The organism is Nocardioides albus, from assembly GCF_014648255.1.
Classification (GTDB): domain Bacteria; phylum Actinomycetota; class Actinomycetes; order Propionibacteriales; family Nocardioidaceae; genus Nocardioides; species Nocardioides albus.
This window is the reverse complement of sequence record NZ_BMQT01000015.1, coordinates 55,932-137,142: the sequence shown is the minus strand read 5'-3', so window position 1 is coordinate 137,142 and position 81,211 is coordinate 55,932. Positions and strand designations below refer to the sequence as shown.

General features: G+C 69.4%; 76 protein-coding genes, 1 tRNA gene and 1 riboswitch (1 of these 78 running past the window's edge). Of the genes, 35 read left to right on the top strand and 42 right to left on the bottom strand.

Annotated features, from left to right (window positions below; all coding sequences use genetic code 11):
* Window positions 1–131 precede the first annotated feature (131 nt).
* The 7 genes from IEY84_RS25270 to IEY84_RS25240 all read left to right on the top strand — a co-directional run bounded on the left by IEY84_RS25270 (window position 132) and on the right by IEY84_RS25240 (window position 6,103).
* Window positions 132–743 carry an alpha-ketoglutarate-dependent dioxygenase AlkB gene (locus IEY84_RS25270; RefSeq protein WP_183550044.1) on the top strand — a complete coding sequence of 204 codons (612 nt, stop codon included), beginning with the start codon at window positions 132–134 and terminating at the stop codon, window positions 741–743.
* Between the two features lie 85 nt (window positions 744–828).
* Window positions 829–1,842, top strand: a complete 1,014-nt coding sequence (locus IEY84_RS25265; protein ID WP_183550047.1) for an AAA family ATPase — start codon at window positions 829–831, stop codon at window positions 1,840–1,842.
* A gap of 25 nt (window positions 1,843–1,867) precedes the next feature.
* The gene (locus tag IEY84_RS25260) at window positions 1,868–2,755 is read left to right on the top strand and encodes a DUF58 domain-containing protein (protein WP_183550050.1); all 888 of its coding nucleotides are present in this window, start codon (window positions 1,868–1,870) and stop codon (window positions 2,753–2,755) included.
* Entirely contained in the window at window positions 2,742–3,245 is a 504-nt protein-coding gene (locus tag IEY84_RS25255) for a hypothetical protein (RefSeq protein ID WP_183550053.1), read from the top strand. The genes IEY84_RS25260 and IEY84_RS25255 overlap by 14 nt, the downstream gene beginning before the upstream one ends.
* Window positions 3,236–4,315 (top strand): VWA domain-containing protein, encoded by a 1,080-nt coding sequence (locus tag IEY84_RS25250; RefSeq protein ID WP_183550056.1) that lies wholly within the window; start codon window positions 3,236–3,238, stop codon window positions 4,313–4,315. Before IEY84_RS25255 ends, IEY84_RS25250 begins: the two co-directional genes overlap by 10 nt.
* 154 nt (window positions 4,316–4,469) lie before the next feature.
* Window positions 4,470–5,372 carry a vWA domain-containing protein gene (locus tag IEY84_RS25245; RefSeq protein WP_183550058.1) on the top strand — a complete coding sequence of 301 codons (903 nt, stop codon included), beginning with the start codon at window positions 4,470–4,472 and terminating at the stop codon, window positions 5,370–5,372.
* Window positions 5,369–6,103: a tetratricopeptide repeat protein gene (locus tag IEY84_RS25240; protein WP_183550061.1), complete on the top strand. Its 735-nt coding sequence runs from the start codon at window positions 5,369–5,371 to the stop codon at window positions 6,101–6,103. The genes IEY84_RS25245 and IEY84_RS25240 overlap by 4 nt, the downstream gene beginning before the upstream one ends.
* Window positions 6,104–6,132: 29 nt before the next feature.
* Here the strand turns inward: IEY84_RS25240 and IEY84_RS25235 are convergent, their stop codons facing one another.
* The 7 genes from IEY84_RS25235 to IEY84_RS25205 form a co-directional block, all read right to left on the bottom strand.
* Window positions 6,133–7,101 (bottom strand): AraC family transcriptional regulator, encoded by a 969-nt coding sequence (locus IEY84_RS25235; RefSeq protein WP_183550064.1) that lies wholly within the window; start codon window positions 7,099–7,101, stop codon window positions 6,133–6,135.
* A gap of 146 nt (window positions 7,102–7,247) precedes the next feature.
* Window positions 7,248–8,741 carry a flavin-containing monooxygenase gene (locus IEY84_RS25230; protein ID WP_183550067.1) on the bottom strand — a complete coding sequence of 498 codons (1,494 nt, stop codon included), beginning with the start codon at window positions 8,739–8,741 and terminating at the stop codon, window positions 7,248–7,250.
* Between the two features lie 124 nt (window positions 8,742–8,865).
* Entirely contained in the window at window positions 8,866–9,612 is a 747-nt protein-coding gene (locus IEY84_RS25225; RefSeq protein ID WP_183550069.1) for an SRPBCC family protein, read from the bottom strand.
* A 3-nt stretch (window positions 9,613–9,615) separates the two neighbouring features.
* Window positions 9,616–10,470 carry an FAD binding domain-containing protein gene (locus IEY84_RS25220; RefSeq protein WP_183550073.1) on the bottom strand — a complete coding sequence of 285 codons (855 nt, stop codon included), beginning with the start codon at window positions 10,468–10,470 and terminating at the stop codon, window positions 9,616–9,618.
* On the bottom strand, window positions 10,467–12,944 hold the full coding sequence (locus tag IEY84_RS25215; protein WP_183550076.1) for a xanthine dehydrogenase family protein molybdopterin-binding subunit: 2,478 nt from the start codon (window positions 12,942–12,944) through the stop codon (window positions 10,467–10,469). Before IEY84_RS25215 ends, IEY84_RS25220 begins: the two co-directional genes overlap by 4 nt.
* Window positions 12,941–13,420 carry a (2Fe-2S)-binding protein gene (locus IEY84_RS25210; RefSeq protein ID WP_183550079.1) on the bottom strand — a complete coding sequence of 160 codons (480 nt, stop codon included), beginning with the start codon at window positions 13,418–13,420 and terminating at the stop codon, window positions 12,941–12,943. Before IEY84_RS25210 ends, IEY84_RS25215 begins: the two co-directional genes overlap by 4 nt.
* A gap of 119 nt (window positions 13,421–13,539) precedes the next feature.
* Window positions 13,540–14,766 carry a helix-turn-helix domain-containing protein gene (locus tag IEY84_RS25205; RefSeq protein WP_183550081.1) on the bottom strand — a complete coding sequence of 409 codons (1,227 nt, stop codon included), beginning with the start codon at window positions 14,764–14,766 and terminating at the stop codon, window positions 13,540–13,542.
* 112 nt (window positions 14,767–14,878) lie between these two features.
* On the opposite strand from IEY84_RS25205, the gene IEY84_RS25200 reads away from it, so the two are divergent.
* A complete protein-coding gene (locus IEY84_RS25200) occupies window positions 14,879–15,337 on the top strand; it encodes a GNAT family N-acetyltransferase (protein ID WP_183550084.1) in 459 nt (152 codons plus the stop codon).
* Between the two features lie 9 nt (window positions 15,338–15,346).
* Here the strand turns inward: IEY84_RS25200 and IEY84_RS25195 are convergent, their stop codons facing one another.
* The 7 genes from IEY84_RS25195 to IEY84_RS25165 all read right to left on the bottom strand — a co-directional run bounded on the left by IEY84_RS25195 (window position 15,347) and on the right by IEY84_RS25165 (window position 21,945).
* Window positions 15,347–16,132: a TspO-related membrane protein gene (locus IEY84_RS25195; RefSeq protein WP_183550087.1), complete on the bottom strand. Its 786-nt coding sequence runs from the start codon at window positions 16,130–16,132 to the stop codon at window positions 15,347–15,349.
* Window positions 16,133–16,167: 35 nt separating this feature from the next.
* The gene (locus IEY84_RS25190) at window positions 16,168–17,289 is read right to left on the bottom strand and encodes an XdhC family protein (protein WP_183550090.1); all 1,122 of its coding nucleotides are present in this window, start codon (window positions 17,287–17,289) and stop codon (window positions 16,168–16,170) included.
* Window positions 17,282–18,394, bottom strand: coding sequence for a vWA domain-containing protein (locus IEY84_RS25185; RefSeq protein ID WP_183550092.1), 1,113 nt, complete (start codon window positions 18,392–18,394; stop codon window positions 17,282–17,284). Before IEY84_RS25185 ends, IEY84_RS25190 begins: the two co-directional genes overlap by 8 nt.
* Window positions 18,391–19,269 carry an AAA family ATPase gene (locus IEY84_RS25180; RefSeq protein ID WP_183550095.1) on the bottom strand — a complete coding sequence of 293 codons (879 nt, stop codon included), beginning with the start codon at window positions 19,267–19,269 and terminating at the stop codon, window positions 18,391–18,393. Before IEY84_RS25180 ends, IEY84_RS25185 begins: the two co-directional genes overlap by 4 nt.
* A gap of 216 nt (window positions 19,270–19,485) precedes the next feature.
* On the bottom strand, window positions 19,486–20,028 hold the full coding sequence (locus tag IEY84_RS25175) for a nucleotidyltransferase family protein (protein ID WP_183550483.1): 543 nt from the start codon (window positions 20,026–20,028) through the stop codon (window positions 19,486–19,488).
* Between the two features lie 2 nt (window positions 20,029–20,030).
* Complete coding sequence (locus tag IEY84_RS25170; RefSeq protein ID WP_183550098.1) at window positions 20,031–20,606, bottom strand: hypothetical protein; 576 nt, start codon at window positions 20,604–20,606, stop codon at window positions 20,031–20,033.
* 292 nt (window positions 20,607–20,898) lie between these two features.
* Window positions 20,899–21,945: an alpha/beta hydrolase family protein gene (locus IEY84_RS25165; RefSeq protein ID WP_183550101.1), complete on the bottom strand. Its 1,047-nt coding sequence runs from the start codon at window positions 21,943–21,945 to the stop codon at window positions 20,899–20,901.
* Between the two features lie 72 nt (window positions 21,946–22,017).
* On the opposite strand from IEY84_RS25165, the gene IEY84_RS25160 reads away from it, so the two are divergent.
* Together IEY84_RS25160 and IEY84_RS25155 are read left to right on the top strand one after the other, a co-directional pair.
* Window positions 22,018–22,575, top strand: a complete 558-nt coding sequence (locus tag IEY84_RS25160) for an RNA polymerase sigma factor (RefSeq protein WP_183550104.1) — start codon at window positions 22,018–22,020, stop codon at window positions 22,573–22,575.
* Window positions 22,572–23,135, top strand: coding sequence for a hypothetical protein (locus tag IEY84_RS25155; RefSeq protein ID WP_183550107.1), 564 nt, complete (start codon window positions 22,572–22,574; stop codon window positions 23,133–23,135). Before IEY84_RS25160 ends, IEY84_RS25155 begins: the two co-directional genes overlap by 4 nt.
* A gap of 185 nt (window positions 23,136–23,320) precedes the next feature.
* Here IEY84_RS25155 and groL read toward each other — a convergent pair whose 3' ends face one another.
* The 5 genes from groL to IEY84_RS25130 all read right to left on the bottom strand — a co-directional run bounded on the left by groL (window position 23,321) and on the right by IEY84_RS25130 (window position 31,882).
* A complete protein-coding gene (gene groL, locus IEY84_RS25150) occupies window positions 23,321–24,955 on the bottom strand; it encodes a chaperonin GroEL (RefSeq protein ID WP_183550110.1) in 1,635 nt (544 codons plus the stop codon).
* Window positions 24,956–25,172: 217 nt separating this feature from the next.
* Complete coding sequence (locus IEY84_RS25145) at window positions 25,173–25,856, bottom strand: hypothetical protein (protein ID WP_183550113.1); 684 nt, start codon at window positions 25,854–25,856, stop codon at window positions 25,173–25,175.
* A 77-nt stretch (window positions 25,857–25,933) separates the two neighbouring features.
* On the bottom strand, window positions 25,934–26,497 hold the full coding sequence (locus IEY84_RS25140) for a GNAT family N-acetyltransferase (RefSeq protein WP_229788997.1): 564 nt from the start codon (window positions 26,495–26,497) through the stop codon (window positions 25,934–25,936).
* Between the two features lie 171 nt (window positions 26,498–26,668).
* Window positions 26,669–28,003, bottom strand: coding sequence for a M1 family metallopeptidase (locus tag IEY84_RS25135; protein ID WP_183550116.1), 1,335 nt, complete (start codon window positions 28,001–28,003; stop codon window positions 26,669–26,671).
* Between the two features lie 15 nt (window positions 28,004–28,018).
* The gene (locus IEY84_RS25130) at window positions 28,019–31,882 is read right to left on the bottom strand and encodes a Pls/PosA family non-ribosomal peptide synthetase (protein ID WP_183550119.1); all 3,864 of its coding nucleotides are present in this window, start codon (window positions 31,880–31,882) and stop codon (window positions 28,019–28,021) included.
* Between the two features lie 211 nt (window positions 31,883–32,093).
* On the opposite strand from IEY84_RS25130, the gene IEY84_RS25125 reads away from it, so the two are divergent.
* The 5 genes from IEY84_RS25125 to IEY84_RS25105 all read left to right on the top strand — a co-directional run bounded on the left by IEY84_RS25125 (window position 32,094) and on the right by IEY84_RS25105 (window position 37,340).
* On the top strand, window positions 32,094–32,456 hold the full coding sequence (locus IEY84_RS25125; RefSeq protein ID WP_229788995.1) for a YciI family protein: 363 nt from the start codon (window positions 32,094–32,096) through the stop codon (window positions 32,454–32,456).
* The gene (locus IEY84_RS25120) at window positions 32,453–32,785 is read left to right on the top strand and encodes a YciI family protein (RefSeq protein WP_183550123.1); all 333 of its coding nucleotides are present in this window, start codon (window positions 32,453–32,455) and stop codon (window positions 32,783–32,785) included. Before IEY84_RS25125 ends, IEY84_RS25120 begins: the two co-directional genes overlap by 4 nt.
* Before the next feature lie 14 nt (window positions 32,786–32,799).
* Window positions 32,800–34,050 carry an RNA polymerase sigma factor gene (locus IEY84_RS25115; RefSeq protein WP_183550126.1) on the top strand — a complete coding sequence of 417 codons (1,251 nt, stop codon included), beginning with the start codon at window positions 32,800–32,802 and terminating at the stop codon, window positions 34,048–34,050.
* A 17-nt stretch (window positions 34,051–34,067) separates the two neighbouring features.
* Window positions 34,068–35,636, top strand: coding sequence for an AMP-binding protein (locus tag IEY84_RS25110; RefSeq protein ID WP_183550129.1), 1,569 nt, complete (start codon window positions 34,068–34,070; stop codon window positions 35,634–35,636).
* Window positions 35,637–35,723: 87 nt separating this feature from the next.
* Window positions 35,724–37,340, top strand: a complete 1,617-nt coding sequence (locus IEY84_RS25105; protein ID WP_183550133.1) for an AMP-binding protein — start codon at window positions 35,724–35,726, stop codon at window positions 37,338–37,340.
* Between the two features lie 13 nt (window positions 37,341–37,353).
* Here the strand turns inward: IEY84_RS25105 and IEY84_RS25100 are convergent, their stop codons facing one another.
* On the bottom strand, window positions 37,354–38,274 hold the full coding sequence (locus IEY84_RS25100; protein ID WP_229788993.1) for an SGNH/GDSL hydrolase family protein: 921 nt from the start codon (window positions 38,272–38,274) through the stop codon (window positions 37,354–37,356).
* A 90-nt stretch (window positions 38,275–38,364) separates the two neighbouring features.
* Between IEY84_RS25100 and IEY84_RS25095 the strand changes: the two genes are divergently transcribed.
* Entirely contained in the window at window positions 38,365–39,747 is a 1,383-nt protein-coding gene (locus IEY84_RS25095) for a PQQ-binding-like beta-propeller repeat protein (protein ID WP_183550136.1), read from the top strand.
* Window positions 39,748–39,814: 67 nt separating this feature from the next.
* Here the strand turns inward: IEY84_RS25095 and thrC are convergent, their stop codons facing one another.
* The 7 genes from thrC to IEY84_RS25060 all read right to left on the bottom strand — a co-directional run bounded on the left by thrC (window position 39,815) and on the right by IEY84_RS25060 (window position 47,130).
* Window positions 39,815–41,107 (bottom strand): threonine synthase, encoded by a 1,293-nt coding sequence (gene thrC, locus IEY84_RS25090; RefSeq protein WP_183550139.1) that lies wholly within the window; start codon window positions 41,105–41,107, stop codon window positions 39,815–39,817.
* A gap of 11 nt (window positions 41,108–41,118) precedes the next feature.
* Window positions 41,119–41,257: riboswitch (SAM riboswitch) on the bottom strand.
* 87 nt (window positions 41,258–41,344) lie between these two features.
* The gene (locus tag IEY84_RS25085; protein WP_183550142.1) at window positions 41,345–42,256 is read right to left on the bottom strand and encodes a GlxA family transcriptional regulator; all 912 of its coding nucleotides are present in this window, start codon (window positions 42,254–42,256) and stop codon (window positions 41,345–41,347) included.
* On the bottom strand, window positions 42,253–42,804 hold the full coding sequence (locus IEY84_RS25080; RefSeq protein WP_183550145.1) for an isochorismatase family protein: 552 nt from the start codon (window positions 42,802–42,804) through the stop codon (window positions 42,253–42,255). The genes IEY84_RS25085 and IEY84_RS25080 overlap by 4 nt, the downstream gene beginning before the upstream one ends.
* 68 nt (window positions 42,805–42,872) lie before the next feature.
* Window positions 42,873–45,197 carry an endopeptidase La gene (lon, locus tag IEY84_RS25075; RefSeq protein ID WP_183550148.1) on the bottom strand — a complete coding sequence of 775 codons (2,325 nt, stop codon included), beginning with the start codon at window positions 45,195–45,197 and terminating at the stop codon, window positions 42,873–42,875.
* A gap of 168 nt (window positions 45,198–45,365) precedes the next feature.
* Entirely contained in the window at window positions 45,366–46,220 is an 855-nt protein-coding gene (gene otsB, locus IEY84_RS25070) for a trehalose-phosphatase (RefSeq protein ID WP_183550166.1), read from the bottom strand.
* Between the two features lie 91 nt (window positions 46,221–46,311).
* Window positions 46,312–46,833 carry a LytR C-terminal domain-containing protein gene (locus tag IEY84_RS25065; RefSeq protein ID WP_183550169.1) on the bottom strand — a complete coding sequence of 174 codons (522 nt, stop codon included), beginning with the start codon at window positions 46,831–46,833 and terminating at the stop codon, window positions 46,312–46,314.
* Window positions 46,834–47,130 carry a DUF3263 domain-containing protein gene (locus IEY84_RS25060; RefSeq protein WP_183550172.1) on the bottom strand — a complete coding sequence of 99 codons (297 nt, stop codon included), beginning with the start codon at window positions 47,128–47,130 and terminating at the stop codon, window positions 46,834–46,836.
* Window positions 47,131–47,300: 170 nt separating this feature from the next.
* Here IEY84_RS25060 and IEY84_RS25055 point away from each other — a divergent pair, with 170 nt between their 5' ends.
* Together IEY84_RS25055 and IEY84_RS25050 are read left to right on the top strand one after the other, a co-directional pair.
* Entirely contained in the window at window positions 47,301–48,728 is a 1,428-nt protein-coding gene (locus IEY84_RS25055) for an alpha,alpha-trehalose-phosphate synthase (UDP-forming) (RefSeq protein ID WP_229788991.1), read from the top strand.
* Between the two features lie 28 nt (window positions 48,729–48,756).
* On the top strand, window positions 48,757–49,779 hold the full coding sequence (locus tag IEY84_RS25050; protein ID WP_183550175.1) for a Gfo/Idh/MocA family protein: 1,023 nt from the start codon (window positions 48,757–48,759) through the stop codon (window positions 49,777–49,779).
* Between the two features lie 114 nt (window positions 49,780–49,893).
* Here the strand turns inward: IEY84_RS25050 and IEY84_RS25045 are convergent, their stop codons facing one another.
* Both IEY84_RS25045 and IEY84_RS25040 read right to left on the bottom strand, forming a co-directional pair.
* The gene (locus tag IEY84_RS25045; protein WP_183550178.1) at window positions 49,894–51,444 is read right to left on the bottom strand and encodes an FMN-binding glutamate synthase family protein; all 1,551 of its coding nucleotides are present in this window, start codon (window positions 51,442–51,444) and stop codon (window positions 49,894–49,896) included.
* A 64-nt stretch (window positions 51,445–51,508) separates the two neighbouring features.
* A complete protein-coding gene (locus IEY84_RS25040; protein ID WP_183550181.1) occupies window positions 51,509–52,507 on the bottom strand; it encodes an LLM class F420-dependent oxidoreductase in 999 nt (332 codons plus the stop codon).
* Between the two features lie 77 nt (window positions 52,508–52,584).
* Here IEY84_RS25040 and IEY84_RS25035 point away from each other — a divergent pair, with 77 nt between their 5' ends.
* From IEY84_RS25035 to pdxY, 4 genes are read left to right on the top strand one after another with little or no spacing between them, the layout of a single operon-like run.
* A complete protein-coding gene (locus IEY84_RS25035; protein ID WP_183550184.1) occupies window positions 52,585–53,274 on the top strand; it encodes a uracil-DNA glycosylase in 690 nt (229 codons plus the stop codon).
* A gap of 35 nt (window positions 53,275–53,309) precedes the next feature.
* Window positions 53,310–53,876 (top strand): hypothetical protein, encoded by a 567-nt coding sequence (locus tag IEY84_RS25030; protein ID WP_183550187.1) that lies wholly within the window; start codon window positions 53,310–53,312, stop codon window positions 53,874–53,876.
* Window positions 53,877–53,890: 14 nt separating this feature from the next.
* Window positions 53,891–54,496 (top strand): rhomboid family intramembrane serine protease, encoded by a 606-nt coding sequence (locus IEY84_RS25025; protein ID WP_183550202.1) that lies wholly within the window; start codon window positions 53,891–53,893, stop codon window positions 54,494–54,496.
* A 44-nt stretch (window positions 54,497–54,540) separates the two neighbouring features.
* Window positions 54,541–55,392 (top strand): pyridoxal kinase PdxY, encoded by an 852-nt coding sequence (gene pdxY, locus IEY84_RS25020; protein ID WP_183550205.1) that lies wholly within the window; start codon window positions 54,541–54,543, stop codon window positions 55,390–55,392.
* 9 nt (window positions 55,393–55,401) lie between these two features.
* On the opposite strand, the gene IEY84_RS25015 is transcribed toward pdxY, so the two are convergent.
* Window positions 55,402–55,477 (bottom strand) — tRNA-Thr (locus IEY84_RS25015).
* A gap of 178 nt (window positions 55,478–55,655) precedes the next feature.
* Here IEY84_RS25015 and IEY84_RS25010 point away from each other — a divergent pair.
* On the top strand, window positions 55,656–57,185 hold the full coding sequence (locus IEY84_RS25010; protein ID WP_183550208.1) for an alanine/glycine:cation symporter family protein: 1,530 nt from the start codon (window positions 55,656–55,658) through the stop codon (window positions 57,183–57,185).
* A gap of 162 nt (window positions 57,186–57,347) precedes the next feature.
* On the opposite strand, the gene IEY84_RS25005 is transcribed toward IEY84_RS25010, so the two are convergent.
* The 5 genes from IEY84_RS25005 to nirD form a co-directional block, all read right to left on the bottom strand.
* A complete protein-coding gene (locus IEY84_RS25005) occupies window positions 57,348–58,862 on the bottom strand; it encodes a metallophosphoesterase (protein ID WP_229788989.1) in 1,515 nt (504 codons plus the stop codon).
* Between the two features lie 62 nt (window positions 58,863–58,924).
* On the bottom strand, window positions 58,925–59,878 hold the full coding sequence (gene rlmB, locus IEY84_RS25000) for a 23S rRNA (guanosine(2251)-2'-O)-methyltransferase RlmB (RefSeq protein WP_183550214.1): 954 nt from the start codon (window positions 59,876–59,878) through the stop codon (window positions 58,925–58,927).
* Complete coding sequence (gene cysS / locus IEY84_RS24995) at window positions 59,878–61,302, bottom strand: cysteine--tRNA ligase (protein WP_183550217.1); 1,425 nt, start codon at window positions 61,300–61,302, stop codon at window positions 59,878–59,880. Before cysS ends, rlmB begins: the two co-directional genes overlap by 1 nt.
* Window positions 61,303–61,332: 30 nt before the next feature.
* Window positions 61,333–61,815 (bottom strand): 2-C-methyl-D-erythritol 2,4-cyclodiphosphate synthase, encoded by a 483-nt coding sequence (gene ispF / locus IEY84_RS24990; protein WP_183550221.1) that lies wholly within the window; start codon window positions 61,813–61,815, stop codon window positions 61,333–61,335.
* Between the two features lie 24 nt (window positions 61,816–61,839).
* Window positions 61,840–62,202 (bottom strand): nitrite reductase small subunit NirD, encoded by a 363-nt coding sequence (gene nirD, locus IEY84_RS24985; RefSeq protein ID WP_183550224.1) that lies wholly within the window; start codon window positions 62,200–62,202, stop codon window positions 61,840–61,842.
* Window positions 62,203–62,395: 193 nt separating this feature from the next.
* Here nirD and IEY84_RS24980 point away from each other — a divergent pair, with 193 nt between their 5' ends.
* The gene (locus IEY84_RS24980; protein WP_183550227.1) at window positions 62,396–63,085 is read left to right on the top strand and encodes an IspD/TarI family cytidylyltransferase; all 690 of its coding nucleotides are present in this window, start codon (window positions 62,396–62,398) and stop codon (window positions 63,083–63,085) included.
* Here the strand turns inward: IEY84_RS24980 and IEY84_RS24975 are convergent.
* Together IEY84_RS24975 and IEY84_RS24970 are read right to left on the bottom strand one after the other, a co-directional pair.
* Complete coding sequence (locus IEY84_RS24975; RefSeq protein WP_221209193.1) at window positions 63,078–63,677, bottom strand: 2-C-methyl-D-erythritol 4-phosphate cytidylyltransferase; 600 nt, start codon at window positions 63,675–63,677, stop codon at window positions 63,078–63,080. The genes IEY84_RS24980 and IEY84_RS24975 overlap by 8 nt on opposite strands.
* Window positions 63,678–63,759: 82 nt before the next feature.
* Complete coding sequence (locus IEY84_RS24970) at window positions 63,760–64,245, bottom strand: CarD family transcriptional regulator (RefSeq protein ID WP_008360791.1); 486 nt, start codon at window positions 64,243–64,245, stop codon at window positions 63,760–63,762.
* A 235-nt stretch (window positions 64,246–64,480) separates the two neighbouring features.
* On the opposite strand from IEY84_RS24970, the gene IEY84_RS24965 reads away from it, so the two are divergent.
* From IEY84_RS24965 to IEY84_RS24955, 3 genes are read left to right on the top strand one after another with little or no spacing between them, the layout of a single operon-like run.
* Window positions 64,481–65,326 (top strand): UbiA family prenyltransferase, encoded by an 846-nt coding sequence (locus IEY84_RS24965; RefSeq protein WP_183550233.1) that lies wholly within the window; start codon window positions 64,481–64,483, stop codon window positions 65,324–65,326.
* Between the two features lie 59 nt (window positions 65,327–65,385).
* The gene (locus IEY84_RS24960; protein ID WP_183550236.1) at window positions 65,386–66,165 is read left to right on the top strand and encodes a copper chaperone PCu(A)C; all 780 of its coding nucleotides are present in this window, start codon (window positions 65,386–65,388) and stop codon (window positions 66,163–66,165) included.
* Window positions 66,165–66,905 (top strand): phosphoglyceromutase, encoded by a 741-nt coding sequence (locus IEY84_RS24955; RefSeq protein ID WP_183550239.1) that lies wholly within the window; start codon window positions 66,165–66,167, stop codon window positions 66,903–66,905. The genes IEY84_RS24960 and IEY84_RS24955 overlap by 1 nt, the downstream gene beginning before the upstream one ends.
* 78 nt (window positions 66,906–66,983) lie before the next feature.
* Here IEY84_RS24955 and phoU read toward each other — a convergent pair whose 3' ends face one another.
* On the bottom strand, window positions 66,984–67,634 hold the full coding sequence (gene phoU, locus IEY84_RS24950) for a phosphate signaling complex protein PhoU (RefSeq protein WP_183550243.1): 651 nt from the start codon (window positions 67,632–67,634) through the stop codon (window positions 66,984–66,986).
* Between the two features lie 120 nt (window positions 67,635–67,754).
* Between phoU and IEY84_RS24945 the strand changes: the two genes are divergently transcribed.
* From IEY84_RS24945 to IEY84_RS24935, 3 genes are all read left to right on the top strand, one after another.
* Window positions 67,755–68,912: a sensor histidine kinase gene (locus tag IEY84_RS24945; RefSeq protein WP_183550245.1), complete on the top strand. Its 1,158-nt coding sequence runs from the start codon at window positions 67,755–67,757 to the stop codon at window positions 68,910–68,912.
* A complete protein-coding gene (locus IEY84_RS24940) occupies window positions 68,909–69,586 on the top strand; it encodes a response regulator (RefSeq protein ID WP_091046002.1) in 678 nt (225 codons plus the stop codon). Before IEY84_RS24945 ends, IEY84_RS24940 begins: the two co-directional genes overlap by 4 nt.
* Before the next feature lie 126 nt (window positions 69,587–69,712).
* Complete coding sequence (locus IEY84_RS24935) at window positions 69,713–70,996, top strand: DUF6234 family protein (RefSeq protein ID WP_183550247.1); 1,284 nt, start codon at window positions 69,713–69,715, stop codon at window positions 70,994–70,996.
* A gap of 4 nt (window positions 70,997–71,000) precedes the next feature.
* On the opposite strand, the gene IEY84_RS24930 is transcribed toward IEY84_RS24935, so the two are convergent.
* The gene (locus IEY84_RS24930; RefSeq protein WP_183550250.1) at window positions 71,001–72,305 is read right to left on the bottom strand and encodes an MFS transporter; all 1,305 of its coding nucleotides are present in this window, start codon (window positions 72,303–72,305) and stop codon (window positions 71,001–71,003) included.
* A gap of 72 nt (window positions 72,306–72,377) precedes the next feature.
* Between IEY84_RS24930 and IEY84_RS24925 the strand changes: the two genes are divergently transcribed.
* Window positions 72,378–73,361: a GlxA family transcriptional regulator gene (locus IEY84_RS24925; RefSeq protein ID WP_183550251.1), complete on the top strand. Its 984-nt coding sequence runs from the start codon at window positions 72,378–72,380 to the stop codon at window positions 73,359–73,361.
* 200 nt (window positions 73,362–73,561) lie between these two features.
* A complete protein-coding gene (locus IEY84_RS24920; protein ID WP_183550253.1) occupies window positions 73,562–74,464 on the top strand; it encodes a DMT family transporter in 903 nt (300 codons plus the stop codon).
* Between the two features lie 48 nt (window positions 74,465–74,512).
* Here the strand turns inward: IEY84_RS24920 and IEY84_RS24915 are convergent, their stop codons facing one another.
* Window positions 74,513–75,049: a type III secretion system chaperone family protein gene (locus IEY84_RS24915; RefSeq protein WP_183550255.1), complete on the bottom strand. Its 537-nt coding sequence runs from the start codon at window positions 75,047–75,049 to the stop codon at window positions 74,513–74,515.
* Entirely contained in the window at window positions 75,046–76,302 is a 1,257-nt protein-coding gene (mshA, locus tag IEY84_RS24910; protein ID WP_183550257.1) for a D-inositol-3-phosphate glycosyltransferase, read from the bottom strand. Before mshA ends, IEY84_RS24915 begins: the two co-directional genes overlap by 4 nt.
* 106 nt (window positions 76,303–76,408) lie before the next feature.
* Here mshA and IEY84_RS24905 point away from each other — a divergent pair, with 106 nt between their 5' ends.
* Complete coding sequence (locus IEY84_RS24905; RefSeq protein WP_183550259.1) at window positions 76,409–77,197, top strand: SDR family NAD(P)-dependent oxidoreductase; 789 nt, start codon at window positions 76,409–76,411, stop codon at window positions 77,195–77,197.
* 70 nt (window positions 77,198–77,267) lie between these two features.
* Window positions 77,268–77,960, top strand: a complete 693-nt coding sequence (locus IEY84_RS24900; RefSeq protein ID WP_183550261.1) for an aspartate/glutamate racemase family protein — start codon at window positions 77,268–77,270, stop codon at window positions 77,958–77,960.
* A 103-nt stretch (window positions 77,961–78,063) separates the two neighbouring features.
* Here the strand turns inward: IEY84_RS24900 and IEY84_RS24895 are convergent, their stop codons facing one another.
* Entirely contained in the window at window positions 78,064–79,362 is a 1,299-nt protein-coding gene (locus tag IEY84_RS24895; protein ID WP_183550265.1) for a M4 family metallopeptidase, read from the bottom strand.
* 98 nt (window positions 79,363–79,460) lie between these two features.
* On the opposite strand from IEY84_RS24895, the gene typA reads away from it, so the two are divergent.
* Window positions 79,461–81,211 carry the 5' portion of a translational GTPase TypA gene (gene typA, locus IEY84_RS24890; protein WP_183550268.1) on the top strand. It continues 142 nt past the right edge of the window, so 1,751 of the gene's 1,893 nt are visible here — the first part of the coding sequence; its start codon is at window positions 79,461–79,463; the stop codon falls past the right edge of the window.

The following is an 81,211-nucleotide window of genomic DNA, read 5'->3' as shown; positions in this document are numbered from 1 at the left end:
AAGACCACCAGACGTGTCACCGATGTCTTGATGCAGAACTGTCACCGATGTCCTGGGAGATGACAGTGCAACGAAACTCGACGACTGATTTTCACTAGAACAAGTGTTCGATCACGAGGTATGCTTCAAGGGTGGACTTCCAGGGAACCCTCTTCGCCCCCACCGACGACGAGACCACCGAGACGACCTACGAGCGGATCCAGCTGGACCGCGGCGCCTGGGTGGACATCGCTCGCGCCTGGCTGCCCGATCCCGACGCTGTCTTCGCGGCGCTGGTCAGCGATGTCCCATGGCGTGAGGAGCGGCGCCAGATGTATGACCGCGTCGTCGACGTGCCGCGGCTCCTGCACACCTACGGGCAGGGCGACCCGCTCCCCCATCCGCGGCTCGCCGAGGCCCGCGGCCGCCTCACCGCCCATTACCTGCCCGAGCTGGGCGAGCCGTTCGTGACGGCAGGCTGCTGCTACTACCGCAACGGCCACGACTCGGTCGCCTGGCACGGCGACAGGATCGGCCGGGGCCGCACCGCCGACACGATGGTCGCCATCGTCTCCGTCGGCGACCCCCGCCGCCTGGCGTTGCGACCCACCGGCGGCGGCAAGGGGATGAGCGTCGAGATGGGCCACGGCGACCTCGTGGTCATGGGCGGCTCCTGCCAGCGCACCTGGGAGCACGCCATCCCCAAGGTCTCCTCCGCCGGCCCCCGGATCTCGGTGCAGTTCCGGCCCCGCAACGTCTTCTGAGAGGCGGCTCTTAGGTAGGCCCCAGATGCGATCCGTACGCTGGTAGGAAAGGATGGGACTGACAGCCGACGCCTCTGGAGCCGCCTTGACTACCACCGCACCGCCCCTCGCCCCGCCGTCCGCGGAGGAGATCGCCAGGGCGAAGGAGATCGTCGGGCGGGTCAGCACCGCCTTCAGCAGCCGCGTGGTCGGCCAGGAGCGGCTCAGGACAGCGCTGCTGATCGCGCTGCTCTCCGAGGGCCACGTCCTGCTCGAGAGCGTCCCTGGGCTCGCCAAGACGTTGGCCGCGGCGACGCTGTCGCAGACCGTCGAGGCGAAGTTCTCCAGGATCCAGTGCACCCCCGACCTGCTGCCGAGCGACATCATCGGCACCCAGGTCTACGACCAGCGCAACCACGAGTTCGAGACCCAGCTCGGCCCGGTGCACGCCAACTTCGTGCTGCTGGACGAGATCAACAGAAGCTCCGCCAAGACGCAGAGCGCCATGCTCGAGGCGATGCAGGAGCGCCAGACGTCGATCGCGGGCCACATCCATCCGCTGCCGCGCCCGTTCATGGTGCTCGCCACGCAGAACCCGATCGAGGAGGAGGGGACGTACGTCCTCCCTCACGCGCAGATGGACCGGTTCCTGCTCAAGGAGATCGTCAACTACCCCAGCGACGCCGAGGAGCTCGTCGTCCTGGAGCGGATCGAGGCCGGCACGCTCGGCCCCGACCACGAGGTGACCCGCCCCGTCGCCGACCCCGATGACGTGATCTGGCTCCAGGAGCTCACCAAGCGCGTCTACGTCGACCCGGCGATCAAGCGCTACATCGTCGCCCTCGTCCAGGCCACCCGCAACGCCTCGCAGCTGCTCGGCCCGGAGACCGGCTCCTACGTCGAGATCGGCGCCTCCCCGCGTGCCTCGATCGCGTTCCTGCAGGCATCGCGAGCGGCAGCGCTGCTGCTCGGCCGTTCCTACGTCACCCCCGAGGACGTGCGCGAGCTGCGCCACAGCATCCTGCGCCACCGGCTCCACCTCAGCTTCGAGGCACTGGCCGAGAAGGTCCAGCCCGAGATGCTGGTCGACGCGCTGGTCCGGGCTGTCCCCAGCCCCTGACCGCCCGAGATCTGACACAGACGACATGGCGACGTACCTCCCCCGGATCCGCACTCGGCTGATGATCCATGCCCACCGCAAGGTCCTGGGCCTGCTCGACGGGGAGTACGCCAGCGTCCAGACCGGGCGCAGCATGGACTTCCACGACCTGAGGGAATACGTCCCCGGCGACGACGTCAAGGACATCGACTGGAAGGCGACGGCCCGTTCCCGGAGCCTGCTGGTCAAGCGGTTCACCGCCGAGCGCCAGCATCTGGTGCTGCTGGCGATCTCCACGGGCCGGAGCATGGCGGCGCAGGCGACCGGCACCACGACCAAGCGCGAGATCGCCGTCTTCACCGCCGGCCTGGTCGGCTGGCTGGGCGTTCGCCACGGCGACAAGGTCGCGGTCGCCTACGGCGACTCGGCGAGCCAGAAGCTCACCAAGCCCGCCGACACCGAGGTCGCGCTCGAGCGGGCGCTGGGGCAGGCCCACGAGGCGATCACCCCGGATGCCGCCGAAGCCGACATCGTCGCCGTCCTGCGCCACGTCGCCACCAACGTACGCCGCCGGGCGATCCTGCTCGTCGTCACCGACGAGCACTCGGTCAGTGACGAGATGGCCGCGGTCCTGCGCCGCCTCACCGTCCAGCACGAGGTCCTGGTCGCCGGCATCGACGACCTCGACCCCACCACAGCCGTGGCCGGTGGCGGCCCGACGGTCGACATCGACACCACCTCCGCGCTGCCGGGTTGGCTCAGCGGCGACGCTGTCCTCCAGGCGCAGTACGCCGAGCTGGCCGCCGCCGAGGAGCACGGCCTGCGCGGCACGCTGGACCGCCTGGGCATCGCCTACCAGCGGGTCCAGGACGACGCCACCGCCATCAGCGCGGTCTTCCACCTCCTGGAGAGGCACCGGCATGCGCGGCGGTAGCGTCCCAGAGGAGTTCCAGCAGCCCATCGCCCACTCCGGCTGGTGGCTGGTGCTCGCGCTCGCGCTGCTCGCCGCGGTGGCGCTCTACTACCTCGCGGTCATCCTGCTGACCCGCGAGCGCCGACCGGTGGTCGAGGTCGAGGTGCCCTGGGTTCCCGAGCCCCGCGATCTGCGTGCCGAGCACCTGGCCGAGATCGACCGGATCGAGCGGTCGGTGCACCGTGGCGACGTCCCGGCCCGAGTCGGCCACCAGCATCTGAGCCGCACGGTGCGCGACTACGTCGCCGAGGTCAGCCAGATCCCGGCGGACAAGATGGTCCTCGCCGACCTGAAGGCGACCGTACGCAGCGACCCCCGCACCCGCCCGCTGGCGATGGCGGTCGAGGTGATGTACCCGCCCGCCTTCGCCTCCGAGGAGGAGGGCAAGGCGGCCGAGCGTTTCCCAGAGGCGCTGGACCGGGCCCGTCAGGTGGTGACCACATGGACCTGAAGTGGCCTGTCGTCGGCGCGATCGTGCTGGTCATCACCCTCGTCGTGGTTGCGGCGATCGTCGTCCTCGCCGCCCGGGTGCATCGCCGCCCGGCCGACGCCGTGCTCGTCGCCCACACCGCCAGGCTGAGACGACTCCCCCGGTTCCGTGAGCTCGCGACCCAGCAGCGCTGGCTGTCCTGGTGGCAGACCGCGGGGATCGCGCTGGCGGTCATCGGGTGCATCTGGCTGATCGCGCGGCCGCAGACCACCGACATCACCCAGAACCGCTACTCCACCCGCGACATCGTGCTCTGCCTGGACGCCTCGACCTCGATGTTCGATGAGGACACTCAGGTCACCCAGGCCTACTCCCAGCTCGTCGACGGCCTCGACGGCGAACGAGTCAGCCTGGTCCTGTGGAGCGACGCCGCCGTCACGGTCTTCCCGCTCACCGACGACTACGGCTGGGTGCAGGACGAGCTCGCGCGGGCCGGCCGCGCCTTCGCCCTCGGCGACCAGGAGTACGTCGCCGGCACCTACCTCGGCAAGGAGCGCGCCTCCTTGATCAGCGATGGCATCGTCTCCTGCGTCAAGCGCTTCGACCTGTCCAACTCCGAACGCGGCCGAGCGGTCATCGTGGCCTCCGACAACGACCCCCAGGGCGGCCCGCCGGTCTACACGCTGCCCGAAGCCACCGAGTTCGCCAAGGAGCGCGACGTCCAGCTCTACGGCATCGGCTCCGCCGACCTCAGCTTCCACGAGGACAAGCGCGCCACCTTCGACAAGGCGATGACCGACACCGGCGGCACCTTCTCGCTGCTCGGCGACGACGGCTCCATCGACTCCATCCTGGCCGGCATCGACCGGCTCTCTGCCGACGAGGTCGTCGAGCCGCCGAAGTATCAGGTCCGCGACGCTCCCGGCTGGCCGATCGCGACGATCGTCGTCGGGGTCCTCATGTTGATCGCCGGGTGGGTCTACGCCCTGGTCCGCTCCGGGCGGCTGTCGCCGGGCTCGTCGTCCCGGTCGACACCAGCGGCGGCCCCGTCTCCGCGCCAGGCTCGACCGCCGAACGAGGTGGTCCGGTGAGCGCCCGGCGAGATGTTGACCGAGGTATCTCGGTGAGCGCGCGGCGGAATGTTCACCGAGGTAACTCGGTGAACGGTCGCTTCCTTGGCGGAGTTCCACGAAGGAAGTGCGGCCACACCGAGGTAACTCGGTCAGCATCCGAGGAGGCGGCGCCGTGAGCACTCTCGGATGGCAGATCCTGACGCTCGTACGCCGCGTGCTGATCGTGATCCTCACCGTCGTCGTCCTGGTGCGACCGAGCTGGGGCGCAGCGCCGGCGGAGATGCGTACGGCTGATCTCGATGTGCTCGTCGTGGTCGACCGGACGCGGTCGATGGTCGCCGAGGACGGCCCCGGCGGCGAGGCCCGGATGACGCAGCTCAAGAAGGACCTCAAGGCGCTCTCGGCGGCGCTGCCCTCGGTGCGCTTCGGGGCGATCACCTTCGGTGGGGAGGTCGTACGCACCGAGATGCCGTTCACCTACGACACCACCGCCTTCGACGCCTGGGTCGACGGGCTCTACGCCGAGCGTGCCTTCGACGGCTCCGGCTCGATGGTCGACGCTCCGCGCGAGGAGCTCGTCGAGACGCTCGAGCGCGACCAGGAGCGCTTCCCCGAACGGCGCCGGATCGTTGTCTTCGCCTCGGACGGTGAGAACACCCGAACGGGCGTCGACCAGCAGTCGTTCTCCGAGGTCGACGACCTCTCGGCGGGCGGCATGGTCCTCGGCTACGGCACCGAGGAGGGCGGCCGGATGCCCTGGGACGACGAGCGTCCTCAGGACGGCTACCTCAAGGACGGCGAGGGCCAGGACGCTCGCTCCCGGATCGACCTCGCGAACCTCCGCGAGATCGCAGGTCAGATGGGCCTTCAGACGGTTCACCGGACGACGAAGGAGACCAAGGAGATCACCACCGAGGCCTCCACCTGGGACTCCGAGATGCTCACCGAGAAGACCTCCGCCGGAGGTGATGTCTCCCGGGCCTGGATCTTCGGCTTCCCGCTGCTGGCACTCTTGCTGTGGGAGCTGTGGGGCCACCGTCGCCGCGGACACGAGGCCGAGGAGGTGCTGGCATGACCCTCACCGAGACACCGCTTGATCCCGTCGCGCCGCGGGGCCCGGAGCGGACCCCTCGCGAGCAGGTGCGACGTGCACTGCTGCTGGCGGGGATCCTGCCGGTGGTGATCGGGCTGGCATTCCTGCTGAAGGTGATCCTGATGGGCCACCACGACCGAGCCGGCCGTGACGCCTGGGACGTACGCGACGCCGCGACCGCGATGGAGCACTACTCGGCCAACCGCGAGCTCAACTTCCTGCAGCCGTGGATCGCCCACTTCGACGCCGGCAACGCGGCCTTCCTGCTCGGTGAGAACGCCCGCGCGGTCGCCTATTACGGCGACGCGCTGGAGCGGGTGCCCGAGAAGCACGAGTGCACCGTACGCATCAACATGTCGCTGACCCAGGAGGCGATCGGCGACCGCGCCCGCGACGCCGGCGACCAGCCCGGCGCGAAGGCCGCGTACGAGGAGGCGCTGGCCACGCTGAAGGAGGGCGACTGCCCCACCGATGCCGGCCAGGGCCCCGAGCAGTCCCAGCAGGGCGAGTCCGTCGAGGAGCGGCTGAAGGAGAAGCTGACCCCGAAGACGCCGATCAAGCCCGACAACCAGGACGACCCGCCCGAGCCGCCACCGAACGGTGACAAGAAGGAAGACAAGCTCGACCAGCGCAACGGCGACGGCGAGAAGTACCGTCGCGACGACGCCGACCTCGACGACTACGGCGGGTTCAGCGACGAGCCCCAGTGGTGACGACCAGTGGTGACGACCAGTGGTGACGGTCAGCGCATGAGGGTCTGGGACGGGAGCTCCTGGAACTGCGCCCGGTACGCCTGGGAGAACCGGCCGAGGTGGAAGAACCCCCACCGGGCGGCGATCTCGGTGACCGAGGTCGCACTCGCGTCGGCGGTGAGCAGGTCGGAGTGGGCACGATCCAGCCGGGTCCGCCGCCAGTACTCCAGCGGAGTGGTGTCGAGGTCGCGCTGGAACCCCTCCTGCAGCGTGCGGGTGGAGACGCCGACCTGCTGGGCCAGCTCGGCGACCTTCCAGGGGCGCTCCGGGTGGGCCTCGAGAAGGTCCACGGCCATGCGTACGGCCCGGGAGACACTGGGTGAGGCGGTCACGGAGGCGAGCCCCAGCGAGGTGTTGGCCTGCACGGTGAGCAGCCCACCGATGAGCGCCTGCTCGTAGGGAGCGGCGACCAGCGGCGAGCTCATCAGCGAGCCGCCGGCCTCGACGTTGTCGTAGGCCAGCCGGACCATCTTCAGCCAGTCACGCACCTCGGGGCGAGCCAGGTCCAGCGTCGGGTCGAAGACCACCGGACCGGATCCGCCGATGCCCGCGGCGGCCTCCTCGACGGCACTTCGCCGGATATAGACCTGCAGTTTCTCGCAGCCGTCGGACCAGAGCATGTCGACCGGTTCGGTCGGCGAGCCGATCGAGGCGCGGGTGCGGTCGGCGAGGACGACCTGCTCACCCACCTTGACCTTGGCGGTACCTGCGATCGGGAGCTGGATCAGGTAGAAGTCCTCGAAGGTGCCCGGAGTGATGCGCACCTCGTCGCCGTAGCGCATGTAGTTGAGCATCACGTCCTCACCCAGCGGCGCGGCGTTGTGGACCATGTCGAGATGGGACCCGGCCTTGGTCAGCGCCAGATAGTGGGCGCAGAATCGTTCGGCTACGGCTTCTCTGGCCTGGTCCACGTCGGTGGTGGCGACGACGGTGTGACGGCCCAGCAGGGGACGGGGCAATGGGGGCTCCTGGCGCGTGGCTCGATTGACCGAAGAGCGTAGCGGAGCAGATGCCGCCCGCCCCGGCTCTCGCCGCAATCACGGCCAAAGGTCCCAGGGTGAACGAGATGCCGGTCCCACCCATGAACACCGGCATCTCGTCCGAACTAGTGCGTCGCCAGCTTCTCGACGAGCCGGGGCGTGATGGAGGCGTACGCCTTCGGGTCGATCGGCAGCAGCCACTGTGCTGCCTTGGTCCGCTTGCTGACATCGAGTCCGACGTCGCTGAGGACCTCGTCGATGTTGTGCATGGAGAACGGGATGATGTTGGTGCCGCGAGCGTGGTGGCCGTCGGTGCGCTCCCGCAACCAGGCGACCCGCGAGGCCACTTGCGCCGCCATCTCCTCCACCGGCGGGACCTCGTGGCCGCCGCCCAGGTAGGAGCCGATCCAGACGGCGCTCATCTCGGCCGACAGCGGCGAGAAGAACGAGGAGTTGTAGCCGGCGAAGGTCAGGTCCTTCACGGTCAGCGGGAGGATCTGACGGTAGAGCTGGTAGTCGCCGTTGTCGTCGGTGAGCTGCGCCTGGATCTCCTCCGGGAAGAACGGGAGCTCCTGCTTGAAGCCGGTCGCGGTCACCACGATGTCGGCGGGCAGCGCCCGACCGTTGGCCAGCTCGGCGTACGCCTTGCCGTCCTTGCTCACGAACGCGGCGATCTCGGTGTCGCGCTCGACGACGATGTCACCGGCCTCGACGCCCTCGAAGAAGCCCTCGGTGGCCAGCGAGACCGTCGAGCGAGCGATGTCGGTGAACTGGCCCTTCGGCAGCAGGCCGAGCTTCTTCAGCTTGAGCTGGCCGCTGGTGACCGACTCGACGCTGCCGACCATCGAGCCGGCGACCTTCGAGCCGCCCGCGTGCAGGACCTTCTCGGCCCCGCGGATGCTCTGGTAGGGGAACAAGGCCTCCCCCAGGCGGGTCAGCAGCAGCATCTTGTAGTTGAGGACGCCCTTGATCTTGCGGGGCATCTTCCACAGCAGCTGCCGTGCGACCACGGTGGTCGAGGCCGCCTCCTTGGCGATCTCGACGGCGACGTCACAGGCCGATTTCCCGTAGCCGACGACCACGACGTCCTTGCCCTTGACGGTCTCCAGGTCGTGGAGCTCGCTCGCGGCGAGGATCCTGCCGCCGGCGGCCTCGAGGTCGTCGACCCCGTCGTACGCTGGGGCGAACGGCTCCGAGAAGACACCGCTGGCCACGATCAGGTGGTCGCAGTGCTCGGTCGTCTCGCCGTCGGTCCCCTCCGTGGCGCTCGACCCCGAGGTGATGGCCCAGCCGCCCCCTCCAGCCGGCTGGGCCTTCCGCACCTCGGTCTCGAGCCTGATCATCGGAGCGAGCTCGAACTTCTCGACGTACATCTCGAGATAGCACTGGACCTGCTCGCCGCGGAGCCACTCGGGAAAGACCTTGGGCATCCTCAGGTCCGAGAGCGTGTAGGAGTCCTTGTTGTTCTGCGTCGTCAAGCCCGGGTAACGACGGGTCCCGCTCCAGACGCCGCCGACGTCCGGCGCCTTCTCGTAGACGGTGACGTCATGACCGAGCTCAGTGAGCACCTTGGCCGAGGCAATGCCTGCGAACCCGGCACCGATGACCGCGATCTTCACTTTTCGGTTTCCTCTCGCAGTGGGGTCTGCGTGGTGGAAACGCTAGAGAGGTCGCCGGGCACCCGCTATCCACGTCGCGCGGCTGGTATCCGGTTTGCGCGACGGGTTCCTTGTCGGGTCCGCCTCAGCCGCGCAGCAGCTTGTAGGCGATGACCGCCGCGGCCACCACGGCGACACCGACGGCGATCTTCTTGCCGTAGTTCTTGACCAGCACCGGCATCACCGTCGCACCCAGGTCGAGCGCCTCGGGCGCCCCGCTGGTCGAGCCGCCCCCGCTGGTCGAGCCGGATTCGTGAGGTACGAACGAATCCGTGTCGAGACCAACACGGTGCCCTCCGGCGCTCGATGGGACTGTGTTGGTCTCGACACCGGCTCGCTGGCGCTCGCCGGGCTCGACCGACGGGGCAGCAGGCTCGACCAGTGGGGCAGCCGGGGCGGACTTCTGCTCCAAGCACGCGACGAACTGGCCGAGGAGCTTGTCGGAGACGTCCTGCATGACCCCGCGCCCGAACTGGGCCGGCTTGCCGGTGACGGCGAGGTCGGTGACGATCTCGACCTTCGTCCCGGTGCCTTCCGAAGCCATCGTCAAGGTGGCGTTGGCGCCGGCGGTGCCGTTGCCGCGCTTGTCGCGCCCCTTGGCCTCGACGACCAGGCGCCGGGCGGCCTCGTCCTTCTCGACGAAGGTGCCGGAGCCGGCGTAGACCATGGCGATCGGGCCGAGCTTCACCTTCACCGTGCCGGTGAAGGTGTCCCCCTCGGCCGAGGTGACCTGGGCTCCCGGGAAGCACTCGGCCATGGAGCCGATGTCCAAGAAGGTGTCCCAGGTCTCCTCGACCGAGGTCGGAACCGTGAACTGGTGCGTCAGGTCCACGCCTCAGCCCCCGAGCGCCTTGGTGATGGCCCGCCGGGTGAGCACCGTGACCAGGTGGCGCCGGTAGTCGGCGTCGCCGTTGAGGTCGGAGGGCGGGTCGGCGCCGTCCGCGGCCAGGGCCGCGGCGCTGCGTACGACCTCCTCGGTGGCGTGCTGCCCGACCAGCGCCTGCTCGACGCCGGCGGCACGCAACGGGGTCGAGCCCATGTTGGTGAGACCGATCGCCGCGCCCTCGATCACGCCGCCGGAGACCTTGAGGGTCGCCCCGACCGCGCAGATCGGCCACTGGTGGGCGACCCGGACGAACTTCTCGTAGTGGGCCGTCCATCCGGTGTGCTTCGGGATGCGTACGCCGATGAGCAGCTCGTCCTCGGAGACGGCCGTCTCGAAGAGCCCCTGGAAGAACTCCGCACCCGGGACGACCCGCTCCCCGGCCGGCCCGGCGATGACGAACTCGGCGTCCAGGGCAAGCGCCGGCGCTCCGAGGTCGCCCGCCGGGTCGGCGTGGGCGAGCGCGCCACCGAACGTGCCGCGGTGGCGGACCTGCTCGTCGGCGACCGTCGCCGTGGCACGCGCGACCAGCGCCGCGTGCTCGGCGACCAGAGGATCGGTCGCGACGTCGCAGTGGCGCGTCATGGCGCCGACGAGGATCGAGTCCCCCTCGTCGCGGACCCCCTTGAGGGAGTCGATGCGACCGAGGTCGATCACCCACTCGGGAGCGTTGAGGCGCATCCGCAGCACCGGCAGCAGGCTCTGTCCGCCGGCGATGATCTTGGCCTCGTCGCCGTACTGCGCGAGGGCGGCCAGCGCCTCCTCGACCGTCGTCGGGGCGACGTAGTCGAACGATGCGGGAATCACTGGACGTCTCCTTCCGTGCGGTCGACGTTCCCGGACATGCCCGTCGACGGATCGAAGTGTGCTGCGGCCGCGCCGGTGGTCTCGCCACCGGCCGAGCCCTCGTTGATCGCCCGCCAGACCCGTTCGGGCGTGCAGGGCATGGTGACGTCGTGGACACCCAACGGTCGCAACGCGTCGACGATGGCGTTGACCACCGCCGGGGTGGAGGCGATCGTGCCGGCCTCGCCAACGCCCTTGGTGCCGAGCGTGTTGGTGGTCGCGGGCGAGGTGGTGTGGTCGATGTCGAAGCTGATCGTGTCGGCGGCCGTCGGCAGCAGGTAGTCCACGAACGAGCCCGACACCAGGGTCCCGGCGTCGTCGTAGACCGCGTCCTCCCACAGCGCCTGAGCGATGCCCTGGACCAGGCCACCGTGCACCTGACCTGCGACGATGAGCGGGTTGATGATGTTGCCGATGTCGTCGCAGCAGACGTACTTCCGCATCTTCACCTGCCCGGTCTCGGTGTCGACCTCCATCGCGCACAGGTGGGTCCCGTGCGGGAAGTTGAAGTTCTCCGGGTCGAAGGTGGCCTCGGAGTCGAGGTTGGCCTCGACGCCGTCGGGCAGGTTGTGCGCGGCGAAGACCGCCGTGGACAGCTCGCCGATGGACATGCCCTGGTCGGTGCCGCGCACCGTCCACCTGCCGCCGGTGAACTCCATGTCGTCGACGCTCGCCTCGAGCAGGTGGGCCGCGATCGGCTTGGCCTTCTCGAGCACCTTGTCGGCGGCCCGCACCAGCGCCTCTCCACCCACGACCAGCGACCTGGACCCGTAGGTGTCATAGCCCTTGGCAGCGATCTGGGTGTCGCCGTGGAGCACCTCGACGTCCTCGAAGGCCACGCCGAGGCGGTCCGCCACGATCTGGCTGAACGCGGTCTCGTGTCCCTGACCGTGCGCGCTGGCCCCGGTGATGACCTCGACCTTGCCGGTCGGCGTCAGGCGCACCTGGGCGTGCTCCCACCCGCCGGCGCCGTAGTCGAGGCTGCCGAGGACCCGGGACGGTGCCAGGCCGCACATCTCGGTGAAGGTGGAGATGCCGATGCCGAGCTGGACCGGGTCGTTGTCGGCGCGCCGCTGCTGCTGCTCGGCGCGGAGCTCGTCGTAGCCGAACATCTCCTTCGCATTGGCGGTCGCGGCCTCGTAGTTCCCGGAGTCGTAGGTCAGACCGGCGATGGTCGTGAACGGGAACTCCTCGTGCGTGATCCAGTTCTTCTCCCGGATCTCGAGCGGGTCGACCCCGACCTCGGCGGCCAGCTCGTCCATCAGCCGCTCGATGGCGTACGTCGCCTCCGGCCGCCCCGCGCCGCGGTAGGCGTCGGTCCAGGTGGTGTTGGTGAAGACCGTCTGGCAGTTGAACTGGTAGGCCGGGAACTTGTAGATCGCGTTGAACATGAACGCGCCGAGGACCGGGACACCGCCGCCGACGATGGCGACGTACGCACCCAGGTTGGCGTCGAGCTCGACCTTGAGGCCGGTGACCTGACCGTCCCTGGTGGCCGAGAGAGTCAGCTTCTGGATCTGGTCGCGGCCATGGTGAGCGGCGAGAAGAGACTCCGAGCGGGTCTCGGTGTACTTCACCGGCTTGCCGAGCCGGCGGGCGATCGCGAAGACGATCATCTCCTCCGGCGTCTGCTGGAGCTTGCCTCCGAAGCCGCCGCCGACGTCGGGCGCGATCACCCGGATCTTCGACTCGGGCACGCCCGTGGTCGCGGCGAACGCGAATCGCAGGATGTGCGGGATCTGGGTGGCGCTCCACACGGTGATCTGCTCACCGGTCGGGTCGCAGACCACGCTGCGGGGCTCCATGAAGGCCGGGATCAGGCGCTGCTGGCGGTAGGTCCGCTCGATGACGATGCCGTCGCTCTTCGCGGAGGCGATGGCCTCGTCGACGTTGCCGCCGGTGCCGGCCTGGGCGCTGTCGAAGACCCACAGGGCGGACTTGTTGGTGCCGAGGTCGGGGTGGGCGAGCACCTCGTCCTTGACCGCCTCCTCGAGGGAAACGACCGCGGGGAGCTCCTCGTAGTCGACCTCGACCATCTCGGCGGCGTCGCGTGCCGCTGCCGCGGACCGCGCGGCCACGACCGCCACGATCTCACCGGCGAAGGTGACCCGGTCGACGGCGACCGGCGGGTGGGCCGGCGTCTTCTGGTCGGGCGTGATCGGCCAGGCGTTGATGCAGACGCCGAGGCTCTCGTCGAAGTCCTTGGCGGCCAGCACCGTCACGACGCCCTCGGATTCCTCCGCGGCGCTGGTGTCGATGCCGGTGATCCGGGCGTGGGCGAAGGGGCTGCGCACCATCGCCAGGTGCAGCATCCCGGGCAGGTTGATGTTGTCGGTCCAGCGGGTCCGACCGGTGATCAGGCGCGCGTCCTCCTTGCGGCGCCGGTCGCGGCCGATCTCGGTGGCCTGCTCCGGGCGGGCGTCTACGGCGGTCACAGCGCGTTCACCTCCGTGCCGGCGGCGTGCTGAACCGCCCGGACGATGTTGTGGTAGCCCGTGCAGCGGCACAGGTTGCCCTCGATCCCCTCGCGGATCTCGTCCTCGCTGGGCTGAGGGTTGCGCTTGAGCAGGTCGACGGACTGCATGATCATGCCTGGCGTACAGAACCCGCACTGGAGCCCGTGGCACTCACGGAACGCCTCCTGGACAGGGTGCAGGTCGCTCTCGACCGTGTCGGCGAGGCCCTCGATCGTGGTCACCTCGCACCCGTCGGCCTGGACCGCGAGCACGTTGCACGACTTCACCGAGTCGCCGTCGAGATGGACCGTGCAGGCGCCGCAGTTGCTGGTGTCGCAACCGATCACCGTGCCGGTCTTGCCGAGTCCTTCGCGCAGATACTGCACGAGCAGCGTCCGCGGTTCGACGTCGTCGGTGACCTTCATACCGTCGACGCGCATGCTGATCCGGGCCATGTTGTCTCCCTGCCAGACGTCACTGTTCTAGTCGAGCTGTTCGAGTCGAGCTGTTCGAGTCGAAAACCGTGTGGGCCAGGTCACAGTAGGACGCGCAGGGTTGGGCGCCGGTTGGCTGACTACCGGCTGGCCGCCAACCGGGCCCTGAGCAGCGGCAACGCCGGGTGGGGGCTGCCGCCCAGACGGCGCAGACAGACGTCGACGATCTCGGTGTCGTACGGAGCCAGCTCGCTGTAGCGCAGCACCGCGTCGGGCTGCGGATCGGCGATCAGCGCCTCGCGCAGCGCGACCGCGACGTACTCCGCCATCTCGGTCAGCGCCGGGCTGTTGGTGCCGGGCAGGAGATCACCGCCGTACGCCTCGACCGCGGCGGCCACCCGGCCGCGGCGGACCAGGGTGAGGACCTGCTCGACGTCGGTCGCGACCGGCATCAGCAGACGGTAGGGCCTCGACGCGACCTGGCCGCCGAGCGCGTGGCGCAGGTGGGAGACCTCGGCCTTGAGCGTCGAGAAGGTGACCGCCTGGTCGCCGTAGACCATCGCGTGCAGCCGCTCCAGGGAGAGACCCTCGGGATGGAGCGCGAGCAGCGCGAGGATCTCGGTCTGGCGGCGGTTGAGCAGCAGCCGCTTGCCGTCGAGCCAGGTCTCGGCGGTGCCGAGCAGCGTGAGCACCAGGCCGGGCTGCTCGATCGCCTCGTCACCGCCTCGCTGGGTCGGCATCTTCGGCAGCGCTCCCTCGATCAGCCGCGCCATCACCCGGGCGGTGGCCAGACCGATCGGGTGGGTGCGGTCCCACGTGGTGGAGAGGTCGAGGACGCCGAGGTGCTTGCCGGTGGCCGGGTCGTGCAGCGGCGCAGCCCAGCAGACCCAGTTGTGCACGGCCTCGGCGTAGTGCTCGGGGCCGAAGACCATGGCCGGGGCGTCGGTGCGGTTGGCGAGGTCGAGCGCGTTGGTGCCGGCCGACTGGTCGTCCCAGCGCCCTCCGGGCACGAAGTTCACCGACTCGGCCTTGTGGCGCATCACCCGGCCGCCGTACGTCCACAGCACCCGGGTGTCCGGGTCGGTGACCGCGATGACCAGATCACCGTCGTCGGCGGTGCACCGCAACTCCTCCTCGACCCGCTCGACCGCGACCTGGAGCGGGGAGTCGCGCCACATCTCCCGGGTCTCGTCCTCGTCTGCCAGCGGCGCCTCGCGCACGTCGGGCCGGATGGCCGTCGCGGAGCGGGTCCAGCTCGACAGGATCTCCGGCCGGACGAAGTCTTCAGCGGCATCGCCGCTCTCCACGAAGGCGGTCCACGCCCGCGCCGCGCTGATATGACGCTCCTGCAGATCGCTGCGAACCATCACTCCCCCTTTGGAGCTCGGCCCTGAGGCTGGGTCCTGCCAAGGTAGCACCCTGTGATGTGCCTCACGATCCCCTCGGTGGTACCCGCTCGGCGGTGCCACAGTTAGGTGCATGGAGACGCGCACGGCCACCACCACACCCGACTTCGAGACCGCCGCCAGGCTGCAGGTCGACTTCAACCTCGAGTACGACTACCCCGCCCCCTCCGCCGACGAGCTCGCTCGGCATCTGAGCCGTCTGGTCGAGAGCGGCGACACGACCGTGATGCTGATCGGCGACCCTGCGGTCGGCCACGGCATCACCCGCTTCCGCCTGCAGACCACGGCCGACGAGCTCGAGGCCTATCTCGCCGAGCTCTACATCGTGCCCGACCGCCGCGGGCACGGACTCGGCACCATCCTGCTGCAGGCGATCATCGACGAGGCGAAGGCTCGTGGCGTGACGTACATGGATCTGGGGACGAGCGAGGACGACACCTCGGCCCGCGCACTGTACGAGAAGTTCGGCTTCGACAACCACGAGGGCCGCGGCTCCGGGCCGCGGGCGCTCTGCTACGAGAAGGAGCTGTAGAGCTCCTGCTCAGGCCGGAGCGCTTTCGGTGCGGCCGTCGTACGACAGTCCGCGAGCAACCGCGTGGAAGAGCATCGCCAGGATCAGGATTCCGGCGCAGACCAGCGCCACGATCGCCACCGACGTGCTCTGCGAGAGCTGAATCTGGCGGAGACCGACCGCGGCCAGCGCCCAGGCGCAGGAGATCAGCAGCTCTCGCAGGTTGCGCTTGAACAGAAGCGTCAGCAGAGCGACGGTGAGCACCGCGATCACCACGATCGAGGCCAGCGGGCCGACCGTCACCTCCCTCGAGTCGAGGTAGGTCGCGATGTTGACGATGCTCGCCGCGGTCACCCAGCCCGTGTAGAGCATCAGTGGCAGCCAGACCATGAGGAAGTCCCTTGTGGACGGCCGGGTCGTGCCTACGCCGAGGCGCCACAGCGCGGCATAGAGCGATGCGGTGAGGAGCAGCAGGATGACGACGGAGAGCCCGATCCATTCGTTCACGAAGACGAAGGTCCACAGCCCGTTGCAGATGCTGGCGATGACGAACAGCGGCCCGAGCAGCTGTGGGGTGTCGTTGTCATCGCGCGGGTCACGGAGATCCCTCGCCTGATAGACAGCGAAGACGACCAGCAGCAGATAGATGAGAGTCCAGATCGAGAACGCGTATCCGGCCGGGGTCAGATAGGTGGCGTATCTGTCCGATATCTCGCCGATCGGTGGCAGATCGAGAATCTGTGCACCGGTCAGGACGTTGGCCACAAGCGCAAAGATGAGCGCGAGAACATTGCCGATCTGCCAGGTTCTCTTCACGCTTCGACCGTAACAAAGGAGATCGCGGATTTTGCCTAGCGGTCTTCGTGGATTCGTCCGGTGGTGGCGGCCAGGCGCTCGCCGGAGCCGCCCCAGCGGCCGGCGATGATCTCGGCGGCGATGGAGATGGCGGTCTCCTCCGGCGTACGGGCGCCGAGGTCGAGACCGATGGGGCTGCTCAGCCGGGCGATCTCCTCGTCGGTGAGGCCGGCCTCGCGCAAGCGGGCGAGGCGGTCGTCGTGGGTGCGACGAGAGCCCATCGCGCCGACGTAGGCGATGTCGGGGAGGCGGAGGGCGACCTCGAGCAGAGGTACGTCGAACTTCGGGTCGTGGGTGAGGACGGCGATCACGGTGCGCTGGTCGATGCGTCCGGCCTCGACCTCCTGGTTCAGGAAGCGGTGGGGCCAGTCGACGACGACCTCGTCGGCCTCGGGGAAGCGCGAGTTGGTGGCGAAGACCGGGCGGGCGTCGCAGACGGTGACGTGATAGCCGAGGAACGCACCGACGCGGGCGACGGCGGCGGCGAAGTCGATCGCGCCGAAGACGAGCATCCTGGGCTTGGGCGCGAAGGACCAGACGAAGACCCGCATGCCTTCGCCGCGGCGCTCACCATCGATGCCATAGCTCAGGGTCTGGTTGGTGCCGTGGGCCAAGAGCCCCAGCGCGTCGTCGTGGACGGCGTCGTCCATCCGGGAGCTTCCCAGCGACCCCTTGACCCCCTCGGGGCGGATGAGGACGCGGCGCCCGAGGATCTCGGGGTCGGGGTGCTCGATGACGGTGGCCAGGGCGATCGGGCTGCCGCTGCGTACGTCCTCGGCGAGCTCGCCGAGCTCGGGGAAGGTCCCCTTCGACACCTTCTCGACGAAGACGTCCAGGATCCCGCCGCAGGTCAGGCCGACGGAGAAGGCGTCGTCGTCGGAGACGCCGTAGCGGTTGAGCTCAGGGGCGCCGGTGGCGGCCACCTCGCGGGCGACCTCGTAGACGGCGCCCTCCACGCATCCGCCCGAGACCGAGCCGACCGCGGTCTCGTCGGGGCCGACGAGCATCGAGGCGCCCGGCGGCCTCGGGGCTGACTGGAACGTCGCCACCACGGTGGCCACGGCCACGGTCTCGCCGGATTCCCACCACTTCATCAGATCGTCGAGTACGTCACGCACGCGCGATCACCTCCACCAGCTCCTCGTACGTCGCCAGCGAATGTCCGGCGACGAAGTCGTCCACGTGCGGCAGCACCGCGACGATGCCTCGCTGCAGCGGTTCATATCCAACCTTGCCACGGTGTGGGTTGGCCCACACCACCCGATGAGCGAGACGATGCAGCCTCGCCGTCTGCTCCTCGAGCAGCGTCGGGTCACCGCGCTCCCAGCCATCGCTCGCGATGATCACCACCGCGCCCCTGGCCAGCCCCTGGTGTCGCCGCAGGAACGCCTGCAGGTCGTCACCGAGCCTGGTCCCGCCCGACCAGTCGGGCACCGTCTCGCCGGCCGCGACGAGTGCGCGGTCGGGGTCGCGGTGGCGCAGCGCGCGGGTGACGTCGGTGAGCCGGGTCCCCATCGTGAACACCGCGCCACCCCTCGTGGTAGAGCTCGTCGAGACCACCCGGTGGGCGACTCGCAGCAAGACGTCCGCATAGGAGCTCATCGACCCGGACACGTCGATCAGCCACACGACGCGGCGCGGCCGCTCGCCGCGCCTGCGGTAGTGGATCCTGGCCGGTTCGCCGAGGTGTCGCAGGCTGGCGCGCAGAGTCCGGTGGGCATCGACGCGCCCTCGCCGCCAGGGATCCTGCCGCGGGGTCCTTCTCCGCGGGGTCCGCGGTCGGAGCCGCGCGATCAGTGCGGCCACCCGCTCCTGCTCGATCGGGTTGAGGTCGGCGACGTCGCGGTGACGCAGGGTCTCGATGTCGCTGGCCTGGGCCCGGACGACGTCGCCGGCACCCTCGTCCTCGCCCTCCCTCGGCTGCGGCTCGGTCTCGGGCAGGGCGGAGAAGACCGAGACCGTACGCGGCGGCCCCTGCGGCTTCGGCAGCGTCACCGTCGACCCGAACCAGGCCTCGAAGACCTGGTCGTAGCGCTGCAGGTCGTCCGGGCCGGCGCACAACGTCGCTCGTCCCGCGGTGTAGGTCGCGATCGGATCGCCCGCACCGACGATCGCGGTCGCCTCCAGGAATCCGTGGGCGCGGTCCTGGGTCACCGGCACGCCTGCCGCTCTGAGCGCGCGGGTGAAGCCGAGCAGGATCTCCGGCCCGTCGTGTGCAGTCACGTCAGCAGCCGGTCCAGGGCGGCCCGGACGCGGTCAGCGTCCTCGCGATGCTTCACGAGCGCGCCGAGGGTGGCCGCGGCGGCCTCCAGGTCCATCTCGATCGAGCCGAGGTGGTGCAGGGCGCGCGCCCAGTCGAGCGTCTCGGCGACTCCCGGCGGCTTGAGCAGTGCGCTCGCGCCCTCGGCACTGCGCAGCTGCTGGACCACGGTGACGACCTGGCGGGCGAGCTCGTCGGCGACCTCGGGGGCCCGGCTGCGTACGATCTCGATCTCGCGCTCCAGCCCCGGGTGGTCGATCCAGTGGTAGAGGCAGCGGCGCTTGAGCGCGTCGTGGAGCTCGCGGGTGCGGTTGGAGGTGAGCACGACGATCGGCGGGACCACGGCCGCCACCGTCCCGAACTCCGGGATCGTCACCCGATAGGTGGACAGCACCTCCAGCAGGAACGCCTCGAACTCGTCGTCGGCCCGGTCGATCTCGTCGACGAGCAGCACCGACGGCGCCTGTCGCAGCGCGGCCAGCACAGGTCGGGCGAGCAGGAACCGCTCGTCGTAGAGGGACTTCTCGGCCTCCTCGACCTCGCCCGCGCTGCCGGACGCCTCGAGGGCGCGCAGATGGAGGATCTGGCGGGCGAAGTCCCAGTCGTAGAGCGCCTGGGTGGCGTCGATCCCCTCGTAGCACTGCAGCCTCACCAACGGCAGGTCGAGCGCCTCGGCGACGGCCTCCGCGAGCGCGGTCTTCCCGGTCCCGGGCTCACCCTCGAGCAGCAGCGGCCGCTGCATCTTCAGCCCGAGAAACGTCACGGTCGCCAGCTCCGGATCGGCCAGGTATCCGGTCGCCGCCAGGCGCTCAGCGATCTCCCGGGGCGTCAGGTCCATGTCCTGAGCGTAGAACGCGGAGCGTTGGCTGCGGGTTGGGACGGCCCGATGCGGGGTGAACGAACGTTCGTTCACCGGGATGGGCCGAACGAACGTTCCTTCACCGGAATCGACCGAACGAACATTCCTTCACCGGAATCGACCGAACGAACATTCCTTCACCGGATTCCGCCGAACGAACATTCCTTCACCGGAATCCGCCGAACGAACATTCCTTCACCGGCGGTCGACGTCGTCGCCGCCGGCGAGGTCGCCGCACTCGACCAGGCGTACGTCGCGGGTCTTCAGGTAGCCCCGGGCGCCTTGGTCGCCGACGGCCGCCTCGACGACCCCCGCCCAGTGGGCGCGGCCGATCAGCACAGGATGCCCTGGGACCCCGTCGTACGCCGCCCGGGCCAGCTCTTCGGCCGCCTCGGTGGTCGAGCTCGTCAGGATCACCCGGCGCACCACATCAGCCCCGACATCCGGAAGATCGACCAGATGAACCACGGCAGCCTCGACGTCGGCCTCGAGCGAATCCAGACCGGCCCGCAGCGAGACCCCCATCCCCTCGTCCCAGCCCTCAGCGACGATGACCCGCTGATCGGCCGCAAGCCGCTCCCGAGCCTCCTCGGCGGACGCCCCCAGCACCACGACCACGTCGTCACAGCCGCCCTCGCGCAGCACTGCGATCGACCGCACCAGCCAGTCGTCGACCAGCGCCTTGGGCATGCCCATCCGCCGACCCGCGCCGGCGGCCAGGAGCAGGCCGGCGACCATCGTCACTTGAACGCGGCGGTGTAGAGCTTCTGCAGCTTCGCGCTCTTGACGTCGCTGTAGCCACAGCCGATGACCTTGGCATCGCCCTTGGCTGCGACCAGGTAGTCCTTGCCCTTCTCGAACTCGGGCATCGGGATCGTGCTCGGGGCCGGCAGGACGACCCGGACGGTGTCGGTGCCACCGAAACCGTCGGCGTACATCCACGTCTTCACCCGCAGCACGGCTTCGTCCTTCGTCATGCTCTCCACGGTGCCCTCGAAGGCCAGCGCGGCGTTCTGGGAGAGCCACTTCGACGTCGGCGGGATGCAGCGGGCGGCGTCCGCGACGACGGTCAGCTCGGTCGCCGCCGGCCCTCCGGCAGAAGCGGACCCAGACGGGACCGGCGCGGTCTCGGTGACCGTCGCGGTCGGTGAAGGAGGTGCAGCAGCAGGGTCTTCGCCGGTGTCGTCGGAGCCCAGGAGCCCGAACGAGGCGACGATCGCGACGAGCACGACCGCAGCGGCTCCGACGGCCGCCACCCAGCGCCACGGTGACCGCGGCGACTTCATCCCGGTGTTCGCTCCGACGTCGTCGCTCATGCCCAACATCATGCCTCATCGCTGGGTGCCGTCCGGGGACCCGGATGACCCGCGCAACAGGTTGGCACACACGCAGGCGGGGCCCTGACTTCGTGAGCCCTGACCCCGCCCGCCGCTGCAGAACTTCACCCGGATATTCCTTGGGCTTCAAAGCCCCCCAGATCCAGACGCTTCCCCGCAGTCGGCCACTGTGTGTGGAGCACCAATGTTGCGTTACCGACCTGTTGTCGAGACAGTGTCGAAAGTCCCCAGATGGATGGACCTCTTGTCCCATTCTCGACGCCCGGTCAGGTCATGCCAGATGCCGGTCCAGGAACCCGACGACCCGGCGGATCGAGAGGTCCCACTGCGGCCCGAAGGCGTGCTGCTCACCTCGGTAGACCCACAAGCGCTGACGTACGCCCGCAGTCTCCAGCAGATCCCGGGTCGTGTAGGCCCACCGGATCGGGCAGGACTCGTCATCGGTCCCGTGGTGCATCTGGAGCGGGACCTCGATCCGGTCGAAGTACGTCCGCGCCGACAGCCCCTCCCAGAACTCCGGCTCCGTCTCAGGATCGCCGTGCTGCCGGTAGAGCCGGACCACCTCATCAGGCCGCGACGGCACCGCCCACCGGTTGATGTTGTCGACGATGTCGGAGGAGACCGATGCGTACGTCACCCCGGCCCGCACCAGATCCGGCTGGGCGACGAGCGCGTTCATCACCACTCCCCCGCCCATGGAACGGCCGAGCAGCGCGGTGCGGTCGGGGTCGACGTACGGGAGTCTCTTCATGGCCTGGACGGCGTTGATGGTGTCCCGGGTGTAGCCGAGCCGGCTCTCGTCCTCCTCGGTCCCCTCCGGACTCTGCCAATTTTTCGGGCTAGAAGAGCCGGCGTGGCCGCGGTAGTCGGTGTGCAGAACGACATAGCCTTCCCGCGCCAGCCGGTCCTGCTCACGTCGGAGCCCCTGACCAGTGACGTAGATGTCGAGGTCGATGTGCCCGTGGGCGAAGACCACCCCGGGGAACGGCCCCGCGCCACGCGGCCGGAAGAGCACCCCGGTGATCGTCAGCGGGCCGCTCGGGTAGCTGATCTCGAAGCGACGGTAGGCGTCCGTGCTCCCCGACTCCCGCAGCATCTTCACCCGACCACCTGGGAAGTCCTCCCGCATCAGCTGCGGGAGCGAGACCTTGTCGGTCACCGGCGGCAGCGTCTCCGACGGGCTCGCGGACGGTGCGGAGGGTGTCGCCGAGCTCGACGGCGCCACTTCACGAGACGACGGCGCAGCGGCGGGCTCACCGCCGCAGGCGGCAAGAAGAGAGGCGGCGACCAGCACCGCGAGCCCGTCCTTCAGACCCATGCCCACGAGCGTAGTCCGGCACGCCCGACCGCAGGTCTGTAACGTCGAAGGCGCCAGGGTCCAAGAGGAGACATGGGCAGACCAGAAACGGACGTCGGACGGATCGGCACGGACACCGACGCGTTCGAGACGTTCTATCGCGAGCACCTCGACCTCGTTCAGAGGTTCGTGGCCAGACGGGTGGCGGACCCGCACCTGGCCGCGGACCTGACCGCCGAGGTGTTCCTCGCCGCGATCGACGCCGCACCCTCCTACCGAGCCGACCGCGGCAGACCCGCCGCCTGGCTCACCGGCGTCGCCCGCAACGTGGTGGCGGCCGAGTTCCGCCGCCAGAAGAAGGACATGGAAGCCGTACGCCGCATAGCCGGCCGCCGCCTCCTCGACCCGGACTCGCTGGCAGCGATCGAGTCCCGGATCGACTCGGCCCGTGAGTCCCGCAGGCTCTACGACGCCTTGGAATCCTTGCCGCGTCGCGACCGAGCGCTGATAGAGCTGGTCGCGGTCGACGGGCTCTCCGTGACCGAGGCCGCCGCCGTGCTGGGGGTGAAGCCGGGCACCGCGCGGGTCCGGCTGCACCGCAGCCGCGCCCGGGTCCAGTCACATCTCACTCCCCTGGAGGTCCAAACATGAACACTTTCGAGCAGTCCCTGCTCACCGAGCTGCGTGAGCACGTCGCCACCCGCACCCCTGGTCCCGCCCGCGGTCCGGTCCGTTCCACCCTGGCTCGCCGATGGCGCTGGGCGGCCGTACCTGCTGCGACTGCCGCTGCCGTGACCGCGGTCCTCCTCGCAGTCTCGGGACCGACCCCGGCGTACGCCGTCGACGATTCCGGCGACGATGTCGTCGTGACGGTCTACCGGCTCGACGACGCCAAGGGTCTCGAGCAGGCCCTGCGTGAGCACGGGCTCGCCGCCGAGATCGACTACGCCCCAGCTGCCTCCCAGACCGTCGACGGCGGGTCGCTCGACTCGGCGGCCGGGTCCGAGCAGGGCATCAAGCTACGCGAGAAGTCGTCTGCCGACCGGCCCGACGGATCGGCCCCGAAGATCGAGACCGCACTGAGCGAGGATGCGTTCACCCTCCGCCTCGACCGTGAAGCGATCCCGGAGAACCAGGTCCTTCACCTCACCACGACCGGCTCGGTCGACGACGGCCTGGCCGGCCTGCGGATCTCGTGGCTGCCGGCCTGACACCCGCAGCTCTCGATACGACGGGACGTTCTGGTCGGTCTACCCGCTGGTAACGGGCAAGAACGTCCCGTCGTATCTCCCGGCGGCAACCAAAACGACAGGTGCCCCCGCCATTGGCGGGGGCACCTGCGTGATGCTCTAGCGAGACAGCCTCAGCTGTGCTGATCGCTTCTTCGGCTTGCGCCTCAGAAGCCCATGCCGCCCATGTCGCCCATGCCACCGGTCGGGTCGCCACCAGCGGCGGCCTTCTCCGGCTTGTCGGCCACGACGGCCTCGGTGGTGAGGAACAGCGCGGCGATCGACGCGGCGTTCTGCAGCGCCGAGCGGGTCACCTTGGCCGGGTCGATGATGCCCGCGGCCAGCAGGTCGACGTACTCGCCCGTGGCAGCGTTGAGGCCGTGGCCCTGCGGGAGGCCGGCGACCTTCTCCGCCACGACGCCGCCCTCGAGGCCGGCGTTGATGGCGATCTGCTTCAGCGGGGCCGAGATGGCGGCCTTGACGATCGAGGCACCGGTGGCCTCGTCGCCCTCGAGCTCGAGCTTCTCGAACGCGGCGGCGGCGGCCTGGATCAGCGCCACACCACCACCGGCGAGGATGCCCTCCTCGACGGCAGCCTTCGCGTTGCGAACGGCGTCCTCGATGCGGTGCTTGCGCTCCTTGAGCTCGACCTCGGTGGCCGCGCCGACCTTGATGACGGCCACGCCGCCGGCCAGCTTGGCGAGGCGCTCCTGGAGCTTCTCGCGGTCGTAGTCGGAGTCCGACTTCTCGATCTCGGCGCGGATCTGGTTGACCCGGCCCTCGATCTGACCCTGGTCGCCCGAACCCTCGACGATGGTGGTCTCGTCCTTGGTGATGACGACCTTGCGGGCCTGACCGAGCAGCTCGATGCCGGCGGTCTCCAGGGAGAGGCCGACCTCCTCGGAGATGACCTGGCCACCGGTGAGGATGGCGATGTCCTGCAGCATGGCCTTGCGGCGGTCACCGAAGCCCGGAGCCTTGACGGCGACGGACTTGAAGGTGCCCTTGATCTTGTTGACGACCAGCGTGGAGAGAGCCTCGCCGTCGACGTCCTCGGCCAGGATGACCAGCGGCTTGCCGGTCTGCATGACCTTCTCCAGGACCGGGATCAGGTCCTTGACGCTGGAGATCTTCGAGTTGACGATCAGGATGTACGGGTCGTCGAGGACGGTCTCCATACGCTCCGGGTCGGTCACGAAGTAGGCCGAGATGTAGCCCTTGTCGAAGCGCATACCCTCGGTGAGCTCGAGGTCGAGCCCGAAGGTGTTCGACTCCTCGACGGTGATGACGCCTTCCTTGCCGACCTTGTCCATCGCCTCGGCGATGATCTCGCCGACGGTGGTGTCAGCAGCGGAGATCGAGGCGGTAGCAGCGATCTGCTCCTTGGTCTCGATGTCCTTGGCCTGCGCGAGCAGCTGCTCGGAGACGGCGTCGACGGCCGCCTCGATGCCGCGCTTCAGGCCGGCCGGGTTGGCACCCGCGGCGACGTTGCGCAGGCCCTCGCGGACGAGCGCCTGGGCGAGAACGGTCGCGGTCGTCGTGCCGTCACCGGCGACGTCGTCGGTCTTCTTCGCGACCTCCTTGACCAGCTCGGCACCGATCTTCTCGTAGGGGTCCTCGAGCTCGATCTCCTTGGCGATGGAAACACCATCGTTGGTGATCGTGGGGGCACCCCACTTCTTCTCGAGCACGACGTTGCGGCCCTTGGGACCGAGGGTGACCTTGACGGCGTCGGCGAGGGTGTTGAGACCCTTCTCCAGACCCCGACGGGCCTCCTCGTTGAAAGCGATGAGCTTCGGCATTGCTCCTGCGATCCTTCACTTGGGAAGTTCGTTGGATCCGGTCCGATGGGTTGCCCGCGACGGACGACGCCACTCCCGGCAGAACCCTTCCCTGCCGCTCGCGACGCCTCAACGTCACCGGTCCGGTTGTTGTCACTCTCATGGTAAGAGTGCCAGCTTCATGTTTAGCACTCGACCCCAGAGAGTGCAAGAAAATTGGGGGCGGAGACGGGCCGGATCAGTCGACCCTGACGCTCGTCTCGACCGGCGCCTCGTCGCCGACCTCGACCTCGAGCTCCAGGTCGTGGCCCTTCTCGAAGCCGAAGCTGTCGCCGAACGACACGGTCTCGCCGGGGGCCAGCGGCATCGGGCCGTCCCCGTCGTACGCGGCGAAGTCGGCCATGTCGTCATCGTCATCGCCGTTGATCTTGAACTCCATGTAGAGCTCTTCGTCACCCTTCACCCCGGCCATGTCCTGCACGTAGGGCCAATCGTCCCACCGGGCATCGATCTCGACATCGACCTCGTCGAGGTCGATCGGGCCGCTGCCCTCGTTGGTGATGACGTAGTTGACGAACACCAGCTCGTCGCCCTTGGCGATGACCGGCTTCCTGGTCTCCGGGTCGACGAAGATGCCGTCCTCGGGCGCCTCGGCGACGCCGGCCTTGTAGACGTCGATGGAGAGGTCGCCTGCCTTGACCGTGGTCAGCTTGGTGCCGGTGGCGAACGTCGGCTTGGCCCAGGCGGGTGCCTTGAAGTCGCCTTCCACGGCAGTCTCGCCGGTCTCGGCGGTCTCGGACTCGGCCGGCTTCGGCGTGGTGTCGTCCGAGGCGGAGTCGTCGTTGCCGCAGGCGGCCAGCGAGCCGACGGCGAGGAGTGCGAAAGCGCCGATCAACGACCGGTTACGAAGATTCTCAGCCATTGGTGTCCCCCGATAGATGGCTAGGCGATGTACGTGCGAATCATGCAGCGTTCACCGGGACCCGACCGAAACGTCGATCAGAGGCCCTTCCCGAGCTCGGCGAACTCCAGGTCGTCACGCAGCGGGAGGCCGAAGCGCTCGTCACCGTAGGGAAACGGCTCGAACCGCCCCGTGCGCCGATATCCCCGCCGCTCGTAGAACGCGATCAGGTCCTCGCGCTGACGGATGACGGTCATCCGGATCTCCTCCGCGCCCCAGTCGCGCGCGATCTGCTCGGCCTCGGCGATGACGGCCTTGCCGACACCGGCCCCCTGCAGCTGCGGCGAGACGGAGAACATGCCGAAATAGACCGAGGGAGCAACCGTGCGAAGCGCGGACGCCTCGCGCTTCTGCAGCTGGCAGCAGGCGACGATCCTCCCGGGCTGCCCGGGAGGATCAGCCTGCTCCGCGACGAGCAGCCGGGAACCGGGGGCGGTGATCACCTCGCGTACGCCTTCGACATCGGTGCGCTGTCCCGCGAGCAGGTCGGCCTCGGTGGTCCAGCCGGCACGCGAGGCGTCGCCACGGTAGGCCGACTCGATCAGCCCGACCAGGGCATCCACGTCGGAGAGGTTCGCGTCACGGAAGGTCAGCTCAGGCACGTCGCCGAGGGTAGCCGGAGTCAGCACCCGCTGGTCGAGCCGCGAGGCCGCCTGCGGCCGAGCGTGTCGAGACCAACACAGTCCCATCGCGCGCTGACGGCACCGTGTTGGTCTCGACACGGATTCGCTCGTTCCTCACGAATCCGGCTCGACCAGCGGGCGCGAGTGTCTTCAAGCAGGCAGGTCGGGGAGCGCCGGCCGCCGCAGCCAGGCGTCGAAGAGCGGGGTGAGGTCGCGGCCGCAGACCTCGGCCGCATGCGCCTCGAAGTCGGCGGTGGTGACCGAGCCGCCGTTGTGCCGCGACACCCAGGTGCGCAGGAGCCGGAAGAACGCCTCGTCGCCGACCGTACGCCGCAGCGCGTGCAGGGTGAGCGCTCCCCGCTTGTAGACGCGGTCGTCGAACATGTCCTCGGGCCCGGGGTCGGCGAGCACCAGGTCCTGCGGAAGCTCGGCCAGCCGGCGGTGATGGTGCCGGGCGTGCTCGCCGCACGCGCGCCCTCCGGACGCGTCCGACCACAGCCACTCGCTGTAGCAGGCGAACCCCTCGTGCAACCAGATGTCGCGCCACTCCCGCAGGGTCACCGCGTTGCCGAACCACTGGTGGGCGAGCTCGTGGGCGACGAGGCGTACCTCTGCCCATTCGCCGGTGAGGTGGTTGCGCCCGAAGGTCGACAGCGACTGCGACTCGAGCGGGATCTCGAGCTCGTCGTCGGTGACCACGACGGAGTAGGAGGCGAACGGGTAGGGCCCGAAGACCGAGGTGAAGTAGGCCATCATCTCCCGCTGCCGCCCGAAGGAGGCGTCGAACTCGGCGGTGGCGTCGACCGGGTACGCAGCCCGGATCGGCACCCGGCCACCCGGGCCTTCGGTCGTGGCGAGGTCGACGATCCGGTAGCGCCCGATCTGCACCGTGGCGAGATAGGTCGCCATCGGCTCGGCCTGCCAGTAGCGCCAGGTCTCCCCGCTGCCGCGGCGTACGCGGGAGGTCAGCTCGCCGTTGGAGACGACCGCATAGCCCGGCGCGGTGGTCACGCTGATCGCATAGCGGGCCTTGTCGGAGGGACGGTCGTTGCACGGGAACCAGGTCGGCGCACCGTGCGGCTGACCTGCGACGATGACACCGTCGTCGAGCTCCTCCCAGCCGGCGTCACCGTGATGCGACAGCACCACCGGTCGGGGCTTGCCGGAGTATCTGACCGTGACCACGAACTCCTCGCCGGCTGCGATCCGCGAGCGGAGGTTCAGCACCAGGCGGTGGTCGTGATGGGCCCACTTGGCCGGCGGACGGCCGTCGATCGCGACCTTCTGCACCCGCAGGTGGGCGAGGTCGAGGACGACGCGGCTGAGGTCGTCGACGGCGACCGCGCGGATCGTCGCGGTGCCCGCGAGCCGGTTGCCGACCAGGTCGTAGGTGAGCTCGAGGTCGTAGTGGGTCGCGCTCCACGACAGGTCCCCATGGCCCGGAAGGTAGGGGTCTGCTGTGGGGAGCTTCGGCACGGCGGTCATGTTAGAGGCATCCGCTCAGCCGACCTGGTCCCAGGGACCGATCGGGTTGCCGATCCACAGCGTCTTGTCCGGCAGGCTCTCCCCGCGCATCACCAGCGACACCGGTCCGACGACCGCATGCCGGCCGATCACGGCGGCGGGCAAGATCACCGAGTTGGGCCCCAGCGTGGCGCCGCGCCTGAGGACCACCTCGTCGAGCGCCAGGACGCGATCGTGGAACAGATGGGTCTGCACGACCGTCCCGGCGTTGACCGTGGCGCCGTCACCGAGCTCGACCAGGTCGGTCTCGGGGAGCCAGTGGGTCTCGATCCACACGCCGCGGCCGATCTTCGCGCCCAGCGCGCGGAACCAGACGTTGAGCACCGGTGTGCCGGACACCGCGCCGGTGAACCAGGGCGCGGCGAGCACCTCGACGAAGGTGTCGGCCAGCTCGTTGGCCCACACGAACCAGCTCCACAGCGGGTGCGATCCGGCCCGGATCCGGCCAACGAGCAGCCATTTGGCGACGACCGTGAGGCCGGCCGCGACCGCTCCGGCCAGCGCCAGCACCGGCCCTGCGACCAGGACCGCGACGAGGAGGTCGGCGGCCTCCCAGACCCGGACGAGCACGTAGGCCACCCCGGCGTAGAGCAGCACGGCGAGCGTCTGCGGCACGAGCCGGGCCAGCTCGACGAGCGCTCGGGCGATCTCGAGGCGTCTGGGCGGGTCATAGGTGCGCCCCGAGTCGCCCTCACCGGCGGCCCTCCGCAGCGGCGCCGGCGGCGAGCCGAGCCAGCTCTCCCCCTTCTGGGCCCGCTTGCGGCGAGGAGCAGCGCTGAGCACGGCGACCAGGGAAGCCTTCGGCACCTTGCGGCCGGGCGCCGCCATGCCCGAGTTGCCGACGAAGGCGCGCTTGCCGATCTTCACCCGTTCGACCCGAAGCCAGCCGCCGCCGAGCTCGTAGCCGCCGATCAGGGTGTCGTCGGCGAGGAAGCTCTGGTCGTTGACCTGCGTCAGCCGAGGGATCATCAGGACCGTCGACGCCTCGACGCGCTTGCCGATCTTGGCGCCGAGAGCCCGCAGCCACAGCGGCGTCAGCGTCGAGGAGTAGAGCGGGAAGAGCCAGGTGCGCGCCTCGTCGAGCACCTGCATCGTCGACCAGACCGCGACCCCGGCGAGGCTGCGTACCGGATGTACGCCGGGGGTGATCGCCCGCCCGGCGAGCCGCACCACCGCCCAGATCAGTGCGGCCAGGGCGAAGAAGCCGGCCGCGGTCGCAACCGGGCTCCAGGCGATCAAGGGCCCGATGTCGGTGTAGGACGTCGGCACGCCGGCCAGGGCGACGGCGACCAGCACGCCGATCACGATGGCAGCCGCGGGGAGGAGCGCGAGCACAGCGGCGGCGATGCCGTAGAGGAGCATCCACACCTGGGCTCGCGCCTGGGGCGGTTGCCACGGACCGCGTGCCTCGCGAGCCGCCCGGACCGCCGGCGAGCCCGACCAGAACTCGCCTGCCGGCACCTCACCGAAGACGGCCGATCCGGGCCCGACCTCGGCGTCGTCGCCGACCCGCGCCCCCGGCAGCAGCGTCGACCGCGCCCCGACCCGGGCCCGCTCCCCCACCTCGACCTCGCCCAGATGGAGCACATCGCCCTCGATCCAGTGACCGGAGAGGTCGACCTCCTGCTCGACCGAGCAGCCTTTGCCGAGAGTGAGCATGCCGGTGACCGGCGGGAGGCTGTGCAGGTCGACGTTCTTGCCCATCCGCACGCCGAGCAGCCTGGCGTACCAGAGCATCCAGGCCGCCCCGGCGAGCCCGTGGGCACCCAGCTCGTCGACGGCGTGCGTCGCCACCCAGACCCGCAGATGGACCGTGCCGCCGCGCGGGTACTCGCCCGGCCCGATCCCGTGCAGGACGAGCCGGGCGACCCCGGCCGCGACCAGCATCCGTCCGGGTGGAGTCAGGAAGAGCAGGACCGCCGGTACGAGGGCCCACCAGCTGAGCGAGGGCAGCCAGGGCATCCACGGCTGGGCGAGCGTCGTGCCGAGCGCGATCCAGGTCAACCAGCGCGGCGCGGCGAGGCAACGGAGCAGGACCGTCGCGACCACCTGAGCGACCTGGGTCTCGAGACGCACCGCAGGCACCTCGCGCTCGGAGACCGCAGCCGAGCTGCCCAGGTCGTCGACGTAGTCCGCCAGGGCACCCAGGCTCGGCCGGTCGTAGATGTCGCCGAGCGCCACCTCGGGGAAGCGCTCCCGGATCAGGCTGACCATCTGGGCCGCGGTCAGGCTGCCGCCACCCAGGTCGAAGAAGTCGGCCTTCGCGTCCGCGACCTCGGCGCCGAGGATGTCGTTCCACAGCCCGGCCAGCCAGGTCTCGGTGTCGCTGAGCTCCGCGCCGGCACCCACGGTCGAGACGAGCGGCCATGGCAGCGCATCACGGTCGACCTTCCCGCTCGTACGCGTCGGGAGACTGTCGACCACCGCCAGCCGCGGCACCAGGGCCGCCGGCATGTCGGCCCGGAGCCGGGCGACGGAGGCGGCATGGTCGAAGCCGTCCTCGACCGTGACGTAGCCGACCAGCAGGCTGTTGCCCGCAGCGCTCCTGCGGACGGCCGCCGCAGCCCCGACGACCCCGTCCAGCTGCAGCAGAGCACTGTCGATCTCACCGAGCTCGATGCGCCGACCGCCCAGCTTGATCTGGTCGTCGGCGCGCCCGCCGAAGAGAAGCCCTGCAGGGTCGTTCACGACCAGGTCGCCCGAGCGGTAGGCCCGTGACCAGCCGAGGGCCGGCATCGGGGCGTACTTCTCGGCGTCCTTGGCCGCGTCCAGATAGCGGGCCAGGCCGACGCCGCCGATGATCAGCTCTCCGGTCTCGCCCTCGGAGACCGGGGCGCCCGTGGCGGGGTCGACGACGGCGAGGTCCCAGCCGTCGAGCGGGAGGCCGATCCGCACCGGTCCCTCGGCGCTCAGGCGGGCGCCACAGGCCACCACCGTCGCCTCGGTCGGCCCGTAGGTGTTCCACACCTCCCGGTCCGGTGTGACGAGGCGGGCGGCGAGCTCGGGTGGGATCGCCTCGCCACCGGTGATCAGCAGCCTCACCCTGTCGAGGGACGACGGCGGCCACAGCGCCACCAGCGTCGGGACCGTCGAGACGATCGTGATCTGATTGGCGACCAGCCAAGGGCCGACGTCCACCCCGGAGCGCACCAGCGCCCGCGGGGCCGGGACCAGGCAGGCGCCGTAGCGCCAGGCCAGCCAGATCTCCTCGCAGCTCGCGTCGAAGGCCACCGAGAGGCCGGCCATCACCCGGTCGCCGACCCCGATCGGGGCGTCCTGGAGGAAGAGGCGCGACTCGGCGTCGACGAACGCCGCGGCGTTGCGGTGGGTGACCGCGACGCCCTTGGGCGTGCCTGTGGAGCCGGAGGTGAAGATCACCCAGGCGTCGTCGTCGGTCGACGGCTCCTCCGGCTCGCCGGTCTCGCCGGTCTCACCGGGCTCACCGGGCTCAGCGATCAGCGTGACCCGCAGGTCGTCGGTCACGACCGCGGCGACCTGCGCTTCCCCGAAGACCAGTCTGGCCCGTTCCTCGGGATCGTCGGCGTCGACCGGCACGTAGGCGGCGCCCGCACAGAGGATGCCGAGGATCGCGACGTACAGGTCGGTGGTGCCGCTCGCAATCCGCAGCCCGACCTTGTCTCCCGGCCCGATCCCGGCAGCGTTGAGCTCGGCGGCCAGCCCGTCGGCGGCCTCCTCGAGCTCGGCGTACGTCAGCAGCCCGTTGCCCGCGTCGACGGCCGGCTCGTCGGGCACCTGGGCCGCGGTCGCCCGGAAGATGTCGATGAGGGTCCGGGGCTCTGGCGCGAGCTCGCCTCGCAGCAGGGGGTCGGGGTCGGTCACACGACCACCTCCGTAGCGCAAGCGCCAGGATACGGACGCGGTCGCGTGAAGCTTGGATGGTTCTCTCGCTGACGCTCGCTCACACGCGGAGCCTTCCGGGGCCAGTTGAACGGATGACGTACATCTTCCTTCTTTCTCGCTGTCGATTTGTTCTCGTCCCACCCGTCATCCCCGGTGACAGACTCAAACCGCGCGGACGAAAGGGATCACGATGACCAGATACATGGTGCTGCTGCCGGCGAACGAGGCCTTCTGGGCCGAGTCGACACCGGAGGAGAAGGCAGCCGGCTACGAGGTGCACGGCAAGTTCGCCAAGCTGCTCGCCGAGCGCGGCCACAAGGTCACGGGCGGCGCCGAGCTCCACCACTCCAGCAAGGCCAAGACTCTGCGCAAGACCGGCGACGGGATCGTCATCACCGACGGCCCGTACGCAGAGACCGTCGAGCACGTCACCGGCTTCTACATGATCGAGACCGACGACCTCGAGGACATGCTCGAGTGCTGCAAGGTGCTCGCCGATCGCGAGACGGCGATCGAGGTCCGCGAGGTCGTCGAGCCCGAGGAGATGGCATGAGGTACTACCTGCTCATCCCCAACGTCGAGGCCGAGTGGCAGGCCAAGACGAAGGAGGAGAGGGACGCGCTGTTCGCCGTGCACGAGAAGTTCTCCGCGCTGCTCGCCGAACGCGGCCACACCGACCTGAGGCACGGCGCGGCGCTCGACCTTCCGTCGACGGCCGTGACCGTGCGTGCCTCGGGCGTCACCGACGGTCCCTACACCGAGGCGGCCGAGCATCTGGCCGGGCTCTACGTCGTGGAGTCCGAGGACCGCGACGACCTGGTCGAGTGCTGCAAGCTGCTCGCCACGGTCGAGTCCGCGATCGAGATCCGCGCGGCGGAGTAGGGCCGACCCGGGCGATGCTGGAGACGCTGCTGCGCGATGAGTGGGGCCGGTTGCTGGCCCTGCTCGTCGCGCAGTTCCGGCGTCTCGACCTGGCCGAGGACGGCCTGGCCGACGCCTTCGAGGCGGCCGCCCGGCACTGGCCCGTCGACGGCGAGCCGGACAACGGGCCGGCCTGGCTCCTCACCACCGCGCGGCGGCGAATCGTGGACCGGATGCGCTCGGAGGAGGTGCTGGCCCGCAAGATGCCGTTGCTCGCTGTGGATGCGGCGGTGACCCAGGAGGCGCAGCAGATGATGGTCACGGTGCCGTTCGGGGCCGGCGGCGAGACGATCACCGACGAGCGGCTCCGGCTGGTGCTGCTCTGCGCCCATCCGACGCTGTCGCGGGAGGCGGCCGCCGCGCTCACCCTCCGTCTGGTTCTCGGCGTCTCGACCGAGGACATCGGACGCCTCTTCCTGCAGTCGAAGGCGACGATGGCGGCGCGGCTGACCCGGGCACGCAAGCGGCTCACGGGCGCCTCCTTCGAGGTGCCCGCAGATCTCGCCGATCGGGTCGGGATCGTCGCCGAAGTCGCGTACCTCGCGTTCACGGCGGGCTACGCCCCCGGCACCGGCCCCGATGTCGTACGCACCGACCTGGCGGGCGAGGCGATCCGGCTGGTCCGGGTGCTGCGGTCCGTCCTTCCCGAGCCGGACCGGGAGATCGACGCTCTGCTCGCCCTGATGCTCCTGCAGCACTCCCGACGGGACGCACGGATCGGACCGGACGGCGACCTTGTCCTGCTGCCCGACCAGGACCGCGCTGCGTGGCGACTCGACGAGATCGCCGAGGCTCTCGCGATCCTCACCCCGCTCACCCATGCTGCACCCGCGCCCTACCTGATCCAGGCACTGATCGCCGCCGAGCACGCGGTCGCGCCCAGTTCCGGCACGACCGCCTGGGATCGCATCGTCGAGCGCTACGACGAACTGCTCACGCTGCACGACACCCCGGTCGTACGCCTCAACCGCGCCGTGGCGGTGGCCGAGGCCGACGGAGCTGAGGCCGGGCTCGAGACCCTGGAGTCGGTGGCCCTCCCGGGACACCGGCTGCCCGCCGTACGCGCACAGCTGCTGGAGCAACTGGGTCGCCACGATGAGGCGATCGAGGCGTACGAGGAAGCCATTGCGCTGTGCACGCACGGACCGGAGCGCGTCGATCTCGACCGACGACGGAGGGTCCTGGAAGGTTTTGCACCCCAATCGCTAGACGAGAACACGTTCTAGTTGCCACACTCGGTCATGTGACCCCGATCACTCTCCCCGACGTCCTCGAGGCGATGGCCGACGCCATCCCCGACCGCACCGCCGTGTTCACCATGGAGCACGCCTACAGCTTCGCCGAGATCGACGAGCGCGCCAGCCGGCTGGCGAACCACCTCATCGGCCAGGGCATCAAGCCCGGAGCCCACATCGCCGTGCACTCGCGCAACCGGATCGAGTGGGTCGACGCCTTCTACGGGTGCATGAAGGCACGAGCCGTGCCGATCAACATCAACCACAAGTACCTGCACGACGAGCTCGACCACCTCTACCGCACCTCGGACGCGGTCGCGGCGATCATCGGTCCCGAGCACGTCGAGGCGGTGGCAGCGCTGGGGCTCGGGATCCCGACGCTGGTCCTGGGTGAGGAGTACGACGCCGCGGTGGCCGCGGCCTCCAAGGACCGTCCGGACGTCGAGCGCAGCCCCGACGACCGCTACGTGATCTTCACCGGCGGGACCACCGGGATGCCGAAGGGCGTCGAGTGGCGCCAGGAGGACATCATCCGCGCCGCGATGAACGCGAGCCGGTTCGGCGCGCCCTTCGACACGGTGGAGCAGCTCGGCCAGGAGGCGGCGGCACAGGAGACACCGATGGTGCTGCTCGCCTGTGGCCCGATGATGCACGGCGGCAGCCAGTGGATCATGGGCAACGGCCACGTCGGCGGCTGCACGGTCGCGCTCTACACCGAGCCGACCTGGTCACCCGAGACGATCCTCGACCTCGTCCAGGCCGCCGGGGTCAACTCGCTCACCTTCCTCGGTGACGCGATGGGCCGCCCGGTCGCCGAGGCGATCCTGCGCGAGCCCGAACGCTGGGACCTGAGCGCGCTGTTCGCGGTCTCGAACGGCGCCGCACCGCTCTCCGCGGGAGTGCGCACCCAGCTCAGGGAGGCCCTGCCGGGCCGCTACATCCTCGACTCCTACGGCGCCTCCGAGTCCGGGGCGGCAGGCATGCAGGTCGACGAGGGCAACGAGGGAGAGCAGGCCGCGCCGAGGTTCCAGGTCGGGATCGACGTACAGGTCTTCGACACCGATCTGAAGCCGTGTGCACCGGGCGAGACCGGGATGCTCGCCCGTACCGGATCGATCCCGTTGGGCTACTACAACGACCCGGTCAAGACCGCGGCCACGTTCAAGGAGATCGACGGGCAGCGCTGGTCGATCCCGGGCGACTTCGCACGGCGCGAGGAGGACGGCTCGATCACCGTCCTGGGACGCGGCTCCGGCTGCATCAACACCGGCGGCGAGAAGGTCTTCCCCGAGGAGGTCGAGGCGGTCCTGCTGCGTCACGCCGACGTCTTCGACACCGCGGTCGTCGGCACCCCGCACGAGCGCTGGGGCCAGCAGGTCACCGCCCTCGTACAGCTCCGGGAAGGGGCTACGACCTCGACAGATGCACTTCGCGAGCACTGTCGCAGCCTGATCTCCGCCTACAAGGTGCCCAAGGACATCCTGCTCGTGGAGCGAGTCCCTCGCACGCCGGTGAGCAAGGTGGACTATCGTGCCAGCGCTACGGTCGCTGCCGAGCTGCTCGAGGCGCGTACGTGACGACCGGCTGATCCGACGTACGGTTCGGTGCCGTACGGCCCTACCCCTGGCCCTACCAAGGAAGGCGCATACGTCCCTGTGTCCGCCGTGATCCCCCTCACACTGCCCGACATCCTGGAAGCGATGGCCGATGCCATCCCCGACCGCCCAGCAGTCATCACCACCGAGCGCGCCTACACGTACGCCGAGATCGACGAGCGTGCCTCGCGCCTGGCCAACCACCTGCTGAGCATCGGCCTGGAGCCGGGCGCCCAGGTCGCCGTCCACGCGACCAACCGGATCGAATGGGTCGACGCCCTCTACGGGTGCCTCAAGGCCCGCACGATCCCGGTCAACATCAACCACGCCTACCGGCGCGACGAGCTCGCCCGGACGTACGCCGCCACCGACTGCGTCGCGGCCATCGTCTCGCCCGAGTTCACCGCCGACCTCGACGAGCTCGACCTGAAGCTGGAGCACCGGGTCGTCCTCGGGCCCGACTACGACGCCAAGGTCGCCGCTGCGTCCAAGGAACGGCCGACGGTCGGACGCACCCCGGGCGACTGGCACATCATCTTCACCACCGGCACCACGGGCACACCGAAGGGTGCGGTCTGGCGCCAGGAGGACCTGATCTGGGCTGCACTGAACACGGTCCGCCACAACGCGCCGATCCCGTCGGTCGCAGGGCTCGCCGCCGAGGCGGCCGCCCGGGCCTCGGGCGTGGTCCTGCTCGCCGGCGGGCCGCTGCTGCACGGGCAGAGCCAGCTGCTGCTCCTGCGGGCCCTCGTCGCCGGCGGCACCGCGGTGCTCGACACCTCTCCGACGTTCTCGGCAGAGGCTTTCCTCGATCTCGCCGAGAAGACCGGCGCAACCGCGATCACGCTCCTCGGCGACGCCCAGGCGCGACCCGTCGCCGCCGCGCGCCTGACCGGAAAGAAGCGCTGGCCGCTGCGCTCGCTCGCAGGGGTCTCCAACACCGCCGCGCCTCTCTCCGACGGGGTGCTCTCCGTCCTGCGCAACGCATTCGCCCGCCGGGTCATCGTCGACTCCTACGGCACCCTGGAGACCGGCGTCACCGGGTCCCGGGCCGACGACGGGTCGCCTCTCGCGCCCGGCGAGGCTCGGTTCATGGTCGGTCCGGAGGTGCAGGTCTTCAACCCGGACCTCACCCCGGCAGCCCCCGGGGTCGAGGGCCTGCTGGCCCGCTCGGGTCCGGCGGCCCTCGGCTACTACAACGACAACGCCCGCTCGGCCACCGCGATCAAGGTGATCGACAACCGGCGCTGGACCTTCCCGGGCGACCTCGCCCGCCGCGAGGAGGACGGCTCGATCTCCTTGCTCGGCCGAGCCGCGACGCTCGTACGGACCGGCGACCTCCAGATCCACCCCGAGACCATCGAAGGCGTGCTCCTCGCCCACGACGACGTCGTCGACGCGGCCGTCTTCGGCATGCCGCACCCGCGCTGGGGCCAGCAGGTCGCAGCCCTGGTGCAGCTGGCTCCTTCGGTCGAGACCACCGCCGCCGACCTGCGCAAGCACGCCCGCGACATGCTCGGCGAGTCGTACGAGCCCAAGCTCGTCCTGCTGGTCGAGTCGGTGCCGCGTACGCCTGCGGGGACCGTGGACTATCGCGCCGCCACCGGCCTCACCGCCGACCTGCTCAGCACCGGCGGGCTCAGCAATGACGGAAAGACCCCGGACGACGCGGCCACCGAAAAGTAGCCGAGTCGGCGCGTTATGACGAGCCGACTCGACCGGTGTTCGGGTCAGGATCCGGAGGCTCGGTCGCCTCTGGCGGGAGCTCGGGCAGGTGGTGCCCGAACGGGACCTGCTGGACCTGACCGAGGGCAGCGAGGACAGAGGGCAGCATCGCCTTGGCGGTGCGCTTGTAGCCCATCGCGCTGGGGTGGAAGTGGTCGATGGCGAACATCTCGTCAGGGTTGGTGATGAAGAACGGACCGACGACCTCGGAGAGAGATACGACGTGGGCGCCGCGAGCCAACGCGGTCTCCCGCTGTCCCTCGGCCAGCTGCTTCGCGATCCGGCGCCCGAGCGAGCGCAGCGGCTGCGGCAACGGGCGGACGGCGCCCACGTCGGGGCAGGTCCCGACGACCACCTGAGCGCCACGCTCCCACAGCGCGTCGATGACCTCGCCGAGGACGCGCGTGGAGTCCTTCTGCGGCACTCGGTGGGTGACGTCGTTGCCGCCCACGATGACGACCGCGACGTCGGGTCGGTAGCCCTTCGGCAGCGACTCGACCTGCGCCGGGACCATCGAGGTCTCGGCCCCGACCACCGCAGCCGTACGCAGCCGCACCGGCCTCAGCAGCGCCTTCGCGATGCCCTTGGCCAGCCGGGCGCCGAGGGTGCCGCCCTTGGTCTCCGCGCCCAGCCCGGCGGCGATCGAGTCGCCGAGGACGAGCAGTTCCACCGGCGTACCGCCGTAGCTCTTCTTGTAGACCTTGTCGGCATCGATGGCCTCCTCGCCGAGGGGCTTGCCGATCACGTCGCGCGCGTGCGCGGCCTGTCTCTTCAGCAGCGTCACGAACCCGGCCCCCGCCGCCGCCCCGACCACACCGACCGCCCCTGCGACCCCGGCGGTGGCGGCGACCATCCCGAGCCACCTGGCCTCTTCACTCGTCTTCGCGGTGCTCACGTTTCCTATCTGTAGCGCACGGACGTGAACACGAATCTTCACGTGTGCGCCCTACGCCCGGAGGGGCGGTGAGCGTTGCATAGTGGTCCGGTGGTCGTGACTCGGGTTCAGGTGATCGTCGCTGCCGTCATGCTGGCCGTCGGAGCCGCTCTGGTCCTGTGGACGGTGGTCGGCGACCACGGGATCCGCTGGGGCGTGTTCGGTAGCGTGCTGATCGGCTTCGCCGCCGTCGAGGCGTACGTCGCGACGCTCGACGAGCAGCAGCGCGCGCCGATCCGCGGCTGGCTCTACCTGCTGACACCGCTCCTCAGCGGCGGGATCTTCGCCGCAGCCCTCGTCCAGGAGCGCCCCGACCCGGTTCCCGGTGACATCGCCGCCCGCGGTGGTTCGGCGGTCGGGTTCTACGGTGGTGGTGCGCTCACCTGGAGCTGGGACGGGCTCATCAGGACCACAGACAGCGATGCTCGCACCCTCGGCGGGGACGGCAGCTTCTTCGATCCGCCGGTGCTGGCCACCGAGGAGGTCGTGATCGACGGTCGCGGCGAGATCGTACGCGCCTTCGACCCGGTGACCGGGGCGGAACGATGGTCGCGGCGGATCTCTCACCTCGACGCGTTCCGACGCTATGACGACCTGCTCGTCTACGACAGCAACGGCCACACCGCCGCACTGGAGATCGCCACCGGTGAGGATCGTTGGCGACGGCCGGGTGGGCCGTCGTTGGCCAACGGCGGGCTGATCGTCACCGGAACCGATTCTTGGTGGGACTTCAACTTCACTTCAGGGACACCCGGGCTCATCGAGCAGGACCGCTATGTCGGGATCCGCGACCAGACGACCTACCGACGCCTGGCGATCGTCGAGGTCGCCACCGGCAAGGTCGTACGCACCGAGTCGATCGCCTTCCAGGCGGATCCGTTCGCGCTTGCCGGCGACTTCCTCTACACCGCCGACGCCGACGCCGACGCCGACGGCGCACGGGCCACCTCGCTGGTCGCCGACGGACCGTCCCGAGCGGTCGTGATGCACCCCCACGACAACTCCGACGACCCTCAGGAACCGGACCGGCTCTTCGAGTCGCGCTACCCCGGCTTCCTCGGCGCCATGCCGGACGGCTGGAGATTCCCGCCGAAGACCGACGTCACCATCGACCGCAACGTCACCGGCTTCCCGGTGTTCCCGGTGGTCTCCGCCTCGGGCGACCAGGCCGCGTGGTTCACGGGTTCCTCACGCGTGGTCGGGATCGAGGATGCGTACGACGAGCTCCTCGCCTACGCCTACGACACCGGCATCTATCTCCAGCTCGTCGCGGATCACGACGCCGTCGGCACTCGGGTGCATCGGCTCGATGTGGTGCGCGGTCGCACGGTGACCAGCTACATGGTCGATCTGGAGCCGGACGCCGAACCGACGCTGTCGGTGCGCGACGGCTTGGCATGCGTCGTCGGCGAGTGCCGCCGAGTGCCCGGGTGAAGCACCGCTATGACAGAGGGTCCGGCCTCGTGAATGATTCACAAGGCCGGACCCTCTGTCGTAGGCGTCAGGCCTGGGAGAGCCCGGCTTCCTCGAAGGCGTCGTAGTTGGGGGCGATGGTGGCGCGGGGGCCGACGATGCCGCTGATCGCGTCGAGGGTCTTGAGGCCGTGGCCGGTGTTGATGATCACCGTCTCCAGGCTCGGGTCGAGCGCGCCGGTCTCGACGAGCTTCTTGGTGACCGCGAGAGTGGTGCCGCCGGCGGTCTCGGTGAAGATGCCCTCGGTGCGGGCCAGGAGCACGATCGCGGAGCGGATCTCGTCGTCAGTGACCTCCTCGACCGCGCCACCGGAGGAGCGGGTGGCGTCGAGGACGTAGATGCCGTCGGCCGGGTTGCCGATGGCCAGCGACTTGGCGATCGTGTCCGGCTTGACCGGGCGGATGGCGTCGACGCCGGCCTTGAACGCAGTCGCGACCGGGTTGCAGCCGGTCGCCTGGGCACCGAAGATCCGGTAGGGCTTCTCCTCGACCAGACCGAGCTTGATCAGCTCCTTGAAGGCCTTGTCGACCTTGGTCAGCTGGGAGCCGGAGGCCACCGGGATGACGATCTGGTCGGGCAGGCGCCAGCCGAGCTGCTCGGCGATCTCGAAGCCGAGCGTCTTGGAGCCCTCGGCGTAGAAGGGACGTACGTTGACGTTCACGAACGCCCAGCCGTCCTCCTCCGAGGCGATCTCCTGAGCGAGCTTGTTGACGTCGTCGTAGTTGCCGTCGACGGCGATCAGGTTGTCGGTGAAGACCGCGGAGTTGACCTGCTTGGGCTGCTCGAGGTTGCTGGGGATGAAGACGACGGTGGGGATCCCGGCACGGGCGCCGGCGGCCGAGACCGCGTTGGCCAGGTTGCCGGTGCTCGGGCAGGCGAAGACCTTGGCGTCGAACTCACGGGCGGCACTCAGTGCGCACGCGACGACGCGGTCCTTGAACGAGTTGGTCGGGTTGGTCGAGTCGTCCTTCACCCAGATCTTCTCGATGCCGAGCTCCCTGGCGAGGTTCTTCGCCTCCAAGAGCCGGGTGAAGCCGGGCTCGGTGTTGGGGCTCTGCTCGATGTCGTCGGGCACCGGCAGCAGCGCCTTGTAGCGCCAGATGTTGCGGGGTCCGGCCTCGATCTCCTCGCGGGTCACGGCCGGGAAGTCATAGGCCACCTCCAGTGGCCCGAAACACTCCGGACACGCGTAGTGCGGTCCGAGCTCGATCTGGTGGCCGCACTCGCGGCAGGACAGTGCCGAGGCGTTCCCGAACGCACCCTCGCGCAGACCCTTCTTCTCCGTGGTCGTGCCGTTGGGCTCCGATGTCACAGCGCTCATGAGAAACCTCCTCCTCATCTTCCCCGATCACGTCTCTCGCGCCGGGCCGGAATTAGCACCTGCTCCGCTACCCGCCCAGGCTTGGGAGGAGGCTCGCGGTCGGTTGCCGGGACTTCACTGGGCCGTTCCCTCAGTCCCTCTCGATGAGCAGTAGCGATCGTACGGCAGGTATCCGCTGCCAAACACACCCGGGTTCCATTCCGCGGACCAGTCGTCCACCATATGGACAATCGGGGTTCATCGAGCGCGGAGGCGGCGCAGCATCCGGGCGTCGTCGAAGCCGACCGCACGGGCGGCCGCCTCCATGGTGGTGCCCGCGGTCAGCAAATGATCGGCCCGTTCGCGGCGGAGAGCCTGTTGGTAGCGGAGCGGGGTGAGGCCGGTCGCAGCTACGAAGGCGCGGGTCAGGGTGCGTTCACTCACCCCCGCGCCGTCCGCCAGCGCGGAGAGCGGAAGCGGCTCGGCGAACCGGGCATCGATGACGTCCTGCACGTGGTGCACGGTGTCGTCGAGATGGTTCCGGTGGCGCAGCAGGACGCTCTCCTGCGGCTGGTCGCCGTTGCGCCGCGCGTAGACGACCATGTCGCGGGCGACTCGAGCCGCCAGCGCCGGTCCGTGGCGCACCGCGAGGAGATGCAGGCTCAGGTCGATGCCGCTGGCGATGCCCGCCGACGTCACGATCCGGTCATCACTGGTGAAGAGCACGTCCCGCACCACCCGGGCTTTCGGGTAGCGCCGGGACAGCGCGTCCTGGAGATCGTGATGGGTGGTGCAGAGACGTCCGTCGAGGAGGCCCGCCTGCCCGAGGGCGTCGGCGCCGGCGCAGACGCTGGCCACCTCGCCCCCGGCGGAGTGATGGGCACGCAGCCGCTCGGCGGTCTCGCGGCTGAGCCGGGGGCCGGCGACGAGGTCGTACGCCGCTCGCCAGCCCGGCACGACGAGCAGGTCATCGGGGTCGAGATCGGGCCATTCCCCGGTGACGGCCAGCGGCAGACCCTGCGCGGAGAGCACTTCTCCCGGCTCGGCGCCCGCGACGTACACGAGGTCGTAGGGGTGCCCCAGGCTGCGCGCCGTGTGGAACGCCTGTGCCGGCCCGGCGAGGTCGAGCAGATGTACGCCGGGCAGCAGCACGAACACGACGGCGCTCATGTTGCAGATGCTGCCACAGCCTCCATCTCGGCGATCGTCGCGATCTCGGCGAACCGGCCGCTGAGCACGAGCTTCGTACGCTCCACGACCTCATCGGCCGACAGCCCGCCCAGCGGCTCGGTGGTGACCGCGTCGGCGACGTAGGTGACCCGGTAACCGAGGTCGGAGCCGACCCGAGCGGTGGTCTCGACGCACTGCTCGGCGCGGATCCCGCACACCACGAGCTCGGTGACCCCTCGCTCGGTCAGCACCTGCTGCAGGTTGGTCGTGGTGAAGGCGTTGTGGGCGGTCTTGCGCACCTCGACATCACCCGGCTCCGGGCCGCTGAGACCGTCGAGATAGCGCACGTGACCCGACTCCGGGTCGAAGACGCCGCCGCTGCCGGGCTCGGTGTGGAGCACCCAGACCACCAGGTCGCCCGCGGCGCGGGCGAGGCTCACCAGCCGGTCGGCGCGCTCGGCGATGTCGGGGTGGAGGGTCTGCTGCCAGGACTCCCACTGCCGGAAGGACTCCTGGATGTCGATGACGAGAAGGGCGCGATTACTCATGCCCCCAGTGTGCGAGCTGCCCGCTCGGCGCACGAGGCATCAAGCGGGCAGCATCCGGAACGATCCGGTCAGGCAGCGGCAACCGTGCTCTGCGTGGGGGCCTCTGCCTCGGCGGGCGCGAGGGCGCCGCGTACGACATCCCTGACATCGCTCACCAGGTTGATCTTCAGGGCCTGCTTCACGTCGTCGGGCACCTCGTCCAGGTCGGGCTCGTTGCGCTGGGGCACGAAGACCTCGGTCAGACCGGCTCGCTGGGCGGCGAGCAGCTTCTGCTTGAGGCCGCCGATGGGCAGCACTCGCCCGGAGAGCGAGACCTCACCGGTCATCCCGACCTCGCTGCGCACCGGGCGACCCGTCGCGAGAGAGGTGAGCGCGGTGACCATCGTGATGCCGGCGCTCGGGCCGTCCTTGGGGACCGCACCCGCGGGCACGTGGACGTGGAGCGAGCGGTCGAGCACGGCCGGGTCGACGCCCAGCTCGTCGGCGTGCGAGCGGACGAAGGAGAGCGCGATCTGCGCGGACTCCTTCATCACCTCGCCGAGCTGGCCGGTGATGTTCAGTCCCGCCTGCCCCTCGGCCGAGGACGCCTCGATGAAGAGCACGTCCCCACCGAGCCCGGTGACGGCCAGTCCGGTGGCCACCCCCGGGACAGAGGTACGCTCCGCCGACTCCGGTGTGAACCGGGGCCGTCCGACCAGGTCCTTGAGGTTGTCCAGGCCGATCTCGACGTGCTCGGCTCCGGTGGCCAGCCGCATCGCCGCCTTGCGCAGCGCCTTGGCGAGGAGCCGCTCGAGCTGGCGTACGCCCGCCTCGCGGGTGTAGTTCGCGGCCAGCTCACGCAGGGCGTCATCAGTGACCGTGGCCTCCTCGGAGGTCACCGCGGCCCGCTCGAGCTGCCGGGGCAGCAGGAAGTCGCGTGCGATGGCGACCTTGTCGTCCTCGGTGTAGCCGTCGATCGTGACCAGCTCCATCCGGTCCAGCAGCGCGCTCGGGATCTGCTCCACGACGTTGGCCGTGGCGATGAACAGGACGTCGGAGAGGTCCAGGTCGAGCTCGAGGTAGTGGTCGCGGAAGGTGTGGTTCTGCGCCGGGTCGAGCACCTCCAGCAGCGCGGCTGCCGGGTCACCCCGATAGTCCGAGCCGACCTTGTCGACCTCGTCCAGGAGCACGACCGGGTTCATCGATCCGGCCTCCTTGATGGCCCGCACGATCCGGCCCGGCAGCGCGCCGACGTAGGTGCGCCGGTGGCCACGGATCTCGGCCTCGTCGCGGACACCACCCAGTGCGACCCGGACGAACTTGCGTCCGAGCGAACGCGCCACCGACTCACCCAAGGACGTCTTGCCGACTCCTGGCGGACCGGCGAGCAGCACCACGGCACCGGAGCCACGGCCACCGATCACCTGCAGGCCCCGCTCGGCACGTCGGGTCCGCACCGCCAGGTACTCAACGATCCGGTCCTTGACCTCCTCGAGGCCGTGGTGGTCGGCGTCGAGCACCTCACGAGCCGCGACCACGTCGGCCGAGTCCTCGGTCCGCACCGACCACGGCAGCTCCAGCACCGTGTCCAGCCAGGTGCGGATCCAAGCGGTCTCGGGGTTCTGCTCGGAACCACGCTCGAGCTTGTCGACCTCGCGCAGCGCGGCCTCGCGTACGGCCTCGGGAAGGTCGGCGGCCTCGACGCGGGCCCGGTAGTCGTCCGACCCCTCGGGCTCGCCCTCGCCGAGCTCCTTGCGGATCGCGGCGAGCTGCTGGCGCAGCAGGAACTCCCGCTGCGTCTTCTCCATGCCCTCGCGTACGTCCTCGGCGATCTTGTCGCTGACCTCGGACTCCGCGATGTACTCCTTCGCCCAGGCGATCACCTTCTCGAGACGCTCGGTGACGTCCGGCGTCTCGAGCAGCTCGCGCTTGGCCTCGTCGTCGAGGTAGGGCGCGTAGCCGGCGGTGTCGGCGATCTCGGACGGCTCGGTGAGCCGGTTGACCTGGTCGATGACCGGCCACGCCTCGCGGCGCTGGAGCACCGCGACGACCAGCCGCTTGTACTCCTCGGCCAGCTCCTTCGCGTGCTCCGTCGTCGTCTCGACCGCCGGCTCGACCTCGACCCACAGCGCAGCGCCGGGTCCGGTGACGCCGGAGCCGATCTTGGCGCGGCCGACGGCCCTCAGCACCGCCGCGGGCTCACCGCCCCGGAACCGGCCGACGCGCTCGATCGTGGCGACGGCACCGTACGTCGCATACCGGTCCCCCAGCCGCGGCGCGACCAGCAGCCGGCTCTCCGAGCCGGCCCTGGCAGCGTCGATGGCGGCCTGCGCAGCCTCGTCGAGCTCGATCGGCACCACCATCCCCGGCAGCACCACAGCGTCGGAGACGAACAGCACAGGAAGCTTGTCCATTGCGGACCCTCCTAGAAAGTTGAGTGATACCGGCTCAACTTCCGAGTGCAACCGGATGTTCCCTCCGGTTACCGGTGTTCGCTGTGAGCGGACAACGGCTGCTGTAACACGCTGTTACACCCACTTTCCGGTCGCTCAGAACGACCGGATAGTGCCACGAACGACGTGTTACACAGCCGCCGCGTCGCGCGTCAGCTCACGCAGCAGCCCCAGCACACCCTCCGGCCCGTCGACCTCGACATCCGCAAGATCCGCGAGCGGGCCGCGGTCGGGGCCGGCGTGGGAGTAGACGAGAAGAGTCGGCGATCCGGTCGTCTTGCCCCACGCCTTGATGGCCTCGAAAGCCTCGATGTCCCCCAGGTCGTCGCCGCCGAACAGGATCGCGCCGGGCGAGACCTCGTCGACCAGCGTGGAGATCGCGCGACCCTTGTGCATTCCGGGGGCGCGTACCTCGATGACCTGCTTGCCGGGCTCGATCATCAGCCCGTGCTCGGCCGCCAACGACGTCAGTGGCGCGAGCAGGCGCTCGGCGAGACCGTCAGGGTCGGGGAACCGGCGAGTGTGCACCCCGACGGCAAGACCCTTCTCCTCGATGTAGGCGCCCTGCGCTCCGTGGGCGGAGAGCACCTCCGGCAGCGCCGACTCGAAGGTGGCCAGCCCCTCGGGTGGGGGCGGGCCGACGACGACGCGGTCCGAGCCGCTCCAGCGTTCGTTGCCGTACTGCCCGAAGACGTAGAGCTCCTTGCCCATCTCCGCGAGCGCATCGGCGATCGCAGCCAGCCCGCCGAGCTCGACGACCTGCCCGGCGGGGCGGCCCGTCACGATGGCCAGTGCCTTGACCCGGGAGGCGAGCGCGATCAGGACAGACGCCGCGTCCTCATGGATCCGTGCAGCAGCAGGGTCCTCGACGATCGGAGAGAGCGTCCCGTCGAAGTCGAGCCCGACGAGTGTCTCGGCGCCGGCGGCCACGACCGCGGCGTACTTCTGGTCACCTGCGGTGCCCTCAGGCTGGAGTTCGGCCATGCCTCAACTGTGACACGACAACGACCTCGGAGCCGACCGGGCAGGGGGTCCGTGCGCCAGATCACACACCGTCGGGAACGGCCGGGAACCCTCAGAGAGCACCGGTCAGGACGACCGTCAGCCGGTCACCCTTCATCGAACCATCCACCGACAGATGCGTACGTTTGATGCCGAGGTCGTCGGCCAGCTGCTGACCCTCTCGCTTCATCTCGGGAGGGTAGTAGACGGTGTTCTCCGGGACGGAGCCCATCCAGTTGTCCTCACCGACGACGTTCCAACCGACCGTGGTCGCCTTCGCCCCGACATCGCTGGCTAGGCCTCCGATGTTGGACTGGTTGTAGACCTCGACGCTGACCTTGGCGCGGTCGACGGGCGAGGGCTCGGCCTTGGCCGGCTTCTTCTCCTCGGTCTCGACAGCCTTCGGCTTCACCGAAGCCGACGACGAGGCCGAGGCACGGCCACCCGCCTGGGCGATCTCCTCGCCCTGGTTGTCGTCTCCGCCGGTGACCCAGAAGACGATCACGGCAGCGACGACGGCCACCACGCTCAGCGCGATGACCGGTGCGGGGAGCGCGACGCCACGCTCACCCTTCGCAGGACGCCCGCTAGTCATTCAGACCTCGAAACCGAGCCGTCTCGCCGAGCGCTGACGCTGCCGGGCTGCACGGAGCCGTCGCAGGCGGCGCACCAGCAGAGGGTCTGCCTCGAGAGCCTCCGGCTTGTCGATCAGGGCGTTGAGCACCTGGTAGTAGCGAGTGGCCGACATGTTGAACGCCTCGCGCACGGCAGCCTCCTTGGCGCCGGCGTACTTCCACCACTGGCGCTCGAAATCAAGGATCTGCTTGTCGCGATCGCTGAGGCTCGCGGGGTCCTCGCCTGGGCCTGTGACCTGCACGTTGACAGCGCTCATTCCTCGTCCCCCGGTGTCGTCTGCGTCTGACGACAGAGTAACCCGCCGAACTACACCGCTGTGGTTCACCCTTCGGCGTGTTACTCGACAGGTATTGCGTCGAGGGGCCGGAAGTCGGGAGTGGAACGACAGCACGCCGAACCTGGGTCCGGTCCACTAGAGTCGGAGATGTGCAGGCTGACCTGGTAATCGTGGCCAATCGGCTCCCCGTCGATCGAGTGGAGATGCCGGACGGCACGAAGGCGTGGCGACGCTCTCCCGGAGGTCTGGTCAGCGCCCTCGAACCCGTCCTGCGCGCCAACGAAGGTGTCTGGATCGGCTGGCCCGGCGGCACGGACGAGGATCTCGAGCCCTTCGAGGACGACGGCCTCCATCTGCTGCCGATGACGATGACCGCCGAGGACATCGAGGAGCACTACGAGGGCTTCTCCAACGGCACTCTGTGGCCGCTCTACCACGACGTCGTCGCCAAGCCGGAGTTCCATCGCGAGTGGTGGGACGGCTACCAGCGCGTCAACAAGAGGTTCGCCGAGAAGTGCGCCGAGGTGGCCGCCAAGGGTGCGACCGTGTGGGTGCAGGACTACCAGCTCCAGCTGGTGCCGCAGATGCTGCGCGACCTCCGCCCCGACCTGCGCATCGGCTTCTACCTGCACATCCCGTTCCCACCTGCCGAGCTCTTCCAGCAGGTCCCCTGGCGGCGGCAGCTGCTCGAGGGTCTGCTCGGTGCCGACCTCGTCGGCTTCCAGCTTCCCCAGGCGGCACAGAACTTCGTACGTCTGGTGCGTCAGCGGGTCGGCCACAAGACCCACCGCGACCTGGTCTACCTCCCCGACGGCCGCACCGTCCACGCAGCCGCCTTCCCGATCTCGATCGACTTCGTCGGCTTCGACGAGATGGCCCATGACGAGGCCATCAACCAGCGCGCCAAGGAGATCCGCCAGCAGCTCGGCGACCCGAGGAAGATCCTGCTCGGCGTCGATCGCCTCGACTACACCAAGGGCATCTACGCCCGTCTGCGCGCCTACGGCGAGATGCTCCGCGACACCGAGCTCGACGTCGAGGACGCGATCTTCGTCCAGGTGGCGGTGCCCTCGCGCGAGCGCGTCGAGCAGTACCGCAAGCTCCGCGACGACATCGACCGGCTCGTCGGCCGCCTCAACGGCGATCTGGGCCGCATCGGCCGCCCGGCGATCTCCTACCTCCACACCTCGCTGCCGCGAAACGAGATGGCCGCGCTCTACCGAGCCGCCGACATCATGGTCGTGACTCCCTACCGCGACGGCATGAACCTGGTCGCGAAGGAGTACGTCGCCTGCCGCTACGACAACGACGGCGCCCTCGTCCTCTCCGAGTTCGCCGGCGCAGCCGAGGAGCTCCGCCAGGCCTGGCTGGTGAACCCCTACGACATCAACGGGATGAAGGCCGCACTGCTGGAGGCCTACTCGGCCGAGCCGAAGGAGCTCACCCGTCGGATGCGGGCGATGCGCAAGCAGGTCGCCTCCAAGGACGTACGCCACTGGGCCGACACCTTCCTCGAGGTGCTCGGCGCGGTGCAGAGCAGCCACACCAAGAACGTCCTTCCGCCCAACGGCAACTAGCTCCCGCCGGGCCACTAGAGTCGAGGCCGTGACCACCAACTCTGCTCCGATCAGGTGGGGAATCCTCGGCACCGGCCGGATCGCCCACTCCCTAGCCACCGATCTGATGCTCGTCCCCGACGGCCAACTCGTGGCGGTCGGATCGCGAAGCAAGGAGTCCGCCGAGACGTTCGCGGAGGTGTACGCCGCCGAGGGCCCGGTCCGCGCGCACGGCTCCTACGAGGAGCTCGCCGCCGACGAGGACGTCGACGTCGTCTACATCGCCTCGCCCCACTCCCATCACCTCGAGCACGCCACCCTGGTGCTCGAAGCAGGCAAGCACGTCCTGTGCGAGAAGGCACTGACGCTCAACGCGGCCGACTCGCAGACGATGGTCGACCTGGCCGTCTCCAAGAAGCTGTTCCTCATGGAGGCCATGTGGATGGCGACCAACCCGATCATCCGGCGCCTCGTCGCCGACGTGCAGTCGGGCCGCTTCGGGGTCCCCCGTCACGTGCACGCCGAGCTCGGCTTCGTCGCCGACCCCGACAAGCACCAGCGTCTGCTCGACCCCGCGCTCGGCGCGAGTGCGCTGCTCGACATGGGCATCTACCCGCTCACCTTCGCCCACCTGCTCTTCGGCGAGGCCCGCGCGCTGACCGCACAGGCCAACATCGGGACGGGCGCCGACGGCGGCACCTTCGACCTCGACCTGGTGATGACCGGGAAGTACGCCAACAACGAGCTCTCCACGATGGTCGCCTCGGTCACCTCCTACTCCTCCCGTTCGGCCGCCATCGCCACCGACCAGGGCCGGATCGAGCTGACCGACTTCCACCACCCGTCCTCGGCGGTATTCAAGCCCGCCGACGGTGGCGAGCCCGTCGAGATCGTCGGCGACGAGCCCGTCATCGGCGCTGCGTACGGCAACGAGATCGTCGAGGTGCAGCGCTGCCTGCGCGAGGGGCTCCTGGAGTCCCCGCTGGTCCCGCACAGCCAGACGCTCAGCCTGATGCGCCAGATGGACATGATCCGCGAGTCCGTCGGCGCCAAGTACGCCACCGAATCCTGACGAGACGTCACCCCGGTCGGCCGAGACGTCACCTGCGTCGGCCGAGTTGGCACCTGAGTGCCAACTCGCCCGACGCGCGTGACGTCTCGGCCGACGTACCTGACGTCTCGGCGATCAGGCGGTGCTCGGCTTCTCGTTGAAGCTGTGGTGCGGGTGGACGATGTCGAGGAGGTCGCTGACCACGTCGGGCCCGAGGGCACCCCAGTGGTTCTTGTAGCCGTAGACGCCGGCGAGGGTGCGTGACTCGTAGTCGCCGTTCATGACCTCGATGTCGTGCGGCGTGATCAGGCCGGGGTGAGCGACGCCGACGGCGGCGGAGACCTTGGTCAGCTCCCGGCGCAGGGTCCTGAGATAGCTGGCGCAGCGATCGCCCTTCTCCTGCGGGTCGAGACCGCCGGAGAGCCACTTGTTCTGGGTCGCGACGCCGGTCGGACAGGTGTCGTCGTGGCACTTCTGCGCCTGGATGCAGCCCACCGACATCATCGCCTCGCGACCGACGTTGAGCATGTCGGCACCGAGCGCGAAGGCGACGGCGGCGTTCTCCGGCAGGCCGAGCTTGGCCGACCCGATGAAGGTGACCGAGTCGGTGAGACCGAGCTCGGCGAACGTGCCGTAGACCCGCGAGAAGCCGATCCGATAGGGCATCGCGACGGCGTCGGAGAAGATCAGCGGTGCGGCACCGGTGCCGCCCTCGCTGCCGTCGACGGTGATGAAGTCGACGCCCCGCTCCCCCGAGAGCATCTGGCCGGCGAGCTCCTGCCAGAACTCCATCTCACCGACAGCTGACTTGATGCCGACCGGCAGCCCGGTCTCGGCAGCGATCATCTCGACGAAGTCGAGCATCGAGTCGACGTCGGTGAAGGCAGAGTGCCGAGACGGTGACGCGCAGTCCTTGCCGACCTCGATGCCGCGGATCTCGGCGATCTCCGGGGTCACCTTGGCTGCCGGCAGCAGTCCGCCGAGGCCCGGCTTCGCGCCCTGTGACAGCTTGATCTCGATCGCCTTGACCGGTGCCGCGGCGACCTTCTCCTTCAACCGTTCGATCGAGAAGGTCCCGTCCGGGTTCCGACAGCCGAAGTAGGCGGTGCCGATCTGCCACACCAGATCTGCCCCACCCTCGAGGTGGTAGGACGAGATGCCGCCCTCGCCGGTGTTGTGCATCGCTCCCGCACGATGGGCGCCCATGTTGAGCGCCTTGATCGCGGGACCCGACAGCGACCCGAACGACATCGCCGAGATGTTGACGACCGATTCCGGCCGGAACGCCTTCGCGCGCCCGAGCGGACCCCCGAGCACCTTCGCCGAGGGCAGCTTCGCGGCCAGGTCGTGGTCGTCGGGAAGGCTGTCGGCGAACGTACGGTGCTTGATGTGGATGTGGCCCTGCGTGTGCTCGATGTCGTTGTCGGTGCCGAAACCGAAGTAGTTGTTCTGCCCCTTGGCCGAGGCGTACACCCAACGCCGCTGGTCGCGGCTGAAGGGCCGCTCCTCGTCGTTGCCGGTGACGATGTACTGCCGCAGCTCCGGCCCGATCTTCTCCATCAGGTAGCGCGCGTGCCCGATCACCGGGAAGTTCCGCAGGATCGCGTGCTTGCGCTGGGTCAGGTCGCGCGCGGCAACCACACCGGCAGCCACCGCTGCTCCTCCGAGGAGAGTCGTCATCTTCATGTACGTCTTCCTACCGGGCGGTCACCCACTTGTAAACGTCGCGACGGGGTGTCGCCGGCCGGGCTCAGGCGAGCTCGGGGATGACCTGCGACTCGAAGAGCTCGAGCGAGGAGCGGTCATAGGCGGCATCGGGGAAGTAGCCGATGGCGTACGTCATCCCGAGCTGCTCCATCGCCCGGAGCCGCTCGACGACCTGCTCGGGCGAGCCTGCGAGCCCGCCGGGACCACTGGCGTTCGCGACGATCTCGGCGGTCTTCTCCTCGCCGAGGTGAGGCAGCAGCCGCGCCTTCCAGGCGGCGAGCTTGTCGGCGACCTCGGCCTCGGTCTCGCCCAGCACCACGTTGTAGTTGGAGGAGCGGGTGATCTCGGAGAAGTCACGCCCGAGGCTCTCGCAGTGCGCCGCGAGGATGTCCGACTTCGCCTTGAACGTCTCCGGGTCGCCGAGGAAGTTGGTGTAGTCGGCGTACTGCGCTGCGATCTTCAAGGTGACCTTCTCGCCACCGCCGGCGATCCACAGCGGGATCCCGGAGCGCCCCTGCTGAAGAGGGAGCGGCTGGCAGATGGCGCCGTCGACCTGGTAGTACTTCCCGTCCAGCGACGAGACGCCCTTCGTCCAGGCCTGCTGGAAGATCTGGACACCCTCGCGGAGCATCCCGAGCCGGTCACGGGCCTCGGGGAAGCCGTAGCCGTAGGCACGCCACTCGTGCTCGTACCACCCCGCACCGATGCCCATCTCGATCCGGCCGCCGCTGATGTGGTCGGTCGTCGCGGCGACCTTCGCCAGGTAGGCCGGGTTGCGGTAGGACATGCACGAGCACATCTGCCCGAGCCGCACCCGCGACGTCACCGCGCCCAGACCGGCCATCAGCGACCACGCCTCGTGGGTCGCCTGGTCGGAGGGCTTCGGAGTCGTGTGAAAGTGGTCGTAGACCCAGATGCTCTCCCAGCCCGAGCCGGAGTCTGCGTACGTCGCCAGGTCCTTCATCGTCGTCCACTGGTCCGCCGGGTCGATCCCGACGAGGTCGAAGCGCCATCCCTGCGGGACGAAGAAACCGAACTTCATGTCTACTCCTTGATGAGTCCAACCTGAGTTGCCACGGACAACTTAACCCTCGGCGCCAGCCGATACCCTCCTGATTTATGAGTGCACTGGCAGGACTCGTGGACAAGGGCCTGATGGCAGCCGACTGGGCCGAGGCGCTGGCGCCGGCCGAGCCGCAGATCGAGCAGATGGGCCGCTTCCTGCGCGACGAGCTGGCGGCCAGGCGTCCCTATCTTCCCGACGGCGACCGGATCTTCAACGCCTTCCGGCGACCGCTGCGGGACGTACGCGTCCTGATCGTCGGCCAGGACCCCTACCCGACCATCGGGCACCCCATCGGACTCAGCTTCGCGGTCGAGAAGGACGTACGTCCGCTGCCGGCGTCGCTGCGCAACATCTACGCCGAGCTGGCCACCGACCTCGACCTGAAGATGCCCGAGCACGGCGACCTGTCGGCCTGGGCCGACCGCGGCGTGATGCTGCTCAACACCTCGCTGACCGTGCGCCCCGGTGCTCCCGCCTCCCACTCCAAGAAGGGCTGGGAAGAGGTCACCGGGCGGGCGATCGACGTGCTCGGCAACCGCGGCGGGCCGCTGGTCGCGATCCTGTGGGGCAGGCACGCGCAGAACTTCGAGCCGCGCCTCGACAAGGTGCCGGCGATCAAGTCTGTCCACCCCTCGCCGCTCTCCGCGCGTCGTGGCTTCTTCGGGTCCCGGCCGTTCTCGCGCGCCAACGCCCTCCTGGTCGAGCAGGGCGGCTCGCCGATCGACTGGTCCCTGCCTGACTAACTAGGATCGGACCATCGGCGGCGAACGGGGGGCACGTGGGCGAGAACTCGACCGGACCGACGCTGTCGGTGCCACGCCGACTCAAGATCACCGGCACCATCGTCGTCGTCCTGCTGGCAGTCTGGGCCGGCGTGCTCGGCGCCCGGACCCTGCTGGACCGGACAGCTCCCCCGGAGTTCCCCGCGAGCGACGTACGCGACTGGGCGACCTTCGCCGACCACGTCGTCCTGGGCACCGCCGGCCCTGCCGACACGGACCGGCTCGAGGTGACCACCGTCCTGTGGAGCCGGCAGGGAGCCCACCCGATCGGCCGGCGGATCTCGATCGAGGCCGACCTGACCGAGGACGAGGCGTACGCGGTGCCGGTGGCCTGGTTCGAGGACGGCAGCACCGACGGGCGCTGGGTGGCGCTGACGGCTGATGCCGTGCTGCGCCTCGACGCCGGGCGAATCACGGGGGGTGGCGCCACCTGGGCGGCCGACCACGCCGGGGAGTCGCCCCGGGTCCTCGCCACCGAGCTCTACGAGACCGGACCCCACCCAGCCGCCGTCCCCTACCTCTACGAGAGTCTCGAACAACGGCTCGCCGCTGTGGAGCGGTAGGTAGGATTTCAGACGTGAGCCAGGACTCCCCCCCTCGCCCCCAACGCGCGAACTGGCTTCGGGCCGGAATCTGGGCGCTAGGCTTCGTCGCCCTGCTGTGGGTGCTCGAGGCCACCGACTACATCAGCGGACACCAGCTCGACACGCTCGGCATCGTGCCGCGCACCGACGCCGGACTGCTCGGCATCGTGTTCGCCCCGGTGCTCCACTTCGGCTGGGCCCACCTCTACGGCAACACCTTGCCCGCGCTCATCCTCGGCTTCCTGGTCCTAGCTTCCGGTGTCGGGCGCGGGATCGTGGCGACCCTCATCATCTGGGTCGTCGGGGGTGTCGGCGTCTGGCTGATGTCGCCACCGGACAGCATCACCGCCGGGACCTCGATGCTGATCTTCGGCTGGCTGGTCTACGTGATCGTCCGTGGGCTGTTCAGCCACAGTCTCGTGCAGATCATCATCGGCGTGCTCGCCTTCCTCGCCTACGGCGGACTGCTCCTCGGCGTACTCCCCGGGCAGGCCGGGGTCTCCTGGCAGGGTCACCTCTTCGGGGCGATCGGCGGCGGGCTGGCCGCCTGGCTGCTCAACGACCCGCCCAAGAAGCAGGACGGCAAGGCCAAGAAGTAGGCCGGCTGAGCCGGCAGCGGTGCAGGAGGCGCAGAATAGGCGCCATGCAGATCCTCTCCATCCAGTCGCACGTCGCCTTCGGCTACGTCGGTAACTCGGCCGCCGTCTTCCCGATCCAGCGCCTCGGGCACGAGGTCTGGCCGGTGCTCACCGTCAACTTCTCCAACCACACCGGCTACGGCGCCTGGCGTGGGCCGGTCGTTGCGGCCGACGAGGTCGCCGGGGTCATCGAGGGGATCTCCGAGCGCGACGGTCTCTCCACCGTCTCCGCCGTGCTGTCCGGCTACCAGGGAGACCCGGCGGTCGGCGCGATCGTCCTCGATTCCGTACGCCGCGTGAAGGCGCTCAACCCGCGAGCCCTCTACTGCTGCGACCCGGTGATGGGTGACGTCGGTCGCGGGATGTTCGTGCGCGAGGGCATCCCGGAGTTCATGCGTGACGAGGTCGTCCCGGCGGCTGATGTGATCACGCCCAACCACTTCGAGCTCAACTTCCTCGCCGGCGTCGAGTCGACCGACACTGTGGAGGAGGTGCTCGCCGCGGTCGACGTGGTCCGCTCTTCCGGGCCGTCGAACGTGCTCGTGACCTCGGTGATCACCGAGTCCGACCCCACCCACCTCGACCTGATCGCGGTCTCCGACGAGGGCGCCTGGTCGGTCACGACTCCCCTGCTCCCGATCTCCCCCAACGGCGGCGGCGACGTCACCGCGGCGGTCTACCTCTCCCACCTGCTCTCGACCGGCTCGACCCCCACCGCCCTCGGCCGCACCGCGAACACCCTCTTCGCCATCCTCGACCGCACCCTCAAGTCCGGCCGCCGCGAGCTCGAGCTCATCGCCTCCCAGGACGACATCGCCAACCCGCCGACGACGTACGAGGTCACTCAGCTCCGCTGAGTCGAGAAGTGGAGCCGGTGACAGGAGTCGAACCCGCGACATTTCGCTTACAAGGCGAACGCTCTACCAACTGAGCTACACCGGCATGCCGTGCGTCTCCGCGACGGCGGGACAATCGTAGCCAGTCACAGCCCCGAGTGCGCATCCGGCGTGTCGTCAGACCCTCGACTCGCCCAGAAGCAACCCCTCGGGAACACCCGCATGGCGAGCGTCTGAGAGGGTTTCCCTTCATCTGAGCGACTTGGTAGATGAAGGGAAGACGGATGACGGACATCTTGGGCGCCATCAACGGTGTCATCTGGAGCAACTGGCTGGTGTATCTGTGTCTCGCCGCGGGGGTGTTCTTCTCCGTGCGGTCACGGCTCCTCCAGGTGCGGCACTTCCCGGAGATGATCCGGCTCCTCGTACGCGGGGAGAAGTCGGCCTCCGGGGTCTCCTCGTTCCAGGCGCTCGCGATGTCGCTGGCCGGACGCGTGGGGACGGGCAACATCGCCGGTGTCGCCACCGCGATCGCGTTCGGTGGCCCCGGCGCGATGTTCTGGATGTGGGCGGTCGCGTTCCTCGGCGCCTCGACCTCGTTCGTGGAGAGCACGCTGGGCCAGATCTACAAGACCCGCGACCCGTTGACCGGTGAGTATCGCGGCGGCCCCGCCTACTACTTCAGCCGCGCGTTCGCGCACACGCGGTTCAGCCGCGCCTTCACGATCTACGGGTTCGTCTTCGCGGCCGTGACCGTGCTGGCCTGCGGCGTGCTCCTCCCCGGCGTCCAGGCGAACTCGATGACCTCGGCGATGACCAACGCCTGGGGTCTCCCGACCTGGGGTGTCGCGATCGCCACCGTCATCGTCTTCGCGTTCGTCGTGGTCGGCGGGGTCAAGCGGATCGCCTCGTTCGCGACGCTGGTGGTGCCGTTCATGGCGGTGGCGTACGTCGCTGCAGCCCTGGTCGTCGTGGTCATCAACGCCGACCAGATCCCGACGGTCCTCAGCGACGTCTTCTCGAGCGCCTTCGGTCTCCACTCCGCGTTCGGTGCGGTCGTCGGCCTCGCGGTGATGTGGGGCGTCAAGCGCGGCATCTACTCCAACGAGGCCGGCCAGGGCACCGGACCGCACGCGGCGGCAGCGGCGGAGGTGTCGCACCCCGCGAAGCAGGGCCTCGTGCAGGCGTTCGCGGTCTACGTCGACACCCTCTTCGTCTGCTCCGCGACCGGATTCCTCATGCTCTCGACCGGTGCCTACCGGGTCTTCGAGGGCGGCAGCGAGAGCGGTGACGTGATCGCGGACGGTGGCGTGCTCGCCCCCGGGACCGAGGTCGGCGCGGCGTACACGCAGGCGGGCTTCGACACCGTGTTCCCCGGGGTCGGCGCCTCGTTCATCGCGGTCTCGCTGGCGTTCTTCTGCTTCACCACGATGGTGGCCTACTACTACATGGCCGAGACCAACCTGCGATTCCTGGTCGGCCGCTTCTCGACCGTGCCGCTCGGCGGACAGCGTGGCCCCTCGCTCGGCCGGGTAGCCACGCTGGTGCTGCAGGCTGTCATCCTGGCCGCGTCCGCGTACGGCTGCGTGTCGACGGCCAGCGATGCCTGGACCCTCGGCGACATCGGCGTCGGCCTGATGGCGTGGCTCAACATCCTCGGCATCCTGGTCCTGCAGCAGCCCGCCTTCGCGGCGCTCCGGGACTACGAGCGGCAGAAGAAGCAGGGACTCGACCCGGTCTTCGACCCGCTGGCGCTCCGCATCACCGGGGCCACCTACTGGGAGACCTACGAGCGGGACTCCGAGCGGGTCTAGGAGGCTGCTGAGCAATGGCGCCGTCGCGAGCGTCGCGAGGCGAGTGCGCCGGCAAGGCGCCGTCGCGAAGGCAGGCTGGGCGCCTGTAGAGCGGCGGCAACGCCGCCGGCGTGCCGCATCGCGGCGCGTAGCAGGCGGGACTGTTCAGCAGTCTCCCAGGCGTCACTCGCTCTCGGCGGGGCGTTCCAGGGGTGCGTACTCGTGGGCGGTGAGTGCCCCGTTGGTCTCCAGCTCGACCGACTGGAGACCGACGGGCTGCCCGTCGGCGTAGGTGATCAGGGTGACCTCGGCGGTGCGACGGATCTTCCCCATCGCGAAGGCGTACGCAGCGCCACCCGTGGTGCCGTTGGTGTAGGTCCAGCCGGTCTCGCCGTCCTCGCCGGTCACCTCGGTCGGCCCGTGGTGCACGTGGCGGTGGCCGCCGACAACGAGAGTCGCACAGCCCCGGCGCAGGGTCTCTCGCCCCAGCGCCGGGTCGTGGACGAGCAGGGTCGCGACCGGCTGGCCCTCCTCCTTCGAGGCACAGGCGATGTCGGCCAGCTTCGCGCCGGCCTCCTCGAGGCTGACGCCCTTCTCGTCGATCCAGTTGCCGAGGCCGCTGGTGCGCGGGTCGGGCGCACCGAGGAGCGTCGAGCCTCCGGGACCGTCGACGACCTCGCCCTCGAGCATGGTCCAGCCCTTGTCGGACAGGTAGTCGCCGACCGTCGGGCCGTGGTCGTGGTTGCCGGTGACGGCCCACTTGTCCAGGCCGTCGCTCGCGTCGGTCAGCGAGTCGAGGGAGAAGGTCTCCCAGTCCGACCCGGTCGAGGTGTCGTCGCCGGCGTCGAGGATCCCCGTCGCGCCGCCCTCGTCGGCGATCGCGCGCATCACCGCGTCCATGCCGACGTTGTCGTGCCGGTCGGAGACCAGGGCGACGACGGTCTCGTCCTCGGCCGGCTCCCGCAGCGCCACGTCCGGCACCTTCGCGACCACCTTCTCGTAGAAGGTCCGGCTGGAGTTGTAGGTGTCGACGGCGCTGGCCACCAGCCGACGGGTCTGGTTGGCGTAGGCGTCGCCACGCACCTCCACCGCGGCCAGCTCGTCGGGCACCGGGATCTCCGGGCCGAGGAAGTCGGCCAGCGGGGTCCAGTCACCGGAGACCGGGCCGGCCTCCTTGTCCGCAGCGGGTGCCACGGACTCGCCCCAGGGCTGCCAGACCGCGACCGCGAGCAGCGACACGGTCACCACCCCGACACCGGCGGTGGCGAGTCCGCGTCTCGTCCGGGTTGCTCCGGCCATCCGTCTGCGCAGGTCGACGCGGCGCGAGGTCCCGGGCAGCCACCAGAGCAGGACGACGCCGGCGACGACCGTCAACGAGATCGCGCCGCCCCGGAGCACCGCAGCCACGAGCATCGACTCCACCTGCTCCACCACGACAGCCCGCTGCCCGTCGGGCGCCGAGCCGAGCACGGCGTAGCGCTCGAAGAGCTCGTCCATCGATCTCAGCTCGGTCTTGCCGAGGGTGACGTCGACGCCGACCGGGCCGCCGACGTCCAGACGTACGTCGGGCAGCACCGGTCCGGTGTGGATGATCGCCTTGCCCGACAGCGTCGGGCTCAGGACCGAGTCGTGACCGGCCAGGACGACCTGGCGCTCGCTGGACAGGAAGAGCCACGTGCTCACCAGCGCGGCGAGCACCAGCCACAACGCTCCTAGCCCCGCCCAGACGGCGAGGCCACGGAGCAGAGTGCGGCGAGAGATCAGCGACGCGCCTCCGCGACGGCGTAGAGCACCACCGACGCGGCGACGCCGGCGTTGAGGGACTCGACAGAGTTGGCCATCGGGATCGACACTATCTGGTCGCAGGTCTCCTGGACCAGGCGGGAGAGCCCGCCGCCCTCGGCACCGACGACGATCACCAGCGGGCCGTCGGCGAGACCGTCGGGGGCGCCCAGCTCGGGCAGCGTGATGTCGCCTTCCATGTCGAGCCCGACGACCATGCAGCCGGCCTCCTGGTAGGCCTTGAGCTGACGGGTCAGGTTGACGGTCTGCGCGACCGGGATCCGGGACGCGGCGCCGGCGCTCGTCTTCCACGCGGCGGCGGTGATCCCGGCGGCTCGCCGCTCGGGGATCACGACGCCGTGGGCGCCGAAGCCCGCGGCCGAACGCACGATGGCGCCCAGGTTGCGCGGGTCGGTGATCTGGTCGAGCACCACGATCAGCGGCTTCTCCCCGATCTCGGCAGCGCGGTCGAGCAGGTCGTCGGCATGGGCGTACTCGTAGGCGGGGATCCGCGCGGCCAGCCCCTGGTGGCCGTTGAACCCGGTCATCCGGTCGAGCTCGACCTTGGTCACCTCGAGCAGCGAGATGCCCTTCTCCGAGGCGAGCAGGAACGCCTCGCGCAGCCGCCCGTCACGCTCGGCGCCCTCGGCGACGTAGAGCCCGTTGACCGGTACGTCCTCGCGCAGCGCCTCGACCACGGAGTTGCGTCCGATGATCCACTCGGCATCGCCGGCGGCCCGCTTGCGCGGACCCTTGTTGCGCTGCTCGGCGGCCTGAGCCGCCTTGTGGGCCTTGTGGTAGGGCCGGTCCTTCGCCTTCGGCGTCGGGCCCTTGCCCTCCAGGCCCTTGCGCCGGTTGCCGCCGGTGCCGGCCTGGGCACCCTTCTTGCGTCCCTTCGCGATCGCTCCGCGACGCTGGGAGTTGCCTGCCATCAGTTAACGCTCCATTTCGGACCCTCAGGGGTGTCCTCGATCTCGATCCCGGCTTCCTTGAGCCGGTCTCGCAGTGCATCTGCGCGGGCCCAGTCCTTGGCGGCGCGCGCCTGTGCGCGCTCGTCCAGGACCCCGCGGACCAGTACGTCCAGCGCACCGGTCAGCTTCTCGTCCTCGCCGCTCGCCGGACCCCACGCGGGGTCGGCGGGGTCCAGACCGAGTACGTCCAACATCGCCCGCACGCTCGCAGCGACCCCACGCAGGGCGGGGCTGTCACCGTCGGGGAGGAGCCGGTTTCCCTCGCGGACGACCTCGTGCAGGGCAGCGACAGCGGCGGGAGTGCCGAGGTCGTCGTCCATGGCGTTGACGAAGTCGGCGCACGGGACACCGTCGGCCGCGCTGGCCGCCATCGCGTCGGCGCCGATCACGGACTCCGCGCGCTCCAGGAAGCCTTCGATCCGCTGGAACCCGGCGGCCGCCTCTTGGAGGGCCTCGAAGGAGAACTCGACGTGGGAGCGGTAGTGGGCCGCGACCAGGTAGTAGCGCAGCTCGATGCCGCGTACCTTCTTCAGGACTTCGGGGATGACGAGCGAGTTGCCCAGCGACTTCGACATCTTCTCGCCCGAGGTGGTGATCCAGGCGTTGTGGAGCCAGTAGCTCGCGAAGGGCCGGCCGGCAGCACGCGACTGCGCCTGCTCGTTCTCGTGGTGCGGGAAGCGCAGGTCGAGGCCACCGCCGTGGAAGTCGAAGGCGGGGCCGAGATACTTCCCGGCCATCGCGGAGCACTCGATGTGCCAGCCGGGGCGGCCGCGTCCCCACGGGGCGGGCCAGGAGGCCGTCTCCGGCTCGGTGACCTTGCGGCCCTTCCAGAGCGCGAAGTCGCGCGGGTCGCGCTTGCCGCGCGGATCGGCGTCGGCCGCGGCCTCCATGTCGTCGATCCTCTGCCCGGAGAGCTCGCCGTAGGCGGGCCAGGTGCGCACGTCGAAGTAGACGTCACCGGAGCCGTCCTCGGCGGCGTACGCATGGCCCTTCGCGATCAGCTCCTCGATGAGCTCGATGATCTCCGGGACATGACCGGTGGCCAGGGGTTCGTAGGTCGGCCGGGCGACGTTGAGCGAGGCGTAGGCGGCGTCGAGCTCGCGGTTCATCTCGTAGCCGAGGTTGTACCAGGGCCGGCCCTGCTCGGCCGACTTCGCCAGGATCTTGTCGTCGATGTCGGTGACATTGCGGATGAACGTGGTCTCATACCCCGACGCCCGGAGCCAGCGCTGCAGCACGTCGAAGTTCACCCCGCTCCGTACGTGCCCGACATGCGGCTCGCTCTGCACGGTCAGGCCACAGACATAGAGCGACGCCTTGCCGGGCTGCAAGGGCGTGAAGTCACGTACTTCACGGGTCGCCGAGTCATAGAGCCTGAGTGCCATGCTCCAAGTCTAGGGAAGTACGGGTCTTCCCTACCCATCGCGACGCACGATGAGCGCTGACGCGATCGCGGCTACACCCTCACCGCGTCCGGTGAGGCCGAGACCGTCGGTGGTCGTGGCGGTCACCGTGACAGGCGCACCGGCTGCCGCGGAGAGCGCCCGGTTGGCCTCGTCGCGCCGGGGACCGATCTTGGGCCGGTTGCCGATCACCTGGACCGCGACGTTGCCGATCTCGAAGCCTGCCTCGCGGACCCTTCGCGCTGCCTCGGCCAGCAGCACCACCCCGGCCGCTCCGGCCCACTCGGGCTCGGCGGTGCCGAAGTTCGACCCCAGGTCGCCCAGACCGGCCGCGGAGAAGAGCGCGTCGCAGCAGGCGTGGGCGGCGACGTCGCCGTCGGAGTGCCCGGCGAGCCCCCGCGTCTCGTCGGGGAAGGCCAGGCCGGCCACGTGCATCGGGACACCGTCGGCGAGGCTGTGGACGTCGGTCCCGATGCCGACCAGAGGAAGCTGCACGCTCCGTAGTCTCCCAGACCGAGCTCAGGTCATCTTCCGGTGGCCGACGTGGACGATGCCGTCGAGGATCAGGACCTCGTAGGCGGGGATGGTGACGTGCGGGTCGTCCAGGCACTGTCCGGTACGCAGGTCGAACCCGTGTCGGTGGACGGGCGAGGCCACGAACGGCACCCCGTCGCGGACTCCGACGATGCCCTTGGCGATCACCGATGCCTTCGCGAACGGATCGTGGTTGCCCAGCGCGTGGACGACGTCGTCGGGCATCCGGAAGATGGCGATGGCCTGCCCGTGGACCAGCGCCGTGGCGCCGCGTTTCACCTCGAGCTCGTCGACCTGGCAGACCGGCTGCCAGTCGCTGTGGTCGTACCGCTGTATCCGCTCGCTCATGCCGTCGCCGCCCCGAGCCGCTTCGTCGACATACGTCGGTCCTCCCTTCGGTGGGTCCGAACCTAGGGCGCGTGGTGGCCGCCTCCTGTTTCGGTTTGTAACGGGTGCGTAAACACCAGCGCCCCGCCCATCGGTCCAGCCCACCAGTCCAGCCCATCGGCCGTCGCCGACGCGGAACGGATAATCTCCAGGGGTGCCTGCCGCTCTCGTTCTCCTGGCCGCCGGATCCGGCACCCGCGTCGGAGCCACCACCAACAAGGTGCTGCTCCCGCTCGACGGTTCCGAGGACCCGGCCTCCTCGGCCCTCGGCCTCTCGCTCCGGACCGCCCTCGAGGTGCCCGACGTGCACCGCCTCGTCCTGGTCGTACGCAGCGGCGACGAGGACGCGGTCGCGGCCGTCGCGCAGCCCCTGCTCGGCGAGCGCGAGATCGCGATGGTCGCCGGCGGCGAGACCCGCCACGCCTCCGAGCAGGCCGCCCTCGGTGTGCTCCGGGCCGACATCGAGGCCGGCGAGGTCGATGTGGTGGCGATCCACGACACCGCCCGGCCGCTGGCCACCACCGACCTCTACACCACTGTCGTCGGCGTCGCTCGTGAGCACGGCGGGGCCATCCCCGCCGCCCCGCTCACCCACCTCGCGACGCGCGACCTCCAGCCGGTGGGTGGTGCTCTCGTCGGCGTACAGACGCCGCAGGCCTTCCGGGCCGCCGACCTCCTGGCCGCCTATGCGCAGGCCGCAGCCGACGGCTTCGACGGCACCGACACCGGCGCCACCGTGGAGCGCTACTCCCCTGGCGTACGCATCGTCGCGGTGCCCAGCACCCAGCTGAACCTCAAGGTGACCTTCGCCGACGATCTCCGCGCGGCCGCTGCACTCAGCTGACCGACAAGCCCTCCAACAACCGTACGTCCTCCTCCGAAGTCACCCGGCGACCGATCGGCGGTGCCTCGATCGAGACCACCGGGAACCGGCGCGCCAACGTGGCCGCGATCTCGGCGAAGTCGCCGGTCGGCCAGCCGTCCAGCGAGGCGACGACGGCCCGGGGAAGCACGATCGGCGAGGTGACCGAGACCAGCGCGTCTCGGTCCACGGTCTCGCCGAGCACCGGCACGCCGTCCTCGATGGCGAGCTTCTTCACCGTGTCGGTGACCGGGCGTACGCCGATCACGACCGCTTCGCGCGTGACTGCGGTCGAGACGCAGTGGGCGATGAAGGCCGGCGGGGTCATCGGGCACAGGGAGTCGTGCAGCACCAACGGCTCCTCGGCCTCGACGATCCCTTCCCAGGAAGCGGTGAAGTCGACGGGGGTCACTCCGGACTCCCCGAGCGACCAGGTGGCCGCAGCGACCAGCGCCTCGCCCTGGATCAGCGCGAACGGCAGCGATCCGCGGTCCTCTTCGGCGACCGTCCCGAGAGCGGGCGGACGCTCGGCGGTCTCGTCGAGCTCGTCGTAGTCGGCGTAGGGATCGTCCATGGGAGTCACGCTAGCCGCACCACGAAAACGCGAAACAGGCCCCGGGATCACCCGGAGCCTGTCGCGCAGACCGAGACCAGCGTCAGCTGGCCAGCACCTCATCGAGGAGGACTTCAGCCTTGTCTTCGTTGGTGTGCTCGCACAGCGCGAGCTCCGAGACGAGGATCTGGCGTGCTTTGGCGAGCATGCGCTTCTCCCCGGCGGAGAGGCCACGGTCACGCTCACGACGCCACAGGTCACGCACGACCTCGGCGACCTTCATGACATCGCCGCTGTGCAGCTTCTCCAGGTTTGCCTTGTAACGACGCGACCAGTTGGTCGGCTCTTCGACGTGCTCCGCACGAAGCACCTCGAAGACCCGATCAAGCCCGTCCTTGTCTACGACGTCTCGAACTCCGACGAGCTCGAGGTTGTTGGCCGGAACACGCACGACCAGGTCCTGCTGAGCGATGATGCGGAGGACCAGATACTGCCGCTCCTCGCCCTTGATGGTGCGCATCTCGATGTCTTCGATGACGGCCGCGCCATGGTTCGGGTATACGACGGTCTCGCCGACGGTGAAAGTCATATTTTTAGGTACCCCTTCCTAGGAACCCAAGTCTACCACGGATCTTAGAATTCGGATTCTGTGTTTATGCAGGTCAGGGCATTAATCAGGGGTTGACAGATGGACAACTTGTGTGGTTCCGCGCGCGCAGGTCGGTTAAGCGTGGCAGCATGACTGATTTCGAAACCGGGCCGAAATCTCACCGTCGCCAGCCTGTTGTCCTGCGCGGCTTGGCCGAGTGCCCGATACTGCCGCCATGGCGAATGCATCGCAGAGCGCCCCCAAGACCATCTTCACCGTGTCGTCGCACGCCCAGGACCAGGACCCCGAACGGACGCAGGCCAGCGCGTCCGCCGTTCCTGATGCCCCGGCGGGCCGAGAGAGCGTCATGGACAAGATCGGCAACTGGGCCCCGTTCCTCCTCATCCGTTCCGCCCACCCCCGCCAGGCGGTGCTGACCGCCATCGGCCTCGCCGGAGCCGCCGTCATCGCCGGACTCACGACCCGCGAGGTCGCGCTGATCGCGGTCACCGTCCTCGTCGGCCAGGCCGTCCTCGGCTGGCACAACGACCTCGTCGACCAGGCCGTCGACCATCGTCACGAGCGCGACGGCAAGCCGATCTCGGACGGCCGCCTCGAGCCGGGCGGCGTCTGGTTCGCGCTGTGTTGCGGCGTACTGCTGGTCATCCCGCTCTCGGTCACCTCGGGCACGGTCGCGGGGCTGTTCTACCTCGGCTCGCTGGTGCTCGGGATGCTCGCCAACGTACTGCTGCGCAGGGGCCTGCTGTCCTGGTTCCTGTGGGCAGCCGCCTTCGCCTGCTACCCCGGATATCTGTCGTACGCGGGTTGGGCCGGCGAGCCCGCCGGCGGGCCGCCCCACTGGGCGATGGTCGCGCTCGCCGCGGCGCTGGGGGTCGGCGTGCACTTCCTGACCGCGCTGTGGGGCCTGGTCGCCGACAACGAGGACGGTTGGACGTACCTTCCCCTCAAGGCCGGCCTCAAGCTGGGCGCCGGGAAGCTCCTCCTCGTCACGCTGGTCTACATCGCCGCTGTGATCGGCGGGATGCTGTACGTCGCGAGCGTCGTCGGGCTGCGTGGTTGACCCTTTTCGGATCCTGGCCCCATTTAGTCCGGCGAGATCGGGCGGATAGAGTGTCGCGCGTGACGACCAAGGTTATGCAGAAGCGGCTCGCAGTGACGGGCGCCCTCGTGGCTCTCGCCCTTCCGGCGCTCACCGCCTGCAGCAGCTTCGACTATGCGACCGACCGGCCCAACGAGATCACCCACGGCGGCTCGACGCTCGACGGCGCCGTCCGGATCAACGCAGCCCGTATCGTGACCGCGCAGGAGGGCTCCGGCGTCCTGGTCGGCACCTTCTCGCTCGACCCCGCGATCAACCCGGCGGTCGCCGGCAAGGCGCTGCCGTCGGTCACCTCGATCGCGACGGCGAGCGACGCCACCGAGACGGTCACGCCCGAGTCGTTCACGCCGATCGAGCTGCCCACCAGCGGCATCGTCAACCTGGCCGACCCGGCCACCGGCGGTATCGCGGTCACCGGCGACTTCAAGCCGGGCGACAGCATCCCGATGACCTTCACCTTCTCCGAGGGCGAGGAGAGGACCATCTCGGTCCCGGTGGTCACCCAGTGCGGTCCGTACGCCGAGGTCGTCGCCGCCGCCGGCGAGGCCGAGAAGCCCGCTAAGAAGGGCAAGAACGCCGAGGCTCAGGCGTCCGAGGGCACCGACGAGGCCTCGACCCTGCCGGCTGACGCCTCCACCGAAGGGGAGCACGCCACCGAGGGCGAGCACGCCACCGAGACGGAGTCCGAGCACGGCACCGAGTCCGACGCGCACGGCGAGTCCACGGGCACCACCGCCGAGGACCCCTACTCCTGTGAGTTCCCCCCGGCCGCCCTCCCCGGCGCCGAGGAAGCCCACTGATGACCTACAAGCTCGTCCTGCTGCGCCACGGCCAGAGCGAGTGGAACGCGCTCAACCTGTCCACCGGCTGGGTCGACGTCGACCTCACCGACATGGGCCGGGCCGAGGCCGTCAACGGCGGCAGGCTTCTCAGCGAGGCCGGGATCCTTCCCGACCTGGTCCACACGAGCCTGCTGCGTCGCGCGATCACCACCGCCAACATCGCTCTCGACACCGCCGATCGTCACTGGATCCCGGTGCGCCGCGACTGGCGTCTCAACGAGCGCCACTACGGCGCCCTCCAGGGCAAGAACAAGTCCGAGACGCTGAAGAAGTTCGGCGAGGAGCAGTTCCAGCTGTGGCGTCGTTCCTACGACGTCCCGCCGCCGCCGATCGAGGCGGACTCCGAGTTCTCCCAGGCCGGTGACGCGCGCTACGCCGGCATCGAGGTGCCCACCACCGAGTGCCTCAAGGACGTCGTGGCCCGGATGCTCCCCTACTGGGACTCCGCCATCGTGCCCGACCTGAAGACCGGCAAGACGGTCCTGGTCACCGCCCACGGCAACAGCCTGCGCGCGCTGGTCAAGCACCTGGACAACATCTCCGAGGCCGAGATCGCCAAGCTCAACATCCCCACGGGCCAGCCGCTGGTCTACGAGCTCGACGAGTCGCTGAAGCCGGTCGTCGCCGGTGGCACCTACCTCGACCCCGAGGCCGCGGCCGCCGCCGCTGAGGCAGTCGCCAACCAAGGCAAGCAGTAGTAACAAATCCGCCGAGTCGGCGCGTTATAACGCGCCGACTCGGCGGATTCTTGTGTCAGGACCAGCCGCCTCGGCGGGTCAGGAGTCGGCGGGGACCTCGCCGGTCACCACGAAGACGACCCGGTTGGCCACCGTGACGGCGTGGTCGGCGATGCGCTCGTAGTAGCGGCCCAGGAGAGCGACGTCGACGGCGGGCTCGACGCCGTGGGTCCAGTCCTGGCCGAGCAGCTCGGCGAAGGACTTGCGCCGCAGCCGGTCCATCTCGTCGTCGTCGGCAACCAGGTCCTGAGCAGCGGAGACATCGCGGCTGCGAAGGATCTCGCAGGTGCGCTCGACCATCTGCTGGGCGATCTCGGCCATCTTGGCGATGGTCGGCTGGGCCAGCTCGGGGACGGCCTTGTTCGGCGTACGCAGCCTGGCGATCTTGGCGACGTGGACGGAGAGGTCACCCATCCGCTCGAGGTCGGAGATCATCCGCAGCGCGGCGACGACGACGCGGAGGTCGCCGGCCACCGGGGACTGGAGGCCGAGGAGCTCGAGCGCGTTCTCCTCGATGCGCTCACGGGCGTCGTCGATCTCGACGTCCTTGTCGATCACCTGCTCGGCGAGGTCGTTGCGGGCCTCGAGGAGAGCGGTGGTGGCGTCGCGTACGGCCACGGACACCAGCTCACAGACATTGGTGAGGTCGTTGAAGATGGCATCGAGGTCCTCATGGAAAGCAGCGCGCATGCGCCGATCCTAGACACCCGACATGTACTGATCTTCATCGCGAGTGAACCGATGGTGAACGTTCGGCGCGGAGGCGTCCAGTGGTCAGGAACGGGTGTTTGATGGGATTACCCTGATCGTGTGGACTCGACGACGCAGGCCTTTCTTGCTGCGCTCCTCGGCGCTGTCGTCGCCGGAGCGGCAGTGCTTGCGTGGGCGATGAGCGAGCGCTCCCGCCGCCGGATACCCGAGGTCGAGCCGCCCAAGGTTCCCGCCGAGGTCGCCGCGGTCCTCTCCGTCCTGCGCAGCAGCGCGGTCGTGGTGGACGAGGACGACACGGTGCTCAAGGCCAGCGCACCGGCGTACGCCCTCGGTCTGGTGCGAGGCACCTCGCTGGTCTCGTCCGAGCTCTCCGAGCTCGTCCACGCCGTGCGCCGCGACGGCCAGATCCGTGAGACCGAGCTGGTGATCTCTCGTGCCAACGGGGCATCGCGGCACGTCACCGCCCGCGTCGCTCCGCTGGGCACGCGCCTGGCACTCGTCCTGGTCGAGGACCGCACCCGCGAGCGCCGGGTGGAGGCCGTACGCCGCGACTTCGTCGCCAACGTCAGTCATGAGCTCAAGACGCCGGTCGGCGCGATAAGAGTGCTCGCCGACGCGGTCACCGAGGCCTCCGACGACCCCGAGGCCGTACGCCGCTTCTCCAACCGGATGATCACCGAGTCCGAGCGCCTGACCGCGCTCGTCCAGCAGATCATCGAGCTCTCCCGGCTGCAGGGTGACGAGCCTCTGGAGGCGCCGGTCGCGGTCGACGTCGACAAGATCATCGTGGCCGCCGTCGACAGCTCGACCGTCGACGCCAGCGCGAAGGGGATCAACGTGGTCAGCGCCGGCACCGCCGGACTGCACGTCTTCGGCAACGACGAGCAGGTCTCGACCGCCGTCACCAACCTGGTCTCCAACGCGGTCGCCTACTCCGACCCCGGTTCGACCGTGACCGTCTCGACCCGCGCGACCGACGGCTCCGTCGAGATCTCCGTGGTCGACCAGGGCATCGGCATCCCGTCAACGGAGATCGACCGGATCTTCGAGCGCTTCTACCGTGTCGACCCCGCCCGCCACCGTTCCACCGGCGGCACCGGGCTCGGCCTGTCGATCGTCAAGCACGTCGCCGCCACACACGGTGGCGAGGTCAAGGTCTGGTCGCAGGAGGGTCAAGGGTCCACCTTCACCCTCACCCTGCCCCAGCACCTACCAACTGCCGGGCAGTCCGGCACAAGCAAGGAGGAACGCCCGTGACCCGGGTACTCGTCGTCGAAGATGAAGCCAGCTACAGCGAGGCACTGTCCTACATGCTCCGCAAGGAGGGCTTCGAGGTCGCCGTCGCCGAGGACGGCACCGACGCCCTGAAGGAGTTCGACCGCAACGGGGCAGACATCGTGCTGCTGGACCTGATGCTCCCCGGTCTCTCCGGCACCGAGGTGTGCCGCCAGATCCGGGCCACCTCGTCGGTCCCGGTCATCATGGTGACCGCCAAGGACGACGAGGTCGACAAGGTGGTCGGCCTCGAGCTCGGCGCTGACGACTACGTCACCAAGCCCTACTCCCCGCGCGAGCTCGTCGCCCGGATCCGTGCCGTGCTCCGGCGCGGCACCGAGCCCGACGCCGCCCCGGCAACTCTCGAGGCCGGGCCCGTCCGGATGGACGTGGAGCGCCACGTCGTGACCGTGGACGGTTCCGAGCAGCGCCTGCCCCTCAAGGAGTTCGAGCTCCTGGAGATGTTCCTGCGCAACCCGGGCCGGGTGCTCACCCGCGGTCAGCTCATCGACCGCGTCTGGGGCTCGGACTACGTCGGCGACACCAAGACCCTCGACGTACACGTCAAGCGCCTGCGCGCCAAGCTCGAGCCGGACCCGTCCGAGCCGAAGTTCCTGGTCACGGTGAGAGGCCTGGGCTACAAGCTCGACCTGTAAGGCATAGGCGACGTGGGAGTCCTGAGGTCACTGGGTGACCTCAGGACTCCCACGATCTATGTACACGTGACCGGTTGAGCCTTCGAACTCATGTGCCGCGCCGGGGTGTCCCTGCAGGATCGCGGTGTGACTCTCTCCTACACCCGCCGGGCCACGATCCCCGTGATCGCGATCGTCCTGCTGGCGGCGCTCGCCTGGCTCGTCGGATTCCTGCCCGGGATGCTTCCTGACGCCTCTCCGTTCGATGCTGCAGCGATGGGCGAGCTGGTCGCTCTCGCCATCGTCGCCGGTACGCTCGGCGGCGCGACGGCCGCGATCCGTCGCGACCGGCCGGCTGCGGCGATCGGCGCCGCCGGCGGCGGGGTCGCTCTGATCGCTCTCGCAGCAATCTTCGTGCTGGGCGAACGTGGCCTCTACGTCGAGCCCGTACTCCGGGTGCTGCAGCTGGTCACCGTGATCGTCACGGTCGTGACAGTCGCACTCGGGCAGGTTGCCGCGCTCGGCCCGTCCTGGCTGCGCGGCCTCTCTCTCGCTCCGCTGGCCGGCGCTGCGTACAGCTGGTTCGGCCAGGCTGTGCCGCGCACGATGTCGATGACCGATTGGTGGGTCTGGCTGATGGTTCCGGTGCTGGCCGGCGCACTCGCGCTGAGCGTCGGGCGTGGGCGATGGGGACTGTGGGCCCTCTTGACCTGGCCAGTCGTGCTGGCAGTGGTGTGGATCGTCCAGACGGTCATCATCGCCCTCACCGCGATCGGGCCGATGGTCCGGCCCGGGTACGGCGTCGAGGAGCATCCCGATGTGCTGTTCGGGGAGTTCCTCGCCTACGCGTCCCAGATCTTCACGACACCCGGTGTCCACCAGGTCCCGCTCCTCGGATGGTCGGTGGTGATCGCGCTGGTGGTCGTCGTCGTACGGCTCGCCATCGATCGCCGGTCCCGCTCGAGCGCCCCTTCGGCCGACGAGGTCGAGAAGCCAGAGGTGCAGGCAGACAACGAACCAGTACGCCACCGCCCTCGCCTCCGCTGGGTCGAGATTCTCCTCGCCGGATTCTCGGTGCTCCTCGTCCTCGTCGCCCTGGCGAACGTGTTCACGTCCTACTTCTGCTTCGCGGGAGCGGGATACTGCGGGCCGCCTCGAGCAGAGAGCGTGGTCACCTACCGGGTCGTACTCGCCTTGATGGCTCTGTCGTCGCTGGGAGCCCTCGGACTGGCAGTCCTGCGGCGCTCGGTGAGCGGCGTCATCTCTCACCTGGTCGTCGCTTTCGTGGTCGCTCTGAGCGCGGTTCTCTTCGCCGTGCCCGCGATCGACTGGCAGCCGTCCACCCCCGAGCCGCCAGTTCCTGAGCCGAACCGCTCCGAGGCACCTGCCTGCTACTCCGGCGGCGACAGCGACGAGTGCCCCGGCGGGTGAGCGGCTACGGCTCGACCACCGGCTCGACGACCGGCTCACCCCTGGGCATCACCAGCGACATCAGCGCGGCGGCGGCGCACAGTGCGCCGGCGGCGTACCAGACCAGGTCGTAGGAGCCGGTGACGTCGCGTACGACACCGCCCATCCAGGCGACCAGGCCGGCTCCGACCTGGTGGGAGGCGAGGACCCAGCCGAAGACGATCGGGGCGTCCTCGGGCCAGATCTCGCGGCACAGGGCGAGTGTGGGTGGCACGGTGGCGACCCAGTCGAGGCCGTAGAAGACGATGAAGAACACCATCGGGATGTGCACCTCCGGCGCCAGCAGCATCGGCAGGAAGATCAACGAGATCCCGCGCAGCGAGTAGTAGACGCCGAGCAGCACCACCGGGTTGAAGCGGTCGGTGAGCCAGCCGGAGAAGATCGTTCCGGCGACGTCGAAGATGCCGATCACGGCGAGCAGCGAGGCGGCCGCGACGGTGGCCATGCCATGGTCGTGCGCGGCGGGCACGAAGTGGGTTCTGATCAGCCCGTTCGTCGTGATCCCGCAGATCGCGAAGGCGCCGGCGAGGAGCCAGAAGGCCTTCGTACGCATCGCCATCCCGAGCACGCGCACGGTCCGCCGCGCGGCGCCGGTCACGGGCGCGGGTCGCGGAACGATCTGCTCGGCGCCGTAGGGCGGCAGACCGACATCGGCCGGGTAGTCGCGGAGCAGGAGCAGGACGAACGGGATCACCGCGGCCGCCACCAGGGCGATCGTGACCGAGGCCGCCTGCCAGCCGAACTTCCCGATCAGGATCGCGAGGACCGGCAGAAAGATCAGCTGACCCGACGCGCCGCCGGCGGTCAGCAGCCCGCTGACCAGTCCCTGTCGCTTCTCGAACCAGCGGGTGGTGATCGTGGCGCCGAAGGCGAGCGCCATGCAGCCGCTGCCTCCACCGACGAGGACGCCCCAGCCGAGGACGAACTGCCACGACTGGCTCATCCAGACGGTGCTGAGCGAGCCGAGGGTGATCATGGTGAGCGCGACGGCGACCACCGGGCGGATCCCGAAGCGGTCCATCAGTGCGGCCGCGAAGGGTGCGGTCAGCCCGTAGAGCGCGAGCTGCAGCGTGATCCCGGCCCCGATCGTGCCGCGCGACCAGCCGAAGTCCTCGTTCAGCGGGTCGACCAGGAGACCTGGCGCCGCGGTGAAGGCGGCGGCTCCGACGATGGTCACGAAGGCGACGGCAGCCACCCACCAGGCCGGGTGGATGCGGTGGCGGCGTACGGATGTTCGGCCGGCAGGCGGCGGGGTCGTCGTCTGGCTCATGGAGCATGATCCTGCCGGGTGCGCACCGCTCCGGACAGTGGCCTGATTGACATCTATCGATAAGATCCAGCCATGAGCGGCGTACGGGTTCCTTCTCCGCACCGGGTCGCGGTGCTGATCCAGGACGGGTTCATCCCCCTCGAGATCGGCATCCCGCACCGGATCTTCGGCAAGGCCCGCGACAGCCAGGCCCGACTGCTCTACGAGGTCGTCACCTGCACCACCGGCGGTCCCGGGCCGGTCCAGTCGGACTCGGACGTGGTCGTGCTCGCGCCTCACGGCCCGGAGGCGCTGGCGAGCGCCGACACCGTGGTGATCCCGAAGTTCGACGAGCTGACCCCGATGGTGACCGACGGTGTGCTGTCAGCGCCGCTGAAGGAAGCGCTCGACATGATCCGCCCGGGCACCCGGATCATGTCGATCTGCGCCGGCGCCTTCGCGCTCGCTGCCGCAGGCCTTCTCGACGGCCGACCGGCCACGACCCACTGGTTCTGCACCGATCACTTCCGAGACCTGTTTCCGCAGGTCAGGCTGGACCCCGACGTGCTCTTCGTCGACGACGGCGACATCCTCACCTCCGCAGGGGTGGCCGCCGGCGTCGACCTCTGTCTGCATGTCGTACGCCGCGACCACGGCGCCGCGGTCGCCAACCGCGTCGCTCGGGTGACGGTCGTCCCGCCCCACCGCGACGGTGGCCAGGCTCAGTTCATCCGGCATCACGCTCCTGCTGCGGGCGACCCCGGGATCTCGGCGGCGACCGCCTGGGCACTCTCCCACCTCGACCAGCCCCTCACCCTGGAGACGATGGCTGCCCAGGTCTCGATGTCGGTGCGTACCTTCACCCGGCGCTTCCGCGACGAGACCGGCGACTCCCCCGGCCGCTGGCTGCAACGCCAACGCATCGAGCTCGCCCGCACCCTGCTGGAGACCACCGACCTCAGCGTCGAGCAGATCGCCGCCCGCTGCGGCCTCAACACCGCCCAGTCCCTCCGCCTCCACTTCCACGCCGCCCTCGGCATCACCCCGACCGCGTACCGACGCACCTTCCGCGGCTGACCCTCAGCCGAAGCGTCACTCCCGTCGCCCGAAGCGTCGCTCCCGTCGGCCGAGTTGGCAGCAATGTGACCACTCGGCCGACGCCAGTGACGTCTCGGCCGACGCGAGTGACGTCTCGGCGGGGTCGAGTTGGCGGGATGTCGAAGATGCTTGGCCGTTATCCGCTCGCCCGAAGGCGTACGGATCTTTACCCTTTTATCGTGACGACGACGATTAACCCCGCACCAGCCGAGACCACGCCGATCTGGAAGCCACTGGTCGCGTGCGGGATCACGCTGGTGCTGTGGGCCTCGGCGTTCGTCGGGATCCGGCACCTGGGCGACACCGTCCCGCCGGGGAGCCTGTCGCTGGGTCGGCTGCTGGTGATGGTCGCCGCGCTCGGTGTCTATCTCGCGCTGAAGGGCGGGTTCCGGCTGCCGACCCGGAAGGAGTGGCCGCTGATCGCGCTGGGCGGGGCGTCCTGGCTGGGTGTCTACAACCTGGCGCTCAACGAGTCCGAGCGGCGCATCGACGCGGCTACGGCAGCGCTGATCGTGCAGGTCGGCCCGATCGTGGTGGCGCTGCTGGCAGGCCTCGTGCTCAAGGAGACGATCCACAAGTGGATCCTGATCGGCACCGGTGTCGGCTTCGCGGGCGTCGTCGTCATCGGCCGCGCCTCGGCCAACGGTGACACCGGCGACTGGATCGGCGTCGCCCTCTCGGTCGTCGCTGCGCTCACCTTCGCGGTCGGTGTCCTCACCCAGAAGAAGCTGCTGCCGTCGATGAGCGCACTGCTGCTGACGTTCTGGTACGCCGTCGCCGGCCTCGTCATCTGCCTGCCCTGGTCGTTCGAGCTGGCCACCACGCTCCCCGACATCAGCGTCGGCAACCTCGGCTGGATCGTCTACCTCGGCCTCTTCCCGAGCGCGCTGGCGTTCGTGACCTGGGCCTATGCGCTATCCCACTCCGATGCAGGCAAGTTCGCGCAGTCGACGTTCCTGGTGCCGTTCATCACCGCGCTGATGGCCTGGCTGGTCCTCGACGAGGTGCCCCCGGCACTCGCCTTCGTCGGTGGCGCGATGTGCATCGCGGGTGTGCTGATCACTCGCCGCCGGCCCCGCTGATCCGAACCGGACGCGGTCAGTTTCTGACTTCTCGGCGTCAGAAACTGACTACTCGGCGTCAGAAACTGACGTCTCGGCGGATTCTAGCCAGCCTCGGAAGGCTTCCAGGTTCGCCGTCGACTCGCCTCGCAGCTTGCGCCACTCCCACTCCTTGCGGATCGAGGTCGCGAAACCCAGCTCGAGGATCGTGTTGAAGGACTCGTCGGCGTAGGTCAGGACCGAGCCGAGGAGCCGGTCGAGCTCGTCGGGATCCACCATCGCCAGCGGGAGCCGGCCGTCGAGATAGATGTCGCCGAGGCGATCGATCCCGAAGGCGACCCCGTAGAGCCGCAGGTTGCGCTCGAGCAGCCAGCGGTAGACGGTCTCGAAGTTCTCGTCGGGACGGCGGCAGACGAAGGCGTGCACACCCAACGCGTGCTGCCCGAGGTCGAGCCGGACCGGCGTCTGAAGCTTGCGCTCGCCCGGCAGAGAGAACGAGAAGACCAGCTCGCCACCGGGCTGGGAGGTCTCGTCCCAGCCGAGGTCGTTGGACTTCAGCCAGCCGCGTACGACCTCTTCCAGCTCGCTCCGCGCACCATCACTCATGCCATCAGCTCCTCACGCATCAGCATCTTGGCCTCTTCGTAGACCTCGAGCGTATTGCGTGCGGTGAGATCCCAGGAGAAGTCCTGGGCGTGTTCGCGGGCGCCGTCGGCCAGCGCCGACCAGCGCGTGTGGGACGAGACGGCGTTGGTGAGCGCGTCGGCCCACCGGGCCGGGTCGTGTCCGTCGACCAGGAGACCGCTGCGGTCGTGGCGCACCGCGGTGGTCAGGCCACCGACGGCGGCGGCGACGACGGGGGTGCCGCAGGCTTGGGCCTCGACCGCGACCAGGCCGAACGACTCGTTGTAGGAGGGGACGGCGACGACGGACGCGGCGGAGTACCACAGCGCGAGCTCGTCCTGGCGCACCGGCGGGACGAACCTGACCACGTCGGAGATGCCCAGCTCGGCTGCCAGGTCAGCCAGGCCGGTCGGGTGCTCGAGACCTGAGCCCGAGGGCCCGCCGACGATCGGCACCACCAGCGACCGGCGAAGCGAGGGGTCGCGGGCAAGCATGACGGCGGTCGCCCGCAACAGCACATCGGGCGCCTTGAGCGGCTGGATGCGACCGGCGAAGAGGAGGACATGAGCCCGGGCGGGCAGCCCGAGCGCGACACGCGCCGCGGCCCGCCCGCGCGGCCGGAAGACCCGCAGGTCGACGCCGGGGTGGACGACGGCGACACGACCTGGCTCCGCGTCGTACATGTTGATCAGCTGCTTGGCCTCGAGGTCGGTGTTGGCGATCAACATGTCGGCGGCGTCGACGACCTGCTCCTCCCCGATCACCCGGGCCTCGGGCTCGGGGCTGTCGCCCTCGGCGAGCGCCTCGTTCTTGACCTTGGCCATGGTGTGCATCGAGTGGACCAGCGGGACGCCCCAACGGTCGCGGGAGAGCGCCCCCACCTGGCCGGAGAGCCAGTAGTGGGAGTGCACGGCGTCGAAGTATCCGGGCGGGTTGGACGCCTCGGCGCGAAGCACCTCGCGCGCGAACGTGCACAGCTGCCCGGGAAGGTCACCCTTGGCCAGCCCCTCGAAAGGACCGGCGTGGACGTGGTGGACAGCGACCCCGTCGTACGCCTCCACGACCTGCGGCAGGCGCGACGAGGTCGCGCGCGTGAAGATGTCGACCGCGATGCCCTGGGTGGCCAGCCGCCGGGAGAGCTCGAGCACGTAGACGTTCATGCCGCCGGCGTCGCCGGTGCCGGGCTGGTCGAGAGGGGAGGTGTGCAGACTGACCATCGCTACGCGGTGGATCATGCCTGCTCCTTCGTATCTACACCTGTGGTCCCGTCTCTCAACAAGCGGATGTCGGCCATCATTCCCGGAGGTGCGAATCATCTTCGATCGTGGGACCCGGTACCCAATGTCGAGCGAGCGACGAGAGAATGGCGCCGTGTCTTTGACGAACGCAGTCCCCAAGAACGCTGTCGTGACCGGTGCCTCGAGCGGGATCGGCGCCGCCACGGCCCGCCAGCTCGCCAAGGAGGGCTACCACGTCTTCCTCGCCGCCCGCCGGGCCGACCGGATCGAGGCGCTGGCCGAGGAGATCGGTGGCACCGCGATCGCGACCGACGTCACCTCCGACAACTCCGTCGCCGCGCTCGTCGAGGCGGTCGGCGACCGTCTCGACCTGCTGGTCAACAACGCCGGCGGTGCCTTCGGCGTGGACAAGGTCGCCGAGGCAGATCTGACCAAGTGGCAGGCGATGTTCGAGGTCAACGTGATCGGCCTGACCCGCGTCACCAAGGCGCTGCTCCCGGCGCTGGTCGCCTCCGGCGCGGGCGCGATCATCAATGTCGGCTCGATCGCCGGCCGGCGCGCCTACGAGGGCGGCGCAGGCTACAACGCGGCCAAGTTCGGCACCCGTGCGGTCACCGAGGCGCTGCGCCTGGAGATCGTCGACAAGCCGGTGCGGATCATGGAGGTCGCCCCTGGCATGGTCCAGACCGAGGAGTTCTCGCTCGTACGCCTCGGGGGCGACCAGGCTGCGGCCGACGCCGTCTACCAGGGGGTCGCGGACCCGCTGGTGGCCGAGGACGTCGCCGACGCGATCGTCTGGATGGCCACACGTCCGGCTCACGTCAACATCGACGAGCTGGTCATCAAGCCCCGTGCCCAGGCGGCCCCGCACAAGGTGCACCGCGAGGGCTGACGCCGATATCGGCCCTGGTCAGGGCGCCGAGGATTCCGTACGCAGCCTCCGGCGGTGTCACACTCGACGGGTGCAGACGATCGGACTCATCGGCGGCATGAGCTGGGAAAGCACCGCCGCTTACTACGAGGGACTCAACAAGGGTGTCCAGGAGCGGCTCGGCGGCCTTCACTCCGCCAAGATCGTGCTGGCCTCTGTCGACCTGGCCGAGCTGACGGATCTTCAGGAGAAGGAGGCCTGGGACCAGGTCTCCGAGATCTTGGTCGCCGCGGCGCGCAGCGTGGTCGCCGGCGGCGCCGACCTGATCCTGCTGTGCACCACCACCTTCCACAAGGTCTATGACGAGGTGGCGGCCGCGGTCGACGTACCCGTGCTGCACCTGGCCGACGCGCTCGCCGCGAAGTCGAAGGAGCTGGGCATCACCAAGGCCGGCTTCCTCGCCACCCGCTACACCGTGGAGAACGACTTCTTCGCTCAGCGCATCTCCGACCATGGCGTCGACGTGAACCTGCCCGACCCTCTGCACGTGGAGATGCTCGACTCGATCATCTACGAGGAGCTCGTCCACCGGACCGTCGTGTCGGGCTCTCGCAAGCGCGTCCTCGAGGTCGTCCACGAGCTGTGGGACGCCGGCTCGGACGGCGTGATCCTCGGTGCCTCCGAGCTCAGTCTCCTGGTGCGTCCCAGCGACGTCGACGTACCCATCCTGGATGCGATCACCGTGCACGTCGAGGCCGCACTCAACCACGCCCTCCCGGCGTAGACCCACAGGCCGAAGCGTCACTCCCGTCGGCCGAGCCGTCACCGCAGTGCCCACTCGGCCGACGTAGCTGACGTCTCGGCGCTGCGCGCGCTTACTCCTGCGCCTATCTCTCGAGCAGCTCGTTGGCGAGCGCGTGCAGCTCGGGGCTCAGATCGCCCTCGTGCACGACGACGGTCTGACCGTCGACCTCGAACTCGTAGATGTAGCGGTCGGCGCCCTTCGGCTTCGACGGAGCTCCGCCGCCCGTGACCAGGTTGCGCAGGGTGGCCACCTGGGCGGCCGACGGCGCGAGCTCGGCGCTCCCCTCGGTCGTACGCCCGATGAAGCCCCCGCTGCGACGGACCTTCACTGTCGTGGTCGGCGCCTCGCCATCGGGCGCGGGAGTCCCGGAGGCCGGGGTGATCCCGACCTCGGACCACGCGGTGGTGACGGCCTCGGCGTGGTCGCCGGCCTCGGCGACCGTCGCCGCGGCGAACCCGGCGAAGTCGGTGTCGGTGGTGACGGCGCCGTTGGTCAGCGCCGCCCACCAGATCTTGCCGGCACCGTCCCACGAGCTGCCGCCGATCGCCTTGGCAGCGAGGGCGAAGGCGCGGTTGGGGATGCCGGAGTTGATGTGGACGCCGCCGTTGTCGTCGGGACCGTCGTAGATGTCGTCCATGTGGGCCGGCTGCGGGTCCTTGCCCAGCTCGGGGTCGTCGTACGCCGTTCCCGGCTCGAGCATGTGACGCAGCCCGACACCCTGGACCGACTCGGTGAAGAGGCCCGCGCCGATGATCCAGTCGGCCTCCTCAGCGCTCTGGCCGAGGAGGCGCTGCTTGACGCAGGAGCCGTAGACATCGGAGAGGTGCTCGTTGAGCGCTCCGGGCTGGCCCTGGTAGACGAGTCCGGCGGTGTGCTCGGTGACCGCGTGGGAGAGCTCGTGGCCGATCACGTCGACGGCCTTGGTGAAGCGCTGGAAGATCTTGCCGTCGCCGTCGCCGAAGACCAGCTGGGTGCCGTCCCAGAAGGCGTTGGCGTAGTTCTGGTCGTAGTGGACGGTCATCACGACCTCGATCCCCTGGCCGTCGTAGGAGTCGCGGCCGTAGACCTCCTCGAAGAGCGCCAGCGAGCCGGTGATGCCGGTCGCAGCCTCGTCGACGCTCTCGTCGCCCGACTCCGGCTCGCCCGCAGCACGGACCTTGACCCCAGGCAGGTCGGTGCCGTTCTCCGCGGAGTAGACGGTCCAGTCACCCGCCTCGGCGGCGGTGCTGCCGGCCTCCGGTGCCGGGACCTGGGCGAGAACTCTGGTCAGATGGTCGGCCCGGGCGGCGCGGAAACCGTCGTCCTGGTCCAGGCGGCCGGGGTCGAGCCGCTGCATGAGGTAGGGGGGAACGATGTGGCAGACGTGTTTCCGAGAAGTCATGGTCTCAGCCAACCGCCATCTCTGGATGCAGGTCAAGGACGTCCTGGCGGATAAGATCAGTCGTCCCGTCCCGCGCCAGAAATCGAGCCGCTTCGCACATGTCCGAGACCCTCAAGGCCAATCTCCGCAACGTCGCCATCGTTGCGCACGTCGACCACGGCAAGACCACGCTGGTCGACGCCATGCTGCGTCAGGCAGGCACCTTCACCGAGCACGAGGCCGAGTCGGTCGCCGACCGGGTCATGGACTCCGGCGAGCTCGAGCGCGAGAAGGGCATCACCATCCTCGCGAAGAACACCGCCATCCACTACAACGGGCCGAGCGCTCCCGAGGGGATGACGATCAACATCATCGACACCCCCGGTCACGCCGACTTCGGTGGTGAGGTCGAGCGCGGTCTGTCGATGGTCGACGGGATCGTGCTGCTGGTGGACGCCTCCGAGGGCCCGCTCCCCCAGACCCGGTTCGTGCTGCGCAAGGCGCTCAACGCCGACATGCCGGTGGTGCTCGTCGTCAACAAGGTCGACCGCCCCGACGCCCGCATCGAGGAGGTCGTCGACGAGACGTACGAGCTCTTCATGGACCTGCTCGACGACTCCCACAGCCAGGACGCGCTCGACTTCCCGGTGGTCTACGCCTCCGGCAAGGCCGGCGTCGCCGCGCTCGAGCAGCCCGGCAACGGTGAGCTGCCCGACTCCAAGGACCTCGAGCCGCTGTTCCAGACGATCATGGACACGATCCCGGCTCCGACCTACGTCGAGGGCGCGCCCCTCCAGGCCCACGTCACCAACCTCGACGCGAGCCCGTTCCTCGGCCGCCTCGCGCTGGTCCGCATCCACCAGGGCACCCTGAAGAAGGGCCAGAACGTCGCCTGGATGCGACGTGACGGAGAGGTCAAGAACGTACGCATCACCGAGCTCCTCATCACCGAGGGCCTCGAGCGCAAGCCGGGCGAGGTCGCCGGCCCCGGCGACATCGTCGCCATCGCCGGCATCCCGGAGATCACCATCGGCGAGACCCTCGCCGACCCGGAGAACCCGGTCGCTCTGCCGCTCATCCACGTCGACGAGCCGGCCATCTCGATGACCATCGGCACCAACACCTCGCCGCTGGTCGGCAAGGTGAAGGGCTCGAAGGTCACCGCGCGTCTGGTCAAGGACCGCCTCGACCAGGAGCTCATCGGCAACGTGTCGCTGAAGATCCTCAACACCGAGCGTCCCGACGCCTGGGAGGTCCAGGGCCGCGGTGAGCTGGCGCTGGCGATCCTGGTCGAGCAGATGCGCCGCGAGGGCTACGAGCTGACCGTCGGCAAGCCGCAGGTGGTCACCAAGGAGGTCGACGGCAAGATCCACGAGCCGTACGAGCGCCTGACCATCGACGCGCCGGAGGAGCACCTCGGCTCCATCACCGAGCTGCTCGCCAACCGCAAGGGCCGCATGGAGGGCATGACCAACCACGGCACCGGCTGGGTGCGCATGGAGTTCATCGTGCCCGCCCGTGGCCTGATCGGCTTCCGCACCGAGTTCCTCACCGAGACCCGCGGAACCGGCATCGCCCACCACATCTCCGAGGGCTACGACCGCTGGGCCGGCGAGATCCGCTCGCGCAACAACGGCTCGCTCGTCGCCGACCGGTCCGGCGCTGCCACTGCGTACGCCATGACGAGCCTGCAGGAGCGCGGCGTCATGTTCGTCGAGCCGGCCACCGAGGTCTACGAGGGCATGATCGTCGGCGAGAACTCTCGCGCCGACGACATGGACGTGAACATCACCAAGGAGAAGCAGCAGACCAACGTCCGCTCCGCCACCTCCGACAACTTCGAGAAGCTCATCCCGCCGAAGAAGCTCTC

Excerpts from the sequence above, each read along its gene's own strand:
- IEY84_RS25260 (WP_183550050.1), top strand. The coding sequence starts at position 1,868 with ATGGCGACGTACCTCCCCCGGATCCGCACTCGGCTGATGATCCATGCC.
- IEY84_RS25240 (WP_183550061.1), top strand. The coding sequence starts at position 5,369 with ATGACCCTCACCGAGACACCGCTTGATCCCGTCGCGCCGCGGGGCCCG.
- IEY84_RS25045 (WP_183550178.1), bottom strand. The coding sequence starts at position 51,444 with ATGAAGATGACGACTCTCCTCGGAGGAGCAGCGGTGGCTGCCGGTGTG.
- IEY84_RS24925 (WP_183550251.1), top strand. The coding sequence starts at position 72,378 with ATGAGCGGCGTACGGGTTCCTTCTCCGCACCGGGTCGCGGTGCTGATC.
- nirD (WP_183550224.1), bottom strand. The coding sequence starts at position 62,202 with ATGAGCGAGCGGATACAGCGGTACGACCACAGCGACTGGCAGCCGGTC.
- thrC (WP_183550139.1), bottom strand. The coding sequence starts at position 41,107 with ATGAGCGCTGTGACATCGGAGCCCAACGGCACGACCACGGAGAAGAAG.
- IEY84_RS25210 (WP_183550079.1), bottom strand. The coding sequence starts at position 13,420 with ATGGCCCGGATCAGCATGCGCGTCGACGGTATGAAGGTCACCGACGAC.
- IEY84_RS24895 (WP_183550265.1), bottom strand. The coding sequence starts at position 79,362 with ATGACTTCTCGGAAACACGTCTGCCACATCGTTCCCCCCTACCTCATG.
- IEY84_RS25120 (WP_183550123.1), top strand. The coding sequence starts at position 32,453 with ATGAGGTACTACCTGCTCATCCCCAACGTCGAGGCCGAGTGGCAGGCC.
- IEY84_RS25040 (WP_183550181.1), bottom strand. The coding sequence starts at position 52,507 with ATGAAGTTCGGTTTCTTCGTCCCGCAGGGATGGCGCTTCGACCTCGTC.
- IEY84_RS25010 (WP_183550208.1), top strand. The coding sequence starts at position 55,656 with ATGACGGACATCTTGGGCGCCATCAACGGTGTCATCTGGAGCAACTGG.
- IEY84_RS25170 (WP_183550098.1), bottom strand. The coding sequence starts at position 20,606 with ATGAGCGACGACGTCGGAGCGAACACCGGGATGAAGTCGCCGCGGTCA.
- IEY84_RS25145 (WP_183550113.1), bottom strand. The coding sequence starts at position 25,856 with ATGGCTGAGAATCTTCGTAACCGGTCGTTGATCGGCGCTTTCGCACTC.
- IEY84_RS25065 (WP_183550169.1), bottom strand. The coding sequence starts at position 46,833 with ATGACTAGCGGGCGTCCTGCGAAGGGTGAGCGTGGCGTCGCGCTCCCC.
- IEY84_RS25155 (WP_183550107.1), top strand. The coding sequence starts at position 22,572 with ATGAACACTTTCGAGCAGTCCCTGCTCACCGAGCTGCGTGAGCACGTC.
- otsB (WP_183550166.1), bottom strand. The coding sequence starts at position 46,220 with ATGGCCGAACTCCAGCCTGAGGGCACCGCAGGTGACCAGAAGTACGCC.
- IEY84_RS25035 (WP_183550184.1), top strand. The coding sequence starts at position 52,585 with ATGAGTGCACTGGCAGGACTCGTGGACAAGGGCCTGATGGCAGCCGAC.
- IEY84_RS24975 (WP_221209193.1), bottom strand. The coding sequence starts at position 63,677 with ATGGACGATCCCTACGCCGACTACGACGAGCTCGACGAGACCGCCGAG.
- cysS (WP_183550217.1), bottom strand. The coding sequence starts at position 61,302 with ATGGCACTCAGGCTCTATGACTCGGCGACCCGTGAAGTACGTGACTTC.
- IEY84_RS25200 (WP_183550084.1), top strand. The coding sequence starts at position 14,879 with ATGGAGACGCGCACGGCCACCACCACACCCGACTTCGAGACCGCCGCC.
- IEY84_RS25115 (WP_183550126.1), top strand. The coding sequence starts at position 32,800 with ATGCTGGAGACGCTGCTGCGCGATGAGTGGGGCCGGTTGCTGGCCCTG.
- lon (WP_183550148.1), bottom strand. The coding sequence starts at position 45,197 with ATGGACAAGCTTCCTGTGCTGTTCGTCTCCGACGCTGTGGTGCTGCCG.
- IEY84_RS24955 (WP_183550239.1), top strand. The coding sequence starts at position 66,165 with ATGACCTACAAGCTCGTCCTGCTGCGCCACGGCCAGAGCGAGTGGAAC.
- rlmB (WP_183550214.1), bottom strand. The coding sequence starts at position 59,878 with ATGGCAGGCAACTCCCAGCGTCGCGGAGCGATCGCGAAGGGACGCAAG.
- IEY84_RS25080 (WP_183550145.1), bottom strand. The coding sequence starts at position 42,804 with ATGAGTAATCGCGCCCTTCTCGTCATCGACATCCAGGAGTCCTTCCGG.
- phoU (WP_183550243.1), bottom strand. The coding sequence starts at position 67,634 with ATGCGCGCTGCTTTCCATGAGGACCTCGATGCCATCTTCAACGACCTC.
- mshA (WP_183550257.1), bottom strand. The coding sequence starts at position 76,302 with ATGATCCACCGCGTAGCGATGGTCAGTCTGCACACCTCCCCTCTCGAC.
- IEY84_RS24905 (WP_183550259.1), top strand. The coding sequence starts at position 76,409 with ATGTCGAGCGAGCGACGAGAGAATGGCGCCGTGTCTTTGACGAACGCA.
- IEY84_RS24970 (WP_008360791.1), bottom strand. The coding sequence starts at position 64,245 with ATGACTTTCACCGTCGGCGAGACCGTCGTATACCCGAACCATGGCGCG.
- IEY84_RS25085 (WP_183550142.1), bottom strand. The coding sequence starts at position 42,256 with ATGAGCGCCGTCGTGTTCGTGCTGCTGCCCGGCGTACATCTGCTCGAC.
- IEY84_RS25180 (WP_183550095.1), bottom strand. The coding sequence starts at position 19,269 with ATGGACCTGACGCCCCGGGAGATCGCTGAGCGCCTGGCGGCGACCGGA.
- pdxY (WP_183550205.1), top strand. The coding sequence starts at position 54,541 with ATGCAGATCCTCTCCATCCAGTCGCACGTCGCCTTCGGCTACGTCGGT.
- IEY84_RS25135 (WP_183550116.1), bottom strand. The coding sequence starts at position 28,003 with ATGACCGCCGTGCCGAAGCTCCCCACAGCAGACCCCTACCTTCCGGGC.
- IEY84_RS24915 (WP_183550255.1), bottom strand. The coding sequence starts at position 75,049 with ATGAGTGATGGTGCGCGGAGCGAGCTGGAAGAGGTCGTACGCGGCTGG.
- IEY84_RS25255 (WP_183550053.1), top strand. The coding sequence starts at position 2,742 with ATGCGCGGCGGTAGCGTCCCAGAGGAGTTCCAGCAGCCCATCGCCCAC.
- IEY84_RS25165 (WP_183550101.1), bottom strand. The coding sequence starts at position 21,945 with ATGGGTCTGAAGGACGGGCTCGCGGTGCTGGTCGCCGCCTCTCTTCTT.
- IEY84_RS25250 (WP_183550056.1), top strand. The coding sequence starts at position 3,236 with ATGGACCTGAAGTGGCCTGTCGTCGGCGCGATCGTGCTGGTCATCACC.
- IEY84_RS24930 (WP_183550250.1), bottom strand. The coding sequence starts at position 72,305 with ATGAGCCAGACGACGACCCCGCCGCCTGCCGGCCGAACATCCGTACGC.
- IEY84_RS24965 (WP_183550233.1), top strand. The coding sequence starts at position 64,481 with ATGGCGAATGCATCGCAGAGCGCCCCCAAGACCATCTTCACCGTGTCG.
- groL (WP_183550110.1), bottom strand. The coding sequence starts at position 24,955 with ATGCCGAAGCTCATCGCTTTCAACGAGGAGGCCCGTCGGGGTCTGGAG.
- IEY84_RS25175 (WP_183550483.1), bottom strand. The coding sequence starts at position 20,028 with ATGGTCGCCGGCCTGCTCCTGGCCGCCGGCGCGGGTCGGCGGATGGGC.
- IEY84_RS25205 (WP_183550081.1), bottom strand. The coding sequence starts at position 14,766 with ATGGTTCGCAGCGATCTGCAGGAGCGTCATATCAGCGCGGCGCGGGCG.
- IEY84_RS25160 (WP_183550104.1), top strand. The coding sequence starts at position 22,018 with ATGGGCAGACCAGAAACGGACGTCGGACGGATCGGCACGGACACCGAC.
- IEY84_RS25125 (WP_229788995.1), top strand. The coding sequence starts at position 32,094 with ATGACCAGATACATGGTGCTGCTGCCGGCGAACGAGGCCTTCTGGGCC.
- IEY84_RS25060 (WP_183550172.1), bottom strand. The coding sequence starts at position 47,130 with ATGAGCGCTGTCAACGTGCAGGTCACAGGCCCAGGCGAGGACCCCGCG.